Genomic DNA, 97,894 nt, shown 5'->3' with positions numbered 1-97,894 from the left:
TTTCCGGCCACGGCACTAGACCAGCCAGCCCGCGTCACGGGCGATACGGATGGCGTCGACCCGGTTGCGCGCGTTCAGCTTCGCCACGACGGTCGTCAGGTAGTTCCGTACCGTCCCGGTGGACAGGTGGAGCTCCGCGGCGATCTCGGTGGCCTCCGACCCCTGGGCGGCGAGCCGCAGCACCTCGGTCTCGCGGTCCGTCAGGGGACTCTCCAGGCCGCTCCAGGCGGCCAGGGCCAGCTTGGAGTCGATGACCCGCTGGCCGGCCACCACCCGGCGGATGGCACTGGCGAGTTCCTTCGGGGAGTCGTCCTTGAGCAGGTACCCGGAGACCTGGGCGGCCAGGGCCCGGCGCAGGGTGCCGGGGCGGCCGAGGCTGGTGAGCATCAGCGTCCGGCACTCCGGGATGTTCTCGTGGAGCTGCACGGCGGCGCTGAGTCCGTCGAGCCCGGGAAGGTCGATGTCGATGACCGCGATATCGGGCTTGACCTCAAGGGCGGCGGCGAGAATCTCGTCTCCGCGCTCCAGTTCGCAGACGACTTCGAGATCGTCCTCGAGGTTGAGCAGGGCGACGAGCGCTCCGCGCACCATGTTCATGTCTTCGGCCAGCAGAATTCTGATCACCGTTGCGAGCTCCCCCGTCCGCGCGGTCGATCTTGTGACGTTGAGCATACCAAGGGGGCTGGATTCGGCTACCAGTTGGCCGAAGTCGCATCTCCCGTCAGGATCCGGTCAGGTTCCTCTCGGTATCCCGTCAGGACGCCGTCAGGCGGGCAGCCGGGCCGGCTCGTCCTCCGGTTCGCGGGGGCCCGGAGCGCCCTGCGCGGGGACCTGGGCGACCACCCGGAAGCGGCCGGCGCCCCGGTCGACCGTGAGCACGCCGCCCACCGCCTGGAGCCGCAGCTCCAGGTTGCCCAGCCCGCTGCCGCTGTGCGGGGAGGTGTCCCGATAGCCCTCGCTCACACCGTCGTTGGTGACCGAGAGGGTCATCAGGCCGTCCTTCTCGACGGCGGTGATCTCGCAGCGGACGGCCCGGCTGTGGCGCAGCACGTTGGTGACGGCCTCCCGCAGTACGGTCGCCAGGACCGTGTCCACCGGACGGCTGACCCCGCCCAGCCGGATGTCGGTGACCGCCTCGACCTCGGCGGCGCTCAGCACCGAGCGGGCGGAGCCGATCTCCTCCTCCAGGGACATGTCCCGGTATCCGCTGGCCACCCGGCGCACATCGGCGAGCGACTGGCGGGAGATCGCCAGGACGTCCTCGATCTCCGCCCTGGCCTTGGCCGGATGGGCCGGGATCAGGCGGTGGATGAGCTCGCCCTTGAGCGTGATCGCGGACAGGCTGTAGCCGAGCAGGTCGTGCAAGTCCCGGGCGAAGCGCAGCCGTTCACGGGTCACGGCGGCCCGGGTCAGCTCGCCCCGGCTCTCGTGCAGGACCCGGACCAGCTCCGACAGCCGGCTCAGCCCGAAGGTGACGAGTCCGGTCAGCAGGGTGGTCTGGACGAGGTAGACGCTGTCGATCGCCGGCCGGCCCTCCATCACCGGGGGGACCAGCATGCTGACGCCCACCAGCCCGTACAGGGCCCAGCCCAGGCCGGCGGGCAGGAGCAGCAATAAGGATCCCGCGAGGAATCCGGCCATCGCCCCCCACTGCGTCTTCAGGGTGATGAGCGGAAGGTAGGTGAAGGCGGCCTGGACCCCGAGGGTCAGTGCCTTGCGCGCGGCGGGGGCGTGCCGCGCGCCGGGGCGGGAGTGCAGAAGCTGGAGCCCGAAGACAGCGCCCAGGGAGCCGAGGGCGACTAACAGGCCGGGGCCTTCGACCCCGGCGCTGACGATGTTGAGGGTGGTGATGCCCACGTAGCAGAGGATCGCGACGATCAGGATGACCTCGGCCATCCGCGGGGCGGGCAGATCCCGGCTGCGCCGCAGAATGCCTTCGACTCTCACCGCCTCCGCCACTTCACCCGCGGAGTTGTGGCGGTGCGTCATGTCAATCCCCCTTCGGCATCCTGGATTTCGGGCCCATCGCGAGCATAGGCGAGCGACGTGAAAGGGGGGTGAAAATTGACGGTTCACACAAACAGCGGGATGGGGTTGAGCTGGTCGTATGGCGTGGGCTCGGTCAGCCGGCCGAGGGCGACGGGGACGTCGAAAAGGCGACCCGGGGCATATCGGGCCCAGAAGTGCCGCAGACCCGGAACGATTACTTTCACAACTGGAAGATTTAAATCCGGTCGGGTCTGATCCACGACCAGCAGATCCATCCCTTTATTACTGACGAGTTCGGTAATCCTGTGAACATCGTCGCGCAGATCCCCGCCCGGGACCGCCGGCCAGTCCCGCGGGGTCCGGGGCGCCACCGTCGGATCGGCGGCCAGGTACGGCTGGTTCGCCACGGTCGCCAGGTGCCACCAGGACAGCGGCTCCGGATCGGTGATCCGGTAGCCCGAACCGTCCGGCCGTACGCCGGACACGGCAGGCAGCAGCTGCCCCATCTCGGTCAGTGCCCGGCGCAGCGCCACTCTGGGGTCGAAATGCGCCCCGAACCCGAAGATCACGTCCTGTTCGGGCTTGTCGGTACGGCGGGACAGCGCCGCCATGACCGGAATCCCCAGGTCCGAGGTGAGGTCGAGGACCCACACCTCGCGGTGCGCCCGGCGGTACCCGTCCCGGACCCGCCCGATCCACTCCTCGTCGAAGGCCGCCAGGTCCACACCCGGCTGACGGGTGCGGTTGTACCACCACAATGCGACCGCGTCCCGTTCCACCAGCTCCAGGAAGCCCTGTATCAGGGCGTCTTCCGGACTGCTGCCCGCCGCGTTGCCGTTGGAGTCGGCCCACAGGCCGTCCGCCGGCGCGCCCGGCGTTCCCGCCGGACGGGCGTCACCGCGCGCGAAGTACAGCATCGAGGTGGGCAGCAGCCGCTGGACGCCCTCGGTGAGCGACCACACCGGGGTCCAGTCGGTGGGCCGGTTCTCGTCGAACGGGGTGGACACGTAGTGGAAGCGCGAGTGCTGCGCGTTCCAGTACTCCCGCTCCGCGTACTGACGGCGGTCGTACAACTGGGAGGCGTTGGGGTGCAGGGCGACCGCTCCCAGGCCGCGCAGGGAGTCCCGTACGACGGGCTCGTCCCCGTGCCGGGTGCCGCTGTAGCGCTCCACGGCCTCGCACAGGGCGCTGGTGCGCGCCTCCTCGTCGGTGAGGCCCTTGCCGCCGTTGAGGGCGCGCAGGCCAGAGCTCAGACCGGCGTAGGTCGCCGATTCCATGGCCAGGTTGTGCCCGGATATGTAGGAGTTGACGAAATCTGGGGTCCCCGGGGTCCGGCGGATCTCCTTCACCACCCCGGTCACGGGGTCGACGAGGTGCCCGTATCTCTGGAGCATCTGAGCGGGGCTCAGGGCGCGGTCCCCGCCCCCGGCCGACACGGCCTTGGCGCGCGGTACGGGCACGAAGGGGGCGCGGCCCCGGCGGGCGACGAGCCCGGGGTCTCCGCAGCCGGCGCACTGGGGCAGCCGGCTCACGGGGTGCGAGGCGGTCCGCAGCCGGACGGTGTCCAGGGTCTGGATGTGCCCCTGCTCCGCAGTGCGCATCCCGGCCAGCCACTTCGCGCTCTCCAGGGCCGCGAGGTTCGCCGCGAGGGCGAGCCCGGCGGCCAGCCCGGCCGGGGGCCGTGGCACGGGCCCGTCCAGGCCGAGCGCGCGGCGGACCGGCAGTTCGGAGTGGCGGTGCCCGCGTACCCGTACGGCCATGCAGTGCCAGCAGGGGCCGGAGTCGGGGTGGAAGAAGGGGCCGACCCAGGGGTCCGTCCCGCACAGCTTGGCGAGCAGCCACGGGCGCCCGGCGGCGCGGTGCGCGGCGCCCACGTCGGCCAGCCCGGGCGAGAGGTAGTCGTCGCACAGGACGAGGGCGAGACCGGCGGCGAGGGGGTCCTCGGTGACCGTGACGCCGGAGGCCCGGCAGGCCTCGGCCACGGGCTCCGCGTCGACACCGGTGAGCGCCTCGACGGTGACCGCGGATCCGGCCAGCGCGGCGGCGGCCCGGCCGCCGTCCAGCCCGGCCAGGTCGAAGTACGCCTCGGCGTCGGCGTTGCCGGCCGCCGCCCCCGCCGGGGGGATGGACCGGATCAGCCCGGCGCCGGCCAGGGCCCGCAGGGCCGCCTCGACGTCGTCGGGTCCCAGGTCCGTGGAGGCCTCCCGGCGGACGGCTCCGAGCGTGCGGGTCCCGTCGAGCAGCGGTACGAGGATCTCCGCCTCGGCGCCGTGCAGGGCGGTCACCCCGCGGCGGGACACCAGGTAGGCGGCGTCGTCGGGCACGACCATCGGCCACAGGTGGGACTTGAAGCCCACCAGTACGTCGTCCTCCGCCAGCGGGGCCGTCCCCCGCTCTCTCCCGGCAGCGGTCATGCCGCGAGCCGTCCGGCGCTCGGGTCCACCGGGCCCGCGACCTGTGTCACGGCGCATACGGTGAACAGGACGGTCGTGGGGTCGGGCAGCAGTTCCAGATTCTCGATCACCAGACCCCGTCCGAGAGAACGGGCGGGGACCTGGGCGGATGCGGTGGAAAGGGTACGGGAGCCGGCCGAAGTGCAGGTCATTGCGGTGAGTTCCCTCTGGTCGTCGTCTAGCAGTTCCTGTCCGTTCGACGACGATTCTGCGAGGAATGGCTGATCCCTGACAGTGCCGCGCTCACCACCGCGAGATGAAGATTTCACATGGCCGCGGCGGCCCGGCCGGGGGCGCCCCGGGGGCGGGGCGAGCGCGGTCACGGCCGGTGCGTGGACCGGTGCGTGGACCGTTGCGTGGACCGGTGCGTGGACCGCCGTGGGATGTGGGCGGCCTTTTAAGTGAGCGCTTGATGACGATGCTGCCCCGGCTCCGGCTGATTACGCTCCCATTCGCATTCCACGCCTGCCGTCTCATATCCCCCGTGCATTCGCAGACGACATGTCTCTGCGAGGAAGAAGGCCCACGTGAACGCCACCTCCGACGCCCCTCCGTACGGCCGGATCCTGCGGCTCGAAGAGCTCCTGGAGGCCGCGTGCGTCCGCGAGGACGACGTGGAGCGGGTGCTGTTCCTCGCCACCCACCAGTCCTGCGAGATCTTCTTCGCCGTGGTGCTGCGGCACCTGGAGGCCGTACGGGAGGCCCTGGACGCCGGGGACGGGGTGCTGGCGGCCCGCCGCGCGGCCCCGCTTCCCGTCATCTTCCGCACCCTGATCGGGCAGTTCGACGGGCTGGCCACGCTCACCCCGTCGGCCTTCGAGGTCATCCGGACCGCCCTGGGCGAGGCCAGCGGGTTCCAGTCGGCGCAGTTCCGGGAGATCGAGTACCTCTGCGGGCTGCGCGACACCCGCTTCCTGAACACCGCCGGTTTCAGCCCGGCCGAGCGGGACCGGCTGCGGGCCAGGCTGGAGGAGCGGTCCGTACAGGAGGCGTACCGCGACTACGCGGCCTCCGGGCCGGACCGGGAGAGCGCCGACGCGGCGCGCCGGGTGCTGCTCGACTTCGACGAGGCCATGGCGATGTGGCGGGCCCGGCACGCGGTGCTCGCCGAGCGGTTCCTGGGCGGCAGCACCGGTACGGCCGGCTCCGACGGGGCCTCGTACCTGTGGATGGCGGCCCGCCGGCGGGTGCTGCCCGAGGTCTGGGCGGAACTGGCGTGAGCGCGGCCGGTCTCGACCTCGACTACTCCCCCAGCTCGCTCGTCCCCGACCTCGGCGACCATCTGGCCCGGTACGCGGCGGACAGCGCGCGGGCGCGGGACACCCTGCGGGTACACCGTGACCTGCCGTGCGGGCCGCTGCCGGAGCAGCGGATGGACCTGTTCCCGGCGGCCGGGCCGGGGGCGCCGCTGATGGTGTTCGTGCACGGCGGCTACTGGCAGGAGCTCAGCAAGTCCGAAGCCGCGTTCTGCGCCGCGCGGTTCGTGGCGGCCGGGGTCTCGTTCGCCGCCCTCGGGTACGGGCTGGCGCCGCGGCACCGGATGCGCGCGATCACGGCCATGGCCGCCGACTCGGTACGCCGGATCTGCGCGGGACGCGCGCAACTGCCGGGCGCCCCGGGGGCCGTGCACCTCAGCGGGCACTCCGCCGGGGCGCACCTGGTGGCCTCGGCGCTCCTCGACACGGCGGGCTGGCGGGCGGCCGGGCTGGACCCGGCGGCCGAGATCGCTTCGGCGACGCTGGTCAGCGGGGTGTACGCGCTGGAGCCGCTGACGCACACCTACGTCAACGACGCGCTCGGCATGGACGAGGCCGAGGCCCGCGAGCTCAGCCCGCTGGACCGCCTCCCGGCGGGGGCGGGGTCGCTGCCGCCGCTGGTGCTGGCCCTCGGGGAGCGGGAGACCTCGGCGTTCGGACGCCAGCAGGAGGCGTTCGCCGCGGCGGCGCGGGCCGGCGGCGCGGACGTGACGGAACTGGTGGTCCCCGGCCGGCACCACTTCGACCTGCCCTTCGACCTCGCGGATCCGTCCACCGTGCTCGGCGCGGCGGTCGCCCGCCTGGTCCGGGGGTGATCCAGGCGCTGCTGCCCGGGACGGCCGTCGGCGTGGAGGCGTACGAGGACACCCCGCGGCGGCTGCCGGCCGCGGAGGAGGCCCTGATGGCCGGCGTATCGCCGGGCCGGCGCCGGGAGTTCACCACGGTCCGGCACTGCGCGAGGCAGGCCCTGCGGAGCCTGAACGCCAGGGCCGGCGCGGTGGCGCCGCCGTACCACGCCGGAGCGCCGCTGCCCGGCGCCCGGGGCACAGTGCCGCCCCCGGCGGCGCACCAGGACGAGGTGCCGCTGCTGCCCGACCCCGACGGGGTGCCGCGCTGGCCCGGCGGGGTGGTCGGGAGCATGACGCACACCCGGGGTTACCGGGCCGCCGCCGTGGCGCGGGGGGTGGACGTGGGATGGCTCGGTATTGACGCGGAGCCGGATCGCCCGTTGCGGGAAGGGGTGTTGGAGACCATCTCCACGCTCGGCGAGCGGGGCGCGCTGCCGGGGTCCGGGGCCGGCGGGGTGTGCTGGGACCGGTTGCTGTTCTGCGCCAAGGAGGCGGCGTACAAGGCCTGGTTCCCGCACGTCCGGGTACGGCTCGGCTTCCCCGATGTGGAGGTGGCCTTCAACGGCGCCGACCGGGGGTTCACCGCCTCGGTACGCGGGGAGCGGCTGCGCGGGCGGTGGGGGGCGGAGCGCGGGCTGCTGGTCGCGGTGGTCGCCGTTCCTCCACAGGGTGTGGACCGCAGCTGTGGACCGCAGACATTAGCCAGGCGCTTAAGAGCCTGGTCCGGCCCGATCGGGCGCTCCTAGCCTGCCTAGGCGTGCCCGCACACCGGCGCATGGGCCAACCACAGGAGGAGCGATGGTCTCAGCACCCCACCCCAGCTCGATCGCCGGTGAGGTCCGGCCGGTCGCGGCCGAATCGATCGTGGAGCTGGTGCGCGAACACGCGCGTACCCGGCCGGACGCCGTGGCGGTCCGCTCCGGCCGGGAGCAGGTCACGTACCGCCGGCTGTGGCAGCGGGCCCTCGCCGTCGCCGCCGCGCTCGCCGAGGCCGGGGCCGGCCCGGGCGACCGGATCGCGCTGTGGGCCGACCGCAGCGCCGGGACGGTGGCCGGCGCCCTCGGGGCGATGGCCCTCGGCGCGGCATACGTCCCGATCGACCCCACCCACCCCGGCGAGCGCACCGCCTCCGTCCTGGCCGGGGCCACCCCTACCGCGCTGCTCCACGACGGCGCCGGCCAGGCCGGGACACTGCCCGCGCTGAGCGTGCCGGTGATCGACGTACGGGAGCTGACGGAGCGCCCCGGGCTGCCGGAGCCGGCGCTGCCGCGGGCGCTGGACATCGCGTACATCGTGTTCACCTCCGGCTCCACCGGCACCCCCAAGGGGGTCATGGTGGAGCACGGCTCGCTCGCCAACTACGTGGCCTGGTGCGGGGACCTGGTGGGCCGGGCCGGCACCGGCAGCCCACTGTTCGGAAGCCTCGGCTTCGACCTCGCGATGACCTCGCTGTGGGTGCCGCTGGCCCAGGGCGGCACGGTCAGCACGGTCGCCGGGATCTGGGACCAGGACACGCTGTTCGGGGAGCGGGCGCCCGAGGCGAAGTACACCTTCGTCAAGATGACCCCCTCGCACGCCCGGTTCTTCGACGTGCTGGCGGAGCCGCCGCGCTACGACCGGGTGACGGGGCTGCTGATGTTCGGCGGGGAGGGCCTGGACCCGGCGCTGATCGACTCGCTCGGCTCCCGCCTGGACGGGGTCCGGCTGGTCAACCACTACGGGCCGACCGAGACGACCATCGGCTGCTGCGCGTACCGCTTCGACCGCGCGAGCGTGCCGCGGCTGCCGACCGTGCCGATCGGGCGGCCCGCCTGGAACACCCGGGCGTACGTGGTGGACGAGCAGCTCCGCCCGGTCGCGCCGGGCGCCCACGGCGAGCTGGTGATCGCCGGCCGGGCGGTCGCCGCCGGGTACCTCGGGGGCGCGGGCGGGGGCAGGTTCCTCGACGAGGCGGAGCTGGGCGGCCCGGCCGGCGCACGTGCGTACCGCACCGGGGACACCGTGGAGCTGCTGCCGGAGGGCGCGCTGCTCTACCTGGGGCGCGGGGACGACCAGTTGAAGGTCAACGGGCACCGGGTGGAGCTGGGCGAGCTGCGCCATCACGTCCTGGCCGTGCCGGGGGTGGCGGACGCCGCCTTCGACATCGTGCGCGGGCCGGTGGACACGCTGGAGCTGTTCGTACGGCTCGGCGGGCAGGGGCCGCGGCCCGGCACGGCGGAATCCGGGGAGGAGTTCGCGGCGCTGGTCCGCAAGACGCTCGCCGCGGCGCTGCCCTCGGCGCTGGTGCCGGGCGCGGTGCACGTGGTGGACGAGATCACGGTGAACGCGAACGGCAAGACCGACATCGCAGCGACCCGGGCCCGGGCCGGACTGTAACGGCCCGGCAGGCGGCTTCGGAAGCGGAACCGGAATATTTCATACCCGAGGGGTTACGACGTCACGCGCAAGCGTCAGACACAGCTCAGCGGCCCGTCAGAGCGGTCCGGGATTCTCACAGGGCGGGCCTCGGCCCCCTGCCGTTCCACGGCAGGGGGCCGCGCCCGTCCCTGACGACTCGGATGACGGAGTGAGCGACGTGTCGAACCCCTTTGACAACCAGGACGGAACCTTCCTCGTGCTGGTGAACGACGAAGGCCAGCACTCCCTCTGGCCGGCCTTCGCCCAGCGCCCCGACGGCTGGACGGTGGCCCTCGCCGAGGGGCCCCGCGAAGCGGCCCTGGCCTACGTCGAGGAGCACTGGACGGACATGCGTCCGGCCTCCCTCCGCGCGGCCGCCGATGCCGGATCCGCCACCGGATCCGCCACCGAATCCGCCGCCTGATCCGGCGCCGGTCCGGGGCGGAGGAGGAACTGTGGACGTGGACATGGCCATACGCGCGGAGGGACTGCGCAAGAGCTACGACAACCACGAGGCGCTCGGCGGCGTGGACCTGGAGGTCCCGGCCGGCACCGTGCTGGGCCTGCTCGGGCCGAACGGCGCGGGCAAGACGACCACCGTGCGGATGCTCGCGACGCTGCTCGAACCGGACGGCGGCCACGCGACCGTCGCCGGGTACGACATCGTGCGGGAGGCCCGCGAGGTGCGCCGCCGGATCGGCCTCGCCGGCCAGTACGCGGCGGTGGACGAAATACTCACCGGCCGCGAGAACCTCGAACTCATCGGCACGCTGGTGCACTTGGGCCGGGCCGGTGCCCGCGCCCGCGCCCAGGAGCTGCTGGAGCGGTTCGACCTGACCGACGCGGGCGACCGTATCGCCCGCACCTACTCGGGCGGCATGCGCCGGCGTCTGGACCTGGCCGCGTGCCTGGTCGCGACCCCGTCGGTGCTGTTCCTGGACGAGCCGACCACCGGGCTGGACCCGGTGAGCCGGATGGGTCTGTGGACGGTCGTACGGGACCTGGTCGAGGACGGCGTCACCGTCCTGCTGACCACCCAGTACCTGGAGGAGGCCGACTTCCTCGCCGACCGCATCGCGGTCATCGACTCCGGCCGCGTCATCGCGGAGGGCACTCCGGACGAGCTGAAGCGCAAAGTAGGCGAGGAGCGGCTGGAGGTCTCCGTGGCCGTGCCCGGCCGGCTCCCCGACGCGGTCGCTGCGCTGCGCCGGGTCACGGCGGCGGAGCCGTCCGCGGACACCGGACGGGGGGTGGTCTCCATCCCGGTCGGCGACGGCCTGGGCACGATCGCGGCGGCCGCCGAGCAGCTGCGTCAAGAGGGTGTGGAGGTCGCCGACTTCGCCCTGCGCAGGCCCACGCTCGACGACGTCTTCGTCACTCTCACCGGCACTCCGGCCTGACCCGGCCGGCGGCCGGCCGCGCGATCCGCGCGTTTTTCGACCAAGCGGGACTACGGGGGCTTCACTGTGCAAAGAATCCATTTCACCGCTGCTGACGTCGCCCGGACCCGCCTGAAGATCACCGCGGGTCCGCTGGTCGAGTCGGCCTTCGCGTACGGACTGCTCGGGCGGGGCGTGAACGCCCCGTTCGCGCGGTGGCGCAGCCAGGTCGGGGACCGGCTGTCGCCGTGGCCCGGCCGGCTGCCCGGCGCATCGGACGGGCCGGGCGGGCCGGGCGGCCGGCCGGGTCCCGACGGCGACGCCGGCCTCGGCGCCCTGCTCCGGATCATCGAGCAGGGCGCCGCGGGCAGTGAGCTGACGCGGGTCTGGCAGGCCGCCGTGGCCCCGTACTGGGACCACCTGCTGGCCTACCTGGAGGTCGAGTGCGAGGCCCGGGGCCGGGTGCTGATGGGCGGCGGCGCCGAACTGCTGCTGGCCACCCTGCATTCGCGGATCACCTGGCGGGCACCGGTGCTGGAGATCCACGACGGGCCCGACGAGGACATCCGCCTGGAGGGGCGCGGCCTGGTGCTCGCCCCCTCGGTGTTCCTGGCCCACCGGGCCGGCCGGGTGACCCGGCGCCTGGACCGCACCGCGCCGGTGGTGCTGGCGTTCGCCGCGCCGCCGGACACGTACCAGGCGGCCGGCCTGTGGGACAAGCCGGACGGCAGCGGGCAGTCGCTGGGAGCGCTGGTCGGGCAGACCCGGGCGGCCGCCCTGCACGTGCTGCGGGCCAGCTGCACCACCACCCAGCTCGCCGACCGGCTCGGCATCTCGGCGGCCGGCGCCAGCCAGCACACCGCCGTTCTGCGCCGGACCGGGCTGATCACCACCCGGCGCGTCCGCAACACCGTGCTGCACACCCTGACCCCGCTCGGCGCGGCGCTGCTCAAGGGCATGGCCGCCCAGCCCGTGGCGGCCGCCCCGCACCGCGTCCCGGCCGCGGCCGCCGCCCTCCAGCACGCGTCCTGAGCACGAGGGCCCGTACGACCCGTACGACCCGTACCACCTGACTACCTGGCCCACGACTCAGCAGAACGACAGCCGCCCCCGGCACGGAATCCCGTGCCGGGGGCGGCTGTCCGACGTGTCCTCGCGTACTACTCCTTGATGCCCGCCAGGTCGCCGGGCCGGCTGCGCAGGACCGCGCCGGCCGAGAGCAGTGTGGTGGCCAGGGTCAGGCCGAGTGCCCCGCCGACCACCGTGACGAAGATCCACGGGGAGCCGGTCGGGAGGGCCGTGCCCAGCACGCTCATGCTGAACGGCACCAGGGTCAGCCCCGCGACCAGGACACCGAGGACGATGCCCGCCACGGAGACGAGGACCGCCTCCATGGCCATCATCTGCATCACCTGCCGGCGGGTGGCGCCGATCAGCCGCTGGAGCATGAACTCGCGCCGCCGCTCGGTGGTGGCCAGCACCTGCGTGTTGACCAGCGCGATCGTGGCGTAGCCGACGACCACGGCGAGGACCAGGTACGCCATCCACGCCTGGGTGTCGCCCTCGTCCGCCGCCACGGCGGTGAGCGCCTGCCGGTCCGTGACCCGCAGGCCGGGCTGCCGGTCGGCGAGGGTGGCCAGCGAGGCCTCCAGCGCGGTCCGGTCGGTGCCCGGGGCGGCGCTCACCATGATCTGCGGGACCAGTCCCGCGTCGGTGTGCCCGACCAGGACGGACGCCGGGACCAGGGCGGTCTCGTAGCCGCGCCGGCCGTCGACGGTGGCCACCAGTTTGAGGTCCACGCGGGTTCCGTCGCCCAGGCGCATCGGGACGGTGTCGCCGATCTTCCGGTCCCCGGCGAAACGGGCCGGCAGGGCGACGGTGTCGCCGCGCAGGCCGTCCAGATTGCCGGAGGCGGCCGTGAAGGAGGTCGTCGCGGCGATCCCCTCGGGGGTGACGCCCTGCATCGACACCTCGGTGGGCTGCGGCGCGGAGGACTCCCCGTCACCGCCGTTCAGGGCCGGGTCGATCGGTACGTCCGGCTCGATGAAGCCGAGGCTGGGGACCTGGGCGGAGGCCGCCGCGACCCCGGGCAGGGCGCGGATCGCGTCCACCGTCTCCAGCGGCATACCGCCGGAGACGGAGGTGACGACGGCGTCGGCCCGCAGGCTCTCGTCGAACGCCTGCTTGGCGCCCTTGGACTGGGTGGTCTGCATGTAGATCAGGCCGACGGCCAGACCCGTGGCGAGCATCACCGGCATCACGGCCGCCGCGAGCCGGGCCGTACGGGCCTTGGCGTTGCGGTTGGCGAGATGGCCGGAGAGGCCGGCCGCGCTCACCGGTCCGCGCAGCCCCGCCGTGATGGCACGGGCCAGCACGGGGCCGAGCAGACCGAAGCCGGTCGTCCACACCATCGCCGCCGGGGTGGCGACGCTGCCCGCGCGCGGGCCGTCCATGCCTGCCGTGCCGACGGCCAGCGCGACCCCGCCGATCAGGCAGAGCAGGCCCACGACCGACCGGAAGCCGCTGAACCACTTGCGCTGGAGCCCCGCTTCGGCGAGCGCCTCGGTGGGCCGGGTCCGGGCGGCGCTGTTGGCCGCGATGAAGGCCGCGCCGACCGCCGTGACCAGTGCGGTTCCCACGCCGACGATCAGCGGCACCGAACCGGCCCGGTAGACGATCGTGTCCGGCACCACGCCGGCGTCGGCGAACGCGCCGAGCAGCCAGCGCCCCACGCGGGGGCCGGGGATGCAGGCCAGCGCCGTGGCGATGGCCGCCAGCAGCACGGTCTCGCCGAGGATGAGGCGGCGCAGCTGGCCGGGGGTCGTGCCGATGGCCCGCAGCAGCGCCATCTCGCGCTGCCGCTGCTGGATGGACAGGCCCAGCGTGGAGGAGGCGACGAACACGGTGACCATGGCCGAGAGCCCGCCGAAGGCGGCGGCCAGCGGGATCAGGTCGGCGCCGTCGTCGATCACGCCCGGGTTCTCGGCGCGGCCGCGCTCGTCACCGGTCAGGACCGACACGGGCTGTCCCTCGACCGCCTTGCGGACGCCCTCGGCGACCTTGGCGAGGTCCGCGCCGGACGCCGGGAAGACACCGATGTTGTCCACCTTGCCGGGCAGCCCGGCGGCGGTCGCCGCCTCCAGTGCCGCGGGGTCGGAGAGGAAGACGCCGCCCGCCTCGCCGTCGCCGGCCGCCAGACCGGAGACCTCGTAGGACTTCGACGTACCGCCGGAGCGGAGCTCGACGCGGGAACCGGGCTTCAGGCCCGACTGCTGCGCGAGCCGGGTGTCGAGCACGACCTGGCCGGCGCCGGCCGGCGCGGCCCCCTCGGTGATCTTGTACGGGGTCAGCGCGGCGGAGGCCCAGCCGTGGCCGGTGACCTGCGCGGCCGGTCCCTTGCCGCCGGCCGCCGCGAGGGCGCCGGGGAACGTCACGTCGGCAGCGGTGCTCTCGACCCCCGGCACCGCGGCGATCTTCCCGGCCAGGGCCCCGTCGAGGCGGACCCGCTCGGGGAAGACCAGCTCGTGCGAGGTGCCGAGGTAGCGCTGCTCCCCGGTCACGACGACGGGGGCCGCGGCCAGCCGCTGGGGCGGGGCGGCGTTGTGCACGCCCGTCTCCAGCAGCCCGCCGCAGGCCACGACGATGGTCGCGCCGAAGAACAGCGCGATGAACGAGGCGATGAATCCGCCCTTGTGGAAGCGCAGGGTGCGCAGCGCGATCCTGATCACCGCAGCGCCCCGTGTCCTGCCGGGGCGGCCGCCGCCGGGCGGGTGCCCCAGGCGCCCAGGTGGGTCATGCGCTCGGCGACCTGGTCGGCGCTGGGCCGGTCCAGGTGGTCCACGATCCGGCCGTCGGCCAGGAACAGCACCCGGTCGGCGTGCGAGGCGGCGACCGGGTCGTGCGTGACCATCACGATGGTCTGGCCCGCCTGTTCGACGGCCTCGCGCAGCAGGGTCAGCACCTCGCGGGCGGTGTAGGTGTCCAGGGCGCCGGTCGGCTCGTCGCCGAAGATGACGGCGGGCTTGGTGATCAGCGCCCGGGCGATGGCGACGCGCTGCTGCTGGCCGCCGGAGAGCTCGCCGGGGCGCCGGTTCTCCCGGCCCCCCAGCCCGACCCGCTCCAGTACCTCGGCGACCGCGCCCTTCTTAGGGCGGCTGCCGGCGAGGCGCAGCGGCAGGGTCACGTTGTCGAGCACGGTCAGCGCGGGCAGCAGGTTGAACGCCTGGAAGATGAAGCCGATCCGCTCGCGCCGGAACTTGGTGAGCTCGCGTTCCTTCAGCTGTGCCAGGTCCACTCCGTCCAGGAGCACCGAGCCCGAGGTGGGCCGGTCCAGGCCCGCCGCACAGTGCAGGAAGGTGCTCTTGCCGGAGCCGGAGGGGCCCATCACCGCTGTGAAGGTGCCCCGTTCCAAGTCGATACTGACGTTGTCGAGAGCGGCGACCTCGTTCTTGGAGCCGCCGTAGACCTTTCGTACGGACTCCAGGCGGACGACGTGCCGACCCTGCTGGTCCGGTGTCCCTTTGGGTGTCCTCTGTGTCCTCATCAGGGCATGTTCCTTCTGCTGGGATAGCCGGACCAGATCGCCGGGCCGACTGGAATATGAGGGGCGGGTCGGGACGGTCAGGTCTGCGACCAGGAGCGGAACTGCCGCTGCCCGTACAGGAGCGGCGGACGGGCGTGCAGCCTGGTTATCCGGCGTGCTTCGCCGTAGACCGTGACGTGGTCGCCCATCGGCTGGGTGAGCACGACCTCGCAGTCGGCGACGGTGTGCGCGTCGCGTACGAGGTGGGGTCCGCCCACGCCCGGCGGCCGCTCCCACGGGACCAGCGCGAACCGGTCCGGGTTGCCCGAGGCGAACAGCTCGGCGGTCTCCCGGGCTTCGTCGTGCAGGAAGTTGAGGGTGAACGAGCCGGAGTTGAGGAGGGCCTGCAGCGTGGGGCTGCCGGCCCGGAGGTTGACCAGGAGGGTCGGCGGTGTCAGTGCGACGCTGGCCACCGAGGAGCAGGTCATGCCCCACGGCTCGCCGTCGACGTCGATGGTGGTGACGGCGCAGACGCCCGTGGGGAACTCGCTCATCAGTGAACGGAAGGCGTCGGGAGTCGCCTCCGTGGCCGTCGTCACGGCGGGCTGGGTGGTCATCGGGGGCTGCCTTCCGTCGCAAGGACGAGCTGCGGTTCCCCGGCGGGTGCGGGAGAACCGGCGGGGACGGACGCACGCCGTTCCCGGTGGTCGAGGAGATCGAGGAGGTGGAGGAACGGGCCGGTCAGGGCCGTGGTGGCCAGCGCCATCACGACGAGGGCCAGCACCAGCGGCGCCGTCAGGATCCCGGCGCTGAGCCCGGCCTGGAGCACGATCAGTTCGGTCAGGCCGCGGGTGTTCATCAGGACGGCGACCCGGCGGGCGGTGGCCGGCCGGGTCCCGCCGAGCCGGGCCCCCAGGTATCCGCCGATCCCCTTGCCGACACAGGCCAGCAGGAAGGTGGCGAGGATCAGCAGCCAGGACGCCTGCGAGAAGCTGCCGTTCAGCACGGTGACACCGGTGACCACGAAGAACGCCGGCACGAGGTAGCGGCCGGAGCGGGCGATGCCGTCCACGGCGGGCGCCCAGGGGGCGTCCTCGTCCCGCGGGATCGCGAAGCCCACCAGCGCGGCCCCGACGATGGCGGTCATGCCCATCTTCTCCATGGCGATCGCCACCGCGAGGGTGGCCACCGCCAGCACCACGGCGACCGTGCGCGGGGTCTTCCCGTACGCCGTGCGGGCGAGGCCGGTACGCAGCGCGAACCAGATGGCCAGCGCGCAGCCGGCGCCGATCAGCAGTGCGAGCGCCGAGTGCAGGAAGCCCCCGAGGCTGCCTTCGCCGAGGCTGATGGCGAGCATGCACAGCAGCCAGCCGACGGCGTCCACGGTGATGGCGGCGCCGAGCGCGACCCGGCCCGCCGAGGACTCGCTCATGCCCCGGTCGGTGAGGATCCGCGCCATCACCGGCACGGCGGTGATCGACATGGCGACGGCGACCATGAGGACGAACGAGGCCGTCGGCGCGTCACCGCGGGCCGCGGTGTCGTCGGTGACCAGGACCAGCCCGGCCAGCAGCAGGCCGGACAGCAGCGGCGGGACCAGCGAGCCGGCCGCCACCCAGGCGGTGGTGCGGCGCGGCGGGGCCGCCGGGCCGGCGTGGAGCTTGTGCGCCAGGCCGACCAGGAACAGTGCGAGGGCCGCCTTCGAGATGAGCTTGAGGGTGTCGAGGACCGGGCCCGGGAGCACGGCGTCGAACGCGCCCTGTCCCAGCAGGTGCAGGGCCACCGGGCCGGCCAGCAGGCCCGCCGTGATCTCGCCGATCACCTCGGGCTGGCGCAGCAGGCGGGCGGCCGCCCGGCCCGCCCACGCCAGCAGCAGGATCACGGCGAGGATCCCCAGGACATGGGCGGTACGGGTCAGGAGGTCGATTGCTTCCATGGCTTCAGGGCCCTTTCCGACCGGTCGGCCGAGCTCAGTCGCGCATCTGGGCGAAGTAGTCGTACGCCTTCGGCAGGGTCGCGGTGAGGTGGCGGGTCTTCTCGCGGATCGCCTCGAACTCCCGCTCCGCGGCCGACGGGTCGGAGAGGGCCAGGGCCGGGGACGGCTTCAGCTCGATGCCGCCCATGCCGAGGAGGATGCACATGTAGGAGTACGGCGGCAGGCCGTGGTAATAGGGGAAGACCGTCTCGGAGTCCGGGACCTGGGTCTTCCACTTCTCGATGCGCGCGGCCAGCGACTCGGGGATCGCGCGGGTCTTCGCGTCGCGCCAGTACTGGGTGTCGTTGCGCTTGGCCGCCACGTAGTGCAGGACGAGGAACTCGCGCACACCGTCCATGACATGGGCGATGGAGTCGTTGTAGAGCTCGCGGTGGACGGGGTTCCAGTCATCGCCCGGGAAGTTCTTGGCGAGCTGCTCGATCGCGTGGTGGATGAAGAAGATGCCGGTGGACTCCAGGGGCTCGACGAACCCGCTGGACAGGCCGATGCCGACGCAGTTCTTGACCCAGGAGTTCTCGCTGCGGCCGATCCGCATGTTGATGTGGTTGGCCGGGACGTCCGCGGCGGCCGGGCCGACGAACTCGCGCAGGGTGCGCTCGGCCTCCTCCGGGGAGATGTAGTCCTTGGCGTAGACGTAGCCGGTGCCGACGCGGCCCATCAGCGGGATCGTCCATATCCAGCCGGCGTCCTGGGCGGTGGCGGTGGTGCAGGGCAGGATGCCGCGGCGTTCCATGTCCATGGGGACCTGGAGGGCGACGGCGCTGTCGTTGGGCAGCGTGTCCTTGTACGAGATGAAGGGGGTTTCCAGGGCCTTGTTGAGGAGCAGGCCGCGGAAGCCGGTGCAGTCGATGTACAGGTCGCCGGTGATGTCGCCGTGCTCGGCGGTGTTGACGCCGGCGATCCAGCCGCGCTCGTCGAGCTTGACCTCGTTGACGTGGTCGACGATGTGCTTGACGCCGCGTTCCACCGAGTACTTCGTGAGGTACTTGGCCAGCAGGGCGGCCTCGAACTGGTAGGCGTACGGGAACTGCGTCTTGCCCTGGTGCTCGACCATCGTCAGGCCGGCCATCTCGTCCCCGCCCTCGACGAACGGCGAGTCGATGAGCGTGCCGTCGGCCTGGCGGGGGCTGAGGCCCTCGTCGATGACCGAGGCCATGACGAAGCAGTCCTTGTCGAAGCGGTCGGTCGGGCCGTTGTGCAGCCACCAGTCCGTGAGCGGGAAGCCGTTGACCGACCGCATCTGCTCGAACGGGTGGTAGAAGTAGTGGCCCTTCTCGCGCCAGTTCTCGAACCTGACGGCGAGTTTGTACGTGGCGTTGCACGCGGGCATCCAGTCCTTCTCCTTGAGCCCGAGGAACTCGAAGAAGTGGCGGATGTCGCTGAAGGTCGCCTCGCCGACGCCGACGGCGCCGACGTGGCCGGACTCGACCAACGTGATGTCTATGCGGTCCCCGAACGCGGCCTTGAAGTACGAGGCCGTCATCCAACCCGCGGTACCGCCGCCCACAATCACGATCTTGTTGAGCATCTGGTGACTCCCATTCGCTGCCTGTTCGTGGATGACCCGGAGCCTAGGAACGGGGCGCGCGCCGAGACAGGCTTTTAAGCGCTCGGCTAATGTCCCAGGCGGGGCGCGAATTCCGGACAGATTTTCGCCCGTCAGCCCGGTGTCAGGGGAGGTCGGCAGTATGCAGTCCGGGTGCCGCCGCGACAAGAGCCCCGCCCCGGCCATACCACGTGGCCGGATTTCGGCGGCGCGGATGGTATTTCCCCCGATCGGTTGACCCAGGACAGCATGGGGGCCTGCCGACAACAACGGGGGTTACAGAAGTGGAAATCAACGTACTCGGTTCCGTCTCTCTTTCCTGGGGAGACCGTACGTACGCCATGGCCTCGAAGCGTGTGACGTCGCTCCTGACGTTTCTGGCCCTTTCGCCGCGCCGTACGGTGTCCGCCGACCAGATCGAGGACGAGCTCTGGGGGCACCAGCGGATGACCAACGCCCGCAACGCCCTCCAGGCCAACGTGGTCCGGCTGCGCAAGTACCTGGAGTCCCTCACGGGGGTGAAGGGGACCGAGCTGATCCGGACCGTCGGCAGCGGATACCTCCTGGACCTGTCGCCGGAACGGGTCGACGCCCACCGCTTCCTGCGGCAGGCGGAGGCCGGCGCCGCCCTGGTCCACCACGACCCGGCGCGGGCCATCACCGAGCTGGAACAGGCCCTCTTCCTGTGGCGCGGGCCGGCCCTGATGGACGCCGTGGACGGGGTACGGATCCGGCAGGCCGCCGCCCACCTGGAGGAACGCCGGATCACCGCCTACGAGGACCTGATCACCGCGATGCTCGCCGTCGAGGCCCACCGGATCCCGGTGCCGGAGCTGCGCCAGATCGCCAGCGACCACCCCGAGCGGGAGCGGCTGAGCGAACTGCTGATGGTCACCCTGTACCGCGCGGGCCGGCAGGCCGAGGCGCTGGAGGTGTTCCACGGCGCACGCCGCCGGCTCGCCGGGGACCTGGGGCTGGAGCCCGGACGCGCCCTGAACCGGGCGTACCAGGCGATCCTCGAACAGGACGACGCCCTCGGGGAGCCGCGCCAGGCGCTGGCTTACGCGGGGCCGCGGGGCTGACCGGATCACCGCTGAACGGGTCCCCGCTGAAGAGCCGCTGAATCACCTCTGAATTACCGCTGAATCCGTGCTGAGTTCTCGCTGAATTACCGCTGAGCCGTCACTGAGTTTCCGCTGACCTTTCAAAGGTCTCCCGCTGTCGTCCCGCAGGCCGGGCTTGCCCTCAAGCGGAATGGCTATACGGTGAAAGGACGGGTTCCGTCCACCCTCCCTGTTCCCCTGCAGGGAGGGTGGACGGAATTCTCCATTTCCGGGAACCGCGACGGGGGCAGGGCCATGGAACTCGAATTGCGTCACGCTCGCATTGTCGTCACGATCAGCACCACCGGGAGCATTTCCGCCGGCGCCCAGGAACTGGGCCTCCCACAGCCGAGCCTCACCGCACAACTGCGCCGCATCGAAAGAGCCGTCGGAGGCGACCTGTTCGTCCGCTCCCGCTCGGGGGTGACCCCGACCGAACTCGGCGCCCGGCTCGTTCCGCGGCTGGCCGACCTGGTCCGGCGGGCCGACGAAGTGATGGCCGAGGCACAGGCCGCCGCGGGCGGTCCGCTCCAGCTGGGGAACACCGAGTGGACCCCGCCGACGCTGCGCGACGCGCTCCAGGCCGCGCTGCCGGGCACCCCCGTACAGACCCGCACGCTGCCCCCGCAGGCGGCCGTCGAGGCGGTGCAGCGCGGGTCCCTGACCGCCGCCCTGGTACCCCGCGTCCCCGGGCCGGGCGGCCCCGGCAGCGGTGAGTCCGACACCGGCGAACCCGCCCTGGGCCGCGCCCTGGTGGTGCGGGAACCGGTGTGGCTGGCCGTCCCCCGCGGCCACCGGCTCGCCGGCCGCGAGCTGCTGCGCGCCGACGAGCTGGCCGAGGTCACCGAGGACCACGGGCTGCCCTGGGTGCGCTCCTCGGGGGACCACTGGTTCCACTCCGTGGAGCGGCGCGTCCTTGGCGCCGCCGCCCCCGCGCGGGTCCTGCACCAGGTCAACAGCCACCAGGAGGCCATGAACTGGGTGCGGGACACGGGGGTGGCGGCGCTCACCACACCGTCCGGGGCCGTGCCGGAGGTCACCCTGGTGCCGGTGGCCGGAACCCAGCGGGTCGAGATGGTGCTGCTGTGGCGTGGCAGCGCCGTCTCCCGCGAGACCCTGCACACCCTGGTCGACACCGTCCGCGCCTACTACTGCGGATACGCCCGCTCGCGGCCCGGCTACTGGGCCTGGATGCAGCGGCACCCCGACGAATTCCGCGAGCTCCACCGGTACCTCCCGGAGCCGGTCGGCGCCTGACCGGTCACCCCGCCGCAGCGCCGCGCCGCTGGTCAGGCCAGGTGTGCGTACCCGAACGGCCGGGCCTCAGCGGGGTTTCAGCACACGGTCAGAACATCGTCAGAACGTCGTCAGAACGTCGTCAGAGGGCCGTCAGAGCGGTCGGCCAGCATCTGCGGCATGACCACAGCAGCGAACCACCTCGACCTCGAAGCCCGCGACCAGATCAAGGAGATCATCTGCGACATCCTGGAGATCGAGCCCGACGAGATGACCGAAACCAGCCGCTTCAAGGAGGACCACGAGGCGGACTCCATGGGCGCCATCGAGATCCTCTCCCAGCTGGAGCGCATCTTCGGCACCGACATCGACCAGGCCGAGCTCTCCCGGATGGTCAACCTGGCCGCCGTCGTCACGGTCGTCGAGGAGTCCATAGCCGCGCAGTCCGCAGCGGCCAAGTAGCCCACGGCGCACAGCGACTACGACGGGAGCGCAGGGTGTACGACGATGAGCGGGCGCCGCGCCGCGTGGTGATCACCGGCCTCGGCACGGTCACCAGCATCGGCCTCGGTGTCACGGCCTTCCTGGACGGACTGAAGTCCGGACGCAGCGGGGTCAAGCCGATCACGGCATTCGACACGACGGGCTTCGCGCACGCCAACGGCTGCGAGGTCGACGACTTCGAGCCCGCGGACTGGATTCAGCGGGCCGACCCGGCGGAACTGGGCCGGGCCACCCAGTTCTCGATCGCGGCGGCCAAGATGGCCGTCGAGGACGCCGGTCTGTCCCCGGAGGAGCTCCGGGAGCGGAAGGTCCTGGTCTCGGTCGGCACCACCGACGCCGAGTCCCGCGACCTCGACCTGCTCGTCGGACAGCAGCTGGAGAACGGCCCGGAACACCTGGACCACGGCGTCGTCCGCCGGGCCCAGGCCGGGCGGCTCTCCAGCGGCATCGTCCGCGAACTCGGCCTCGTGGACGTGGAGGCCCTCACCATCCCGACCGCCTGTGCGGCCGGCAACTACGCCATCGGCAGCGGCTTCGACGCCATCCGCGACGGCGACGTCGAAGCCGCGCTGTGCGGCGGGGCCGACGCCGTCTGCCGCAAGACCTTCACCGGTTTCTACCGGCTCGGCACCATCGCCCCCGAGGTCTGCCAGCCCTTCGACAAGGACCGCAAGGGCATCCTCACCGGCGAGGGCGCGGGCATCCTGCTGATGGAGAGCCTGGAGTCGGCCACGGCGCGCGGCGCGCGGATCTACGCCGAGGTCCTCGGCTACGGCCTCAACTGCGACGCCCACCACCCGGTCGCCCCCGACGCGGACAGCCTGGCCCGGTGCATGGAGGTCGCCCACCGCAACGCCGGGGTGAAGGCCGAGGACATCGACTTCATCTCCGCGCACGGCACCGGCACCCATGCCAACGACGTGACGGAGGCCGGGGCGATCCGCCAGGTCTTCGACAGCCCGCCGCCCACCATCTCCATCAAGTCCATGATCGGCCACTCCATGGGCGCGGCGAGCGCGCTCGGCTCGGCCGCCTGCGCGCTGGCCCTCACCGAGGGCTTCATCCCGCCCACCATCAACCACCGCGAGACCGACCCCGAGGTCGGCCTGGACTGCGTGCCCAACGAGGCCCGCCCCGCCCGGCTGAACGTCGTACAGAACAACGCGCTGGCCTTCGCGGGCAACAACGCCGTGCTGATCCTCGGCCGGTACGAGGAGGCCGTCTGATGTCCCCGACCCCTCTGGTCATCTCCGGCTGGTCGGCCGTCTCGCCGTTCGGGGTCGGCAGCGACTCCTTCCGCACCGGGATCGCCGCCGGCCGCACCACGGTCGCCACCATGGACCCCGAGGCCTTCCCCGGGCCGTTCGCGGAAGGCGCCGTGGTCCCCGACTTCAGCGCCGCCAAGTACGTCGGCAAGAAGGGGACCCGGACCATGGACCGGGTCACCGCCCTCGCGGTCACCGCGGTCGGCGGTCTCGTCGAGGTCTTCCGGGAGGAGCTCACCGCCCGGCCCGAGCAGACCGGCCTGGTCCTCGGAACCGGTTCCGGCAGCGTGCAGAGCATCATGGACTTCACCCGGGACGCGCTGGCCGGCGAGCGGCCGTACCACGTGGACCCGGCCCGCTTCCCGAACACCGTGATGAACCGGGCCGCGGGGCAGAGCGCCATCTGGCACGGCATCAAGGGCCCCAACACCACGGTCGCGGGCGGCTCCCTGACCGGACTTCTCGCCATCGGGTACGCCCTTCGCCTGCACCGCGGGGGCCACTGCTCCCGGGTGCTGGTGGGCGCGGCCGAGGAGTACTCCGCCCAGCGCGCCTGGCTGGAGTGGCACGGCCGCACCGACGAGGAGCGGGACACCCCGCTCGGCGAGGGCAGCGCGGTGTTCCTGCTGGAGACGGCGCAGGACGCGGCGGCGGCGGGCCGGGACCCACTGGCCCGTATCGGCGCGACCGCCTTCCGCGCCTTCCACGAACCGGAGGGGGCCCGCGAGGCGCTCGCCGTGTGCGTGCGGGGGGCCCTGGAGCGGTCCGGGGTCGCGGCGGCGGACGTCCGCCTGGTGGCCCCGCTGGGGGCCGGCGGCCCGCTCGTCGCCCAGGAGGAGGCGGCCATCACCGACGCCCTCGGCGTTGCCGCCACCCCCGACTGGATCCGGATCCGCCCCCTGATCGGCGACACCTCGGCGGCCTCGGCCGCCCTCCAACTGGCGGGCGTCCTCGCCGCCGCCGACGCCCACGGGCTGGCGCCCGGCGAGGCCGCCCTGGTCACCGCCATCGAACGCGACGGCCTGGTCGGCTGCGCGATCCTGACCGGCGACTAACCCCGCCCGGGCCACCCCGGCCCCCACCCCGGCCCCCACCCGGGCCACCCCACCCGGGCCGGCCCGGCCCCACCCGGGCCACCCCCGCCCGGTCCCCACCCGGGCCAACCCGGTCCCCACCCGGGCCAACCCGGTCCCCACCCGGGTCAACCCGGCTCGGCCCAGGTCAGCCCGGCGGTTGGTCGGGGGACATCCCCCCGGCCCCGGCCAGCCGCCGGGCTTCTCCACCATCCCCCGCCCGCAGGCGACCATCCGGCCGGGACGGTCCAATCCAGCCCCGCCGGCGTTTGAGGCGCAGGGCCTGGGGCGGCGCCCCAGAAAACCCGGCTCCGCCGGGCACCGGGCTCCGCCCGGACCCGCGCCTCAAACGCCGGCGAGGCTGGAGTTGCCGGACCCGCGCCTCAAACGCCGGCGGGGCTGGAGTTGGCCAGGCTTGGACGAACCGGCAAGGCCGAGATTGGCCCGGCCGCGACGAATCCGCGAAGCCGGAATGGACCGGCGGGGCCGGACTTGGCCCGGTCAGGACGGACCGGCGGGCCGGGAGGCAGACCCCGTAAACGAACTCCCGAGGAGAACACGTACATGTCCGTAAACGAACGCCGCGTCGCCCTCGTGACCGGAGGTTCCCGGGGTATCGGGCGCCACGTGGTGGCCCGTCTCGCGGAGGACGGCTATGACGTCGCCTTCTGCTACCAGTCCGACAAGGAGGCCGCCGACACCGTCGCGGCCCTCGCCGCCGACGCCGGTGCGCGGGTCTACACCGCGCGCGCCGACGTCCGCGACCACGGCGCCGTCAAGGACTTCGTGCGCGCGGCCGAGAAGGAGCTCGGCCCCCTGCACACCGTGGTGTCCTGCGCCGGCATCGTCCGCGACAACCCCCTGGTCATGCTGTCCCCCGACGACTGGGACGCGGTCCTGCGCGTCAACCTGGACGGCACCTACAACCTCTGCAAGGCCGCCGTCTTCGCCATGATGAAGCGCCGCGCCGGCTCCGTGATCACCCTGTCGTCGGTGGCCGGGGTGTACGGCAACGCCACGCAGACCAACTACTCGGCGACCAAGGCCGGGATCATCGGCTTCACCAAGGCCCTCGCCAAGGAGAGCGGCCGCTACGGCATCCGCGCCAACGCCGTCGCCCCCGGCTTCATCGAGACCGACATGCTCTCCGGGCTCTCCGACGAGCACGTCAAGAAGATGACCGAGCGGATCCCGCTCGGCCGGTTCGGCCGGCCCGAGGAGGTCGCCGACCTGGTCTCCTTCCTCGCCTCCGACCGCGCCTCGTACATCACCGGACAGGTCTTCGGGGTCGACGGCGGCCTCGTCGTCTGAGCCAACCCGCCACAACGACCGAAGGGTTCACCATGGCCAAGAACAAGACGCCCCGGTTCTACTTCTCGCTGCGCAGCCCGTACTCGTGGCTCGCCTACCGCGAGATCACCACCTTCCACCCCGACCTCGCCGAGCGCCTGGAGTGGGTGCCCTTCTTCGAGCCCGACCCGCTGAGCGCCCGGCTGCTGGCCGAACAGGGCGGCCGCTTCCCGTACTCGGAGATGTCCCGCGAGAAGAACCGGTACGTCCTCCAGGACGTCGGCCGGCTCACCAAGGCCCGCGGCCTGAAGGTCACCTGGCCCGTGGACCGCGATCCGGTGTGGGAGGTCCCGCACCTGGCCTACCTGGTCGCCGAGCGGCACGGCCGCGGCCACGCCTTCATCGACGCCGTGTACCAGGCGCGGTTCGGCCGCGGCCGCGACATCTGCGACCCGGCCACCATCGAGGACATCGCCTTCGAGATCGGCCTCGACCCGCGCGAGCTGGCCCGCGCCAGCGACGTGCCCGAGCTGCGCGCCGAGGGCATCAAGATCCTGCTCGACGTGTGCCGCGACGGGGTCTTCGGGGTGCCGTTCTTCGTGCACGGATACAGCCGGTTCTGGGGCATCGACCGGCTCGACGAGTTCGTCGCCCACCTGCGCGACCAGGAGGTGCCGGCCGGATTCGTGCCCGAACCGCTGGCCGCCGTCGGGATGGGCCGGGCGACCGACGACGCCCACGCGGGCGGCTGCGGCTGAGCCGTCAGCGCGCAGTCAGCCGACGCTCAGACCACCGTCAGCGGGCGCGGCGACGATCTGTCTCATCGACGGATCTGACATTCGGAAACCTTCGCTAGGGGATAGCCATGACGCAGGTTCAGACGGTCGGCGGCCTTCCGCTGACCGCCGGCCAGAAGGACATCTGGTTCGACGCGAAACTCTCTGGCGGGGGAGCCACGTACAACACCGCCATCTACTGGGACATCAGGGGCGAGCTCGATCAGGGCCTCTTCCGCACGGCGCTGGAGCGGCTGGTCGAGGAGTCGGAGTGCCTGCGCACGAGATTCACCGAAGTGGACGGTGAGCCGCGCCAGTTCATCGAGCCGCTGGAGCGCCTCCCGCTGACCGTCACCGACGTCAGCGGCGCCGCCGACCCGGCCGCCGCCGCGCACGAGGCGATCCGCGCCGACCTGCGCGTCCCCTTCATCCTGACGACCGACGACGCCGACGCCAACGCCAACGCCAACGCCAACGCCAACGCCAACGGCACCGGACACGCCGAGGCGCTGTTCCGGCTCAGCGTCTTCACCCTGGGCGCCGACCGCACCTTCTTCTGCCTCCTCAACCACCACCTCGTCTCCGACGGGTTCAGCTACGTCATCTACTGGCAGCGGCTCGGTGCGATCTACGAGGCGCTGCTGGCCGGCACCGACCTCGACGAGGGCCGGTTCCCCCCGCTGTCCACCCTCCTCGACGCCGAGGCCGGCTACGTCGGCTCGGCCCGCGCCGAGCGCGACCGGGCCTACTGGGAGGAACGTTTCACCAGCCGGCCCGAGCTGATCAGCCTCGCCACCCGCGACGCCGAACCCGCCCAGAGCTTCCTCCAGGAGCAGGGCGTCCTCCCCGAAGACGTCGCCGAGCGGCTGCGTGCCGTGGCCTGGGAGTCCCGCGTCACCTGGCAGACCGTGCTCGTCGCGGCCCTGGGCGCCTACACCGGGCGGATGGCCGGCACCGAGGACGTCCTGCTGTCCCTGCCCGTCACCGCCCGCGTCGGCGGCGACACCCAGAAGGTCCCCGGCATGGTCGTCAACTACCTGCCGCTGCGGCTCGCCGTGGACTCCGCCACCACCCGTACCAGCCTGTTCGCCGACGCCTACCGCGCCTTCTCCCAGGCCCTCAAGCACCAGCGCCACCGGGTCAGCAGGATCCGCCGCGCCATGGGCCTGCCCAGCGACGACCGGCGCCCCTTCGGCCCGTTCCTGAACATGATGCCGCAGGTGGAGAAGCTGGCCATCGGGCCCTGCTCCGCCACCATCCACAGCCCGTCCACCGGCCTGGTGGACGACCTGGAGTTCACCGTCGCCGACAAGGGCGACGCCGGCATCGGCATCGACCTCAGCGGCAACGAGGCCCGCTACACCCGGGCCGGGGTCCGCGCCCACCTCGACCGGTTCACCTCCTACCTCGACCGGTTCCTGACCGCCGGCGCGGACGAGCCGCTGGCCGGCCTGGAGCTGCTCTCCCCCGGCGAGACCGAGGAGCTGGCCGCCGTCCTCCACGGCCCCGTCCGCCCGACCCCGTACCTGGGCGTCGTGGAGCGGATACGCGCGCACGCCGAGACCACCCCCGACGCCCCGGCCGTCACCGACGACACCGGCGCCCTGACCTACGCCCAGCTCGTCGGGCGGGCCGGCGCGCTCTCCCGGCACCTGACCGGCACCGGGCCCGTCGCCCTCCTCACCGAGCCCGGCCGCGACTTCGTCACCGCCGAGGTCGCCGTACTCGGCGCCGGGCGGGCCTTCGTACCCCTCGACCCGGGCGCCCCGCTGCCCCGCCTGACGGCCCTGCTGCGCGACAGCGGCGCCGGGTTCGTCCTCACCGACGCCGCGCACCGCGAGCTCGCCGAACAGGCCGCCGCGGCCGCGACCTCGGCCGGCGACGGCGCCCCGCTGCCCGTCCGCGAGATCACCGCCGAGCAGGATGCGCCCGACTCGCTCCCGCCGGTCCTGGGCGGCCCGCAGGACCTCGCGTACGTCATCTACACCTCCGGCTCCACCGGCAAGCCCAAGGGCGCCATGGTGCAGCGCGGCGGCATGGTCAACCACCTGCTCGCCAAGATCGAGGAACTGGAGCTCGACAGCTCCGACGCGCTCGTCCACAACGCCCCGGTCACCTTCGACGTCACCGTCTGGCAGACCCTCACCACCCTGCTCGTCGGCGGCCGGGTGCGCGCCTTCAGCCGGGCCGAGGCCTCCGACCCCGACGCGCTGTTCACCACCATCGGCGCCGAGGGCCTGACCGTGCTGGAGGTCGTCCCCTCGCTGCTGCGCGCCACCCTCGACGTGTGGGACGCGGCCGGCTCCGCCCCGCGGCTGCCCGCCCTGCGCTGGATGATCTCCAACGGCGAGGCCCTGCCGCCCGAGCTGTGCACCCGCTGGTTCGCCCGCTACCCCGACATCGCGCTGGCCAACCTGTACGGCCCGACCGAATGCTCCGACGACGTCACCCACGCCTACGCCCGCACCCCCGCCGAACTCGACGCGACGGGCGCCGCGATCGTGCCCATCGGCCGCCCGCTGCGCAACACCCGCCTGCACATCCTCGGCGACGACCTCAAGGCCGTCCCGCGCGGAGTACAGGGCGAGCTGTACATCGCGGGCGCCGGCGTGGGCCGCGGCTACCTCGGCGACACCCGGCGCACCGCCGTCACCTTCCTGCCCGACCCGTTCGCCGGCGACGGCTCCCGCATGTACCGCACCGGCGACCTCGTCGTGCTGCGCCCCGACGGGCAGCTGGCCTTCGTCGGCCGCCGCGACCACCAGGTCAAGATCCGCGGCCAGCGCATCGAACTCGGCGAGGTCGAATCGGCGCTGCGCGCCCTGCCCGGCGTCGCCGACGCGGTCGCCGCCGCCGTCACCGACCCGGCCGGGCACAAGCGCCTGGTCGGTTACCTGGAGCCGGAGGCCGCCGCCGACCTCGACACCCCCGCCCTGCGCACCCTGCTCGCCGGCCGGCTGCCCGAGGCCCTCGTCCCGACCGTGCTGCTCACCCTGGACGCGCTGCCGCTCACCGCGCACGGCAAGGTGGACCGCAAGGCCCTGCCCACGCCGGACCTCGCCGGCCCCAAGACCGCCGTACGCGCCGTCCGCACCCCCGAGGAGGGCATCCTCTGCGCGGTCCTCGCCGAAGTCCTCGGGCTGCCCGAAGTCGGCGTCGACGACGGCTTCTTCGCCCTCGGCGGCGACAGCATCAGCTCCATCCAGGTCGTCAGCCGGGCCCGCCGGGCCGGGCTGATCGTCACCGCCCGCGACGTCTTCAAGCACCGCACCCCGGCCGCCATCGCCGCCGTGGCACGGCGGGCCGAGTCGGCCCCCGTCGCCGTCGTGGACGACGGCACCGGCGAGATCGACCCGACACCCATCTCCGACCGGCTGCGCGACCAGCTCTCCGCGCTCCCGGACGCCACCCGCGAGTTCGCCCAGTACGTGGTCGTCACCGCCCCCGCCGGACTCACCGCGGGGATCCTGGAGCCCGCGCTCCAGACGGTCCTGGACCGGCACGACACGCTGCGCCTGAAGCTCACCGCGCCCGTGCCCGGCCTGTGGATCCAGGAGATCCCGTCGCCCGGCTCCGTGAACGCGGCCGACGTCGTCACCCGGGTCACCGTGCCCGCCGGCGCCGACCGCACGGCTGTGCTCGACGAGCAGATCGCCGCCGCCCGGGCCCGGCTGCGCCCCGAGGACGGCCTCGTCGTCCAGGCGGTGCTGATGGAGGAGACCCCCGGCGCGGGCGGCCGGCTGCTGCTGGTCGTCCACCACCTCGCCGTGGACGGGGTGTCCTGGCGGATCGTGCTCCCCGACCTGGAGGCCGCCTGGCAGGCCGTCACCGCCGGGCGCGCCCCCGCCCTGGAATCCGTACCGACCTCCTTCCGCACCTGGGCGAAGGCCCTGTCCGCGGAGGCCCGCACCTCCCGCCGCGTCGCCGAACTCCCGCTGTGGACCGCCCAGTCCGCCGGAGCCGCGGAACTCCTCACCGGCCGGCCGCTGGACCCGGCCGCCGACACCTGGGCCGCCGCCGGCCGGCTCCGCCTGGAGCTGCCCGCCGCGCTCACCGCCGACGTCCTCACCCGGGTACCGGCCGCCCTGCACGCCGAGCTCAACGAGGTACTGCTCACCGGTCTCGCGCTGGCCGTCACGGGCCGCTCCGGGGCCACCGGCACCCGTACCGTCGTCGAGCTGGAGGGCCACGGCCGCGAGCAGATCGGTGACGGCCTCGACGTCTCCCGCACGGTCGGCTGGTTCACCAGCGCCTTCCCCGTCGGACTCGACGTGGGCGAGCTGGACCGCGCCGACGCCCTGGCCGGCGGCCCCGCCGCGGGCACCGCCCTCAAGCGGGTCAAGGCCGCCCTGCGCACCCTGCCCGACCACGGCATCGGCTACGGGCTGCTGCGCCACGTCAACCCGCAGACCGCGGGCGTCCTCGCCCGGGCCGACGTACCCCAGATCAGCTTCAACTACCTGGGCCGGTTCACGGCCGGTGAGGGCGACTGGGCGATCGAGGCCGGCGGCGCCGGACTCACCGCCTCCCCCGGCACCCCGCTGCGCCAGCCCCTGGACGTGGTCGCGCTGACCGAGGACCGCCCCGACGGCCCGGTCCTCGTCGCCGAGTGGACCTGGCCCTGCGGCGCCCTCGCCGAGAGCGCCGTACGGGAGATCGCCGAGGGCTGGTTCGCCGCCCTTCAGGCCCTCGCCGCACACGCCTCCCGGCCCGGCACCGGCGGCCGTATCGCCGCCGAGTTCCCGCTGGTCGACGTCACACAGCGGGAGGTCGACGCCTGGGAGGAGGAGCTGCACGGCCTCACCGACGTCCTGCCGCTCTCCCCGCTCCAGCGCGGCCTGTTCTTCCAGGCCGAGTTCGACCGCCAGGGCATGGACGCGTACACCCTCCAGGTCGTCATGGACATCGGCGGCGCCCTGGACGTGGCCGCGCTGCGCGCCGCCGCGACCGCGCTGCTGGACCGCAACCCCGCCCTGCGCGCCCGGTTCCGCGAGCGCGACCAGGGCGACCCGGTGCAGCTGATCCCGGTCTCGGTGGACCTCCCGTGGACCGAGGAGGACCTGACCGGCGCCGCCGATCCGGGGGCCGAGGCCGGGCGCCGCACCGAGGAGGAGTGGCTGCACCGCTTCGACGTCACGCGGGGTCCGCTGACCCGGTTCACCGTCTACAGGCTGGGCGCCGAACGCCACCGGGTCGTGTGGACCACCCACCACATGCTGGTGGACGGCTGGTCGCTGTCCGCGGTGCTCGCCGAGGAGCTCGTCACCCTGTGGGGCAACGGCGCCGACGTGAGCGCGCTGCGCCCGGTGGCGCCCGGCCGCGCCTACCTGGAGTGGTCCGCCGCCCAGGACAAGCCAGCCGCCCGCGCGGCGTGGGAGGCCGAGCTCGACGGCATCGACGAGGCCACCCGGCTCGGCCCCGCCGACCGGGCCCGGGTCTCCGTCCTGCCCGAGACGTACACCGTGGAACTGCCCGCCGAACTGACCGCCGCCCTCACCCCGTGGGCGCACCGGCGCGGCCTGACCATGAACACCGTGGTCCAGGGCGCCTGGGCGGTGGTCCTCGGCAGCCTGACCGGCCGCCGGGACGTCACCTTCGGCGCGGTCGTCTCCGGCCGCCCGGCCGGCCTGCCCGAGGTCGAGCAGATGGTCGGCGCCTTCCTGCACACCCTGCCGGTACGGGCCGGTCTGGATCCGGCGCAGCCCTTCGAGGAGATGCTGGCCGGCCTCCAGGACCGCCAGCTCGGCCTGGAGGACCACCACCACCTGGGCCTGGCCGAGGTGCAGCAGGCCGTCGGCGTCGGGGAGCTCTTCGACACCGTCGTCAGCTTCCACAACTACCCGGCGGGCGCGCTGGACGCCATCGGCAGCTACGTGCCCGGCCTGACCATGCTCGACTGGAAGGCCCGCGTCATCGCCGAGTACCCGCTCGCCGTCGGGATGTTCCCGGCCGACGGACAGCGGCTGCGCGTGGAGGCCCAGTACCGGCCCGACGTATTCGACGCCGCACAGGCCGAGCTGTTCGTGGACCGGTTCGCCCGCGTCCTGAAGCAGCTCGCCGACGCCCCCGGCACCCCGCTGGGACGGCTCGACGCGCTCACCGGCGGCGAGCGGGAGCAGGTGCTCGGCACCTGGTCCGGCGCCTCGGCGGCCCGCCGGCCGAGCGGCGCCCTGGCCACCGCCGTCTTCGAGCGGTGGGCGGCCCTGTCGCCCGCCAAGCCGGCCGTCTCGCTGGGCGCCGGGGAACTCGACTACGCCGAGCTCAACGGCCGGGCCAACCGGCTGGCCCGGCTGCTCGCCGAGCGCGGTGCCGGTCCCGAGCAGCCGGTAGCGGTGATGCTGCCGCGCTCGCCCGGGCTGGTCGTCGCGGCGCTCGCCGCCATGAAGGCCGGCGCGGTGTTCCTGCCCGTGGACGCCGACTACCCGGCCGACCGGATCGGCTACATGCTGGAGGACGCCCGCCCCACGGTCCTGCTGACCGACACGGCGACCGCGAACCGCCCCGCGGGCCTGCCCGACCTGGCCGCGCTCGGGGTCACGCCGGTGCTGCTGGACGCGCCTGAGGTGGCCGCCCACCTCGGCGCACTCGCCGTGCACGACCTCACCGACGCCGACCGGAGGGCGCCCCTGCACGCCGAGAACACGGCGTACATCATCTACACCTCCGGCTCCACCGGCCGCCCCAAGGGCGTCACCGTGGCGCACACCGGGCTGACCGCGATGGTCGACAGCCTCTCCGACCGGTTCTGGCTCGACCACGACGTCCGTGTCCTGCAGTTCGCCTCGTTCAGCTTCGACGCGTCGGTCTTCGGCATCATGCTGGCGCTGCTGAACGGAGGCACCCTGGTCATCGCCGACGAGGAGGCCCGTACCCCCGGGCAGCCGCTCGTCGACCTGATCAACGAGGCGCGCATCAACCTGGTCGCCCTGCCGCCCGTCGTCGTCGGCGGCCTGCCCGCGGGCGCGGTACTCCCGGCCGACCTGCGGCTGGTGGTCACCGGCGAGGCGGTCCCGGCCGGTGTCGTGGAGCGCTGGGCCGGCTCGGTCCGGCTGTTCAACGGCTACGGTCCCACCGAGGCCGTCGTCGGCTGCACCGTCGCCGGACCGCTGGCCCCCAAGGGCGGGCGGCCCCCGATCGGCAAGCCCACCAACGCCCACCGGGTCTACGTACTCGACCCGAACCTGCGCCCCGTCGCCCCCGGCGTCACCGGCGAGCTGTACGTCGCCGGCGGCCTGGCCCGGGGCTACCTGGCCCGGCCCGGACTGACCGCGTCCCGGTTCGTCGCCGACCCGTACGGCCCGGCCGGCTCCCGGATGTACCGCACCGGCGACCTGGTGGCCTGGCTCCCGGACGGCGAACTGGACTACCTGGACCGGGTCGACGACCAGGTGCAGCTGCGCGGCATCCGCATCGAGCTCGGCGAGATCTCCTCCGCCCTGCTCGCCCAGCCCGGCGTCGAACAGGCCGTCGTGGTCATGCGCGAGGACGAGGCGGGCGAGCGGCGCCTGGTGGCGTACGTCGTCACGGGCTCGGCCGGCGTCGGTCCCGAGGCCACCGCCGTACTGCGCGAGCGGCTCGCCGGGGAACTGCCCGACTACATGGTCCCCTCGGCGGTCGTGGCCCTGGAGGAGCTGCCCCTCACCGCCCAGGGCAAGCTGGACCGCAAGGCCCTGCCCGACCCGGACCTGGGCGCGGTCTCCCGCGGCCGGGCGCCCCGGACGCCCGTCGAGGGCATCCTGTGCGGGCTCTTCGCGGACGTCCTCGGCCTGGAGCAGGTCTCCATCGACGACGACTTCTTCGAGATCGGAGGGCACTCGCTGCTCGCCACCCGGCTGGTCAGCCGGGTACGCAGCACCCTCGCCGTGGAACTCCCCATCCGCGCCCTGTTCGAGGCCCGCACCGTGCTGGCGCTGGCCGCGCAGGTCGCCGGCGCCGACCGGGCCCGGCCCGCGCTGGCCCCGGCCGCGCCGGGCGGGGAGCGCCCGCTCTCCTTCAGCCAGCAGCGCCAGTGGTTCCTCAACCGGCGCCAGGGCCGCGCCGACGGCTCGTACAACAGCGCCATGGCCTTCCGGCTCACCGGGAAGCTCGACACGGCCGCCCTCCAGGCGGCCCTGACCGACCTGGCCGACCGGCACGAGGTACTGCGCACCGTGATCCCCGAGCATGACGGGGTGCCCTCGCTGCGGGTCCTGGACCCGGGCACGGGCGGGCCGGTGCTCAAGACCGTGTCCGTCTTCACCGACCAGCTCGGCACCGCGCTGGCCGCCGAGGCCAACCGGGGCTTCGACCTCACCGAGGAGACCCCGCTGCGGGTCCGGCTGTTCCCGGCCGGCGCCGACTCGTACGTCCTGCTGATCGTCCTGCACCACATCGCCTTCGACGGCTGGTCGATGGAGCCGCTGCTCGCCGACCTCGCCACCGCCTACCGGGCCCGGACCGGCGCGGCGGCCCCGCGCTGGGAGCCGCTGCCGGTGCAGTACGGGGACTTCGCCGTCTGGCAGCGCGAGCTGCTCGGCGACCCGGCCGACCCGGACGCCCTGGGCGCGCGGCAGCTGGACTTCTGGCGCGACGCGCTGGCCGGCCTGCCGGAGGAACTGCCCCTGGCGACCGACTTCCCCCGGCCCGAGGGCGGCGGCACCGCCGGCGACACCGTGATGTTCGATCTGGACCCGGAGCTGCACGCCGCACTCGCGGAGACCGCCCGGAGCACGGGCACCACCGAGTTCATCGTCTTCCAGGCGGCGCTCTCGGCGCTGCTGACCCGGTGGGGCGCCGGAACCGACATCCCGCTCGGAGTGTCCGTCGCCGGCCGCACGGACGACGCGCTCTCGGATCTCGTCGGGATGTTCCTCAACACCCTGGTGCTGCGCGGCGACACCAGCGGCGACCCCACCTTCCGGGAGCTGCTGGAGCGGCTGCGGGAGACCGACCTGGCCGCGTACTCGCACCAGGACGTGCCCTTCGACCAGGTGGTGGACGCGATCAGGCCGGCCCGCGCGCTGGGCAGGCACCCGCTGTTCCAGGTCTCGCTCACCGTGCAGCACGACGGGGTGCGGGTCCCGGAGCTGGTGGGCCTGAGCGCCGCGCCCGAGTACGTCGGCTCCGACCAGGCCAAGCTGGACCTGGTGCTGGAACTGTTCAACTGGCCCGGCCGGGACGGCATGCGCGGACTGCTGACCTTCAGCACCGCGCTGTTCACGCGGGGCACCGCGGAGCGGCTCGTCGAGCAGTTCCAGGACGTGCTGCGCGCCGCCGTCGCCGACCCCGAGGTGCGCATCAGCGCCCTCGACGCGGACCGGGGCCTCACCGGCGGCCCGGCCGGCACCCTGACCGGGCTGGTCGCCGAGCGGGTCGCCGCCGCGCCGCAGGACATCGCGGTCGGCGCCGGATCCCAGGCCCTGTCCTACGGGGAGCTCGACGCCCGCGCCGCGGCGGGCGTCGACTCCGACCCGGTCGTGGAGGCGCTGCTGGGGATCGTCCGCGAGGTGCTCGCCACCGACGCGATCGCCGCCGGGCGGAACTTCTTCGAGGCCGGCATGGACAGCATGAAGTCGCTGCGCCTGGTCAGCCTGGCCCGCAAGGCCGGTCTGGCACTGAGCATCGCGGACGTCTTCGTCCACCAGAGCGTCGACGCGCTGGCCACGAGGCTGCGCCCGGAGGCGCCTGCGGAGACAGCGGGGGCGGCGGAGGCCGCGGAAACGGCGGAGGCCGCCGCCGAGCGGGCCGCGTCACTCCCGGAGGGCATGCGCGGCAGCGCCCGCGGTATGGCCGAGGCCATCGCCGAGGCCGACGGGATCGGTCACGTCGAGCACTTCACCCCGATGCTGACCATCCAGCCCGACGGCGACCGCACCCCGCTGTTCTGCGTGCACAGCGGTGTGGGCCTGTCCCTGTCCTACCTGACCCTGGTGCCCTACCTGCACCCCGACCAGCCCGTCTACGCCCTCCAGTCGCCCACCGTGGTGGCCGGCGCCCCCCTGCCGGAGACCATCGAGGAGAACGCCGCCGAATACGTCCGGCTCATCAAGGAGGTCCGGCCCGAAGGCCCGTACCACCTGCTGGGCTGGTCCTTCGGCGGACTCCTCGCCTACGAGATCGCCGTCCAGCTGCGGGCGGCCGGCGACGAGGTCGGCGTCCTGACCGTCCTCGACTCCTTCCCCCGCACCGACGCCGTCGACGAGCGCGACGAACAGGTCCGCCTCGGCTGGCTGATGGAGGGCATCGGCCACCACCGCGACGAGTTCGCCGGCCGCCGCCTGACCCCGCAGGACCTCTTCGAGACCCTGCGCCGCGACAACAACCCGCTGGCCCGGCTCGGCACCGAACGGCTCGCCCGCGTGGTCGACCTGATGGGGCGCCACCAGCTCCTCAACACCCGCTACCGACCGGGAGAGTACGCCGGAGACGTGCAGCTCTTCCTTGCCGAGCACTCGCCCTGGGGCGAGGTCACCGACAAGGACGTGCTGTGGAAGGAGTTCATGACCGGCGCCGTGCAGGTCCACCGGATCGACTGCGCGCACGACGACATGCTCAACCCGGAGCCGCTGACCGCCATCGGCCCGGCCCTGCGTACCGCTCTCGACGCGTGGAAGGCCGGTGACCGGTCATGACGACCACCCTCCCCCGCCCCGAGGCCGACAGCCCCGAGGCCGCAAAAGCCGCCCGGACCGGGACGCCGCAGCTCGCGGCGGCCCGGCCGGCGGGCCCCCGCACCCTGCTCACCGAGATCGGCGCCGTCATCGGCCGGCGGCTGCGCCGGATGCGCCGCGCCCCCGGCCGCTCGATCGGCATCGTGCTCAACCCGATGCTCTCGCTGATCATGCTCGGCTATCTGTTCCGCTACTCGATCCACCTGCCGCAGGGCGGTGACTACGTCGAGTACGTCTTCGCCGGCGGAGCCGTCCAGGTCGGCCTGGCCTGCGTCGGCCCCACCGCGGTCTCGCTCGCCCTGGACCTCCAGGGCGGGCTGGTCGACCGGTTCCGCTCCCTCCCCATCAGCCGGGCCTCGATACCGATCGGGCACACCGCCGCGGACTGGGTGGTCGGCATGGGCGGACTGGGCACCACCATCCTCATCGGCCTGGTCCTGGGCTGGCGTTCGCACACCGGGCTGTTGCCCACCCTGGCGGGCTTCGCGCTGATCGCGGTCTTCATCTACGCGATGCTGTGGCTCGGGGTGCTGCTCGCCCTGACCCTGCGCAGCGTCGAGACGATCAGCGTGGTGGCCCCGTTCATCGTGGTCGTGCTGCCCTTCCTGTCCAGTGCCTTCCTCTCTCCGCAGACCATGCCGTCGGCACTGCGCCCGCTCGCCGAGTGGAACCCGGTGACCGCGGTCATCGCGGCCTGCCGCGACCTGTGGGGGAACCCGGACACGCCCAGCAGCGGCTTCGCCGGCACCCATCCACTCCTGGTGGTCTCGGTCACCCTGACCGTGATCTTCGTGACCTGCTCCGTCGTGAGCCTGCGCCGTTTCCGTACGGCGACCAGCTGAAGACCCGAGGAAGAACACCATGACCGTGACGCAGGAGACGGCGCCCGCCGTCGCCGAACCCGCAGTCCCCGGACCCGTCGTCCCCGAACCCGCCGCCCTCGACCTCACCGACCCGCAGACCTTCCTCGACGTCGACCTCCACGCCATGTGGCGCCGGTTCCGCACCGAGAGCCCGGTGCACTGGCACCCGGCCGGGCCGCGCACCCCCGGCTTCTGGGTGGTCTCCACGTACGCCGACGCCGTCGCCGTCTACCGGGACAACAAGCGCTTCACCTCGGAGACTGGCAACGTCCTCACCACCCTGCTCCAGGGCGAGGACTCCGCCTCCCGCAAGATGCTCGCCGTCACCGACGGCGTCCGGCACCGCGAGATCCGCAACCTGATGCTCAAGTCGTTCGCCCCGCGCGTCCTGGAACCCGTCGTCGACGGAGTCCACGCCCACACCCGCGAGCTGCTCGGCAGGGCGATCGCGGCCGCCGATGTGGACTTCGTCGGCGACGTCGTCGACCACATCCCGATCCACACCATGGGAGACCTGCTCGACATCCCGCTCGCGGACCGCCCGCGGCTGGTCGAGTGGAACACCCAGACCCTCGCGCGGCACGGCTCCGGGGACGACGAGTTCGAGTCCCTGATGGCCCGCAACGAGATCATCATGTACATGGCCGGGCTGGCCGCCGAGCGGCGCCGCAGCCCCGGCGAGGACGTCCTGAGCACCCTCGCCGCCGCGACGGTCGACGGCCGCCCGCTGACCGAGGACGAGATCGTCCTCAACGCCTACAGCCTGATCCTCGGCGGGGACGAATCCACCCGTTCGTCCCTCATCGGCGGGCTGGTCGCACTCGCCGGCCACCCCGAGCAGTGGCGCCGGCTGAAGGCGGGCGAGGTGTCCGTGGACACCGCCACCGAGGAGATCCTGCGCTGGACCACGCCGGCCATGCACTTCGGACGCCGCGCCCTGGTCGACGTACCGCTGCGCGACAAGGTCATCAAGGCCGGCGACGTGGTCACCCTGTGGAACACCTCGGCCAACTTCGACGAGGACGCCTTCGCCGACCCCGAGTCCTTCGACGTCGGGCGCACCCCCAACAAGCACGTGGTGTTCGGCCACGGACCGCATTTCTGCCTCGGCGCCTTCCTGGGCCGGGTGCACGTCAAGGCCATGGTGGAGGCGCTGCGCGACATGGTCTCGGACATCACCCTGCTGGGCCCGCCCCAGCACCTCTACTCCAACTTCGTCCGCGGATACAGCGCACTGCCCGTCGCCTTCACCCCGGCGGATCAGACCGGCAAGGAGACCCACTGACATGCGACACGAGACACGCACGGCCGGCGGCACCACCCTGGCCGTCCTGTACGCCGACACGCAGTCGGCCGAAGTCCGCGAGCGCGCCGAGGAGCTGCTCGCCGAGCACGGAGCGGTGCTCGTCCGGGGCCTCGGGCTCACCGACGCGGACGCCTTCCACGGGGCGGTGACCCTGTTCGGTGACTCGCTCATCGACAGCTACCGGGGCGGCAACACCCCCCGGGCGGCCGTCTCCGAGGGGGTGTTCACCTCCACCGAATACCCGGCCCGCTTCGACATCTCCCTCCACAACGAGATGTCGTACGCACAGGCCTGGCCGTCCCGGCTGTTCTTCGGCTGCCTGATCGCGCCCGAGACGGGCGGCGCCACCCCGGTCTGCGACGGCGGCGCCCTGCTTGCGGCCCTTCCTCCGGAGGTACGGGAGCGGTTCGCCTCCGGCGTGGTCTACAAGCAGCACCTGCACGGCGGGTTCGGGCTCGGCAAGTCCTGGCAGGCCACCTTCGAGACGGAGGACAAGGCGGTGGTCGAGCGGTTCCTGGAGGACTCGGCCGCCGAGTACGCCTGGACGGCCGACGGCGGCCTGCGGGTCAGCCAGCACCGCCCCGGCATCCGGCACAACCCGCGGACCGGCGCGGACACCTGGTTCAACCAGGCCGACCAGTGGCACCCGTCCAACCTGCCGGACGACGAGGCGGAGACCCTGCTGTCGCTGATCGACGACGTGGAGGACCTGCCGCACTGGATCACCTACGGCGACGGCAGCCCCCTGTCGGACGACGACCTGGCCCATGTGCGCAAGGCTCAGCGGGAGAACAAGCTGGTGGAGCCGTGGCAGGTCGGCGACATCATGATCGTGGACAACATGTCGGTGCTGCACGGGCGCGAGGCGTACACGGGCGACCGGAAGATCGTCGTCTCCATGACCTGACGCACGGCCGGCACGGCGAAGGGGCTCGGCACGCGGCGCGCCGAGCCCCTTCGCCGTGGCGGCTACCCGCCGGGCGGCTGGCCGCCGGTTCAACGGTCCTGGGAGACCGCCGGTCCGACACCCCCAGAACCCGCCAAGGCAAAGGCCCCGACGCCGCCGGTCCGACGGCCCCCGGAACCCGCCAAGGCAAGCGCCCCGGAGACCGCCGGATCGACGNNGGAGACCGCCGGATCGACGGCCCCCGGGACCGCCGAGGCAAAGGTGCGGGAGGCCGTCGGTTCGACGGTCTCCGGAACCCGCTGAGGCAAGCGCCCCGGAAGCCGCCGGATCGACGGCCCCCGGAGATCGCCGAGCAACGGGCCGGGAGGCCGTCGGTTCGGCGGACTCCCGGGACCGCCGGAGCAGGCGCCCCGCGGCCCCGGTGGCTACTCGGTTCAACGGACCGCGGTAGCCGTCTGGTTCTCGTGGTGCCGCTTCGCGGTGACCGCCGCCCAGCGTTCCAGAACGGCGGCCGCGGCGCCCGAGTCGACCGCCTCGGCGGCCAACGCCACCCCGTCGGCGAGGCGTTCGGCCACCGGCCGGCCGTCGGGGGTCAGCGCCGCCAGGCCGGCCGCCGCCGACAGCAGCACCGCGTCGCGGACCGGCCCCCGGGCCCCCGCGAGGACCTCGCGGGCCACCCGCGCGTTGTAGACCCGGTCGCCGCCGCGCAGTGCGGCGGCCGGCGCGTACGAGATCCCGATGTCCCGGGGGTCGAAGACCTCCGCCGTCACGGCGGAGCCGGCGACCGACCACACGGTGGAGGTAGTGGTGACCGTCAGCTCGTCCATCCCGTCGTCGCCCCGGAAGACCAGCGCGGACACCCCGCGCCGCGCCAGCACCTCGGCGATCAGCGGGGCCAGCCGGGCGTCGGCGACCCCGACCGCCTGTGCGGCCGGATCGGCCGGATTGGTCAGCGGGCCCAGGGCGTTGAAGACCGTACGGACGCCCAGCTCGCGGCGGGGGCCCGCGGCGTGCCGCATCGCCGGGTGGAACAGCGGGGCGAAGGCGAAGGTGATACCGGTCTCCTCCGCGACCTCCGCGACCTCGGCGGCAGGCAGGTCCAGGCAGACGCCCAGCTCCTCCAGCACGTCGGCCGAGCCGCAGGCGGAGGAGGCGGAGCGGTTGCCGTGCTTGACCACCCGGGCGCCGGCCCCGGCCGCCACCACCGCCGACATGGTGGAGACGTTCACGCTGTGCGAGCCGTCCCCGCCGGTGCCGACGATGTCCAGCGCCGGGCCGGGCACCGCCAGCGGCACCGCGTGCCGGCGCATCCCGCGCACCAGGCCCTCCACCTCCTGCGCCGTCTCCCCCTTCGCGCGCAGGGCCGTCATCAGCCCGGCGAGCCGGACCGGGCCGGCCTCCCCCGACATCACCTGGTCCATGGCCCACTCGGTCTCCCGCGCCGACAGGTTCCGGCGGTCCAGCAACGCGTCCAGCAATTCCGGCCAGGCACTCACGGCAGTCACGGCAGTCACGGCAGTCACGGCAGTCACGAGGGTCTCCTCGAATCTCTTCGAATTCCGGTCCCCTCCATTCTGAAAACCGGGCACCCGAGTTTCCAGACCACTGCCCGCCACATCGCCCGGTCCAATTCACCGATCCACCGAAAAGAGCACCGGAAGGGAAAACCAGTGACCCTGCACGCCGCCGTCACCCTCGTCAGGGAATCCGATATTCCGCTGACGTCGCAGATCCAGCAATTCATCAAGAAGGAGGTGGCCGAGGGAATTCTGCACCCCGGCACCCGGCTCCCCTCCAGCCGCCGCCTCGCCGACGACCTCGGGGTCTCCCGCAGCGTCGTGGTCGAGGCGTACGGTCAACTCGTCGCGGAGGGCTACCTGGAGGCCGTACAGGGCGCCGGCACCCAGGTCGTACGCCACCTCGACCGCGGCGCCCCCGCACCCCTGGTGCCTTCCCTCCTGGACGACGGGCACGGGCACGCCTCCCGCCCCGACCCGGCCGTCCGCTGGGACCTGCGCCCCGGCGGCCGCAACGTCCCCGAGTTCCCGCGCCGCGAATGGCTCGCCGGCTACCAGCGCGCCCTGCACTCCGCCGATCCGGCCGTTCTCGACTACCCGCCGCTCGCGGGGGATTCCCGGCTCCGCGTCGAACTCGCCCGCTACCTGGGCCGGATGTGCGGGGTCCGCAGCACCCCGGGGCAGGTCATGGTGACCGCCGGGTTCGCCCAGACCCTCGGCCTGCTGTCCGCCGTACTGCCCCAGCTCGGCATCGACGCCCTCGGTATCGAGAACCCCGGGCATCCCGGCCAGCGCCGCTTCGTCCGCGAGAGCGGCCTGCGCCCCGTACCGCTGCCGGTCGACGCGGAGGGCATCGACGTGGCCGCCCTCGCCGCCTCCGGGGTGCGCGCCGTCCTGGTCACTCCCGCCCACCAGTTCCCCACGGGCTCGACCCTCTCGGCGGAGCGGCGCGAGGTGCTGGTGCGGTGGGCGCGCGAGGTCGACGGCCTGATCATCGAGGACGACTACGACCGGGGGCTCTGGTACGAACGCGGCGCCGGCCGGCCGCTGGCCCTCCAGCGGCTCGCCCCCGAGCACGTGGTCTACGCCGGGACCGTGAGCAAGACCCTCGCCCCCGGGCTGCGCCTGGGCTGGCTCGCCGCGCCCGCCCCGCTCCTGGACCGGCTGCTGCGCGCCCGCGCCCGCCAGGACCTGGGCACCGACGTGCTGACCCAGCTGGCGTTCGCGGAATTCCTGCGCGGCGGCGCGTACGACCGGCACCTGCGGCGGCTGAACTCCCTGTGCCGCGACCGGCACTCCGCACTGCGCGAGGCCGTACGCCGGCACCTGCCGGGAGCCGCGGTGGTGGGCCGGGCCGCCGGACTGCACGCGTACGTGACGCTGCCCCGGCACACCGACGAGGCGGGACTCGTGGCCGGGGCGCTGCGCCGCTCGGTGCTGCTCGCGGGGGCGGCCGCCTGCCACGCCCGGCCCGGCGAGGGCGCGCCCGCCCTGGTGGTGGGGCACGCGCATCTGCCGAGGTCGGGCGCGGACCAGGCGATCCGGGAGGTGGCGGCGGTGCTCAGGGGGTGAGGACGCCGGAGCGCATCGCCAGGCCAGAGCGCATCGACAGGAAATTCTCCAGTATGGCGAGCCCGCCGGTGGTCGTGATCGACTCCGGGTGGAACTGCACCCCCTCCACCGCCAGCGTGCGGTGCCGCAGTCCCATCACATAGCCGTGGTCGGCGGCCACCGCCGTGGTCACCAGCGGCTCCGGCAGCGGGTCGGCGACCAGCAGCGAGTGGTAGCGGGTGGCCTCCAGGGTGTGGCCCAGCCCCTGGAAGAGGCCCGCGCCGTCGTGCCGGACCGTGCTGGTCCGCCCGTGCATCACCTGCCCGGCGACCTCGATCCGGCCGCCGTACGCCAGACCGATGGCCTGGTGTCCCAGGCACACCCCCAGCACCGGGACCCGCCCGGCGAACTCGTGGACCAGCTCCACGTGCCCCGACTCGGCCGGATGCCCCGGGCCCGGCCCGAGCACCACCGCGTCGGGCTCCAGGGCGGCCAGCTGCCCCGGTGTCCGGGTGCGCGAGCGCACCACCTCGGTGTCCGCGCCCAGCACCCGCAGGTACTGGTCGATGATGTGGACGAAACTGTCGTACGCGTCGATCAGCAGCACCTTCACGGCAGCAGCTCCTCACCGGTGAGCGCCCAGTAGGCCGCCCCCATCTTGGCCAGCGTCTCCTGCCACTCGGACTCCGGATCGGACTGGGCGACCATGCCCGCCGAGCTCTGCGTGGAGTACCGGAGGCCGTCGTACTCGATCGTTCGGATGCACAGGGCCAGTTCGCTCCAGCCCCGTACGTCGACCAGCCCGACCGCGCCCGCGTAGGCGCCGCGGCGCTCCTGCTCCAGGCCGTCGATGATCTCCATGGCGCGCAGCTTGGGCGCGCCCGACATGGTCCCGGCCGGGAAGGTGGCGCGTACCGCGTCCCAGACGCCGACCGCCGGGTCCAGCCGGCCGGAGACCGTCGAGACCAGGTGGAACACGTGCGAGAAGGTCTCCACCTCCATCAGCCGGTCCACCGGCTGGGTGCTGGGCAGCGAGACCCGGCCGATGTCGTTGCGGCACAGGTCGACCAGCATGATGTGCTCGGCCTGCTCCTTGGTGCTCTCCCGCATCTCCTTGACGCGCCGCTGGTTGACCTCGTCGTCGGGGCCGCGGCGGGCGGTTCCGGCGATCGGGCGCATCACGATCTCGCCGTCCTCGATCCGGAAGAACAGCTCGGGGCTGGCGCCGATCAGGGTCCGCCCCGCCTGCGGCACCAGGTACATGTACGGGGAGGGGTTGCGGCCGCGCAGCCGCCGGTACACCTCCAGCGGTGTCAACTCGCTCTCCACGTCGAGGCGGTGCCCGATCTGGATCTGGTAGACGTCGCCGACGCCGATGTGCTCCAGGCAGCGCGCCGCCCAGCCGAGGAACGTGTCCCGGTCGACGCTGTCGCGCACCGAGCGGGGGGCGGGGGCCGGCGGATACCCAGCCGCCCGCCGCTCCGGCAGCTCGGGCGCTTCAGGCAGTTCAGGCAGCTCGGGCAGCTCCGCCGAGCCCGTGAACGCCGGGCTGTCGGCGTGCAGCCGGCGCACCCGTCCGTCGTTCACGTCGTACCAGACGGTGTCCCGGAACAGCGTGAGCGTGATGTCCGGGCGCCCTCCGTCCCCGCCGTCCCGCGCCGGCAGCTCCTCCATGTGCCAGGCCGACTCGTACGCCAGCGAGGTCAGGAACCCGAAGGCGTAGCCGGTCTCGGGGAGCTCCGTGGTCACCGAGAACAGCCCCTGGGCCCGGCCGAGCGCGTCCCAGACCTGCTCGGAGCGCTCCAGCCGGAAGACGTAGGGGCCCTCGGGGAGCGGGTGGTGGGCCACCGGGCAGCCCGCGGCCGGCCCGTCCGTGACCAGCCCGGCCGCCTCGACCGCTCCGGCCAGCGCCCGCTTCAGCGCCGGTGTGGCGCCGTCCACCTCGACCCGGTCCGCGTGGACCCGGATCTCGGCGAGCCGCCCGAAGCCGACGACCGCGGACCGGCGGTCGGCCGCCGCCCCCTCCAGGGACTCGAAGAGGAACACCTCCTCGGCCGGCAGCACCGCGCGCAGCGCCTCGTACAGCTCCAGCGGGGCGTGCGGCGCGAGCTCCTCTACTCCGACCTCGACCGCGACGGCCGAAAGACTCGAATCGCTTGAACCGTATGAACCGTATGAACCATGTGAACCGTGTGAACCGTGTGAATCCCACACAGTGAACTCCCCCTGAATTCGGTTTCCGATGGAATGAGTGAATCAATGTTTTGCGAAGCACCGCCAGACCAATTCCTCACCCCCGGTACGGTCCATTTCCAAAATGCTTGACCATTCCCCGGCCCCGATGGGTAACTGAGGCCATGGGAGAAAACAAAAACAGATCCTCCTGGCGTTCATTCCCCGCCGCCCAGCAACCCGACTGGCCCGACGCGGCCGCCCTGCGCGCCGTCACCGGCCGCCTCGCCGAAGGGCCCCCGCTCGTCTTCGGCGCCGAATGCGACCAGCTGCGCCTCAAGATGGCGGCGGTCGCCCGCGGCGAGGCGATCCTGCTCCAGGGCGGCGACTGCGCCGAGACCTTCGCCCAGGTCACCACCGACTCCATCCGCGGCAAGCTGAAGACCCTGCTCCAGATGGCCGTCGTGCTCTCGCACGCCACCGCCCTGCCGGTGGTCAAGGTCGGCCGGATGGCCGGGCAGTACGCCAAGCCGCGCTCCAGCCCCTCCGAGGAGCGGGACGGGCTGAGCCTGCCCTCGTACCGCGGCGACGCGGTCAACGGCCTGGAGTTCACCGAGGCCGCCCGCACCCCCGACCCCGAGCGGCTGCGCCACATGTACGAGGCCTCCGCCCGCACCCTGAACCTGGTCCGGGCCCTGACCACCGGCGGATTCGCCGATCTACGCCAAGTCCACGCCTGGAACCAGGGGTTCGTCGCCGGCTCGGGCACCGGCGAGCGCTACGAGGCGCTCGCCGACGAGATCGACCGCACCCTCGCCTTCATGCAGGCCTGCGGGGTGGACACCCGCGAGCTGGGCACCGCCGAGTTCTTCGTCGGGCACGAGGGCCTGCTGCTGGACTACGAGGAGGCCCTGACCCGTACCGAACCGGAGAGCGGCCGCACCTACGCCGCCAGCGGCCACCTGCTGTGGATCGGCGAACGGACCCGCGACCTGGACGGCGCCCACGTCGAGTTCTTCTCGCGGATCGACAACCCGATCGCCGTGAAGCTGGGCCCGGCCACCACCGCCGACACCGTCCTCGCCCTCCTCGACCGCCTCGATCCGGACCGCGACCCCGGCCGGCTCACCTTCGTCGTCCGGGCCGGCGCCGACCGGATCCGCGACATGCTGCCCACCCTGGTGGAGAAGGTCGCCGCCGAGGGCGCCCTGCCCTGCTGGGTCAGCGACCCGATGCACGGCAACACGGTCACCGCGCCCAGCGGGCACAAAACCCGGTCCTTCGACACCGTGCTCGACGAGGTGAAGGGCTTCGTCGAGGTCCACCAGTCGCTCGGCACCCACCCCGGCGGCATCCACGTGGAGCTGACCGGCGACGACGTCACCGAATGCACGGGAGGAGGCAACGCTGTACGGCCCGAGGACCTGCGCCGCCGCTACGAGACGGCGTGCGACCCCCGCCTCAACCACACCCAGTCCCTCGACCTGGCCTTCCGGCTCGCCGAGATGTACCGCGAACGCCGGCCGGTCAGCCCCGCAGCGGACGCAGCGCTTCCTCGATGAGCCCGAACGGCGGCCGGTCGGCGAGGTAGAAGTGCTCGCCGGGCACCGTCAGCGCCACCGCCGGCCCCCGGGTCGACTCCCGCCACGCTGCACTGTGCGCGGTGGTCACCCGGGGGTCCGCGTCGCCCACGACAGCGGTGACCGGGCAGTGCAGCGGCGGCCGCGGCTGCCCCTCGTAGGCGGCGAGCATCCGGAAGTCCGCCCCGATGTACGGCATCACCAGCTCCACGAACGCCCGGTTGTTCAGCAACTCCGGGTCCGTACCGCCCAGTTCGATCAGGGTCCGGGCGATCGACTCCTCGTCCCAGGCGGCCGCCGCCACCGGGTCCCCGGTCATCAGATGCGGCGCCTTCGCCCCCGAGGCGAACAGGTGGGCCACCCCCGAGCCGGCCTCCTCCAGCGCCCGGACCACCTCGTACGCCACGATGGCGCCCATGCTGTGCCCGAAGAACACGGCCGGCCGCTCGTCGTCCGAGGCCAGCAGCTCGGCGGCGATCTCCCGTGCCATCGGGACCAGTTCGGCCGCGCACTCCTCGGCGAACCGCTCCGCGCGCCCCGGATAGCAGACCGCGTGGATCTCGTACGCGCCGAGCGCCTTCGCCCAGGGCCGGAAGAAGTACGGCGATCCGCCGGCGTGCGGGAAGCACACCATCCGCTCCGCCGCGAACGGCCGCGCCTCGACCACCTGTGTCCACACCATCACTTGCCACCCCTGCCCCAACGGCCGTACCACGGCGTCCGCACACTTCCGACGGCGCGATGGTCGCGGCTCCCACTGACGGCCCGCTGACGACCGGCGGGAGCGGTTGTCAGTCCGCCGTCAGGATTCCTCAGCAAAGTGACAGAGGTCCGCCACGCCGACCTCTGTCCCAGGAGATTCCATGACGGCGACCTCCGCCTTCCCCTCGATCGCCGAAGCCACGATGATGCCCCGCGTCATCCGCCTCGGCCCGAACCTGTACGGCGCGGCATTCACCCTGATGAAGCTGCTGCCGGCCCACCACATCCTCAAGCGGGCCGAGGAGCGGGGTGAACTGGGCCCGGACACCGTGATCGTCGAGACCACCTCGGGAACCTTCGGACTCGCCCTCGCCATGCAGGCCGCCCTGATGCGCCGCAAGCTGATCCTGGTCAGCGACCCCGCGATCGACGCCAACCTCTACCGGCGCCTCACCGACCTCGGGGCCCGCGTGGAGATCTGCCACGAGCCGGCCGAGGTCGGCGGGTTCCAGGAGGCCCGGCTGCGCAGGCTCGCCGAGATCCGCGCCGAACTCCCGGACTCCTTCTGCCCCGAGCAGTACAACAACCCGGGCAACCCGGCCGCGTACCAGCTGGTCGCCGACCAGCTCACGCGGACCCTGGGCACCATCGACACCCTGATCGGCCCCGTCGGCTCCGGCGGCTCCATGTGCGGCACCGTACGGGCGCTGCGCGCCGGCACCCCGCACACCCGCGCCATCGGCGTCGACAGCCACCACAGCGTGCTCTTCGGACAGCCCGACGGCTCCAGGGAACTGCGCGGGCTCGGCAACAGCCTGTGGCCCGCCAACCTCGACCACCGCGTGTTCGACGAGGTCCACTGGCTGACCGCCGGCGAGGCCTACGCCTCCACCCGCGCCCTGCACGCCACCCACGCCCTCTTCCAGGGCCCGACCAGTGGCGCCGCCTACCTCGTCGCCCGCTGGTGGGCGGAGCGCAACCCCGGCCTCACCGGCGTGGTGATGCTCCCCGACGAGGGCTACCGCTACCAGGCCACCGTCTACGACGACGCCTGGCTCCAGGCGCAGGGCCACCCGCTGCGCGAACAGCCGGCCGCCCGGCCCGCCACCGCCACGAGCCCCGAGACGGTGGGCGAGCGGTGGACCCGGTTCGCCTGGGACCGGCGCGCCTACGAGGAGGTCCCCGGCGCCGTGGCCCGGCCGGCCGCGGCGGCGCAGCCGGTGGGGGCGGGCGCATGAGCGGCGCCGACGCCACCGCCGCGGGCCGGCCGGCCCAGGGCTCCGACGCCACCGGCACGGGCCGGCTGACGCAGGGCCTGGGCGCCCGCACCCGCCGCGTCGTCTACGGCGAGCCCGGCCCCGAGGCCGTACGCCGCGAACTGGAGGCCACCAGCACCGTCGACCTCGCCCACGTCGTCATGCTCGGTGAGAGCGGACTGCTGCCGGGCCCCGCCGCGGCCGCCCTGCTGGAGCGGGTCCGGCGGCTGCGGGAGAGCGGCTTCGCAGAACTCACCGGCCGGGCCGCCCCGCGCGGCCTGTACCTCATGTACGAGGGCTACCTCGTGGAGGAACTCGGCTCCGACGTCGGCGGAAAGGTGCACACCGCCCGCTCCCGCAACGACATCAAGGCCACCATCACCGCCATGCGGCTGCGCGCCGAACTCACCGACCTGCTCGGCGAGATACTGCGCCTCCAGGCGGCCCTGCTCTCCCGGGCCCGCCGGCACCAGGACGCCGTGATGCCCGTCTACACCCACTACCAGCCCGCGATGCCGATCAGCTACGGCTACTACCTCGCCGGGATCGCCACCGCCCTGGACCGCGACATCACCGCGCTCCGCCACTGCGTCGACGACCTCGACCGCTGTCCGCTGGGCGCCGGCGCCGTCGCCGGCACCGACCTGCCGATCCGCCCCGAGCGCACCGCCGGCCTGCTCGGCTTCCGCGGCGGCCCGACCCTGCACGCCACCGACGCGGTCGCGGCCCGCGACACCATGCTGCGCGGCCTGGCCGTGGTGGCCTCGGCGGCGGTCACGCTCAGCCGGCTCGCCACCGACCTCCAGCTGTGGAGCACCCAGGAGTTCGGGTTCGTGGAGTTCCCCGAACGCCTCGTCGGCGGCAGCTCGGCGATGCCGCAGAAGCGCAACGCGTTCCTGCTGGAACACGTCAAGGCCAAGGCCGCCTGGGCGGTGGGCGCGTGGACCGCGTCGGCCTCCGCCGCCAAGTCCACCCCGTTCACCAACTCCATCGAGGTCGGGACCGAGGCCGTCGCGGTCGCCTGGCCCGCGCTGGTCGCCGTACGGGAATCCGTGCTGCTCGCCCAAGTGCTGGTCTCCGGCGCGCGGCCGGTCACCGACCGGATGGAACAGCGGGCCCGGGAGGGCTTCGTCACCGCCACCGTCATCGCCAACCGGCTGGTCGGCGAAGGCGTGCCGTTCCGGACCGCGCACCACGTGGTCGGCGCGGCCGTACGGGACGCCATCGCGTCCGGCGCGGGCGAACTCACCAAGATCGAGCTGCCGGAGGGAGTCACCGACTTCGGGGGCGCGCTGCCCTCGCTCGCCGAGGTCGTCGCCGACCTGGACCGCGGCGGCGGCCCCGGGGAGTGCGCCGCCATCGTCGCCACCCTGCGGGACCTGCTGGCCGGGCACGGTGACTGGCTCACCGCCTACCGGGACGGGCTGCGCGACGCCGCCGGCCGCCTGGACGCCGAGGTCGACGCCGTCATCGCACGCCACGCAGCACACGGAACACGCGGAACCCACGACACACGCGACACGCACGGAACAGGAGAGACCCCATGACCGCGGACGGCGCCCGGTTCGCCTTCCTTGAGAGCAACACCACCGGCACCGGTCGTGACTTCTGCGCCGCCGCCCGGGCCCGGGGGCTGCGGCCCGTGCTGCTGACCCGCGACCCCGGCCGGTACCCGTACGTCGCGCAGGACGGCATCGACACGGTGCTGCTGGACACCTCCGACCCGCAGGCGGTCCTGGACGCCTGCGCCGTGCTCGACCCGGCCGGGATCGCCACCAGCTCCGAGTACTTCGTCGCCCTGGCGGCCAGTACGGCGGCCAAGCTGGGCCTGCCCGGCCCGGACGCCGACGCCGTCACCCGCTGCCGGTCCAAGGACACCCAGCGGGCGGTGCACGCGGCCGCCGGGGTCCCGGTCCCCGAATTCGCGGCGGTCACCGAGGCCCGGGACGCCGTCTCCGCCGCCACCCGCATCGGCTTCCCGGTCGTCGTCAAACCCGTCAGCGGCTCCGGCTCGGTGGGCGTGCGGCTCTGCGCCGACGCGGAGGAGACCCGCGCCTGGACCGCACGGCTGCTGACCGACGGCTCCGCCACCGTGCTGGTGGAGGCCGCCGTACCCGGCCCGGAGTTCTCCGTGGAGACCTTCGACGGGACGGTGGTCGCGGTGGTCGCCAAGCATGTCGGCCCCGAGCCGTACTTCGTGGAGACCGGGCACGACGTACCCGCCCCCGTCCCGCCGCCCGTCGCCGACGTCCTCGCCGCCACCGCCGTACGCGCCGTGGCCGCGCTGGGGCTGGGCTACGGCGCCGCCCACACCGAGCTGCGGCTCGGCCCCGGCGGACCGGTGGTCATCGAGGTCAACCCCCGTCTGGCGGGCGGCATGATCCCGGTCGCGGTCCGCGCCGCCACCGGGGTGGACCTCGTCGACGCGGTGATCGCCCGGGCCGCCGGACAGCCCGCCGCGGTCCCCGGCCCGGCGGCCGGCCACGCCGCCGTCCGCTTCGTACAGGTCGCCCGGGAGGGCCGGGTCACGGCCATCACCAACCTGGCCGGCGCGGCCGCCGCCCCCGGCGTGGCCGCCGCCTCCGTCACCACCGCGGTGGGCCGCGACGTCCGTGTCACGCACTCCTTCCAGGACCGCCTGGCCTGCGTCGTAGCCGCCGGCCCCGACCCCGCCACCGCGTCGCACCGCGCCACCGCGGCCACCGCCCTGATCGACATCACCGTGGAGGAGACCCCCTGATGAAAGGCGCACCCCCTGCCCCCTCGCGTACGCGGCTCCCCCGGCGGCCGGCCCCACCGGCTTCCGCCCCCGCCGCCCCTACGACGCCCCCGGCCGCCACCCCGTCCACCGCCACGGCCGGCGCCACGGGCGGCACTACGGGCGACACCCCGGCCACCGCCACGGCCGGCGCCACGGCCGGCGCCACGGCCGACGCCGTGGCCGGCACTGAGGCCACCGCCACGACCGACACCACAGCCGGAACGACCCGCACCCGTACCCATGACGTGGCCGTGCCCGCCGAGACGGCGGCCGGGCTGTACCGGACGGCCGCCGATCTCGGGGTCCCGCTGGCCGCGCTGCTCGGCGCGGCCCACGCCCGGGTGCTCGCCACGGTGGCCGCCGTGCGGGAGCTGCGGACCGGCCTCGCCGACGGCCGGGCCACCCGGGAGCTCCGCCTGACCGTGGCCCCCTCCACCTGGGCGGAGCTCGCGTCGGCCACGGCGGCCGCCCTGGCCGACGCCACCCTGCCCGAGCACGCTCCGGCCCACGCGGCCCCGGCCTTCGGTGTCCCCACCGGCAGCACCGGGCCGGAGGCCAGCGGCACCGGGCTGGAGGCCAGCGGCACCAGGCCGGAGGCAGGCGGCACCAGGCCGGAGGCAGGCGGCACCAGGCCGGAGGCAGGCGGCACCAGGCCGGAGGCAGGCGGCACCGGGCCGGAGGTGGTGCTCGGGCTGAGCGAGGCCGCCGAGGGGCCGCTCGGGGACGGCGAGATCCTCCACGTCACCTGGGCCGGCGACGGCACCGCGCTGCGGGTCGCTTACGACCCCCGGGCCGTTGACACCGCGTATGCGCAGCGCCTCGCCGGTTACCACCTCACCGCCCTGCGCCTGCTCTCCGAGGACCCGCACGCCCGGCACGACCGCCAGAGCCTGCTGTCCGCCCAGGAGGTCGAAACCCAGCTCTACGGCCTCGCCGGCCCCCGCACCGAACTCCCCGACGCGGTCCTCACCGACCTCTTCGAGGCCCGCGTGCGCCGCCACCCCGACGCCGTCGCCGCCGAACACGGCCCCCGCAGCTGGACGTACCGGCGGCTCGACGCCCGCGCCAACCGGATCGCGCACGCCCTGCTCGCCGCCGGGTCCGGGCCGCAGGACGTGGTCGCCGTCGTCATGGACCGCTCGCTCGACTGGATCGCCGCCGCCCTCGGCGTCCTCAAGGCCGGCGCGGTCTACCTCCCGATGGGCCCCGACCTCCCCGTGGACCGGATCAGCGCCCAGCTGGCCGCCGCCGGAGCCGCCTTCGTCCTGACGGACCCCGACGCGGAGGTCCTCGTACACAAGGCCGCCGGCGAGGGCACGCCGGTGCTGTCCGTGCCGGAGATCCACGCGGCCGCACTGCCCGACACCCCGCCCGGCGTGCGCGTGGCCCCCGGCCAGGCCGCGTACGTCTACTTCACCTCCGGCTCAACCGGCACCCCCAAGGGCGCCGTGTGCGAGCACGCCGGCCTGCTCAACCACCTCCTCGCCAAGGCCCGCGACATGGGCCTGGCCGACGGCGGGGACGAGGACAGCCGTGAGGTCGTCGCCCAGACCGCGCCGCAGAGCTTCGACATCTCCCTCTGGCAGTTCGCCGCACCCCTCCTGACCGGTGGCACGACCCGCATCATCGCCACCGACGTCCTGCTCGACGTGGCCGGCTTCCTCGACGAGATCACCGAGGCCGGGGTCACCGTCGCCCAGACCGTCCCCGCCTACCTCGAAGTCCTCGTCCGGCACCTGGAGCGCCGCCCGCGCGAACTGGGCGCCCTGCGCACCGTGTCGGTGACCGGCGAGGTCCTCAGCCCCGGCCTGGTCCGCCGCTGGTTCGCGCTCTGCCCCACGATCTCCCTGGTCAACGCCTACGGCGCCACCGAGGTCTGCGACGACACCATGCACGAGGTCCTCCACACGGCCCCCGCCCCCGGCCACCCCGTCACACTCGGCCGGTCCCTGCCCAACGTGAACACGTACGTCCTGGACGAGAACCTCGCCCTGGTCCCCCTCGGCTCCCCGGGCGAGATCGCCTTCTCGGGGGTCTGCGTCGGCCGCGGCTACGTCAACGACGAGGAGCGCACCCAGCAGGCCTTCGTCCCCGACCCGTTCCGGGCCGGCGCCCGGATGTACCGCACGGGCGACTTCGGCCGCTGGCTGCCCGACGGCCGGATGGAGTACCTGGGCCGCCACGACGAACAGGTCAAGATCCGCGGCTTCCGCATCGAACTCGGCGAGATCGAGAACAAGCTGCTCGCCGTGCCCGGCATCCGCGAGGCGGCCGTGGTCATCGTCGGCGATGCCGGCATCCACCGCCACCTCGTCGCCTTCTACACCGCCGACGGCGCCGAGACCTCCGTCGAGCAGGCCCGCGGCCACCTGGCCGCCGCCCTCCCGGACTACATGGTCCCCAGCTACCTGCACCGCCTCGGCCGGCTCCCCCGCACCGCCAACGGCAAGGCCGACAAGAAGGCCCTCGCCGAACTGGCCGGCACCCTCGGCCACGGCGGCGCCGGCCACACCGGCCCGGCCACCGCCACCGAGCGCCGCCTCGCCATGCTGTGGGCGGAGGTCCTCGGGGTGCCGCTGGAGCGCATCGGCCGCCACGACAGCTTCTTCGCCCTCGGCGCCAGCTCGCTGGCCGCGGTCCGGGTGATCGTACGGCTGGACCGGGCCCTGTCCCTGAAGGAACTGGTCGCGCACCCGGTCCTGGCCGACCTGGCCGGCGTACTCGACGACCGCCGCCGGGGCGAGCCCCGCGAGGGCGCGCCCCCGCTGCTGCACCCGCTGCTCCCGGTCCGCACCCCGCACCACACCCTGGTGTGTCTGCCCTACGCGGGCGGCAGCGCCCTGAACTTCCGTGCCCTGGCCGCCGAGCTGGAGGGCGACGGGATCGCCGTACTGGGCGCGGAACTGCCCGGTCACGACTTCGCCGCCGAGGACGAGCCGCTGGAGAACGTCGCGGTGATCGCCGAGCGGGCCCGCGACGAGATCCTCGCGCGGGTCTCCACACCGGTCCTGCTGTGGGGCCACTGCTCTGGCGCGGCCGTCGCCCTGGAGACGGCCCGGCTGCTCCAGGAGGCCGGCCGGCCCGTGGCCCGCGTCTTCATCGGCGGCCAGTTGCTGCACGGCCCCGACGCCCTGCGCGCGGAGCTGGCGGAGGTCGGGGGAGCCGGCCGGGAGACCCTGCTGGGCCGGCTGCGCGCCGACAACGCCTACGTGGAACTCGACGCCTTCACCCCCGAGCGGGCGGCGGCCGTGGACCGGGCCTACCGGCACGATGTGATCACCGCCAACCGGCACCTGCTGCGCGTCCACGCGGATCCGGCCGCCCACCGGATCGACGCCCCGGTGGAGGTGGTGGTGGCCCGCGACGACGCCTGGACGGCGGCCGCGGCCCATGGGCACCAGGCCTGGCGGATGGTCTCCGGCCACGTCACGCTGCACGAGCTCGAAGAGGGCGGGCACTACTTCGCAGGCACCCGGGCCGCGGAGACCGCCGACGTGGTGAGGAGGATGACGGTATGAGCACGACCCAGACGGCAGCGCCGGTCAGCCCGGCGGCCGGACCCGCCTCCGCCTACCGGCAGGTGGCCGCGACCGGCGTCAGCACGGCATTCGGCACCTTCGGTGAACTACTCCAGGGCGTGCTCCCGGAGGAGGACGGCAACTTCCTGGTGACGCTGCCGGTGGCCCGCTGGTCCATGGCCCGCTTCGAAGTGGACACTGACAGACCGGATTTGGAGGTGTGGCCGCCGCACAAGAAGAAGGCCCTGAAGCTCACCTCCATGATCCTGGAGGACGAGGGCCGGCCCGCCGGCGGCCTGCTGCGCATCGACAGCACCCTTCCCGAGGGCAAGGGCCTGGCCAGCTCCTCCGCGGACCTGGTGGCGACCGCGCGGGCCGTCGCCAACGCGCTCGCCGTCCCGATGCCGCCGCGCCGCATCGAGTCGTACCTCGCCCGGATTGAACCGACCGACGGCGTGCTCTACCCCGCGATCGTGGCCTTCCACCACCGCAGCGTCCGGCTACGCGCCAGCCTCGGCTCCCTGCCGTCGATGGCGGTGGTCGGCGTCGACGAGGGCGGGGCGGTCGACACGGTCGCCTTCAACGCCATCCCCAAACCGTTCACCGAGGCCGACAAGCAGGAGTACGCCCGCCTGCTGGACCGGGTCACCCGCGCGGTCGCGGCCCGCGACCTGGCCGAGGCCGGACGGGTGGCCACCGCCAGCGCCCGGATGAACCAGGTGCTGCGCCGCAAATGGTCGCTGGAGCCGATGATCGCCATCTGCGAGGAGGTCGGCGGACTCGGCGTCGTCGTCGGCCACAGCGGCACCACCCTGGGCATCCTCATGGACACCGGCGCCCCGGACTGCCCCGCCCGCCTCGCCGCCGCCGCCCAGCTCTGCCAGGAGCTGGCGGGCAATGTGACGGTCTACCAGACCCTCAGCTTCCACTGACCCCCACCGGGCGCCGGCTGTCCCCGGCCGCGCCCCCCTGACGCGCGCCGGGGCCCACCCCCGCACCCGGAGCGCCCCGGCCCCCGGGACGAGCGACTACGCCCGTCCGGTCGTGCCCGGTCGCCGTCTCCTTGAGCGGTTCGATTCGCCGTCCGATCGCGACCACGTGGGCGCCTTCGGCCGCAAAGGCGCGGGCGGTTGCCCGGCCGATGCCGGTGCCGGCTCCGGTGACGACGACGATCCTGCTGCTCGGCGGTGCGGTGCTGTTCATGCCGGTCATCGTGCAACCCTGCCGCCAGCGGCAAGGTCTACCCTCATCGGGGAGGAAGCGAATAATTGCATGGGCCCTCGCATGCCCACACCTGCCCCACGAGAGGCCAGGCTCCGCTTCCGTTTCGGACCGGCCCCCGGGGTCCACCAGTTGGTGGACACGAGGTTCAACCGGTCGAGCCTGTCCTCCGCACCCCCGCTCCGACCAGCATGTATGTCATGACGAACCCCACCGTACGCATGGCCCGATGGAGCGCCCAGAACCCCTGGCGCGCAATCACCGGCTGGCTCCTCTTCGTCGTCCTCTGCTTAGGCGCGGGCATCACGATCGGGGCCAACCCCGCGACCAGCGAGGACTTCCGGATCGGCGAGGCGGGCCGCGCCGAGGCCATCGCCACCGAAGGCGGCCTCCAGCAGAAGCCCGTCGAGCGCGTCCTGATCCACGCCAAGCCCGGCGCCGGCGCCTTCGACAAGGCCCAGGCCGACGCGGCCGCCCGTGACATCGGCGACCGGATGCGCAAGCTTCCCGAAGTCGCCTCCGTGGCCGACCCGGTCCCCGCCGCCGACGGCTCCGCCTTCCGCGTGGACGTCACCATGAAGGGCGCCGAATTCGACGGCAAGCAGCACGTCGACGCGCTCCTCGCACAGACCGCCGCCGTCCAGGACGCCTACCCGGGGCTGTGGCTGGAGGAGGTCGGCTCCCCCTCCATCAGCAAGGGCGTCGACCAGCTCCGCAGTGACGACCTGGCCCGCACCGAGGTCATCGCCCTGCCCGTCACCCTGATCACCCTGATGCTCGTCTTCAGCTCCATCGCCATGGCCATCGTCCCGCTGCTGCTGGCGCTCTCCTCGATCGTCGCCGCGGTGGGCCTGTCGATGCTCGCCTCGCACGCCTTCCCCGACGCCGGCGTCGGAACCAACGTCATCCTGCTGATCGGCCTGGCCGTCGGCGTCGACTACACCCTCTTCTACCTCAAGCGGGAACGCGAGGAACGGGCCCGGGCGGGCGGCAGCCTCTCCCCGCAGGCCGTCGTCGAACTCGCCGCCGCCACCTCCGGCCGGGCCGTGGTCATCTCCGGACTCGCCGTCGCCATCTCCAGCGCCACCCTGTTCCTCGCCGACGACGTCATCTTCTCCTCCATCGCCACCGGTGCCATCGTCGTCACCCTCGTCGCCGTCCTCAGCTCCCTGACCGTGCTCCCCGCCCTGCTGGCCAAGCTCGGCGAGCGCGCCGAGCGCCGCACGGCCCGCAAGCAGGCCCGCGCCGCCGCCAAGGGCAAGACCCTGCGCGTCAAGCAGCCCAAGACCGGCGCCGGCCGCCTCACGGCCGCCGTACTGCGTCCCACCGCCAAGCACCCCGTCGCCACCCTGGCCGTCGCCACCCTGGCCATGCTCGCCCTCGCCCTGCCCGTCCTGAACCTGAACCTCACCGAGATGGGCCGCGAGACCCACTCCCGCTCCATCGGCGCCATGCAGACCTACGACCGGATGATGGCCGCCTACCCCGAGCTCAAGGGCATGCACCAGATCGTCGTACGAGCCGACGCGGACCGCCGCGAGGAAGTCTCCGGCGCCCTCCTCGACCTCGCCGGCCAGGCCGCCAAGGACCCCGCGATCAGCGGGCAGCCGGTCCTGACCCACTCCCCCGACGGCCGGATCACGATGCTGGAGATGGCGGTCCCCCACTTCGTCAGCTCCCCCGAGGCCCAGGACTCCCTGAAGCACCTGCGCGGCTCCTACGTCCCCGCCACCGTCGGCAAGCTGTCCGGCGCCGAGGTGGCCGTCACCGGCGACGTCGCCCGCTACGCCGACTACCCCGCGCACCAGAAGGAGAAGCTGCCGCTGATCATCGGGGCGCTGCTCCTGGTCACCTTCGCGATGACCGTGTGGGCCTTCCGCTCCGTCGTCCTCGGCCTGGTCGGCATCCTCCTCAACCTGCTCTCCGCGCTCGCCTCGCTCGGCCTGCTGGTGCTGGTCTTCCAGAACGAATGGGCCGAGGGAATCCTCGACTTCAACTCCACCGGCTCCATCGGCTCGCGGGTCCCGCTCTTCCTCTTCGTGATCCTCTTCGGGCTCTCGATGGACTACCAGGTCTTCGTGATCAGCCGGATCCGGGAAGCCGCCATGAACGGGATACCGACCCGCCAGGCCGTCCTGGACGGGATCGGCAGCTCGGCCGGCGTGGTCACCAGCGCCGCCGTGGTCATGGTGACCGTGTTCGCCAGCTTCGCCTCCCTCCACCTGATCGAGATGAAGCAGATCGGCTTCAGCCTGGCGGCCGCGGTCCTGCTGGACGCCTTCGTGATCCGCATCCTGATCCTGCCCGCCCTGATGCTCCTGCTCGGCGAATGGAACTGGTGGCCGTCGCGCGGTATGCGCCAGGTCGGCCCCAAGACGTCAACGGGCCGTCAGCTCACGAACGTAGGCTGACCGCATGACTGAACGGCCGCAGCTCACCGACCGGTTACCCGTCCAGACGTTCCACGGCTGGTACGCCGCGGCATGGGTGCTCCTCGGTCTGATCCCCTCCGTCATCGGGGTGGAGAACGACTCGGGAGCACCCAAGTGGGGGGCGCTGGCCCTCCTCGCCGTCCTCGCCTTCTGCTACACGGCCGTACGCCGGTTTCCGGACAATCCCGTCCTGCGGCCGCAGGCCTACCTGGCCCTCCTCGCCCTCGGTCTGGGGGCCATGGGAGGGCTGCCGGGCGGCGGGGCGGCCCTGTTCATCGTCTCCCTCCCGCAGTTCTGGCTCTTCGCCTCCGGCATCCGCGCCTCGATCGTCCTCAGCGGGGCCGCCGCCGCGGCCACCGTGGTCGGCAGCACCCTGCGGACCGACGAATCCCTCACCGGCAACGTCGTCTTCGTCTTCCTCGGATACGCAGCCTCGGTCCTGATCGGCCTGCTGATCCACCGGCTCCTCGCCGACAGCGACGCCCGGGCCGGTCTGCTGGGCGCCGAACTGGAGAGCGCGCAGGCCCGCCTCGCCGAGGCACACCGGCAGCAGGGCGCGGCGGACGAGCGGGAGCGGCTGGCCCGCGAGATCCACGACACCCTCGCCCAGGGCTTCGCCTCGATCATCGTGCTGGCGGAGGCGGCCCGCTCGACGATCGCCTCCGACCCGGAGCGCAGCGCGCAGCAGCTGGTCTCCATCGAGCAGACCGCCCGCGAGAACTTCGCCGAGGCCCGGGTGCTGGTGGGCTCCGCCCCGCAGAGCGGCCTGGCCCCCGGCTCGGTCGCGGTCACCCTGCGCCGCACCCTGGACCGCTTCACCCAGGACACCGGCCTCACCGTCGAGGCGGAGCTCCCGGCGGACATCGACTGCGACCAGCAGACCCGTATCGCGCTGCTGCGCTGCACGCAGGAATCGCTGGCCAACGTGCGCAAGCACGCGGCCGCCACCACGGTGGGCGTGGTCCTCACCCAGTATCCGCAGGCCATCGAGCTGGAGATCACCGACGACGGGCGCGGGTTCGTGGTCGAGGACTCCAAGGGCTTCGGCCTGGACGGCATGCGCAAGCGGCTCGCGGAGCTCGGCGGCGATCTGACGGTGACCAGCTCGCTCGGGGACGGCACCCGCATCCTCGCCACGATCCACACGAACGGACAGGCCTGACCATGAAGACGACCTCCGACACCCGCCCCGGCGACAGCGAGAGGATCCGGGTCATCGTGGTGGACGACCACTCGGTGATGCGCGCCGGAGTTCTCGCCCTGCTCGCGCCGGAGCCGTCGATCGCCGTCGTGGGCGAGGCCGACAACGGCCGCGAGGCCGTCGGGCTCGTCGAGTCCCTGCGCCCCGACGTGGCCCTGATCGACCTGCGGATGCCGGTCCTGGACGGGGTCGCCGCCACCACCGAGATCGTCGCCGGACCGGCCCCGACCCGCGTCCTGATCCTCACCACGTACGACACGGACGTGGAGATCGAACGCGCCGTCGAGGCCGGCGCCATCGGCTACCTGCTCAAGGACACCACCCGCGAGCAGCTCGTGGACGCCATCCGCTCCGCGGCCCGCGGCGAGACGGTGCTCGCCCCCCGGGTCGCCGAACGCCTGGTGGCCCGGATGCGCCAGCCCGCCCCCGTGGTGCTGACCGCCCGCGAGCTGGACGTGCTGAACGCCGTCGCCGACGGGCTCTCCAACGGCGACATCGGCAAACGCCTGGTCATCGCCGAGGCCACGGTCAAGACCCACCTGCTTCGGGTCTTCGCCAAGCTCGACGTCAGCGACCGCACCCACGCCGTGGTCGTCGCCCTGGAGCGCGGACTGCTGGTGCGCCGCCCCGACCGCGGCTGATGTTTCACGTGAAACATCGTCTGTTTCACGTGAAACATCTGTCGGACCCGCATCAGTCGGCCTTGAGCTCCGGCGGGTACAGGAAGTAGTTCGCGGCCGACGCCGCCTGCGCGCCCTCGTGCACGGCGGCGGTGACCTGGTGGGAGTGGAGCGCGGTGAGGTCGCCCGCCGCGTACACCCCGGGCACCGAGGTCTTCTGCTCGGTGTCGACCGCGACATAGCCGGAGGCGGCCAGGTCGACACCCAGCTGCCGGGCGAGCACCGTCTCGGGCGTGGCCCCCTGGATGGAGAACAGGGCGTCCAGTTCCAGCCGCAGACCGCCCCGGGTGTGGATGGCGGTGAACAGGCCGTCCTTCCCCTCCGGCTCCGCGATGCGGTCGTGGACCACCGGGATGCCCGCGGCTTCCAGGCGGGCCCGGAACGTGTCGCTGATCTCGTCGCTGTGGCTGTTGGTCAGCAGCCGCACCCGGTCCGTGAGGCTGTGCAGCTGCATCGCCTCGCCGGCCGCGGCGTCCGTGTGCCCGACGACCAGGATGCTGCGGCCCCGGTTCTCGTAGCCGTCGCAGGTGATGCACCAGAACATCGACCGGCCCACGTACGACTCCCAGTGCGGGAAGTGCGGGAAGTGGTCGAGCACGCCGGTCGCGAGCACCACCGTGCGGGCCTGCCAGCTGTGCCCCTGCGAGCGCAGGGTGAAGCCGCGTTCCGCGTCGCCCTCCACGGCGGTGATCAGGTGGTGGGCCACCCGGGCGTTGGGGTAACGGGCCAGCTGCTCGGAGCCCAGCCTGCGCAGTTCGACCGTGGGGATCCCGTCCGGGAAGCCCAGGTAGTTGTGGTTGACCTGGTGGTGGGTCGAGCGGCCGTGGCCGGTGTCGAAGACCAGCACCTCCCGGTTGTAGCGGGCCAGGTAGATGGCCGCGGACAGCCCCGCGGGCCCGCCGCCCACGATGGCGACGTCTGCTGTGGCGCTCACGTCCGGCTCCTCTTGATCTCGTAGAAACCGGGTGTGGAGGCGACGAGGACCACGCCGTCCCAGAGCCGGGCCGCGTCCTCACCGCGCGGTACGGGCGTCACCACCGGCCCGAAGAAGGCGGCCTGGCCGGTACCGGGCGGCCCCTCCAGCGCCAGCACCGGGGTGCCGGCCTCGTCGCCGACCAGGGCGACCGCCGCCTTGTGCGACAGGAGGAGGGCCTCCTCGTAGGTACGCGAACTCAGCGCGTCGGACAGCCGGGCCGGCAGCCCCGCCTCGCGCAGGGCGTCCTCGACGACCTCCCTGCTCTGCGGAAGCCCCCGCTCGTGGAAACGCGTGCCCAGCGCCGTGTAGAGCCGGCCGAGCACCTCGTCCCCGTGCTCGGCCCTGGCCGCGGCGCAGACCCGGGCCGGACCGCGCGCCTCCAGCAGCATCTCCCGGTAGGCGCGCGGCAGTCGGGGATTGTCCTGGAGCACGGCCAGGCTCATCACGTGCCACCGCGGGGTGACCGGGCGCAGCCGCACCACTTCGAGCATCCAGCGGGAGGTCTGCCAGGACCACGGGCAGATCGGGTCGAACCAGAAGTCGACGACGCCGGTCATACGACCACCTCCGTGTTCCGCGGGGCGGCCGTCCGCACCCGGCCGCGCATATCGCGTGCGACGGCGATCCGGTCCGCGCCGGTCAGCGTCACGAAGGCGGCGCCGATGGTGTGGGCGGCCGCCTCGTCGAACTCCTCGGGGACCAGCCCCCGGATGTCATAGGCCTTGACCAGGTGCTCGTATGCAGATGGATGGATCATGGTTCCCATTCGTCGTCAGGGGGCCGGCCGGGCCGATCAGCCGGCGTTCCGCTGCCAGTTGGTGAGCCGGCGCACCGCGGCCAGCGGGATGGCGAGCCATTCGGGCCGGCTGTGGGCCTCGTAGCGGGCCTCGTACACGGCCTTGTCCGCCTCGAAGGTGCGCAGCAGCACGGGCAGGCACCTGGGGTCGGCGCCGCCCGCCTCGGCGTATCCCGCGCAGAACGACCGCCGGTTGTGCACCGCCCAGGCCGAGGCCCGGCGCGCGAGCCGCATCCCCCGCGGATCCCCCAACGCCTGTTCGCCCGGCGGTACGCCGAGCACCCCGGCGAGCGCGTGGTGGGCCGCGTAGTCGAAGGACCGGAGCATCGCGGCCACATCGCGCAGCGCGGGCTGAAGCCGCCGGCGCTCCTCGGGCGGCCGCCCCGGCTCGCCCTCGAAGTCGATCAGCACCCAGCCCCGTTCGGCGCGCAGCACCTGGCCCAGGTGCAGGTCGCCGTGGACGCGCTGGGTGACGAGCGCCCCGTCCTTTCGGGCGACCTCGGCGAGGTCCCGGTACATGCCGCGCAGCTGACGGGCGAGCGGCAGCAGGGCGGGCACCTCGGCCAGCGCGGTCTCCAGTCGCTCGGTGAGTCCGGCGACGAGCTGCTCCGACTCCCCGACGGTCAGCGACCGGGTGCCGAGCTGCCCCGCGAGTGCGGCGTGCACCTCGGCCGTGGCCCGGCCCAGGGCGCGGGCCTCCTCGGTGAAGCCGCCGAGCGGGGAGATCGTCTCGCACTCCCCGGCGATACAGGCCCTGGCCTCCTCGACGGCGATGGCCCAGCCGTCGCCGCGGGAGGGGATGAACTCCTGGAGGATGCCGAGGGTGATCTCGCCGCCCGGGCTGTCCGGTGCCGTCCGCATCCAGCCGAGCGGGGCCGCGCTCGGCACGTTACCGGCCCGCCCCAGCGCGGTCAGCATCTCCAGCTCGGGGCTGGGGCCGGGCACTAGATGCCGCAGCACCTTGAAGATCATCCGGTCGCCGAAGGCCACGGAGGTGTTGGACTGCTCCCCGTTCAGCACCCTGGCGGGCAGCCCGCGCGGGATGTCGGCGCCGGGGGTGCGGTGGAACTCCACCGTGCCGTCGTCCCGCTCGGATACGAGCAGGTCGAGCAGCCGGCCCATCAGCTCCGGGTCGGCGGTCGCGTCGTACAGGACGCGACCGCCGGCCGCCGCGCTGCGCCCGATCTCGGCTTCCGCGAGGTGGGCTGGGAGGACGGAGCGCACGCCGAGCAGCAGCTGGTACCAGTCGTCCGAGCCGGCCCGGGTTCCCGGGACGCGGACGACCACCTGCACCAGTTCCGGTTCTCCGCGCGAGACCACGTCGACGAGGACCGGCTCCACCTCCACACGGGCGCGGTCCTTGCCCGCGAACCAGCGCCGGCCGAGGATCCAGCCGGGGAGCAGCCTGCGCAGCTCCCCGGTGATCCACTCCACTTCCAGACGGTCCGACCCGGCACTGCCTGTCTCGATGCTGTCCATGGGGAGTGTCATGCCGCGGACGCCCCCACCATGCGGGGGTCGGACAGGGAGCGCGCGCTCTGCGGGGTCGCCAGCATCGTGATGGCGTGCGCGAGCGAGACCATCGTCATGTGGTGGTGCCAGCCGCGGAACGAGCGCCCCTCGAAGTCGCGGACGCCCAGCGGATCGCTGACCTCCGCCAGATCGCGTTCGACCCGGCGGCTGAGCATCGCGGTGCGGTAGGCCGTGCCGATCTGCGACTGCGGGAAGTTGGAGAGCCAGAACTCGTCCGGACGGGGCTGTCCCGGCGTCGACCAGGCCCCGAGCAGCATGAACTCCTGCCGGTTCGCCGCCGCCTGGCGGTTGACCAGCCGGACCCGGGTCGCGCCGACTGAGGTCGCGCGGAGCGTGTCGGTGGCGTGGTCGAGCCATTCGACGGGCATCTGGTGCCGGCTCAGCGCCCCGATCAGCTCGGAGTGCGCGCCGCCCTGGCCGGGGCGCGACTGCCGCGGATCCAGCGAGGTGTACGGGGTGACCGGGCTGACGCGCACCACGAACGGAATCCGGCGCTCGGCCAAATCACGGCAGACCGGATACGGATCGGTCTCCCGCAGGTCCATCACCACGGGCCGGCTGTGCAGGCTCCACTCGTTCGACATCTCGGTGATCGAGTCGATAGCGCACTTCTCGGGCGGGCAGGCACCCACGTTGTCCGGAATCGACGCCCTCTCGCGCATTCCGGGTTCGTCGGTCCAGCACTCGGGCAGCACCAGGCGCCAGTCGACGGGGCAGCTCATCTGGTCCGAGGCCAGCCACACCCCCATGGCCTGCTGGCAGTTGACGACCCGCCCGAATTGCGAGACGAACTGCCGCTCGACGCCGACCGAATGCCGTCCCACCTTGGTGATCACGAGTGGCTGCACGACCCATGCACGCGGCTGGGTATGCCGCTGGAATAACCGGGCCAGCTCCTGGCGTACCGGGAGAGCATCCCAAGGTGATTTACTGATGAACTGATACAGGCTCTGCTCGGTGCTGCCGTCGGCATTGCTCGCCAGCGCCCGCATGGTCTTCTTGCCTTCGACCGAGAGCAGTCCCCGCACATACAGGTCACCCCAGCGCCGCTGGTCACTTCGCGGAATCGACGCAAGTGTCCTGGCCAGAAACTCGGTGACAATCTCCGGTGAAATCTTGTAGGGCAGTTCCTGCTCACGTTCCACGGCTATTACCAGCCCTTTCCACGGAAATTCGAGGTTCGTCGAGGCCACAGGACGGTCTTTTGAAGGGCGCAGCACTGGATGGCCTCGCATCGGAGACCGGGGCCGGCGGCCGCCGCGGGTCGCCGCGGGGACCCGGCCGGCCCCGGTTCCGGGACCCGTCGGCACGGGGGAAGTGCCCGACGGGAGAAGGGACGGGGCGGACGGTCGGGTGTCCGCCCTCGTCGTCAACGGGCCGTTTCCGGCCTCGGGCGGCGCCTGGGCCACCCGCCGTTCGGGCAGCCCGGCGTTCAGGCCACCCGGTGTTCGGGCAGTCGGCGTTCAGGCAACCCGGCGTTCAGGCGACCCGGCGTTCGAGCACCCGGTCCGGGGTGAGCCGGCCGAACAGCGACGGCCAGTCGGCCGGCGCCTCCCCGGGCTCGCTGTAGAGCTCGAAGGTCCGGCCCGTGGCCTGCGGGGTACGCAGCGCCTGTACACAGGCCTGCGCCACCGAAGCCCTGGACACCCAGCCGTAGCCCCGGTCCTCCTGCTCCAGGCGGACCCGGGCTCCGACGGACGCGTCGTCCGTGAGCCAGCTGGGCCGTACGACCGTGTACGGCAGGCCCGAGCCGCGTACCGCGTCCTCCCCGCGCAGCCGCCAGTCGAGCAGCCTGCCGTAGGAGTTCATCGGGTGCTCGCGACGGGTCACGAAGATCTGGCTGACCAGGACGAAGTGCGGGCGCCCGCCCTGCTCCAGGGCGGCGGCCAGCGCGTTGCGGACACCGTCGTACACGGTGGACTCGGGCGAGTCGGGACCGGAGTCCGCGGTGCCCGGCTCCACGCTGAAGATGATGCCCGCGCAGCCGCGCAGCGCGTCGGCGAGGCTGTCCGTGTACCGCACGTCCGCCCGGTACACCTCGACCCCGCGGGGCAGCGGGGCCGGCCCGTGCTCCGGGGTCCGGCTGACCACACGTACGCGGGCACCTTGTTCGTGGAGCCGCCGGGTCACAAGACCACCGACCCGGCCGGCACCACCGATCACCGCAATGGGACCGTGCATGCTTCTCACTTCCAATCGCCGCGTCGCCGGGAGCGAGTCGCTGTCACGCCCAGCGCAGGATGTCGTCGGAGTTACGCAGTTCCGTTCTGGCGGGCACCCCGGTGAGGGCCGGAACCCGAAGGCGCGGGTAGACGCAGATGCCGGAGAACCGCGTTCCCGGCGAGAGCACGGCACCGTCGCCGATGGCCGCGTGGTCCTCCAGGCGAGCCGGACGGTCACGCTCCGAATGGACCTCCGCCATGGGTCCGACATAGCTGTCCGACACCTCGGCGTACGCACCGATCACCGCGGACTCCCCGACGGTGGACCGGACCAGGGTGGAGCCCTCACGCACCTCGGCCCCGTCGCCGATGTCCGCGTGCTCCAGCCGCACCCCGGAGCCGATCTCCACATCGCGGCCGATCCGGACGCCGGGTCCGATGAGCACCGACCCCTCTTCGATCTTCTGGGCGAGGGTGGTGCCGGTGACGTCGTCCTTGGTCTGCAGGCTGCTCGCGTGGATCCAGCGCCGCACCGGGGCGTCTTCGTCCGGATCCGCCATCAACCGGTTCATCTGCTCGTACGCGCCGTTGAGCACGAGCTGCACGGTGTCCAGGTAGTCCGGTACGTTCCCGAGGTCGCCCAGGCGCCCGATGGCGTGAGCGGCCACCGGATGTCCCCGTCCGACCAGCCAGGGCAACAGGTCGCCGCCCCAGTCCAGGCGCTGGTGGGACTGCCGGAACAGCTCCGGGTCCCTGGCCAGCAGCCGCAGCCGGCCGCAGTCCACGAGGTACATGCCCGCGTTGGTGGGCAGGGTGGCCCGCGCGTCCCCGGCCGTCAGGGGGAACAGCTCGCGCAGCTCCCCGGCGTCGGGCTTCTCCACGAAGCCCTGGACCAGGCCGTCCCGGCCGGTCCGCATCACCCCGTACTTGGCGGCGATCTCGTCCGCCGTGCGCTCCACGGCCGCGACGGTCACCAGGGCGCCGCGTTCCGCATGGGTCGCCGTGAGCGCCTTCAGATCGAAGTCGAAGAGTGAGTCGACCGGCAGCACCAGCGCCTGTCCCTGAAGGTCCCACTGTTCGAGGTTGTGCAAGGTGGCACCGGCCGAGCCGACGTTGTAGCGGTCGAAGCGCGAGCGTGAATACCTGATCTCCACGCCATAGCGCTCGCCGTAGCCGAGAAGCAGCTTGATCTGATTCCGGTTCTCCAGGCCGTGGGTCACCACGTAGAAGCGGCGGATCCCCTGCTCCCGGCACGCTTCGAGCACCCACTCGATGAGGCGCCGGCCGACAAACGGAATGAGAGCTTTGCTGCGAATGTAGTCCGCCGACTCCAGGGTGATCGGTTTGGCCCGCTCTCCCCTGCCCCCGGCGAGGATGATGCCGACTGTTTCCCGGTCCGTACTCATAGCATCCCCCGTCGAATTGGATGAACTATGTACATCCGATGTGACGTGCCCTTGCCGAGGACCGGGTGGTCGAACCGGTCCCCGGCCGCTTCGGGATCAGGCCCAGTTGGAGTCGTCCTCGGCGTAGCCGCCGCCGATCTTCGTGGAAGGAACAATTCCCCAGTTGGAGTCACTCAGCGTGGCGCCGGTGGACGGCGAAGCCATGGCGTAACCCGCGGAGATCTCTGCCCCGGATCCAATCGACAGGGCGAGTGCGAGACCGCCGACAAACCTCTTAACGTTTCCTTGGTTGAAATTCATGACTGCCTCCCCTATGGCTGAAAGACCCGTTAGGCCTTCCGTCACAGGAATCATGCCGCAGATAACCCTGCCACTCGGGTTTCGCTAGCATCGTGATTGCGCATTGCTGAAACAAGAAGGGGGGGCACATGTGCAGAAATCCCGACATTGACCCACAACCCAATATCGTGAGGCCGTGCGACCGGGGGGTCGAGCGATACCGCGAGAGCTTATCGAAAGGACCGATTGGGGGTGATATACCCGATTGCCTGGTGGAGTTGGGGCTGCTGCGTCCTTTGGCCGAAAACCCGGCACTCTGGTACGCGATCCCGCCTGACATCGCCACCAGCGAGCTGGTACGCCCCATAGAGCGCGCGGTCCTGGTCCGCCAGCACGCCATCGCCGCGATCCACGAGGCAGTTTCGCAGGTGGAGGACGTCTACCGCGAGGAACACCGCAAGTCGGCCACCCCGCTGCGGCTGTTGCACGGCTCCGACGTCATCCGGTCCGCCCTCCTCCAGGCCCGGGACATCTGCGTCGAGGAGATGCTCACCGCCCAGCCGGGGGGCTCGAGGGACCCGGAGGCCCTGGTGCGGACGCTGCCCCAGGAGATCGCGATGTCCCGCCGCGGCGTCAAGCAGCGCACCCTCTACCAGCACACGGTGCGCGCCCACGGACCCACGCTCGCCTACATCGAGCAGGTCACCGCCGCCGGCGCCGAAGTCCGCACCCTCAACGAGCTGTTCGACCGTCTCATCGTCTTCGACCGGCGGGCCGCCTTCATCCCGGACCACCGCCACGACCTCAACGGCACGGCGCTGCTCATCGAACACCCCGCCGTCGTCCAGTACTTGGTGAAGGTCTTCGACCACGCCTGGGCGCGCGCCGAGCCGGTCAGCATGACCCCGGAGCAGGTCCGGCCCCGGCTGATGACGGACGAGACGCGGCGCACCGTGTTGCGCCTCATGGTGGAGGGCCACACCGACGCGGTCATCGGCACCCGGATCGGCATCAGCACCCGCACGGTGTCCACGCACATCAGGAAGGCCTCGGAGCTGCTCGGGGGCCGCAGCCGGGCCCATCTCGCCTACCTGCTGGCCCAGTCGGAGCTCCTGGAGGAGACGCCCGGCCACTCCTGACCGAGCAGCCCTGACCGAGCCACCCCTGACCGGGCCAGCCCTGACCAAGCCCGTCTCCGGACCCGTGAAACAGGTCAGAGCCGGCCTCGTGACGAGGCCGGCTCTGACGCATTGCACGGGTGCCGCTCAACGGCAGGGTGGGCCGCCTGTCAGCGGTGCGCGCCGCTGGTTCCGGCGGCGACGGCGCCCAGCCGGGTGAGGTCGTCCTGGGAGAGTTCCAGTCCGGCGGCGGCGGTGTTCTGCTCCAGGTAGGAGACCCGCTTGGTGCCGGGGATCGGGACGATGTCATGGCCCTGGGCGTGCACCCAGGCCAGGGCGATCTGGCCCGGCAGGACGTCCTTCTCGGCCGCGATCGTCTTGATGATGTCGACGATCCGCTGGTTGGCGTCCAGGTTGTGCTGCTCGAAGCGGGGCATGCCGCGGCGCATGTCGTTGGCGTCGAGCTCGTCCCGGGAGGTGACGGATCCGGTGAGGAAGCCGCGGCCGAGGGGGGAGAACGGGACCAGGCCGATGCCGAGGCGGCGGGCTGTGGGAAGCACCGCTTCCTCGAGACCGCGCGACCACAGGGAGTACTCGCTCTGCACCGCGGTGATGGGGTGGACCGCGTGGGCCCGCTCCAGCTCGTCGGCGGGGAGTTCGGAGACGCCCACGTAGCGGATCTTGCCGGCGGCGACCAGCTCGGACATCGCGCCGATGGACTCCTCGACCGGGACCTTGGGGTCCACCCGGTGCAGGTAGTACAGGTCGATGTGGTCGACGCCCAGGCGCTGGAGCGACTCGTCGCAGCAGCGGCGGACGTACTCGGCGTCGCCCCGCAGCTGCATGCCGGCGCCGGGCTTGACGTCGACGATGCCGCACTTGGTGGCGAGGACCACCTCGTCGCGCCGCTCCCGCAGCGCGTGCCCGACCAGCTTCTCGTTGGCGCCGACCCCGTACAGGCCGGTGGCCCCGTACACGTTGGCGGTGTCGATCAGGGTCACCCCCAGTTCGAGGGCCCGGTGGATGGTGCGGATGGACTCGACGTCGTTGCCGACACCGTACGACTGGCTCATGCCCATACAGCCGAGACCCTGCTGGGAGACCTTTAACCCCTGGCTGCCCAGAGTGACCTGACGCATCAGTGTTTCCCTTCGTGGTGGTGAAACCAGTGGGTCAGTCTGCCCACCGCGTGACCGCCCGTCAGCATATAAAAGGCGTGCGCCAGACCGGTGCGCTTTCCGTGCCGCAGCCACAGGAAGTGGTGGTGGGGCCTGCTGTCGTGCGGCCGGGGCAGCAGGAAGACCAGCAGCAGCGAGACGAGGGTGAGCAGCGCCATCACCAGGACCGCCGCCTGGTACGCGACCCGGTAGCGGTCGGTGGCGGCGCCGGGCCCCGGGTGCGCGCCGAGCACGGAGAAGACCGTGCCGATCCCGGCGACCCCGAGTGCCTGCCCCACCTGGAACGCCGTGGTCAGCGCGCCGGACGCCGAGCCCTTGTCGTCGGGCCGGATCCCGGTCAGCACGATGCCGATGAGCGGCGACATGGTCAGTCCTTGCGCGGTGCCGACCAGCAGCAGCGGCACCGCGAGGCTCCACGCCGAAAGGCCCGGCCCGGCCAGACGCACGGTGAGCCAGGCCGCCACCAGCCCGCCCAGCAGCAGCACATGGCCGATGGTCAGCACGGAGCGGCCGAGCCGCGGCACCAGCCGGGGCACCACCAGCGAGGACACGAAGAAGGCGACGCCCACCGGCGCGAAGGCCAGGCCCGCCTCCAGGGCGTCGAGACCGAGGCCGACCTGGAAGGTCAGCGAGGTGTAGACGGCCAGGCCGACGATGGTGATGAAGTACAGGACGCCGATGGAGATGCCCACGCTGAAGGCCCGCTGCCGGAACAGGGACGGGCGCAGCAGCGGGGTGCGGTCCCGCGCGACCAGCCGCTGCTCGTACCGGATGAACAGCGCGAAGACCGGGACGGCGGCCGCGAACATGGCCCAGATCCACCAGTCCCAGCCCGACCCCGGACCGATCAGCAGCGGCAGTACGAGGAGCAGCAGCGCCGTACCGAGCAGGCCGGTGCCGGCCAGGTCGATGTGCGGGCGCCCCGACGGGCTGTCGGCGGCCATCACGCGCCGCCCGGTCAGGTACGCGCCGGCCCCGATCGGCACCAGCACCAGGAAGGCCGGGCGCCAGGCCAGCCCGCCCAGGTCCAGCTCGATCAGGGCGCCGCCGATGAGCTGGCCGATGACGATGGCCACCCCGATGGTGGCGCCGAAGAGGCCGAGGGCGAAGTTGCGCTCCTTGCCCTCGAAGGTGTCCTGGATGATCGACAGGATCTGCGGGTAGATCAGCGCGGCCCCGAACCCCTGCACCAGCCGGGCGCCGATCAGCACCGGGGCGTTCGGGGCGAGCCCGCTGACCAGCACGGCGACGGTGAACAGCGCCAGGCCGGCCAGCAGGACCCGCTTGCGGCCCATGACGTCGCCGAGCCGGCCCCCGGTGATCAGGAAGATCGCGTACACCAGGCCGTACCCCGCCACCACGAACTGCACCGCGCCGAAGCCGACGTGGAGGGTCTGCTGGAGGGAGGGCATCGCCAGGTTGGCGATGGAGACCCCGCCGACCACCAGGAAGGTGCAGATCAGCCCGACCCCCAGGACGAGCCACCGCCGCGGGTCGGCCGGAGCGGCCCCGGGGACCGGCGCCGCCGGGTCGAGGACGGTCTCCGGCCGGCGGCCCGGGCCGGTGGCGGAAAGGGTCACGCCCCGGCCAGCGCGAGGACGGTCGCCAGGGCGGTGTCGGTGGCCGAGGCCGGGTTCTGGCCGGTGACCAGGCGGCCGTCGACCACCGCGTGGGCGGAGAAGTTCGCGGCGCCGTCGTGCTTGGCGCCGAGGTCCTCCAGCGCGGTCTGGAGGGCGAACGGGACCACGTCGGTCAGCTCGATCGCGGCCTCCTCGTTGTTGGTGAAGGCCGTCAGCCGCTTGCCCTCGACCAGCGGGCGGCCGTCGGAGAGCCGGATGCCGACCAGGGCCGCGGGGCCGTGGCAGAGCGCCGCGACCACGCCGCCGGCCTCATAGACGTCCCGGCCGAGCACGGCGAGCGCCTCGTTGTCGGCGAAGTCCCACATGGTGCCGTGTCCGCCCGCGAAGAAGACCGCGTCGTAGCCCGCGGGGTCCACGTCCTCGGGACGGAGGGTGTTCTCCAGCTTGGCGCTCATCTCCGGGTCCTCCAGGAAGGCCTTCTGGACCGGGTCGGAGGTGTCGACTCCGGAGGCCGGCGGGCGGCCGCCCTTGGGCGACGCCAGGTCGACGCGGTGGCCGGCCTCGGTGAACACCTTCCAGGGGTGGGCCACCTCGGGCAGGTAGAAGCCGGTGGGGCGCCCGGTGTTGCCCAGCTCCGCGTGGCTGGTCAGCACGATGAGGATCGTCTTCGTACGCGACATGATGTCTCCTGCGAGGGGTGATCAGGGGGTGCTCAGGGGTGCTCGGAGGTGATCAGGCCTGGCCGACCGCGGCGAGATTGCGGAAGCGGGGGCCGTAGAAGACCGGCTGGTTCAGGTCGGTGTAGGTGTTCAGGTAGCCGAACTCCGAGGGGTACAGCCGCGGCAGGTCGTCGATCACCGACTTGGGGATCTGGCGCCGCATGAAGGTGAAGCAGGAGAACACCCGGAACTTCACCATGTGGTGGACGGCGTCCCCGAAGGTGGGCCACTGGGTGGCCATCGAGCCGTTCCACAGCTCGTCGAGGTGGACCATCATGCCCGTGTACGTCTCGTCGAACTGGAGGAGTTCCTTCTCGGCCTCGGCCCCGTCGGGGTCGGCGGCGAGCACCTTCTCGTAGCCGTCGAGCGGCACGGCGAGGGTGTTCACCACGGCCGGCCAGTCGATCTTGCTGCCCTGGAAGTGCACGGCCTCGGTCTCCGGGCTCAGCTCCAGCGCCGGGTTCGGCTCCCGGTACTCGCGGCCGTACCAGAGCTCGGCGAACTTCCCGTAGTGCGACTCCTCGTGCTGGAACGCGGCGCCCGCCTGGATGGTGCCGCCCGTCGCGCCCTCGCCCTGCTCCAGGATCTCGTTGATCCCCTCGAGGAGCTGGTCGACCGGGTCGACGCCGGCGGTCGGAACGATGGTCTTGAAGCCGATGTTGTCGCCCACCTGGTTGGCGACCCCGCCGCCCTTGACCGCCGCCCGCAGCTCGTCGGCGTTGTCGACGATGGCGTCCTTGATCTCGGAGTAGAGCTTGCCGATGGTCGGGAAGCTCTCGTGGCTGTACTCCTCCGGCAGCAGGAACAGCGGGGACTCCAGGCGCATGAAGTTGCGCAGCTGCGGCTTGGAGAGCTTGGCGAGGCCGATGTGCAGATCGGGCTCCACACCGCCGGGCAGGCCGTGGGAGGGGAACTTCGGGTCGAGGTGCTTGATCTTGGGCCGGCCTCCGATCGCCGCGAGCATGTTGGCGGCGATGGCCATGTGCACCATCTCCTCCATCAGCACGCTGCGGATGGTGTTGTAGCTCGTGTAGTTCTGCACCTCCAGCGAGAGCATGGCCGAGGTGTAGATCGGCAGCGTGGAGTGCTCCAGCTCGATCGCGGTCTGGAGCGCGGCACGGATCCAGGGGACGTTGCGCCGGGCGGGGGCCTTGACGGCCGTCTCTGAAGCGGTGGTCATCGTGCTGGTCCTTTCGGTCGTGTCGTACGGCGGTACGGGAGGCGGGATTTCAGGCGTCCTGAGTCGCCCTGGCCCGGCCGAGCAGGCCGACCACGAGCAGCGAGCCGAGGCCGAGCACGACGACCGCGAGTCCGATCTGGTGCATCGAGGCCAGGGTTCCGAGCACCGCGACGCCCAGCGCGGAGCCGGCCTGGCGTGCGGCGTTCAGCGCGCCCTGTGCGGTGGCCGCGAGGCGCTGCGGCGCCGCGGTCGCCATGTCGGCGGTCGAGGCGGGGATCGCCGTGGTGGCGCACAGCGCGAGGGCCAGCTGGGCCGCGATGAGCAGGGCCAGCGGGGTGTCGGTGCCGGAGAAGGAGAGGATCGCGCCGGACAGGGCGCCGCCGGCGAGGCCGAACAGGATCAGCGGCCGGGTGCCGATCTTCGCGACCAGACGTCCGGTGAAGAACGGCAGCACGGCCAGCGGCAGGGTCATCGGCAGGAAGGCGAGGCCGGTTTCGAGCGGGGACATCCCCCGCTGCTCGACCATCCACTGCGTCATGGCGAACAGCAGCCCGTAGAACGCGAAGGACGCGGCGGAGCCCGCCACCAGGTCGGCACGTACGCGTGACAGCGAGAGCAGAGCGGGCGGCAGCGCCGGGTCCGGGGCGCGGCGCTCCACGTAGGCGAGCGCGCCGAACGCCAATACGGCGATCACGATGGCGGCCACCGGCACGGGGTGGGCCCAGCCATCGGTGCCGCCGTCCACCAGGCCGAAGGTCAGCGCGCCGAGGCCGATGATGGAGAGCAGCAGGCCCGGGTAGTCCACCGGCCGGTGGGCGGTCGGCTTGTCCGCGGACAGCTTCCTCGCCAGGACGAAGGTGATCAGGGCGATCGGCGGGTTCACGAGGAAGACCAGCTGCCAGCCGCCGGCGGCGACCAGCACACCGCCGAGCACGGGGCCCGAGACCAGACCGAGCGCGCTGATCGCCGCCCAGGCGCCGACCGCGCGGGAGCGCTTGGCCGGATCCGGATACAGCCCCGCGAGCAGGGCGAGCGAGGCGGGTACGAGACCCGCGGCGGCCACACCGAGCAGGGCGCGCCCGGCGATGAGCGGTCCGGCCGATCCGGCCGCGGCGCACAGCAGCGAGATGACGCCGAAGGAGACCAGCGCCACGCGGTAGACCCGGCGCGGTCCCCACCGGTCGGCGATGGAACCGGCGGCCAGCATCAGACCGGCGAAGACCACCGTGTAGGCGTCCACCGTCCACGGCAGCGCACTCGCCGGGGCGTGCAGATCGTCCCGCAGGTCCGGCAGGGCCACGTTGAGGATGGAGGCGTCCAGCAGGACCAGGAAGTTGCCGACGGCGATGCCGATGAAGCGGCCCGTCGGCCGGCCACTGCGCTGTGTCTCCTTACTGTCGCCGGTTGGCTGAGTCAGCAGCTCAGAACTCTCACTTGTCATGGCGGCCAGGGTGACCAACCTCCGCCGCGCCCAACCAGAAAATCGGTTGGACTTTAGGAACTCGGCCGGGCCGCTCGGTCAGGTGTTCCAGGGCACCCCCGATCGTGAGGTCAGGAAGTATCCGCGGAAAATTCTGAGGCCATTGCGGGGCCGGGCTAGCTTCGCTGCGGACCGGGATACCGGTAATCCGGAGCGGAATGGAGAGGAAGAACCATGGGCGCTATCAAGAGCATCGGTGTTCTCGCGTACGACCGGTGCAGCGAATCGGACACCATCATTCCCTGGGAGATCCTGATCGGTGTCGCGGTCTATCTCAAGGAGAAGACCGGCGAGGACATCGAGGTCAAGCTGGTGGCCCTGGAAGAGGGCCCCGTCTCCATGCAGATGGGCGCCAAGGTCGAGCCGCACGCGGTACTCAAGGACGACGATCTGTACGACGTCCTCTACATTCCCGGCGGCCGCGGCTCCGGCGACGCGACGAAGAACGAGCGGATCCTCGACACCATCCGCCACCACCACGTCAACGGCAAGTTCATCGGCGCCAACTGCGTCGGCGTCGGCATCCTCCAGCGCGCCGGCATCCTCGGCAAGACCCCGGTGACCTGCAGCCCGCCCATCTCCAAGCGCCTCAAGGAAGAGGGCGCCAACGTGGTCGAGCCGCGCCTGATGTGGCTCGGCGCGCCCGAGGAGCGCATCTGGACCACCGCCGGCGCCGCCGCGATCAACGCCGGCACCATCGCGATGGTCGCCCACCTCTTCGGCGAGGAGGTCGGCAAGGAGATGTCGATGTGGTTCGACACCCGCGGCGCCATCGGCTACCAGCTGTTCCAAAACGAGGGCCACGAGTACTACGCCTACCCCGAGGCCGAGGCCCAGCTCCAGGAGGAGACGGCGGACATCCTGCTGCCGCCGCTGAGCTGACGCCGGTCCGGCCGGTCAGACGGGAAGAAGAGCAGACGGGAAGACGGGAAGACCATGATCACGTGCACCACCGTCCTGGACGTGGCGGAAGGCAGCGAGGAGCCCTTCGAGGAGGTGCTCAAGCTGCTGGTGGAGAAGGTCAGGGCGAACGAGCCGGGCACCCCGGTGTTCGAGTTCGTACGCCACCGGACCACGCCCCGCAGGTATCTCGTCGTCGAGCAGTACCTGGACGAGGCCGCCCTCGCCGAGCACAGCGCCAAGGAATACCTGAAGGAAATCGTCCCGGAAATGCTGACGTATCTTTCGCGGCCGCCGCAGCTCGATGCGTACGACCCGGTGGACGAGTAATCCGCCCAAGCAATTCGCACGACAGGGAGGCGATATGACCGAGCAGCCCTACTTCCATATCGGTGTGGTCGTTCCCGATCTGGAGAAGGCAATCGACTACTACTCCAGGGTGCACGGGCTCTCTTTCACGAAACCCGCGCACGTGACCAATCCGCGCCTGGAAGACCCGCTGCCGCACGAGCAGGTGGTCCATGTCGCCTTCTCGAAGCAGGGGCCGCCGTATTACGAGCTGATCGAGTCGGACGGCGACCAGGGCATCTTCTCGACCGCCAAAGAGGGCCAGATCCTCTACCTCGGCGTCTGGGAGCCGGACATGGCCGGCCGCATCGAGGCGCTCCAGGCCGAGGGCATCGGCATCGAGGCCGCCTCGCGCAGCGCCGAGGGTGCGACCCCGGACTGGATCATCACCGAGCCGGACGCCCTGGGGGTCCGGTTCGAGTACGTCGATCTCGCGGAGAAGCAGGCCATCGAGACCTGGATCGAGACCGATGAGTTCCCGGGCCTGTGAGCCCCGCCGTGGCCGCCGTGGCCGCCGTCGCGCTCGCGGCACCACTCCAGAGAAGGAGAATCCATGAGGTATGACCACATAGTCGTCGGCGCCGGCTCCTCCGGTGCCGTCCTGGCGAGCAAGCTCACCGCCGGCGACCCCGAGATCAAGGTCCTGCTGATCGAGGCCGGTCCCGACTGGGCGGACAACTCCGATATCCCCGGCGACCTCACCAACGCGCGGACCGTGTCCGTCGAGGACCACGACTGGGGCTACAGCGCCGAGGCGGTCCCGGGCCGCTCCCTCACGTACGCCCGCGGCAAGGTCGCCGGCGGCTGCTCCGCGGTCAACGGCGCCATCGCGCTGCGCGGTATCCCGGCGGACTACGACGAGTGGGCCCAGCTGGGCAACGACGAGTGGTCGTGGAGCTCGATGCTCCCCTACTTCCGCGCGATCGAGGACGACCGGGACTTCGGCGGCCCCTGGCACGGAAAGGGCGGCCCGACTCCGATCGTCCGGCACACCCGCGACGAGCTCGTGCCGTTCCAGGCCGCCTACCTGGAGGCCTGCATCGATCAGGGCTTCGGCTACGTCGAGGACCACAACGACCCGGAGTCCACCGGTGTCGGCCCGATCCCGATGAACCGCCGGGGCGACCTGCGCGTCTCCACCGCGATCGCGTACCTCACCGAGGCCCGCAAGCGGAAGAACCTCGCCATCCGCTCCGGCGCCACCGTGCACCGGGTGCTCTTCGAGGGCACCAAGGCCGTCGGCGTCGAGGTCGAGACCGGCGGCACGCTGGAGAAGGTCTACGGCGACCAGGTCACGCTCTCCGCCGGCGCCCTCAACACCCCCGCCATCCTGCTGCGTTCGGGCATCGGCCCGCAGGAGGAGCTGCGCGCGCTCGGCATCGACGTGGTGCTCGACCAGCCCCACGTCGGCGAGAACCTGATCGAGCACCAGCAGATCACGGTCGGCCTGCTGCCCAAGGATGGCGTCACCGACCCGAACGACCCGGACGTCCAGGTGCTGGTGCGCTACACCAACCCCGGATCCGAGCAGTTCAACGACATGCAGCTGTACTTCGTCAGCCGCTACGTGCCGGTCACCCACCGGCCGATCAGCGTGATGAGCGTGCTGCAGAAGCCGGAGTGCCGCGGCCGGATCTCCCTGCGCAGCGCCGACGCGTCGGTCCAGCCCCACATCGCCCTCAACTCCTACGGCACCGACGCGGACCGCAGCATCGCGATGGACGGCGTCCGGCTGTCCTGGGAGATCGCCAACTCCAAGCAGATCCAGGACCTGTCGACGGGCCTGTCGGACAAGCTGACCCAGCGCCAGGTGGACGACGACGCCCTGCTGCTCGACTACATCCGCGAGAACTCCGCCACCCTGTGGCACCCGGTCGGCACGGCCAAGATGGGCCCGAGCAGCGACCCGAGCGCGGTCGTCGACCAGCGACTGCGGGTGTACGGCGTGCAGAACCTCAGCGTGGTCGACGCGTCGATCATGCCGACCCACGTAAGCGCCAACCCCAACCTGACCTGCTACGTCATCGGCGAGCGCGCCGCCGAATGGTTCCTCCAGGGCGCCTGATCCGCGCCCGGCCGGCTCCCCGCCGACCCCACCGGCCGGGGGCCGGCCGTGCCCCGTGGGCGCGGACCGCGCCTGCCCATCCACGTTCCGAAGGAGTGTCCCGTGTCCGAAGAGGGGACCAAGCTCGTCCACACGTACTACGAGGAGTTCCTGACCGCTCCCGGCAACCTTCAGGTCGCCGACCGGATCATGGCTCCCGACGTGATCTTCGACAACCCGATCTCGCCCAACGGCATCCACGGCCTGCCCGCGTACAAGGAGTTCGCGCTGCGCTGGTACGGCGGCTTCCCGGACCGGGTCTTCACCATCGACGACCTCCTGGAGCAGGACGACAAGGTCGCCGCCGCCTTCACCATCACCGGCACCCACCAGGGCGTCTTCATGGGGGCCGCCCCGACCGGCCAGCACATCGAGGTGCGCGGGATGAACATCTTCCGGATCGAGGACGGCCTGATCAAGGAGGTCACCGCCTACTTCGACCCCCGGCAGCTGCTCGCTCCGCTCGGCCTGGCCGGGTGACCCGGATGGCGCCGGCCAAGGGCCGCATCGCGGTCCTCATCGAGGAGCACTTCGACCAGACCGAGTTCCGCGCCTTCAACCAGTACTTCCCCCAGCACGGCTACGAGGTCGAGTACGTCTCCCACCTGTGGGGCCAGCCGTCCCTGACCTTCGGCAGCAACCCGGACAACGGGTACGTCGAGGAGCACGTCACGGTCACCACCGAGGTCGCCTCGGTGAACCCGTCCGACTACGCGGGCCTGATCCTGATCGGCGCGTACGCCATGGACCGGCTGCGCTACCAGGTCGAGATCGCGGGCCCCGGCAGTCGTAACAAGGCACCGGCCGTGGAGTTCCTACGGGCCGCCATGGCGGTCGACGGGCTCAAGGTCGGCACCATCTGCCACTCTCTGTGGCTGCTGTGCGCCGACCGCGAGCTGCTGGAGGGGCGCCGGGTCACCTGCGCCCACAACATCGTCTGCGATGTGGAGAACGCCGGCGCCGAGGTGGTCTACGACGGCGGGTACGGCACGGTCGACCTGGTGGTCGACGGGGACCTGATCACCGCCAAGCACCCGCAGGTGACCCGGGAGTTCATGGACACCTTCGTCCGAGAGATCGAAGCGGCCGCCGCCAGGCCCGCGCACTGAGACCGAGGGACCGAGACCGAGGGAGAGGTCATGCCAGAGCAGCAGCAGATCCGCGACGCCGTCGAGGGATACGCCGAGAGTTTCAGCAAGAAGGACCGGGAGCGCTTCATCTCGCTCCTCGCCGAGGACGTCGTGCAGTTCGAGCCCGTGGGCTCGCCCGCCAACCGCGGCCGGGCCGCCGTGACCGGCTTCTTCGACGGCGCCTTCGAGGTCTTCGACCGGGTCGAGTTCCGCGTCACCGACCTCGTCATCACCGGTGACGAGGCGGCCATGGCCTTCCACATCACCGCGTACAAGAAGGACGGCGCGGTCATCCAGGACCGCGGCATCGACACCTTCAAGGTGGACGACGCCGGCCTGATCACCGAGATCAAGGGCTACCACGACGAGGCCCACACCCAGGTCGCCGGGAGCTGACCGGAATGAGGGGGGTCCAGGCCGCGCCGGAGCGCGCGATGGCACGCGGTACCTACACCGGGAAGATACGACTGCACCGCGGGCGGGTGCGGCTGAGGGTGTCCGAAGAGGGGACCCACCGCGCCGCCACGCCGCTCGAGCTCTTCTTCGACCTCGTGTTCGTGGTGGCCGTGGCGGAACTCGTCGAGGTGCTGCTCGGCTCCCCGTCGTGGCCGGGGGCGCTGCACTTCACCGCGCTGTTCGTGCCCATCTGGTGGACCTGGGTCTGCTTCACCTTCTACGCCGACCGCTTCGACAACGACGACCGCGTCTACCGGCTGATCATGATCGCCGCGATGATGGCGGTACTGCTGCTCTCGGTGGCGGTACCGCACGCGTTCGACGGAGCGGGCGGGGCGAAGCGGTTCGCCCTGGGCTACTTCGCGGCGCGGCTGATCCTCGTCGGGCTCTACCTGCGCGCCCACTTCCACGTACCCAAGGCCAGACTGCTGACCAAGCGGTTCCTCCAGGGGTACGGGCTGGGCGCGGCCCTGTGGGGAGCCTCCGCGCTCCTGCCCGTGCCGTACTGCTACGTCCTGTGGGTGGCGGGACTGGTCGCCGAACTGCTGACGCCGATCCTGTCGAGCTCGGCGATCGCCCGCGTCCCGTTCAACGTCTCGCACGTGCCGGAGCGGTTCGGCCTGTTCACCATCATCGTGCTGGGCGAGGTCGTCGCGCTCAACGCGATCGGGATCGCGTCCAGCCGGCTGCGCGCCGAGGCGCTGGTGGTGGTGGCGGGCTCCTTCCTGCTCGCCGCCTGCCAGTGGTGGATCGTCTTCGACCACGTGGACGCCTCCCCGCTGCGGCAGTGGCGGCTGACCGGCCAGGCGTACGTCTACGGGCACCTGTTCGTGCACGGCGGCATCGCGGTGACCGGCGTCGGCGGGCTGCTCGCGGCCCGGGAGGCCGACGCCGGCGGCCCCCCGCTCTCGGACGGCGGCCCGGTGCTCTGCTTCGGCGTGGCCGCCTTCCTGCTCGGGGTGGGCGGCATCCACCTGCTCAACGTGGGACTGGGGGGCGACCTCAGATCCTGGTCGCGGCTCGGCCTCGGCGCTGTCTTCGTGCTGTTCGGCGTGGCGGGCGACGGGATCTCACCCGTGCTGCTCGAGACCCTCCTGATCGGCGGGCTCGCCTGCCAGATCTTGATCGAGAGCCGGGCCGCCGTCGTGGGCCAGGTCGAACGCAACCCCAGACCGTGACCGCAAGGCCCTCGGGCCCCTCCTGCAACGGGAGACAGACATGTCCAACACAGTGAACTTCACCTTCTCCGACACCATCGCCGGCCGGGCGACCGCCTTCGACAAGGAGGCCCGCAGCTTCACGCTGACCACCGCGGACGGCCGGGACTTCGAGGTGGCCCTCGACGGCGGTCCCAGCGCGGAGCTGCTGCACAACCTGGGCGAGCCGTACCAGGACGCGTCGGGCCACATCGACGCGCTGCTCGAAGAGGGGCGGTTCGTCTTCGCGTACGGCGTCTTCTACCCGAACGGCGAGGCGCCCCGGTTCGAGGCGAAGCGGCTGATCTTCGTCGGCCGCCAGGGCGACGACTACCGCTTCGAGGAGGACAGCTGGTGGATCCGGCAGATCGAGGAGATCGCCGCGTTCTACCGCAAGGCCCAGTTCGGCAACGGGCCCGTCGACTTCTCCCGGTACCGCACGGACATCCGGCTCGGCGGTGAGAAGACCGCCAGCCACGTCCAGGAGACGGACACCATCTCCCGGCTGGTCTACGGCATGGCGTCCGCGTTCCTGCTCACCGGCGACGACCAGTACCTGGAGGTCGCCGAGCGCGGCACCGAGTACCTGCGCGAGCACATGCGCTTCGTCGACACCGACGAGAACGTCGTGTACTGGTACCACGGCCTCAAGGTCGACGGGGACACCGAGACCAAGCTGTTCACCTCGGAGTTCTCCGACGACTACGACGCGCTGCCGGCGTACGAGCAGATCTACGCCCTCGCCGGCCCCGTCCAGACCTACCGGATCACCGGCGACCCGCGGATCAAGGCCGACGCGGACGCCACCATCCGGCTCTTCGACCGGTTCTACCTGGACCCGGACGAGGGCGGCTACTTCTCGCACATCGACCCGATCCTGCTCAGCCCCGAGCACGCCTCGCTCGGCCCCAACCGGGCCCGCAAGAACTGGAACTCGGTCGGCGACCACGCCCCCGCGTACCTGATCAACCTGTACCTGGCGACCGGCGAGAAGAGCTACGCCGACATGCTGGAGTACACCTTCGACACCATCGTCGAGCGCTTCCCCGACACCAAGAACAGCCCCTTCGTCCAGGAGCGGTTCCACAAGGACTGGTCGCACGACACCACGCACGGCTGGCAGCAGGACCGCGCGGTCATCGGCCACAACCTGAAGATCGCCTGGAACCTGATGCGCATGCACTCGCTGCGCGCCAAGGACGCCTACATCGACACGGCCGTCTCCATCGGCGAGACCATGCCGGCGGTCGGCGCGGACCGCCAGCGCGGCGGCTGGTACGACGTCGTCGAGCGCCTCAAGGCCGGCCAGGAGGAGCAGTTCCGCTTCGCCTGGCACGACCGCAAGGCCTGGTGGCAGCAGGAGCAGGCGATCCTCGCCTACCTGATCCTGCACGGCACCACCGGCCGCGAGGAGTTCGCCACCGAGGCCCGCGACGCCCAGTCCTTCTACAACGCCTTCTTCCTCGACCACGACGAGGGCGCCGTCTACTTCAACACCCTCGCCAGCGGCCTGCCGTACCTGCTGGGCGTCGAGCGGCTCAAGGGCAGCCACTCCATGTCCATGTACCACTCGGCGGAGCTGTGCTATCTGGCGGCGGTCTACAACAACCTGCTGGTCAACGGCAAGGCGATGGACTTCTGGTTCAAGCCCGACCCGGCGCTCGTCGAGGACCGCCTGCTGCGGGTGTCCCCGGACCTGCTGCCGGCCGGCTCGGTGCGCATCGAGTCCGTCGAGATCGACGGCGAGCGGCACACCGACTACGACAGCGGGGCGCTGACCGTCCGGCTCCCCGAGACCTCGGGCCGGGTCAAGGTCAAGGTCCGGCTCGCCGCCAACCGCACGACGGAGGAGGTGGCCCGATGACCATCCGTGTCGGCACCCGCACCGTGGGCCGCGCAACCGTGATCACGCTGGACGGCGAGATCAACTCCACCACGTCCGGCGGGCTCCAGGCCCAGCTGCTCCCGTTCATCGAGGAGGGCGCCGAGGTCCTGATCGACCTCACCGGCGTCACGTACATCTCCAGTGCCGGACTGCGCACCCTGCTGATCGTGCACCGGCGCGCCCAGCAGGTGGAGGCCAGGATCGTGCTGATCGGCCTTTCCGACGAGGTCCGGTTCGTGATGAGCGCCACCGGCTTCCTCGACTTCTTCAAGATCGCCGATGATCTGGACGTCGAACTGGAACGCACCGGGCGATGACCACTCAGGACATGCGTGAACGCGTCGACGCGTTCCCCACCCATCGGATCGGCGCCTACCGGGTACGGGCCGGGCGGCCCTTCCCCTACGGCGCCGTTCCGATGCCGGGTGGCATCAACTTCTCCGTCTACTCCGACCGCGCCACCGCGATGACCCTGGTGCTGTTCGAGCGCGGGGCCGAGCAGCCCATGGCCGAACTGGAGTTCCCGCCGACGTTCCGGATCGGAAGCGTGTACGCCATGTCGGTCTTCGGGCTCGACCCGGAGAACCTGGAGTACGGCTTCCGCGCGGACGGGCCCTTCGACCCGGCGGCCGGCGACCGCTTCGACGCCCGCCGGGTGCTCAGCGACCCGTACGCCCGGCTCGTCTCGGGCCGCGACGTGTGGGGCGCCGAACCCGACTGGAGCAACGTCTACCCCTACCGCGCCCAGGTGGTGAACGACGACTTCGACTGGGGCGACGACCGGCCGCTGGACATCCCCACCGAGGACCTCGTCATCTACGAGGCCCACGTGCGCGGCTTCACCCGGCACCCCTCCTCCGGCGTCACGGCGCCGGGCACGTACGCCGGGCTGCGGGAGAAGATCCCGTACCTGAAGGAGCTGGGCGTCAACTGCATCGAGCTGCTGCCCGTCTTCGAGTTCGACGAGCTGGACAACCCGCGCACCAATCCGGTGACCGGGGAGCGCCTGCACAACTACTGGGGCTACAACACCGTCTCGTTCTTCGCGCCCAAGGCCGGCTACGCCGCCACCGGCCGGTTCCGGATGCAGACCGACGAGTTCAAATCGCTGGTCAAGGAGCTGCACCGGGCCGGAATCGAAGTCATGCTCGACGTGGTCTTCAACCACACCGCCGAGGGCAACGAGCAGGGCCCGACGATTTCCTTCAGGGGCCTCGACAACGCCACGTACTACATGCTCACGCCGAACGGCGAGTATTACAACTTCAGCGGGACCGGCAACACGGTCAACTGCAACCACCCGGTGGTGCGCGACTTCGTGCTGTCGTGCCTGCGGTACTGGGTCTCGGAGTACCACATCGACGGATTCCGCTTCGACCTCGCGGCGATCCTCGACCGGGCCCAGGACGGCACTCCGCTGCCCAACCCGCCGCTGCTGGAGCAGCTCGCCTATGACCCGGTCCTGCGGCACACCAAGCTGATCGCCGAGGCCTGGGACGCTGCCGGCCTCTACCAGGTGGGGCACTTCCCGAACTACGGCCGCTGGTCGGAGTGGAACGGGAAGTACCGGGACGTGGTGCGCAAGTTCGTCAAGGGCGAGCCCGGTCTCGTTGGCGAGCTGGCCACCCGCATGGCCGGCTCGCCCGATCTCTACCAGGGGCGCACCTCGACGGCGTCGGTCAACTTCATCACCGCGCACGACGGGTTCACACTGGCCGACCTCGTCTCGTACAACGAGAAGCACAACGAGGCCAACGGCGAGAACAACGGCGACGGGGCCAACGACAACCACAGCTGGAACTGCGGGGAGGAGGGCCCCAGCGCCTCCGCGCACGTCCGCGAGCTGCGGACGCGCCAGATGAAGAACATGCTGGCCCTCCTGCTGACCAGCCAGGGCGTGCCGATGATCCTGGCCGGCGACGAACTGGGCCGCACCCAGCTCGGCAACAACAACACCTACTGCCAGGACAACGAGCTCTCCTGGGTGGACTGGGGGCTCGTCGAGGCCCACGCCGAGCTCCTCGACTTCGTACGGGCGCTGATCGCCTTCCGGCACGCACACCCGGTGCTGCGGGGCACCGAGCACCCGCACGGCACCGACCGGGTCGGCAGCGGCTTCCCCGACGTCAGCTGGCACGGGGTGCACGCCTGGCAGCCCGACTGGGCGGACCACAGCCGCATCCTCGCCATGATGCGCTGCGGGCGGCACGCCAAGGGCGGCACCGTGACCGACGACCACATCTACGTCGCGGTCAACGCCCACTGGGAGGCCCACGACGTGGAGCTGCCCCGGCTGCCCGACGGCGAGGCCTGGCACCTCTTCGCGGACACCACCGCCCCGGCGGCCCACCCCATCGGGGCGGAACCCCCGCTGCGGCACCCCGGCCGCTATCACCTGGGCCCGCACTCCGTGGTGGTCCTGGTCGGCCGTACGCAATCCGAAGGCTGACCCGTACCGCCGGCCCCTCCCCCGATGACGCAGCAGCGCACCGGACCGTCTTCGCAAGCAGAGGAGAGCACCGTGACATTCGACGCCAGGCTGAGGATCAACGACCGCACCGCCACCATCGAGCTGAAGGGCGAGCTGGACGCCGAGACGGCGCCACAGTTCCACGACACGGTCACCACCGCCGCCCAGTCCGGGGCGATCGAACTGGTGATACGTGCCGAACAGCTCGTCTACCTGTCCAGTGCGGGCCTGCGCTCGCTGGTCTTCGCCCGGCAGAAGATGGGCGACGACGTCCGCATCGCCGTGGTCGGCGCCGTCGACACGGTCGCCAGGACCATCCGCCTGGCCGGCTTCGACCACAGCATCGACCTGGTCGACGCCTGAGAGGGGTGGGGACGGATGGCGCTCGACTTCGGTGCGGCGATGCCTGAGGCGGCAGGCTGCGAGTGGTCCCCGGCCGTGCTGCGCATTCCCGCCGCGCTCGAACGGCTCGACGAGATCGCGGATTTCGTGCTCAGGCTGGGCGCCGGTGCCTGTCTGCCCGAGGAGTGCGTGTACCGGCTGCGGCTCGCCGCCGACGAGCTCGCCACCAACATCGTCATGCACGGGTACCGGGACGCGACGGGCGAGATCTCGGTGGCCGGCGGCGTCACCAAGGACCGGGTGTGGGTGCGCTTCGAGGACGACGCCCCCGCCTTCGACCCCCGCCAGGGAATGCGGCCGCCCGCGCTGGACGTACCGCTCTCCGAACGCGAGATCGGCGGACTCGGCGTCTATCTCGCGTTCACCGCGGTGGACTCCTTCGCGTACGAGCTGGTGACCGGACGCAATGTGAGCACCCTCGCGGTGAACAGGCCCCGGCTGACGAGCGGATAGATGGGACGAGATGTCACAGACGAAGGTGCTGGTGCTCGAAGAGCACGCCAACGCGCCCGCAGAGCTGCTGAAGGCACTGGACACGGTGGGCGCCCGCGTACGGGTGCGCACCCCGGGCGATGTGCTCGGTGCCAGGTCCGGCCAGGCCCCGCGGGCCGAGGTACTGCTCGCGCACGCGGGTCTGTCCCCGCACACCGTCAGGGCGGTGGCGCGGCGGCTCGGCGACGAGGGGCACCGCCCGACCGTCGTGGCCTTCGCCGAGCACGAGCTGCATCTGCTCGGCAACCACGTGTACGCCGGATCCGACTATCTGGTGCCGCCGTTCTACCCGGAACTGATCCGCGCCCGCCTGCGCAACTGCCATGAGCACGCCGACCACAGCCGCACCATGCAGGACGTGGCCGAGCACGCCGAACTGCTCGGCTACGAACGGGAGCTGGAGATCGGCCGGGAGATCCAGATGGGTTTCCTGCCGGACTCGCTGCCCAGCCCCGACGACTGGGAGATACACGTCCGCTTCCGCCCCGCCCGGACGGTCGCCGGCGATTTCTACGACGTGTTCGAACTGGTCAACAAGCGCCGACTGGCCCTGGTCGTGGCCGACGTCTGCGACAAGGGCGTCGGCGCCGCGCTCTTCATGGCCCTGATCCGCAGCCTGCTGCGGCACACGGCCGAACAGAGCGGACTGCAGAACCTGCTCGCCGCCGACCTGCTCGGCGAGGAGACCGCCTGGCAGGAGCAGAGCCGGGCGATCCCCGTCGTGGGGGCCACACCGCTGCTCAACGCCGTGGTCGGCACCAACAACTACCTGACCCGCAACCACATCCGGCAGGGCTACTTCGCCACGATGTTCTTCGGCGTCCTCGACCCGGCCACCGGCAGCCTCGTGTACATCAACGGCGGGCACAACCCGCCGGTGCTGGTCAGCGGGAACGGCGCGGAGCCGGTCCTGCTCGACCCCACGGGACCGGCCGTCGGCGTCATCCCCGACGTCACCTTCTCGCTCGGCTACACGCAGTTCAGCCCCGGCGACACCCTCTTCATCTACACCGACGGAGTCACCGAGGCACGTTCGGCGTCGGGCGAGTTCTTCGGCGAGGACCAGATGCTCAAGCGGCTGACGGAGGCCGCGGTGACGGGTGAGGAGCTGCTCGACCACATGGACGGGGCGCTGGGTGAGTTCGTCGGCCCGGCCGAGCAGTCCGACGACATCACCATGATGGCCGTCCACTGGCGCAGACCCGGTGACGCGGGCACGGCCTGAGGCCACCCGGCCGACCGTCCCGTCCCGTGTTGCCGCGACTCGCCGAACTACCAGGTGGAGACCATGTCACAGATCATCACCGTCCACTCCTACCGAGGAGGCACGGGCAAGTCCAGCACCACCGCGAACCTCGCCCTGCTCCTGGCCTCCGCCGGCCGCAGGGTCGCCCTGGTGGACACGGACATACAGACACCGTCCCTCGACGTGATGTTCAGCGGTGCCATGGCGCCGGTACGGCGCTCCCTCGCCGACTACCTGATGGGTCACTGCGAGATCGAGGACGCCGCCTACCCGGCGGACACCGACGCCGGACACGAAGGACTCTTCCTGGTGCCGGCCAGGAACCGGGCCGCCGGCATCAACGAGATCATGGGCCGCGGCTACGACGTCGGCCTGTTGCGGGAGGGCTTCGACCGGCTCATCGACTCCCTCGCCCTCGATGTGCTGCTCCTCGACACCCACGCGGGCTTCAACAACGAGACGGTGACGTCGATGGCCAGCGCGGACGTCCTGGTGATCATGACCAGGGCCGACCGCCTCGACCTGGCGGGCGCGGGGGAGACCATGGCGCTCGCGGGCCGCCTCGGCTGCGTGCGCATGAGCGTCGCCGTCAACCTCGCGCCGGGCGGTGTGGTGCACGACCGGCTGCGCAGCGAGGTGGAGAGCGCCTACGCCACGAAGGTCACCGCCGTCCTGCCGTACGCCCCGGAGATGGCGTCACTGGCCGGGGAACGGCTCTTCAGCACGGCGTACCCGCACCACCCGCTGGTCGCGGGGTACCGCCGGATCATCTCCGAAGTCAGCAACGGGACCACCGGGATACGCCGTTGACCGCCGGCGGCCCGTACAGCACCGGCCCGATCCCCCACACGTACAGCGAACCCACCCCGGTGCGAGGAGGCACTAAGCCATGAAAGGCACGACCATACCGACGGACCGCAGGGCCCTGGTGCTCCCGGCGCCCACGCCCGCCCCGGCCCCCGCAGCCGGCCCCGCCCACGCGGCCCCCCGCGCCCTCGGCGGCCGTGAGCTCCCCGCGACGCGGACGTTCCCGCTCACCTCGGGGCGCATCCCCGTGGTCGACGTACGCCCCCGGGTGGACGACGGCCGGCGGCCCGCCCGCGCCGTGCCGGGCGAGGTGTTCGAGGTGTCGGCGACGGTGTTCCGGGAGGGGCACGACTCCGTCGCCGCCAATGTCGTGCTGACCGACCCGGACGGGCGCCCGGGCGAGTGGACCCCGATGCGCCTCGTCGCCCCCGGCACCGACCGGTACGCGGCCCAGGTCAGCGCCGACCGCGAGGGCGACTGGACGTACCGCGTCGAGGCGTGGACCGACCCGGTGGCGACCTGGCGGCACACCGCGGAGATCAAGATCCCGGCCGGGCTCGACGTGGAGCTGGTCCTGGAGGAGGGGGCCCTGCTGCTGGAGCGGGCCGCCGACGCCTTCAACGTGCGCGAGCGGACCCCGCTGGTGACGGCCGCCCAGCGGATGCGGGACACCGCACTGCCGGCGCAGGAGCGCCTCGACGCCGCGTCCAGGCCCATCGTGACGGCCCTGCTGCTGGCCAGGCCGCTGCGCGACCTCACCACCTCCTCGGACCCGTACCCGTTGCGCGTCGACCGCGAGCGCGCCCTGTACGGGAGCTGGTACGAGTTCTTCCCGCGCTCCGAGGGCGCCGTAGTACCCACCGAACCGGACGCCGACGGGGTCCTCGCCCCGCCCCGCTCGGGCACTCTGCGCACCGCCGCCGAGCGGCTGCACGGGGTGGCCGCCATGGGCTTCGACGTGGTCTACCTCCCGCCCATCCACCCGATCGGCACCAGCCACCGCAAGGGCCCCAATAACACCCTCGTGGCGGGCCCGTACGACCCGGGCTCCCCCTGGGCGATCGGCTCCGCCGCCGGTGGGCACGACGCGGTCCACCCCGACCTCGGCACCCTCGAGGACTTCGACTACTTCGTGGCCGTCGCCGCCGAGCTCGGCCTCGAGATCGCCCTGGACTTCGCGCTCCAGTGCTCGCCCGACCACCCCTGGGTCACCCAGCACCCCGAGTGGTTCCGGCACCGGCCCGACGGATCCATCGCCTACGCCGAGAACCCGCCGAAGAAGTACCAGGACATCTACCCCATCGACTTCGACACCGACCCCGACGGGCTGCACGAGGAGTGCCTGCGCGTCCTGCGCCACTGGATGGCGCACGGGGTGCGGATCTTCCGCGTCGACAACCCGCACACCAAGCCCCTCACGTTCTGGGAACGGCTGATCGGCGCGGTCCACGAGAGCGACCCCGACGTGCTTTTCCTCGCCGAGGCGTTCACCCGCCCCGCCATGCTGCACGCCCTCGCCCGGGTCGGCTTCCACCAGTCGTACACCTACTTCACCTGGCGCAACTCCAAGGACGAGGTGGAGGACTACCTCGGCGAGCTGGCGGGCCTCGGCGGCGAGGAGAGCGCGGCCTGCCTGCGCCCCAACCTCTTCGTGAACACCCCGGACATCCTCAACGCCTACCTCCAGTACGGCGGCCGGCCCGCCTTCGCCGTCCGCGCGGTGCTCGCCGCGATGGCCTCGCCCACCTGGGGCGTCTACTCCGGCTTCGAGCTGTACGAGAACGTCGCCGCGGGCCCGGCCAGCGAGGAGTACCTGGACTCGGAGAAATTCCAGTACAGGCCGAGGAACTGGCACACCGAGCGGGACACCCTGGCGCCGCTGCTGCGCACCCTCAACGAGGTGCGCGCCGCCCACCCGGCCCTGCGCCAGCTGCGCAACCTGCGCTTCCACCGCACCGACAACGACGCGGTGGTCTGCTTCTCCAAGCGGGCCGGGTCCGGCGAGGGAGACGACTGGGTGCTCGTGGTCCTCAGCCTCGACCCGCACAGTGTCCGCGAGGCCACCGTCTCGCTGGACCTGCCCGCGCTCGGCCTGGAGCGCTCGGAGACCTTCGCGGTCCACGACGCGCTGTCCGGCCAGACCTACCAGTGGGGGCGCGAGAACTACGTACGCCTGGATCCGCAGCAGCAAGTGGCCCACATACTCACCGACGGGAACCCGCAGTCGTGACCACCGCCCCGCCCACCCCGACGCCCTCGGCCGCCCGCCCCGGGGCCCCGGCGCGCGCCGAACGCACGCGCACCGACCTCACGCGTACCGACCTCTCGCGCACGGACCTCTCGCGCACCGACCTCAAGCGCCTCACCACCGGTGAGGTCAGCGACCCGCACGCACTGCTCGGCGCGCACCCGGGCCCCGACGGGGTGACGCTGCGGGTGCTGCGCCCGCTGGCGGACGCGGTGCACGTCACCACCTCCTCCGGCCGGCTGCTGGGCGAGCTCACCCATGAGGCCGGCGGTGTCTTCAGCGCCGTGCTGCCCCTCACCGAGGTGCCCGACTACCGCGTTCTGGCCTCCTACGGCGGCGGCGAGGAGGTCTTCGGCCACGACGACCCCTACCGCTTCCCGCCCACCCTCGGCGAGCTCGACCTGCACCTGATCAGGGAGGGCCGGCACGAACAGCTGTGGGAGGTGCTCGGCGCCAACACCCGCGGCCACGACGCCGGCTGGGGCCCGGTGACGGGGACCGCCTTCGCCGTGTGGGCGCCCAACGCCCGCGCGGTGCGGTTGGTGGGGGACTTCAACCACTGGGACGGCTCGGCCCATCCGATGCGCTCCCTGGGCGCCAGCGGGGTGTGGGAGCTGTTCGTACCGGGCGTCGGCGACGGGGTCCGCTACAAGTACGAGATCCTGACCCGGGACGGCCGGTGGATCCAGAAGGCCGACCCGCTGGCCACCTCCGCGCAGTCGGCGCCCGGCACCGCCTCCGTCGTCCACACCTCCCGCTACGAGTGGGGCGACTCCGCCTGGCTGTCCCGGCGCGGCGTCGTCCCCGCCGAACGGGCCCCGATGAGCGTGTACGAGATGCACCTGGGCTCCTGGCGCCCCGGGCTCGGCTACCGCGAGCTGGCCCGGGAACTCCCCGGCTACCTGAAGGCGCTCGGCTTCACCCACGTGGAGTTCCTGCCCGTCGCCGAGCACCCCTTCGGCGGCTCCTGGGGCTACCAGGTCTCCTCCTACTACGCCCCGATGGCCCAGCAGGGCACGCCCGACGACTTCCGCGCCCTGATCGACGCCCTGCACCAGGCCGGCATCGGCGTCATCGTGGACTGGGTGCCCGCCCACTTCCCGCGCGACGACTGGGCCCTGGCCCGCTTCGACGGCACCCCGCTGTACGAGCACGGGGACCCGCGCCGCGGCGAGCACCCCGACTGGGGCACCCTCGTCTTCGACTACGGCCGGGCCGAGGTGCGCAACTTCCTCGTCGCCAACGCGGTGTACTGGTGCGAGGAGTTCCACATCGACGGGCTGCGCGTGGACGCGGTCGCCTCCATGCTCTACCTCGACTACTCGCGGCCCGAGGGCCAGTGGACGGCGAACGCGTACGGCGGCCGCGAACACCTGGAGGCGGTGGAGTTCCTCCAGGAGATGAACGCCACCGTCGCGCGGCGCTGCCCCGGGGTCGTCACCATCGCCGAGGAGTCCACCGCCTGGGACGGGGTGACCCGGCGCACCGACCACGGCGGCCTCGGCTTCACGCTGAAGTGGAACATGGGCTGGATGCACGACTCGCTGTCGTACATGGCCGAGGACCCGGTGCACCGGCAGTACCGGCACCACTCGATGACCTTCCCGATGATGTACGCGTACGCCGAGAACTACATGCTGCCGATCAGCCACGACGAGGTGGTGCACGGCAAGGGCTCACTGCTGGCGAAGATGCCCGGAGACCGCTGGCAGCAGCTGGCCAACCTGCGGGCCTTCCTCGCCTTCATGTGGGCCTTCCCCGGAAAGCAGCTCCTCTTCATGGGCCAGGAGTTCGCGCAGGACACCGAGTGGTCGCACGAGCGGGGCACGGACTGGTCGATGCTCCGGCACGCCCCGCACGCCGCCGTGCGCGACCTCGTACGGGACCTGAACGGCGCCTACCTGGCCGACCCGGCGCTGTGGAGCCAGGACGCCATCCCCGACGGCTTCCGGTGGATCGACGCGGACGCCGCCCAGGACAACGTGTACTCCTTCGTGCGCTACGGCGCCTCGGGCGAGCCCCTGGTCTGCGTCTACAACTTCCAGCCGAACCCCCGCCACGGCTTCCGGCTGGCCCTGCCCGTCGCCGGGGAGTGGACGGAGGCGCTCAACACCGACGCCGCGTCCTACGGCGGCAGCGGCGCGGTCAATCCCGGCCCGATCCACGCGGACGGGGAGCCGCTCCAGGGGCTCGCGGCCAGCGCCGCCGTGACCCTGCCGCCGCTCGGTGCGGTCTGGCTGCGCCCGCGCAGGCACTGAGCCCGCGCACCCGCCCGCACCCCGCACCCCGCACCGGCCTTCGCCGGTGCGGGGTGTCCGTGCGTCACCCGCCGAGCACCCGGCGGTACAGGTCATGCGTACGCCGGGCCGCCTGCCGCCAGCCGAAGTGCTCCTCGGCGCGGGCCCGCCCCGCGTCACCCATCCGGGCCGCGAGCGCCGGCTCGGCGAGCAGCCGGTTCACGGCGGCGGCCAGGTCGGAGGCGAACCGCTTGGGGTCGAGCGGGGTGCCGGTGCCGTCGTCCTCCTGCTCGATGGGGACGAGCAGCCCGGTCTCGCCGTCGGTCACCACCTCGGGGATGCCGCCGGTGGCGGTGGCCACGACCGCCGTGCGGCAGGCCATCGCCTCCAGGTTGACGATGCCCATCGGCTCGTACAGGGAGGGGCAGACGAACACCGCGGCATGGGTCAGCAGCTGCCGCAGCGACACCGCGTCGAGCATGCCGTCGATCCGTACGACACCGCTGCGGACCCGGCTCAGCTCGTCGACCAGTGCCGCCGTCTCGGCCGCGATCTCCGGGGTGTCCGGCTGGCCGCAGCACAGCACCAGCTGGGCCGTCCCGTCGAATTCGAAGGCGGCCTGAAGCAGCTGGGGCAGCCCCTTCTGCCGGGTCACCCGGCCCACGAACAGCACGATCGGCCGGTCCGGGTCGATGGCGTGGCGCTCCAGCGCCGCCGTGCCGTGGTCGGGGACGTGCACGGCGGTGTCGATGCCGTTGTGCACCACGTGCACCCGCTCCGGGTCGATGTCCGGATAGACGCGCAGGATGTCCTCGCGCATGCCCCGTGACACCGCGATCAGCGCGTCGGCCGACTCCAGCGCGGTCCGCTCCACCAGCGACGACACCGCGTAGCCGCCGCCCAGCTGCTCGGCCTTCCAGGGTCTGAGGGGTTCCAGGCTGTGGGTGGTCACCACGTGCGGGATGCCGTACAGCGTCTGGGCCAGCCGCCCCGCGCCGTTGGCGTACCAGGTGTGGCTGTGCACCAGCCGCGCCCCCTCCGCGGCCGCCGCCATGGCCACGTTCACCGCGAGTGTGTTCAGGACGGGGTTCGCCCCGTCGCCGAGGTGGGGTTCGGCGTGGGCCAGCACGCCTTCGGCCCCGCGCGGGGCGCCGAAGCACTGCACCCTCAGGTCGGTCAGCTTCCGCAGCTCCTTGGCGAGCTCCCCGACGTGGACTCCGGCGCCGCCGTAGACCTCCGGCGGGTACTCCTTGGTGAGCAGGTCGACGCGTATCGGCTGGATCTGCGAGTTCATCGGCACTTCCTGAAGTCGATGGCTTGCACAACGTGGCCCCGCGGCCCCACGGCGTCGGCGGTCCCTCTCGCGAAGCGACCGGCGAGGAGGGCCACACCCAGGCGGCACGGGCTGGAGAAGGGGCCTGCGGCCGTGCGGCGGCGGGACGGAAGGACACGGCCGCAGGCCCCCTTGCCGCGACGCTACCGAAATGACGCTGACGGCCCGTCAGCCGAGGGTCGCCGTCAGCTGTGATCCGGCGGACGGCGATCACCGCCACGGGTCCGGGCGGCCGCACCGCGGCCGACGACCTGTGCCCCACCGCCGCGGCCCGCACACTGGGACGAAAAAAGACCCCCCTGACCGCGTTTCCGCAGTTCAGAGGGGTCTTCGTATGTGGAGCTTAGGAGATTCGAACCCGAAATTGTTACCTCTCTGACCTGCGGAAACGCCGGAGAGTCGGACATTAGGCCCTGTTTCCATCCCCCTGCGTCCTGCTCCATCCGCCTCGATCAGGCTCCGGTGTTGACGTGTCAACACGGGGCCAAGATGCGTTGCTGAAGAGAATCCAGGGTCCCCAATCGACCACTTGCACACCTTGCTCTACAAGCAGATTAGCCACATGCGGGTCACCGTCACACACGCAAAGCGACCTCATTGGCCGGCGCAGCACCGTAGGGCTTGACGACCGGGTGCCCCGCGGGAAGCGCCCGCCTCAACGTGATGCGACCAAGCTAGTGCCGGATCAGGCAACGTTTGCCCTGTCGACGACGGCGCGTAGGCGCTGGTCGTCGGCGTGGCGGTTTCGCCAGATGATGTAGCGGCGGACAGTCCGTGCGCGATCTTTCCGCCCCTGCCCTGCTGGGGCGAGCCGGTCAGGCGGGCGTTACCTGGCTCCTGCTGGGCCGTTAAGTCGATCATGATTACTCGACGCTTGACCACCATGCTGGGCGCCTTCGCTGCGTCCACCCTGTTCGCACTCTCCATGCCTACCTCTATCGCCCATGCCGCGGATTGCGGGGTCCGCTCTGACGGCAGGCTCTACTGCGGCAACGCTGTCGGGGCGAAGGGGTACGCGGATCGCTCCTACCGTTCGGCAACCCGCGGCACGCTCGACACCGGGTTCAACTGGTTCGTGTGCTGGGGCCACGGTGATCCTCACCAGGGTGGGAATGACATCTGGTACTGGACGCAGCTCGACAACGGCGCGTGGGGCAACGTCCCCGCCGTCTCCGTAAAAACGGGCCAGGACCCGGCCCCGGGCCTGCGCGAGTGCTGAGGCCGTAGCGGGATCTGAGCGCGGCAGTTGGCCAGAGCGGTCAACTGCCGCGCTCAGTCACAGCCGCCTGGTACAGCACCCGGACGGCACGTCACGTCACAACAGGGCAAGCGTTGCCTGATCCGGCACTAGTGCTATGCCGCGTTAGTTCGTGGAGGGGTGTTGGTCAGGCTGCTTCCTTGAGCGGGTGCCCGCATAGGTCCAGCGGAAGGGCTTCGCGGTCTCGTTGCGCTCTCAAGGGTGCCCGGGCCGTAGCCACCCGGTATGACAAGAGAGCGTTCGCTTTTCACGGGATGGTCACCCTCGCCGCGATCCGGCTGTGGCTCCGTTGACGATCCGCCGGACAGTCCTCAGCAGGCCACGCTGATGGAATAGGACTGCTCGCCGGAGTCGATGTCCTTGCTGCTGTCGTCGGTCCAGTACGGGCCGTTCTGGTGGAACATCATGGTGACGTTGTAGGTGCCGCAGGCGCCGAGGGACGGGGGGTAGCCACCGGACGCCGAACCGTGGACAGAGCCTTGCGTGACGGTTCCGGTGTCGTAAACTCCGGACTGGCCGTTGATGCTCACGACGCCGGTGGCGCGCCAGCGGGCGGTGTAGCTGGACGAGGCGTCGTACCAGGAACCGCCCCAGTAGTACTTGCTGTTGTTGTTGTTGACGATGACCTGCTTGCCGCCGGATGCGAAGCGCAGGCAGACCTGCGCCTCAGCGTAGGTGTACTGACCGTTGCCGCCGTAGAAGCCCTGGCTGGCATTGCAGTAGTCGCCCGATGGCGCTGCGGCGCGGTGCTCGGCGGCCGTGGCGGGTCCGGCCAGAGTCATGCCGGCCAGTGCGATGAATGCAGTCGCCAGGCCGACGGTCTTCCGTCGTGAGGCGTCGGCAGCGGCTGAAGCGGTGGCGGTGCGTCCAGTGAGTCTCATGGTTGGCCTCCCTGATTCTGCGTGAATCCCCTGGCAGCAGGGGGCAGCTCCAGATCAGAACAAAATCGCCAACATAAATCACCGCCATTTCGCGTATTTCACCCTACAGAGTCATTGATGCAGGCACTTGCCCACTGGCTGGCTAGCTCGCGCCGAGGCTGTGAGGCAACTGGTCTTCTCCGCCCTGACCCGCAGCGTCCTGCGACATGGCGACTTCACCAGCCGCGACGACCTCATCGACAAGCTCGACAGCTACGTCATCAACCGCAACGAGACCGCGAAGCCCTTCCGCTGGACCTACGACGGCACCCCGCTCAAGGAAGCAGCCTGACCAACACCCCTCCACGAACTAACGCGGCGTAGCACTAGCTGCAAGCAGGCACCACCGTTCGCGCGGTGTCCTCTCGCACGGCCCCTCCAGAGTTCGGAATGCCGAGATCCGTCAAAGGCTTCGTGCTGGTGACGACGTCGACGCGATGAGATCGCGCATAGGAGGCCAACACGAGGGAGAACTTCGGCTCGGCCGCGCCGTGCGCGGCTGCGCCCAGGTGCCGCAGTAGCCCCGGCGTTACTCGCATCCGCCCTTGGAGGAGTCGGAGGTTGGCGATGCCGCACTCAGCCTCCAGCAAGGCCGCCTGCTCACGGTCGGGCTTCTCGATCAGCCCCACCATCCTCTGTACCGGCCCCTCGCCCGTGCAGACGATCACTCCGTGGTCGCTCGCCGACTCCACGTTGAACGGTGCGGCTAGCACCGCAGGGGTATCCAGCGGCGTCGCTTTGGCGAGCGTGGAGAGCGCGTCGTGCGTGGGATCGACGTTGTCAGCGAAGACCACGTAGAAATCCCCCGTGCGCAGGTGTTCGGCGCCGTTCAGCACGGATGTGATGTCGGCGTACCTACCGTGCTGGGCGATGAAGTCGACCTGAAGGCAGTCAGCTGCCGAGGGCTGGGCGGGAGGCTGGTTGGTGAGCGTCTGGTAGCGAGCCAAGGCTCCAGGGGCGAGAACCTGGCGGGTCCAGTCGATCAGCGGCGTGTAGTAGGGGTGGTGGACCACCACAGCGTGACCACTGCCGAGGGCGGCGGCTTCGTCCACGATGTGCGCGAGGCCAGGCCGGCCAGAAACCGGCCGCAGCTCCTTGGGCAGGTAGGGCGACCAGCTACCTACCCGTGTGCCCAATCCTCCTGCGGCGATCACCACGGGGGGCACCACAGAGGCTGTCGGCAGATTCATCGGTGTCCCCTTCGGGCCGGTTCCGCGAGCGATAGCGTCGGCGGATGCATACACGCGTGACGGGCATCGTCATCAAGGACGGCAAGATCTTGCTGCTGAACCAGGACACCGACGGCCCCAGGAGTTGGTCCCTGCCGGGGGGCAAGGTCGAGGACGGCGAGACTCTGGAAGAGGCGCTGGTCAGGGAAATGCGGGAGGAGACCGGCGCCGAGATTGAAGTGGGCCGGCTGCTGTATCTCTGTGACAACACGAGTGCTCACGTCGTTCACATCACCTTCGAGGCCCGCCTAGTGGGCGGGGAGATCGGAGCGGTCGAGGAGGGCGCGGACACACGGCCGATCCGGGGAGTCGAGTTCGTCGCGCTGGAGGATTTGCCTGCCCTGGGATTCAGCGAGCTGTTCTTGAAGCTGTGCCGGGATGGGTTCCCGGGTGCCGGGTCATACATGGGGCCGAAGTCCGCTATCGGGCTATGAGCCCAGCGAACTGAGCAACAAGCGGTCGAGCCCGCCCGGCGTGGTCCGGGCGGAGCTGTCGGCCGCGTCGACCCATTGGTTGAGCTGGTGCGCCAGCTCCCAGGCCCCGAGCCGAGCGGCATCCGTGGTGTGGGGGTCTCGCACCAGGCGGACGCCGACGCCTCGTGAGGAGCCCAGAAGGTAGCGGGAGCGGATGGCGGTCACTGCTTCCCTCGTGCCCGGGGTGTTCCAGGCCGCACCGAGCAAGTACCTCTGCACGGGCTGAGATCCAGGTTGATCGGGGCCATCACCGCACCAGATCTGTACGTTGCCGACCATGTGGTGGATCTCCCGGTCACCGAGCCCGGATTCCACCACGGGGCAGCTGTCGCCCACGAGGTAATCGCTGTTGTACGCCCGCGCTCCCTTCATGGCGTGCAGCGCTTCGGCGCGGGTGGGCAAGC

Annotated in this window: 78 protein-coding genes and 3 pseudogenes (1 of these 81 cut by a window edge); 50 read left to right on the top strand and 31 right to left on the bottom strand. The window is 72.0% G+C overall.

Annotated features, from left to right (window positions below):
* Nucleotides 1-15 precede the first annotated feature (15 nt).
* The 4 genes from J7I97_RS05930 to J7I97_RS05915 form a co-directional block, all read right to left on the bottom strand.
* Entirely contained in the window at nt 16-624 is a 609-nt protein-coding gene (locus J7I97_RS05930) for a response regulator transcription factor (protein WP_308363501.1), read from the bottom strand.
* Nucleotides 625-765: 141 nt separating this feature from the next.
* Entirely contained in the window at nt 766-1,989 is a 1,224-nt protein-coding gene (locus J7I97_RS05925) for a sensor histidine kinase (protein WP_251049500.1), read from the bottom strand.
* An 83-nt stretch (nt 1,990-2,072) separates the two neighbouring features.
* The gene (locus J7I97_RS05920; RefSeq protein ID WP_214931329.1) at nt 2,073-4,403 is read right to left on the bottom strand and encodes a TOMM precursor leader peptide-binding protein; all 2,331 of its coding nucleotides are present in this window, start codon (nt 4,401-4,403) and stop codon (nt 2,073-2,075) included.
* Nucleotides 4,400-4,594, bottom strand: coding sequence for a hypothetical protein (locus tag J7I97_RS05915; RefSeq protein ID WP_214931527.1), 195 nt, complete (start codon nt 4,592-4,594; stop codon nt 4,400-4,402). The genes J7I97_RS05920 and J7I97_RS05915 overlap by 4 nt, the downstream gene beginning before the upstream one ends.
* Nucleotides 4,595-4,969: 375 nt before the next feature.
* Here J7I97_RS05915 and J7I97_RS05910 point away from each other — a divergent pair, with 375 nt between their 5' ends.
* From J7I97_RS05910 to J7I97_RS39475, 7 genes are all read left to right on the top strand, one after another.
* Nucleotides 4,970-5,662 (top strand): tryptophan 2,3-dioxygenase family protein, encoded by a 693-nt coding sequence (locus tag J7I97_RS05910; protein ID WP_214931328.1) that lies wholly within the window; start codon nt 4,970-4,972, stop codon nt 5,660-5,662.
* Nucleotides 5,659-6,513 (top strand): alpha/beta hydrolase, encoded by an 855-nt coding sequence (locus J7I97_RS05905; protein ID WP_308369283.1) that lies wholly within the window; start codon nt 5,659-5,661, stop codon nt 6,511-6,513. Before J7I97_RS05910 ends, J7I97_RS05905 begins: the two co-directional genes overlap by 4 nt.
* On the top strand, nt 6,510-7,292 hold the full coding sequence (locus J7I97_RS05900; protein ID WP_308369284.1) for a 4'-phosphopantetheinyl transferase superfamily protein: 783 nt from the start codon (nt 6,510-6,512) through the stop codon (nt 7,290-7,292). Before J7I97_RS05905 ends, J7I97_RS05900 begins: the two co-directional genes overlap by 4 nt.
* Before the next feature lie 52 nt (nt 7,293-7,344).
* Entirely contained in the window at nt 7,345-8,922 is a 1,578-nt protein-coding gene (locus J7I97_RS05895; RefSeq protein ID WP_214931327.1) for an amino acid adenylation domain-containing protein, read from the top strand.
* 199 nt (nt 8,923-9,121) lie between these two features.
* Nucleotides 9,122-9,367 (top strand): MbtH family protein, encoded by a 246-nt coding sequence (locus J7I97_RS05890; protein WP_214931326.1) that lies wholly within the window; start codon nt 9,122-9,124, stop codon nt 9,365-9,367.
* 37 nt (nt 9,368-9,404) lie between these two features.
* Entirely contained in the window at nt 9,405-10,343 is a 939-nt protein-coding gene (locus tag J7I97_RS05885; protein ID WP_308369285.1) for an ATP-binding cassette domain-containing protein, read from the top strand.
* 66 nt (nt 10,344-10,409) lie between these two features.
* Entirely contained in the window at nt 10,410-11,354 is a 945-nt protein-coding gene (locus tag J7I97_RS39475) for a helix-turn-helix transcriptional regulator (RefSeq protein ID WP_214931324.1), read from the top strand.
* Between the two features lie 128 nt (nt 11,355-11,482).
* On the opposite strand, the gene J7I97_RS05875 is transcribed toward J7I97_RS39475, so the two are convergent.
* The 5 genes from J7I97_RS05875 to J7I97_RS05855 all read right to left on the bottom strand — a co-directional run bounded on the left by J7I97_RS05875 (nt 11,483) and on the right by J7I97_RS05855 (nt 18,368).
* Nucleotides 11,483-14,050 (bottom strand): FtsX-like permease family protein, encoded by a 2,568-nt coding sequence (locus J7I97_RS05875; RefSeq protein WP_214931323.1) that lies wholly within the window; start codon nt 14,048-14,050, stop codon nt 11,483-11,485.
* The gene (locus tag J7I97_RS05870; protein WP_214931322.1) at nt 14,047-14,865 is read right to left on the bottom strand and encodes an ABC transporter ATP-binding protein; all 819 of its coding nucleotides are present in this window, start codon (nt 14,863-14,865) and stop codon (nt 14,047-14,049) included. The genes J7I97_RS05875 and J7I97_RS05870 overlap by 4 nt, the downstream gene beginning before the upstream one ends.
* A 77-nt stretch (nt 14,866-14,942) precedes the next feature.
* Nucleotides 14,943-15,461, bottom strand: coding sequence for a flavin reductase family protein (locus J7I97_RS05865; protein WP_214931321.1), 519 nt, complete (start codon nt 15,459-15,461; stop codon nt 14,943-14,945).
* Entirely contained in the window at nt 15,458-16,780 is a 1,323-nt protein-coding gene (locus J7I97_RS05860) for a cation:proton antiporter (protein WP_214931320.1), read from the bottom strand. Before J7I97_RS05860 ends, J7I97_RS05865 begins: the two co-directional genes overlap by 4 nt.
* Before the next feature lie 34 nt (nt 16,781-16,814).
* On the bottom strand, nt 16,815-18,368 hold the full coding sequence (locus J7I97_RS05855; RefSeq protein WP_214931319.1) for a tryptophan halogenase family protein: 1,554 nt from the start codon (nt 18,366-18,368) through the stop codon (nt 16,815-16,817).
* A gap of 359 nt (nt 18,369-18,727) precedes the next feature.
* Here J7I97_RS05855 and J7I97_RS05850 point away from each other — a divergent pair, with 359 nt between their 5' ends.
* From J7I97_RS05850 to J7I97_RS05800, 11 genes are all read left to right on the top strand, one after another.
* On the top strand, nt 18,728-19,468 hold the full coding sequence (locus tag J7I97_RS05850; RefSeq protein ID WP_214931318.1) for an AfsR/SARP family transcriptional regulator: 741 nt from the start codon (nt 18,728-18,730) through the stop codon (nt 19,466-19,468).
* 276 nt (nt 19,469-19,744) lie between these two features.
* Nucleotides 19,745-20,746 (top strand): LysR family transcriptional regulator, encoded by a 1,002-nt coding sequence (locus J7I97_RS05845; RefSeq protein WP_214931317.1) that lies wholly within the window; start codon nt 19,745-19,747, stop codon nt 20,744-20,746.
* 159 nt (nt 20,747-20,905) lie between these two features.
* Nucleotides 20,906-21,187 carry an acyl carrier protein gene (locus J7I97_RS05840; protein WP_214931316.1) on the top strand — a complete coding sequence of 94 codons (282 nt, stop codon included), beginning with the start codon at nt 20,906-20,908 and terminating at the stop codon, nt 21,185-21,187.
* Between the two features lie 35 nt (nt 21,188-21,222).
* Complete coding sequence (locus tag J7I97_RS05835) at nt 21,223-22,455, top strand: beta-ketoacyl synthase (RefSeq protein ID WP_214931315.1); 1,233 nt, start codon at nt 21,223-21,225, stop codon at nt 22,453-22,455.
* A complete protein-coding gene (locus J7I97_RS05830; RefSeq protein WP_214931314.1) occupies nt 22,455-23,549 on the top strand; it encodes a beta-ketoacyl synthase N-terminal-like domain-containing protein in 1,095 nt (364 codons plus the stop codon). Before J7I97_RS05835 ends, J7I97_RS05830 begins: the two co-directional genes overlap by 1 nt.
* Nucleotides 23,550-24,131: 582 nt before the next feature.
* Complete coding sequence (fabG, locus tag J7I97_RS05825; protein WP_214931313.1) at nt 24,132-24,878, top strand: 3-oxoacyl-[acyl-carrier-protein] reductase; 747 nt, start codon at nt 24,132-24,134, stop codon at nt 24,876-24,878.
* A 32-nt stretch (nt 24,879-24,910) separates the two neighbouring features.
* Nucleotides 24,911-25,615 carry a 2-hydroxychromene-2-carboxylate isomerase gene (locus J7I97_RS05820; protein ID WP_214931312.1) on the top strand — a complete coding sequence of 235 codons (705 nt, stop codon included), beginning with the start codon at nt 24,911-24,913 and terminating at the stop codon, nt 25,613-25,615.
* 107 nt (nt 25,616-25,722) lie between these two features.
* Complete coding sequence (locus tag J7I97_RS05815; RefSeq protein ID WP_214931311.1) at nt 25,723-36,243, top strand: non-ribosomal peptide synthetase; 10,521 nt, start codon at nt 25,723-25,725, stop codon at nt 36,241-36,243.
* Entirely contained in the window at nt 36,240-37,124 is an 885-nt protein-coding gene (locus J7I97_RS05810; protein WP_214931310.1) for an ABC transporter permease, read from the top strand. Before J7I97_RS05815 ends, J7I97_RS05810 begins: the two co-directional genes overlap by 4 nt.
* 19 nt (nt 37,125-37,143) lie before the next feature.
* Nucleotides 37,144-38,430 carry a cytochrome P450 gene (locus J7I97_RS05805; protein ID WP_214931309.1) on the top strand — a complete coding sequence of 429 codons (1,287 nt, stop codon included), beginning with the start codon at nt 37,144-37,146 and terminating at the stop codon, nt 38,428-38,430.
* A gap of 1 nt (nt 38,431) precedes the next feature.
* Nucleotides 38,432-39,358, top strand: coding sequence for a TauD/TfdA family dioxygenase (locus J7I97_RS05800; RefSeq protein ID WP_214931308.1), 927 nt, complete (start codon nt 38,432-38,434; stop codon nt 39,356-39,358).
* Nucleotides 39,359-39,792: 434 nt separating this feature from the next.
* On the opposite strand, the gene trpD is transcribed toward J7I97_RS05800, so the two are convergent.
* A complete protein-coding gene (gene trpD / locus J7I97_RS05795; protein ID WP_308369286.1) occupies nt 39,793-40,890 on the bottom strand; it encodes an anthranilate phosphoribosyltransferase in 1,098 nt (365 codons plus the stop codon).
* Between the two features lie 138 nt (nt 40,891-41,028).
* Here trpD and J7I97_RS05790 point away from each other — a divergent pair, with 138 nt between their 5' ends.
* Nucleotides 41,029-42,447, top strand: coding sequence for a PLP-dependent aminotransferase family protein (locus J7I97_RS05790; protein WP_214931307.1), 1,419 nt, complete (start codon nt 41,029-41,031; stop codon nt 42,445-42,447).
* Here the strand turns inward: J7I97_RS05790 and J7I97_RS05785 are convergent.
* Together J7I97_RS05785 and J7I97_RS05780 are read right to left on the bottom strand one after the other, a co-directional pair.
* On the bottom strand, nt 42,437-43,039 hold the full coding sequence (locus J7I97_RS05785; protein ID WP_214931306.1) for an aminodeoxychorismate/anthranilate synthase component II: 603 nt from the start codon (nt 43,037-43,039) through the stop codon (nt 42,437-42,439). The genes J7I97_RS05790 and J7I97_RS05785 overlap by 11 nt on opposite strands.
* Entirely contained in the window at nt 43,036-44,640 is a 1,605-nt protein-coding gene (locus J7I97_RS05780) for an anthranilate synthase component I family protein (RefSeq protein ID WP_214931305.1), read from the bottom strand. Before J7I97_RS05780 ends, J7I97_RS05785 begins: the two co-directional genes overlap by 4 nt.
* 143 nt (nt 44,641-44,783) lie before the next feature.
* On the opposite strand from J7I97_RS05780, the gene J7I97_RS05775 reads away from it, so the two are divergent.
* Nucleotides 44,784-46,160, top strand: a complete 1,377-nt coding sequence (locus J7I97_RS05775; RefSeq protein WP_214931304.1) for a class II 3-deoxy-7-phosphoheptulonate synthase — start codon at nt 44,784-44,786, stop codon at nt 46,158-46,160.
* On the opposite strand, the gene J7I97_RS05770 is transcribed toward J7I97_RS05775, so the two are convergent.
* Nucleotides 46,126-46,860 carry a thioesterase II family protein gene (locus J7I97_RS05770; protein ID WP_214931303.1) on the bottom strand — a complete coding sequence of 245 codons (735 nt, stop codon included), beginning with the start codon at nt 46,858-46,860 and terminating at the stop codon, nt 46,126-46,128. The two genes, J7I97_RS05775 and J7I97_RS05770, sit on opposite strands and share 35 nt — an antisense overlap.
* A gap of 181 nt (nt 46,861-47,041) precedes the next feature.
* On the opposite strand from J7I97_RS05770, the gene J7I97_RS05765 reads away from it, so the two are divergent.
* The 5 genes from J7I97_RS05765 to J7I97_RS05745 are packed head-to-tail and all read left to right on the top strand — an operon-like array spanning nt 47,042 to nt 55,347.
* Entirely contained in the window at nt 47,042-48,118 is a 1,077-nt protein-coding gene (locus J7I97_RS05765) for a cysteine synthase family protein (protein WP_251058507.1), read from the top strand.
* Nucleotides 48,115-49,683: an argininosuccinate lyase gene (gene argH, locus J7I97_RS05760; protein ID WP_214931302.1), complete on the top strand. Its 1,569-nt coding sequence runs from the start codon at nt 48,115-48,117 to the stop codon at nt 49,681-49,683. Before J7I97_RS05765 ends, argH begins: the two co-directional genes overlap by 4 nt.
* Nucleotides 49,680-50,876, top strand: coding sequence for an ATP-grasp domain-containing protein (locus J7I97_RS05755; RefSeq protein WP_214931301.1), 1,197 nt, complete (start codon nt 49,680-49,682; stop codon nt 50,874-50,876). The genes argH and J7I97_RS05755 overlap by 4 nt, the downstream gene beginning before the upstream one ends.
* Nucleotides 50,876-54,415 carry an amino acid adenylation domain-containing protein gene (locus tag J7I97_RS05750; protein WP_214931300.1) on the top strand — a complete coding sequence of 1,180 codons (3,540 nt, stop codon included), beginning with the start codon at nt 50,876-50,878 and terminating at the stop codon, nt 54,413-54,415. Before J7I97_RS05755 ends, J7I97_RS05750 begins: the two co-directional genes overlap by 1 nt.
* A complete protein-coding gene (locus J7I97_RS05745) occupies nt 54,412-55,347 on the top strand; it encodes a kinase (protein ID WP_214931299.1) in 936 nt (311 codons plus the stop codon). The genes J7I97_RS05750 and J7I97_RS05745 overlap by 4 nt, the downstream gene beginning before the upstream one ends.
* A 106-nt stretch (nt 55,348-55,453) precedes the next feature.
* Here the strand turns inward: J7I97_RS05745 and J7I97_RS05740 are convergent.
* Nucleotides 55,454-55,627: pseudogene (locus tag J7I97_RS05740) on the bottom strand (SDR family NAD(P)-dependent oxidoreductase); the annotation flags it as partial.
* Between the two features lie 209 nt (nt 55,628-55,836).
* On the opposite strand from J7I97_RS05740, the gene J7I97_RS05735 reads away from it, so the two are divergent.
* The 3 genes from J7I97_RS05735 to J7I97_RS05725 are packed head-to-tail and all read left to right on the top strand — an operon-like array spanning nt 55,837 to nt 59,910.
* Nucleotides 55,837-58,047: an MMPL family transporter gene (locus J7I97_RS05735; RefSeq protein WP_214931298.1), complete on the top strand. Its 2,211-nt coding sequence runs from the start codon at nt 55,837-55,839 to the stop codon at nt 58,045-58,047.
* A 4-nt stretch (nt 58,048-58,051) separates the two neighbouring features.
* Nucleotides 58,052-59,230, top strand: a complete 1,179-nt coding sequence (locus J7I97_RS05730) for a sensor histidine kinase (protein WP_214931297.1) — start codon at nt 58,052-58,054, stop codon at nt 59,228-59,230.
* A gap of 2 nt (nt 59,231-59,232) precedes the next feature.
* The gene (locus J7I97_RS05725; protein ID WP_214931296.1) at nt 59,233-59,910 is read left to right on the top strand and encodes a response regulator transcription factor; all 678 of its coding nucleotides are present in this window, start codon (nt 59,233-59,235) and stop codon (nt 59,908-59,910) included.
* A gap of 52 nt (nt 59,911-59,962) precedes the next feature.
* Here the strand turns inward: J7I97_RS05725 and J7I97_RS05720 are convergent, their stop codons facing one another.
* From J7I97_RS05720 to J7I97_RS05690, 7 genes are all read right to left on the bottom strand, one after another.
* Nucleotides 59,963-60,883, bottom strand: a complete 921-nt coding sequence (locus J7I97_RS05720; RefSeq protein ID WP_214931295.1) for an NAD(P)/FAD-dependent oxidoreductase — start codon at nt 60,881-60,883, stop codon at nt 59,963-59,965.
* Complete coding sequence (locus J7I97_RS05715) at nt 60,880-61,482, bottom strand: DsbA family protein (RefSeq protein ID WP_214931294.1); 603 nt, start codon at nt 61,480-61,482, stop codon at nt 60,880-60,882. The genes J7I97_RS05720 and J7I97_RS05715 overlap by 4 nt, the downstream gene beginning before the upstream one ends.
* Complete coding sequence (locus J7I97_RS05710) at nt 61,479-61,682, bottom strand: hypothetical protein (protein ID WP_214931293.1); 204 nt, start codon at nt 61,680-61,682, stop codon at nt 61,479-61,481. Before J7I97_RS05710 ends, J7I97_RS05715 begins: the two co-directional genes overlap by 4 nt.
* 36 nt (nt 61,683-61,718) lie before the next feature.
* Complete coding sequence (locus tag J7I97_RS05705; protein ID WP_214931292.1) at nt 61,719-63,200, bottom strand: phosphotransferase; 1,482 nt, start codon at nt 63,198-63,200, stop codon at nt 61,719-61,721.
* Nucleotides 63,201-63,208: 8 nt separating this feature from the next.
* Entirely contained in the window at nt 63,209-64,447 is a 1,239-nt protein-coding gene (locus J7I97_RS05700; RefSeq protein WP_214931291.1) for a transposase, read from the bottom strand.
* 286 nt (nt 64,448-64,733) lie between these two features.
* Nucleotides 64,734-65,435 (bottom strand): SDR family oxidoreductase, encoded by a 702-nt coding sequence (locus tag J7I97_RS05695; RefSeq protein ID WP_214931290.1) that lies wholly within the window; start codon nt 65,433-65,435, stop codon nt 64,734-64,736.
* Between the two features lie 43 nt (nt 65,436-65,478).
* A complete protein-coding gene (locus J7I97_RS05690; RefSeq protein WP_214931289.1) occupies nt 65,479-66,822 on the bottom strand; it encodes a sugar phosphate nucleotidyltransferase in 1,344 nt (447 codons plus the stop codon).
* A 551-nt stretch (nt 66,823-67,373) separates the two neighbouring features.
* Between J7I97_RS05690 and J7I97_RS05685 the strand changes: the two genes are divergently transcribed.
* On the top strand, nt 67,374-68,240 hold the full coding sequence (locus J7I97_RS05685; protein ID WP_214931288.1) for a LuxR C-terminal-related transcriptional regulator: 867 nt from the start codon (nt 67,374-67,376) through the stop codon (nt 68,238-68,240).
* Between the two features lie 149 nt (nt 68,241-68,389).
* Here J7I97_RS05685 and J7I97_RS05680 read toward each other — a convergent pair whose 3' ends face one another.
* From J7I97_RS05680 to J7I97_RS05660, 5 genes are read right to left on the bottom strand one after another with little or no spacing between them, the layout of a single operon-like run.
* Nucleotides 68,390-69,358, bottom strand: coding sequence for an aldo/keto reductase (locus tag J7I97_RS05680; protein ID WP_214931287.1), 969 nt, complete (start codon nt 69,356-69,358; stop codon nt 68,390-68,392).
* The gene (locus tag J7I97_RS05675) at nt 69,358-70,977 is read right to left on the bottom strand and encodes an MFS transporter (RefSeq protein WP_214931286.1); all 1,620 of its coding nucleotides are present in this window, start codon (nt 70,975-70,977) and stop codon (nt 69,358-69,360) included. Before J7I97_RS05675 ends, J7I97_RS05680 begins: the two co-directional genes overlap by 1 nt.
* Nucleotides 70,974-71,657, bottom strand: a complete 684-nt coding sequence (locus tag J7I97_RS05670) for a type 1 glutamine amidotransferase domain-containing protein (RefSeq protein ID WP_214931285.1) — start codon at nt 71,655-71,657, stop codon at nt 70,974-70,976. The genes J7I97_RS05675 and J7I97_RS05670 overlap by 4 nt, the downstream gene beginning before the upstream one ends.
* 52 nt (nt 71,658-71,709) lie before the next feature.
* Complete coding sequence (locus J7I97_RS05665) at nt 71,710-72,876, bottom strand: ferritin-like protein (protein WP_214931284.1); 1,167 nt, start codon at nt 72,874-72,876, stop codon at nt 71,710-71,712.
* Nucleotides 72,877-72,925: 49 nt separating this feature from the next.
* Entirely contained in the window at nt 72,926-74,317 is a 1,392-nt protein-coding gene (locus J7I97_RS05660; protein WP_214931283.1) for an MFS transporter, read from the bottom strand.
* A 213-nt stretch (nt 74,318-74,530) separates the two neighbouring features.
* Between J7I97_RS05660 and J7I97_RS05655 the strand changes: the two genes are divergently transcribed.
* The 17 genes from J7I97_RS05655 (at nt 74,531) to glgB (ending at nt 92,298) form a co-directional block, all read left to right on the top strand.
* Nucleotides 74,531-75,238 (top strand): DJ-1/PfpI family protein, encoded by a 708-nt coding sequence (locus J7I97_RS05655; protein ID WP_214931282.1) that lies wholly within the window; start codon nt 74,531-74,533, stop codon nt 75,236-75,238.
* A 54-nt stretch (nt 75,239-75,292) separates the two neighbouring features.
* Entirely contained in the window at nt 75,293-75,586 is a 294-nt protein-coding gene (locus J7I97_RS05650) for a putative quinol monooxygenase (RefSeq protein WP_214931281.1), read from the top strand.
* A 34-nt stretch (nt 75,587-75,620) separates the two neighbouring features.
* Nucleotides 75,621-76,094: a VOC family protein gene (locus J7I97_RS05645; protein WP_214931280.1), complete on the top strand. Its 474-nt coding sequence runs from the start codon at nt 75,621-75,623 to the stop codon at nt 76,092-76,094.
* Between the two features lie 63 nt (nt 76,095-76,157).
* Complete coding sequence (locus J7I97_RS05640; protein ID WP_214931279.1) at nt 76,158-77,669, top strand: GMC family oxidoreductase; 1,512 nt, start codon at nt 76,158-76,160, stop codon at nt 77,667-77,669.
* Between the two features lie 102 nt (nt 77,670-77,771).
* On the top strand, nt 77,772-78,188 hold the full coding sequence (locus J7I97_RS05635; RefSeq protein WP_214931278.1) for an ester cyclase: 417 nt from the start codon (nt 77,772-77,774) through the stop codon (nt 78,186-78,188).
* A 5-nt stretch (nt 78,189-78,193) separates the two neighbouring features.
* Nucleotides 78,194-78,817, top strand: coding sequence for a DJ-1/PfpI family protein (locus tag J7I97_RS05630; protein WP_214931277.1), 624 nt, complete (start codon nt 78,194-78,196; stop codon nt 78,815-78,817).
* Nucleotides 78,818-78,847: 30 nt separating this feature from the next.
* Nucleotides 78,848-79,234: a nuclear transport factor 2 family protein gene (locus J7I97_RS05625; RefSeq protein ID WP_214931276.1), complete on the top strand. Its 387-nt coding sequence runs from the start codon at nt 78,848-78,850 to the stop codon at nt 79,232-79,234.
* A 38-nt stretch (nt 79,235-79,272) separates the two neighbouring features.
* Nucleotides 79,273-80,472: a low temperature requirement protein A gene (locus J7I97_RS05620; RefSeq protein WP_214931275.1), complete on the top strand. Its 1,200-nt coding sequence runs from the start codon at nt 79,273-79,275 to the stop codon at nt 80,470-80,472.
* Between the two features lie 40 nt (nt 80,473-80,512).
* On the top strand, nt 80,513-82,354 hold the full coding sequence (locus J7I97_RS05615) for an AGE family epimerase/isomerase (protein ID WP_214931274.1): 1,842 nt from the start codon (nt 80,513-80,515) through the stop codon (nt 82,352-82,354).
* The gene (locus tag J7I97_RS05610; RefSeq protein ID WP_214931273.1) at nt 82,351-82,692 is read left to right on the top strand and encodes an STAS domain-containing protein; all 342 of its coding nucleotides are present in this window, start codon (nt 82,351-82,353) and stop codon (nt 82,690-82,692) included. The genes J7I97_RS05615 and J7I97_RS05610 overlap by 4 nt, the downstream gene beginning before the upstream one ends.
* Complete coding sequence (glgX, locus tag J7I97_RS05605; RefSeq protein ID WP_251058505.1) at nt 82,689-84,824, top strand: glycogen debranching protein GlgX; 2,136 nt, start codon at nt 82,689-82,691, stop codon at nt 84,822-84,824. Before J7I97_RS05610 ends, glgX begins: the two co-directional genes overlap by 4 nt.
* Before the next feature lie 72 nt (nt 84,825-84,896).
* A complete protein-coding gene (locus tag J7I97_RS05600; protein ID WP_308363506.1) occupies nt 84,897-85,208 on the top strand; it encodes an anti-sigma factor antagonist in 312 nt (103 codons plus the stop codon).
* 15 nt (nt 85,209-85,223) lie between these two features.
* Nucleotides 85,224-85,700 (top strand): ATP-binding protein, encoded by a 477-nt coding sequence (locus tag J7I97_RS05595; RefSeq protein WP_251049504.1) that lies wholly within the window; start codon nt 85,224-85,226, stop codon nt 85,698-85,700.
* Nucleotides 85,701-85,710: 10 nt separating this feature from the next.
* Entirely contained in the window at nt 85,711-86,964 is a 1,254-nt protein-coding gene (locus J7I97_RS05590; protein ID WP_214931271.1) for a PP2C family protein-serine/threonine phosphatase, read from the top strand.
* Nucleotides 86,965-87,027: 63 nt separating this feature from the next.
* The gene (locus tag J7I97_RS05585; protein WP_214931270.1) at nt 87,028-87,795 is read left to right on the top strand and encodes a MinD/ParA family protein; all 768 of its coding nucleotides are present in this window, start codon (nt 87,028-87,030) and stop codon (nt 87,793-87,795) included.
* A gap of 79 nt (nt 87,796-87,874) precedes the next feature.
* Nucleotides 87,875-90,022, top strand: coding sequence for an alpha-1,4-glucan--maltose-1-phosphate maltosyltransferase (locus tag J7I97_RS38145; protein WP_251058504.1), 2,148 nt, complete (start codon nt 87,875-87,877; stop codon nt 90,020-90,022).
* Nucleotides 90,019-92,298, top strand: a complete 2,280-nt coding sequence (gene glgB, locus J7I97_RS05580) for a 1,4-alpha-glucan branching protein GlgB (RefSeq protein ID WP_308369287.1) — start codon at nt 90,019-90,021, stop codon at nt 92,296-92,298. The genes J7I97_RS38145 and glgB overlap by 4 nt, the downstream gene beginning before the upstream one ends.
* 64 nt (nt 92,299-92,362) lie before the next feature.
* Here glgB and glgA read toward each other — a convergent pair whose 3' ends face one another.
* Together glgA and J7I97_RS39820 are read right to left on the bottom strand one after the other, a co-directional pair.
* On the bottom strand, nt 92,363-93,571 hold the full coding sequence (gene glgA / locus J7I97_RS05575) for a glycogen synthase (RefSeq protein WP_251058503.1): 1,209 nt from the start codon (nt 93,569-93,571) through the stop codon (nt 92,363-92,365).
* Between the two features lie 724 nt (nt 93,572-94,295).
* Nucleotides 94,296-94,379: pseudogene (locus J7I97_RS39820) on the bottom strand (transposase); the annotation flags it as partial.
* Nucleotides 94,380-94,493: 114 nt separating this feature from the next.
* Here J7I97_RS39820 and J7I97_RS05570 point away from each other — a divergent pair.
* Nucleotides 94,494-94,829, top strand: a complete 336-nt coding sequence (locus tag J7I97_RS05570) for a hypothetical protein (protein ID WP_251058529.1) — start codon at nt 94,494-94,496, stop codon at nt 94,827-94,829.
* 233 nt (nt 94,830-95,062) lie between these two features.
* Nucleotides 95,063-95,161 (top strand): annotated as a pseudogene (locus J7I97_RS38140) (IS5/IS1182 family transposase); the annotation flags it as partial.
* An 18-nt stretch (nt 95,162-95,179) separates the two neighbouring features.
* Here J7I97_RS38140 and J7I97_RS05565 read toward each other — a convergent pair.
* Nucleotides 95,180-95,749, bottom strand: a complete 570-nt coding sequence (locus J7I97_RS05565) for a hypothetical protein (RefSeq protein WP_214931269.1) — start codon at nt 95,747-95,749, stop codon at nt 95,180-95,182.
* Nucleotides 95,750-95,909: 160 nt separating this feature from the next.
* Here J7I97_RS05565 and J7I97_RS05560 point away from each other — a divergent pair, with 160 nt between their 5' ends.
* Complete coding sequence (locus J7I97_RS05560) at nt 95,910-96,080, top strand: hypothetical protein (protein WP_214931268.1); 171 nt, start codon at nt 95,910-95,912, stop codon at nt 96,078-96,080.
* A 34-nt stretch (nt 96,081-96,114) separates the two neighbouring features.
* Here J7I97_RS05560 and J7I97_RS05555 read toward each other — a convergent pair whose 3' ends face one another.
* Entirely contained in the window at nt 96,115-96,978 is an 864-nt protein-coding gene (locus tag J7I97_RS05555) for an NTP transferase domain-containing protein (protein WP_214931267.1), read from the bottom strand.
* 56 nt (nt 96,979-97,034) lie between these two features.
* On the opposite strand from J7I97_RS05555, the gene J7I97_RS05550 reads away from it, so the two are divergent.
* Nucleotides 97,035-97,451, top strand: a complete 417-nt coding sequence (locus tag J7I97_RS05550; protein WP_214931266.1) for an NUDIX domain-containing protein — start codon at nt 97,035-97,037, stop codon at nt 97,449-97,451.
* Here the strand turns inward: J7I97_RS05550 and J7I97_RS05545 are convergent.
* On the bottom strand, nt 97,446-97,894 hold the 3' end of the coding sequence (locus tag J7I97_RS05545) for a hypothetical protein (protein WP_214931265.1). The gene runs 1,357 nt beyond the window's last position; only the last 449 of its 1,806 coding nucleotides appear in the window; the start codon falls outside the window, past its right edge — the gene reads right to left on this strand; it ends in the stop codon at nt 97,446-97,448. The genes J7I97_RS05550 and J7I97_RS05545 overlap by 6 nt on opposite strands.

This window comes from Streptomyces sp. ISL-87, from assembly GCF_018614095.1.
Lineage (GTDB): Bacteria > Actinomycetota > Actinomycetes > Streptomycetales > Streptomycetaceae > Streptomyces.
The sequence above is the reverse complement of the archived record's forward strand: the minus strand, read 5'-3'. Positions and strand labels throughout refer to the sequence as shown.

What these genes read in the sequence shown, in the direction of transcription:
- J7I97_RS05925 (WP_251049500.1), bottom strand. Translation starts at nt 1,989, where the DNA reads ATGACGCACCGCCACAACTCCGCGGGTGAAGTGGCGGAGGCGGTGAGA.
- J7I97_RS05920 (WP_214931329.1), bottom strand. Translation starts at nt 4,403, where the DNA reads ATGACCGCTGCCGGGAGAGAGCGGGGGACGGCCCCGCTGGCGGAGGAC.
- J7I97_RS05915 (WP_214931527.1), bottom strand. Translation starts at nt 4,594, where the DNA reads ATGACCTGCACTTCGGCCGGCTCCCGTACCCTTTCCACCGCATCCGCC.
- J7I97_RS05895 (WP_214931327.1), top strand. Translation starts at nt 7,345, where the DNA reads ATGGTCTCAGCACCCCACCCCAGCTCGATCGCCGGTGAGGTCCGGCCG.
- J7I97_RS05870 (WP_214931322.1), bottom strand. Translation starts at nt 14,865, where the DNA reads ATGAGGACACAGAGGACACCCAAAGGGACACCGGACCAGCAGGGTCGG.
- J7I97_RS05865 (WP_214931321.1), bottom strand. Translation starts at nt 15,461, where the DNA reads ATGACCACCCAGCCCGCCGTGACGACGGCCACGGAGGCGACTCCCGAC.
- J7I97_RS05860 (WP_214931320.1), bottom strand. Translation starts at nt 16,780, where the DNA reads ATGGAAGCAATCGACCTCCTGACCCGTACCGCCCATGTCCTGGGGATC.
- J7I97_RS05855 (WP_214931319.1), bottom strand. Translation starts at nt 18,368, where the DNA reads ATGCTCAACAAGATCGTGATTGTGGGCGGCGGTACCGCGGGTTGGATG.
- J7I97_RS05850 (WP_214931318.1), top strand. Translation starts at nt 18,728, where the DNA reads ATGGCCTCGAAGCGTGTGACGTCGCTCCTGACGTTTCTGGCCCTTTCG.
- J7I97_RS05845 (WP_214931317.1), top strand. Translation starts at nt 19,745, where the DNA reads ATGGAACTCGAATTGCGTCACGCTCGCATTGTCGTCACGATCAGCACC.
- J7I97_RS05840 (WP_214931316.1), top strand. Translation starts at nt 20,906, where the DNA reads ATGACCACAGCAGCGAACCACCTCGACCTCGAAGCCCGCGACCAGATC.
- J7I97_RS05830 (WP_214931314.1), top strand. Translation starts at nt 22,455, where the DNA reads ATGTCCCCGACCCCTCTGGTCATCTCCGGCTGGTCGGCCGTCTCGCCG.
- fabG (WP_214931313.1), top strand. Translation starts at nt 24,132, where the DNA reads ATGTCCGTAAACGAACGCCGCGTCGCCCTCGTGACCGGAGGTTCCCGG.
- J7I97_RS05820 (WP_214931312.1), top strand. Translation starts at nt 24,911, where the DNA reads ATGGCCAAGAACAAGACGCCCCGGTTCTACTTCTCGCTGCGCAGCCCG.
- J7I97_RS05815 (WP_214931311.1), top strand. Translation starts at nt 25,723, where the DNA reads ATGACGCAGGTTCAGACGGTCGGCGGCCTTCCGCTGACCGCCGGCCAG.
- J7I97_RS05810 (WP_214931310.1), top strand. Translation starts at nt 36,240, where the DNA reads ATGACGACCACCCTCCCCCGCCCCGAGGCCGACAGCCCCGAGGCCGCA.
- J7I97_RS05805 (WP_214931309.1), top strand. Translation starts at nt 37,144, where the DNA reads ATGACCGTGACGCAGGAGACGGCGCCCGCCGTCGCCGAACCCGCAGTC.
- J7I97_RS05800 (WP_214931308.1), top strand. Translation starts at nt 38,432, where the DNA reads ATGCGACACGAGACACGCACGGCCGGCGGCACCACCCTGGCCGTCCTG.
- J7I97_RS05775 (WP_214931304.1), top strand. Translation starts at nt 44,784, where the DNA reads ATGGGAGAAAACAAAAACAGATCCTCCTGGCGTTCATTCCCCGCCGCC.
- J7I97_RS05770 (WP_214931303.1), bottom strand. Translation starts at nt 46,860, where the DNA reads ATGGTGTGGACACAGGTGGTCGAGGCGCGGCCGTTCGCGGCGGAGCGG.
- J7I97_RS05765 (WP_251058507.1), top strand. Translation starts at nt 47,042, where the DNA reads ATGACGGCGACCTCCGCCTTCCCCTCGATCGCCGAAGCCACGATGATG.
- argH (WP_214931302.1), top strand. Translation starts at nt 48,115, where the DNA reads ATGAGCGGCGCCGACGCCACCGCCGCGGGCCGGCCGGCCCAGGGCTCC.
- J7I97_RS05755 (WP_214931301.1), top strand. Translation starts at nt 49,680, where the DNA reads ATGACCGCGGACGGCGCCCGGTTCGCCTTCCTTGAGAGCAACACCACC.
- J7I97_RS05750 (WP_214931300.1), top strand. Translation starts at nt 50,876, where the DNA reads ATGAAAGGCGCACCCCCTGCCCCCTCGCGTACGCGGCTCCCCCGGCGG.
- J7I97_RS05745 (WP_214931299.1), top strand. Translation starts at nt 54,412, where the DNA reads ATGAGCACGACCCAGACGGCAGCGCCGGTCAGCCCGGCGGCCGGACCC.
- J7I97_RS05735 (WP_214931298.1), top strand. Translation starts at nt 55,837, where the DNA reads ATGACGAACCCCACCGTACGCATGGCCCGATGGAGCGCCCAGAACCCC.
- J7I97_RS05730 (WP_214931297.1), top strand. Translation starts at nt 58,052, where the DNA reads ATGACTGAACGGCCGCAGCTCACCGACCGGTTACCCGTCCAGACGTTC.
- J7I97_RS05725 (WP_214931296.1), top strand. Translation starts at nt 59,233, where the DNA reads ATGAAGACGACCTCCGACACCCGCCCCGGCGACAGCGAGAGGATCCGG.
- J7I97_RS05715 (WP_214931294.1), bottom strand. Translation starts at nt 61,482, where the DNA reads ATGACCGGCGTCGTCGACTTCTGGTTCGACCCGATCTGCCCGTGGTCC.
- J7I97_RS05710 (WP_214931293.1), bottom strand. Translation starts at nt 61,682, where the DNA reads ATGATCCATCCATCTGCATACGAGCACCTGGTCAAGGCCTATGACATC.
- J7I97_RS05705 (WP_214931292.1), bottom strand. Translation starts at nt 63,200, where the DNA reads ATGGACAGCATCGAGACAGGCAGTGCCGGGTCGGACCGTCTGGAAGTG.
- J7I97_RS05695 (WP_214931290.1), bottom strand. Translation starts at nt 65,435, where the DNA reads ATGCACGGTCCCATTGCGGTGATCGGTGGTGCCGGCCGGGTCGGTGGT.
- J7I97_RS05690 (WP_214931289.1), bottom strand. Translation starts at nt 66,822, where the DNA reads ATGAGTACGGACCGGGAAACAGTCGGCATCATCCTCGCCGGGGGCAGG.
- J7I97_RS05680 (WP_214931287.1), bottom strand. Translation starts at nt 69,358, where the DNA reads ATGCGTCAGGTCACTCTGGGCAGCCAGGGGTTAAAGGTCTCCCAGCAG.
- J7I97_RS05670 (WP_214931285.1), bottom strand. Translation starts at nt 71,657, where the DNA reads ATGTCGCGTACGAAGACGATCCTCATCGTGCTGACCAGCCACGCGGAG.
- J7I97_RS05665 (WP_214931284.1), bottom strand. Translation starts at nt 72,876, where the DNA reads ATGACCACCGCTTCAGAGACGGCCGTCAAGGCCCCCGCCCGGCGCAAC.
- J7I97_RS05660 (WP_214931283.1), bottom strand. Translation starts at nt 74,317, where the DNA reads ATGACAAGTGAGAGTTCTGAGCTGCTGACTCAGCCAACCGGCGACAGT.
- J7I97_RS05655 (WP_214931282.1), top strand. Translation starts at nt 74,531, where the DNA reads ATGGGCGCTATCAAGAGCATCGGTGTTCTCGCGTACGACCGGTGCAGC.
- J7I97_RS05650 (WP_214931281.1), top strand. Translation starts at nt 75,293, where the DNA reads ATGATCACGTGCACCACCGTCCTGGACGTGGCGGAAGGCAGCGAGGAG.
- J7I97_RS05645 (WP_214931280.1), top strand. Translation starts at nt 75,621, where the DNA reads ATGACCGAGCAGCCCTACTTCCATATCGGTGTGGTCGTTCCCGATCTG.
- J7I97_RS05640 (WP_214931279.1), top strand. Translation starts at nt 76,158, where the DNA reads ATGAGGTATGACCACATAGTCGTCGGCGCCGGCTCCTCCGGTGCCGTC.
- J7I97_RS05630 (WP_214931277.1), top strand. Translation starts at nt 78,194, where the DNA reads ATGGCGCCGGCCAAGGGCCGCATCGCGGTCCTCATCGAGGAGCACTTC.
- J7I97_RS05625 (WP_214931276.1), top strand. Translation starts at nt 78,848, where the DNA reads ATGCCAGAGCAGCAGCAGATCCGCGACGCCGTCGAGGGATACGCCGAG.
- J7I97_RS05620 (WP_214931275.1), top strand. Translation starts at nt 79,273, where the DNA reads ATGGCACGCGGTACCTACACCGGGAAGATACGACTGCACCGCGGGCGG.
- J7I97_RS05615 (WP_214931274.1), top strand. Translation starts at nt 80,513, where the DNA reads ATGTCCAACACAGTGAACTTCACCTTCTCCGACACCATCGCCGGCCGG.
- J7I97_RS05610 (WP_214931273.1), top strand. Translation starts at nt 82,351, where the DNA reads ATGACCATCCGTGTCGGCACCCGCACCGTGGGCCGCGCAACCGTGATC.
- glgX (WP_251058505.1), top strand. Translation starts at nt 82,689, where the DNA reads ATGACCACTCAGGACATGCGTGAACGCGTCGACGCGTTCCCCACCCAT.
- J7I97_RS05595 (WP_251049504.1), top strand. Translation starts at nt 85,224, where the DNA reads ATGGCGCTCGACTTCGGTGCGGCGATGCCTGAGGCGGCAGGCTGCGAG.
- J7I97_RS05590 (WP_214931271.1), top strand. Translation starts at nt 85,711, where the DNA reads ATGTCACAGACGAAGGTGCTGGTGCTCGAAGAGCACGCCAACGCGCCC.
- J7I97_RS05585 (WP_214931270.1), top strand. Translation starts at nt 87,028, where the DNA reads ATGTCACAGATCATCACCGTCCACTCCTACCGAGGAGGCACGGGCAAG.
- J7I97_RS38145 (WP_251058504.1), top strand. Translation starts at nt 87,875, where the DNA reads ATGAAAGGCACGACCATACCGACGGACCGCAGGGCCCTGGTGCTCCCG.
- glgA (WP_251058503.1), bottom strand. Translation starts at nt 93,571, where the DNA reads ATGAACTCGCAGATCCAGCCGATACGCGTCGACCTGCTCACCAAGGAG.
- J7I97_RS05570 (WP_251058529.1), top strand. Translation starts at nt 94,494, where the DNA reads ATGCTGGGCGCCTTCGCTGCGTCCACCCTGTTCGCACTCTCCATGCCT.
- J7I97_RS05565 (WP_214931269.1), bottom strand. Translation starts at nt 95,749, where the DNA reads ATGAGACTCACTGGACGCACCGCCACCGCTTCAGCCGCTGCCGACGCC.
- J7I97_RS05555 (WP_214931267.1), bottom strand. Translation starts at nt 96,978, where the DNA reads ATGAATCTGCCGACAGCCTCTGTGGTGCCCCCCGTGGTGATCGCCGCA.